The organism is Flavobacterium cryophilum (assembly GCF_048286555.1).
Taxonomy (GTDB): domain Bacteria; phylum Bacteroidota; class Bacteroidia; order Flavobacteriales; family Flavobacteriaceae; genus Flavobacterium.
On sequence record NZ_JBLVPZ010000001.1, the window covers coordinates 576,714 to 692,056 of the forward strand.

Genomic DNA, 115,343 nt, shown 5'->3' on the forward strand with positions numbered 1-115,343 from the left:
TGCAAATTCATTATGGCCATTGCCTTTTGCAACGTCTTGTTGTGGGATTGAATTTATGGCTACGATGGCTTCGCATTATGATTTGGCTCGATTTGGCTCGGAACGAGTGAGTTTTTCTCCTCGTCAAGCAGATATGCTAATGGTAATGGGAACAATATCTAAAAAAATGGCACCTATTTTACGACAGGTTTATGAGCAGATGTCAGAACCTCGTTGGGTAATCGCAGTGGGTGCTTGTGCTTGTTCTGGTGGAATTTTTGACACCTATTCTGTTTTGCAAGGAATTGATAAAGTCATTCCGGTTGATGTATATGTTCCTGGTTGTCCTCCAAGACCAGAACAAATTGTTGATGGTGTTATGAAATTGCAGGAATTAGTAAGAACTGAATCGGTGCGAAGAAGAAGTTCTCCGGAGTACCAAGAATTATTGGCTTCATATAATATCAAATAAATAATGGCGCTAGAAACAATACAAATTCAAGAAAAATTAGTCGAAACATTTGATTTGGCTGTTTTTGAATTCAAACAGGAAAAAGATATATTTTCATTTGAAGTCGCTGCTGACAAAATTACGGCGGTAATTCTTTTTTTGAAAAACGACCCAACATTGCGTTTTCATTTTTTAACTGATTTATGTGGGATTCACTATCCTGACAATGATGTTGATCATCAATTTGCTGTTGTGTATCATTTGCACAATTGGTACGAAAACAAAAGGATTAAAATCAAGGCATTTATCAACGGGGAAAACCCAGAAATAAAATCGATATCAAACATTTTCTTAAGTTCAAATTGGATGGAAAGAGAAACGTTTGATTTTTATGGAATAAATTTCATTGGTCATCCACAGTTGAAACGTATTTTGAATATGGATGAAATGATTTCTTTTCCAATGCGAAAAGAATTTCCAATGGAAGATAGCGGAAGAACGGATAAAGATGACCGTTTCTTTGGACGAACAACCGACAATTATTAAAAATACTCATTATTATAATTTTTCACATTAAATAAATGTCAGAACTATTATTACCACCAGAGCATCGCTATGCTAAAAGAATTGCAGCGCAATTAAATGAAGATGGGAGCGAACTTTCAATTCTAAATTTAGGACCTACTCACCCAGCAACACACGGTATTTTTCAAAATATATTGTTGATGGATGGAGAACGAATTCTTGAAGCGGAACCAACCATTGGTTATATTCACAGAGCGTTCGAAAAAATTGCGGAAAATCGCCCTTTTTACCAAATCACTCCTCTTACTGATAGAATGAACTATTGTTCGTCGCCTATAAACAATATGGGTTGGTGGATGACATTAGAAAAATTGCTGGATGTTGAAGTTCCTAAAAGAGCGCAATATCTGCGAGTTATTGTAATGGAATTAGCCAGAATTACGGATCATATTATCTGTAATTCAATTCTTGGTGTTGATACCGGAGCGTATACCGGATTTTTATATGTGTTCCAATTTAGAGAAAAAGTCTATGAAATCTATGAAGAAATTTGTGGAGCTCGTTTGACAACTAATATGGGAAGAATTGGTGGTTTCGAAAGAGATTGGTCACCAGAAGCTTTTAGAAAATTAGATGTGTTTTTAGAAGAATTTCCTGCAGCTTGGAAAGAATTTGAAAACTTATTCGAAAGAAATAGAATTTTTATTGACAGAACGGTAAATGTAGGAGCGATAACAGCCGAGCAAGCTATGGCTTACGGTTTTACCGGTCCAAATTTACGTGCTGCCGGAGTTGATTATGATGTGCGTGTGTCGCAACCGTATTCTTCGTACGAAGATTTTGACTTTATAATTCCTGTTGGAAAATCAGGCGATACTTACGATCGTTTTTGTGTTCGTAATGCCGAAGTTTGGGAGAGTTTGAGTATCATTCGTCAAGCATTGGCAAAAATGCCGGAAGGAAATGACTTCCATGCGGATGTTCCGGATTATTACCTTCCTCCAAAAGAAGATGTTTACACCAGTATGGAATCGTTGATATACCATTTTAAAATTGTAATGGGAGAAATTCCTGTTCCAGTTGCTGAAATATACCATCCTGTGGAAGGTGGAAACGGAGAGCTGGGTTTTTATTTGGTAACGGACGGAAGTCGTACACCTTATAGGTTGCATTTTCGCAGACCTTGTTTTATTTACTATCAAGCGTATCCGGAAATGATTAAAGGTTCATTGCTATCGGATGCAATTGTTATTTTGTCAAGTTTAAATGTTATTGCCGGAGAGTTAGATGCATAAAAGATATCAGATTGTTGATTAACGATTTTAGATTTCAGATTTAAAAAAAATGGAAAGAACTTATCACAAACAAGAAATAAAAATGACCGAAACATTGATGAATCGCATCAATGAATTGATTAGTCATTATCCTGAAGACAAAAGAAAATCGGCATTATTACCAGTTTTACATGAAGTTCAAGATGCTCACGACAATTGGTTGAGTATTGAATTAATGAATAAAGTAGCCGAAATCCTTTTGATTAAACCAATTGAAGTTTACGAAGTTGTGTCGTTTTACACGATGTACAACCAAAGACCAGTTGGAAAATACATGTTCGAATTTTGTCAAACTTCTTCGTGTTGTTTAAATGGAGTGGAAGATTTAATGGATTATACTTGTGAAAAATTAGGAGTCAAAGTAGGTGAACCTACTGCTGACGGATTATTTGAAGTAAGAGGTGTGGAGTGTTTAGGTGCTTGTGGATACGCACCAATGATGCAACTAGGAGATTTTTATAAAGAGCATTTGACGGAAGCAAAGATTGATCAATTAATTGCGGATTGCAAAAACGATATAATAATAGTACACGATAAATAATATGTCACAAAAAATATTATTAGATAAAATAAATGTTCCGGGAATTAGAACTTACGAAGTGTACCGCCAAAACGGGGGTTATGCTTCAGTAGAAAAAGCCATAAAGACATTAACGCCAGACGAGGTTGTCGAAGAAGTGAAAACTTCCGGATTGCGTGGCCGTGGTGGTGCTGGATTTCCTGCAGGAATGAAATGGAGTTTCATCGATAAAAAATCAGGAAAACCAAGACATTTAGTTTGTAATGCGGATGAATCTGAGCCAGGAACTTTCAAAGACCGTTATTTGATGGAATTTATTCCTCATTTATTGATTGAGGGAATGATAACTTCCAGTTATGCATTGGGTGCAAACCTTTCATACATCTACATTCGTGGGGAATATATGTGGGTTTATAAAATATTAGAAAGAGCCATTAATGAAGCAAAAGCTGCTGGATTTTTGGGTAAAAATATATTAGGTTCAGGCTACGATTTAGAACTTTATGTTCATTGTGGTGCTGGTGCTTATATTTGTGGTGAAGAAACTGCGTTGATTGAATCGTTGGAAGGAAAAAGAGGGAATCCTCGTATCAAGCCACCATTTCCTGCCATTTCAGGACTTTGGGCAAATCCAACGGTTGTAAATAATGTAGAAACAATAGCTGCTGTGCCATGGATTGTGAATAATTTAGGTGCAGAATATGCTAAAATTGGTATTGGACGTTCTACGGGAACTAAATTAATTTCAGCTTCTGGGCATGTCAAAAACCCGGGTGTTTACGAAATTGAATTGGGATTAAGTGTTTACGAATTCATGAATTCGGATGAATATTTAGGCGGAATGAGTTCTGACAGACCTTTAAAAGCATTTGTACCGGGAGGAAGTTCTGTTCCCGTTTTACCTGCCCATTTAATTTATAAAACTGCCGCTGGCGAAGATCGTTTGATGTCTTACGAATCATTGAGTGACGGTGGATTTGCAACTGGATCGATGTTAGGATCAGGTGGGTTTATCGTTTATAATGATACGTCGTGCATCGTTCGTAATACTTGGAATTTCTCCCGTTTTTACCATCATGAAAGTTGTGGCCAATGTTCCCCTTGTCGTGAAGGAACAGGCTGGATGGAAAAAGTATTGCACCGAATAGAAAATGGTCACGGTCGTGAAGAAGATATTGATTTGCTGTTGAGCATTCAAAGCAAAATTGAAGGAAACACTATTTGTCCTTTAGGTGATGCGGCAGCTTGGCCAGTGGCAGCAGCAATTCGTCACTTTAGAGATGAGTTTGAATACCATATTCGTTTCCCGGAAAAAATAAAAAATAGAGATCATTTTGTTGCTGAGCCTTTTAATAGTCTCAATGTCTTAAAGTCGAAAGTCATAATGTAAAGAAAGAATGGGGAAATTTAAATCGTTTGAAGAAATTAATTCTTGGCAAAAAGCTAGATTATTTAATAAAAGAATCTATGAAATAACAGAGAATATAATTTTTAAAAAAGATTTTGATTTAGTTAGACAAATAAGAAGAGCATCAATTTCAATTTCTTCAAATATTGCTGAAGGATTTGAAAGGAATACAGATAAGGAGTTTATTTATTTTTTATTTGTATCAAAAGCATCGGCAGCCGAAGTAAGGTCGCAATTATATTTAGCATTAGATTTAAACTATATTTCAAAGATAGAATTCGATGAATTATATTTAAATGTTTCGGATATATCAAAATTATTAAGTGGATTTATAAAATATTTAAATGATTGTCAAAAGAAGTAAGGTCGAAATGTATTCGGCTTTAAAACATTTGACTTTAAGACGTTAAGACTTTAAACATGAAAGTAACCATAGACGGTCAAAGCATAGAAGTAGAACCAGGAACAACAATCCTGCAGGCAGCACGTATGATAGGTGGAGAAGTAGTTCCGCCGGCAATGTGCTATTATTCTAAACTAAAAGGAAGTGGTGGAAAATGCCGCTGTTGTTTAGTGGAAGTTGCCAAAGGAAGTGAAGCTGATCCAAGACCAATGCCTAAATTAATGGCATCTTGTGTCACTGGTTGTATGGACGGAATGGAAGTGAATAGTAAATCTTCGCCAAGAGTAACCGAAGCCAGAAAATCTGTAACCGAGTTTTTATTGATCAATCACCCTTTAGATTGTCCGGTTTGTGACCAAGCAGGAGAGTGTGATCTGCAAAATTTAAGCTTTGAACACGGGAAATCAGAAACTCGTTTTGTCGAAGAAAAAAGAACTTTTGAACCTGAAAACATTGGTCCAAATATTCAATTGCACATGAACCGTTGTATTCTTTGTTACCGTTGCGTAATGGTAGCGGATCAATTGACTGACGATCGTGTACATGGAGTGATGGACAGAGGCGATCATTCTAATATATCGACTTGTATTTCAAAAGCTATCGACAATGAGTTCTCTGGAAATATGATTGACGTATGTCCTGTAGGAGCTTTAACAGACAAAACGTTTCGATTTAAATCTAGAGTTTGGTTCAATAAGCCTTATAACGCACACAGAGATTGCCCTACTTGTTCTGGAAAAACTACCGTTTGGATGTTTGGTGACGAAATTCAACGTGTTACCGGAAGAAAAGATGAGTACCATGAAGTAGACGAATTTATTTGTAATGGATGTCGTTTTGATAATAAAGAAATTACTGATTGGACTATTGAAGGACCGAGAGCGTTCGAAAAAGATTCGGTAATAAATCAAAATAAATACAACAGAAAATTGCAAAAAGTAGAAATCGCTACCGAAGATCATATCCTTTTAGGTAGAGAAGAAGACCGCAAGAAAATAAGCATGGCCGAAATTCCATTGACCGAAGAAGACATTATTAATCAAAAAAGCTTGGGTAATAATGGATAGTACTATTATCATAGAAAAAAGTGTCATTATTGTTGTAGTTTTTGCTTTGACAATGTTAATGGCAATGTATTCCACTTGGGCTGAACGAAAAGTGGCCGCTTGGCTTCAAGATCGTGTTGGACCGAATAGAGCGGGTCCTTTTGGATTGTTTCAACCACTTGCCGATGGTTTAAAATTATTTTCGAAAGAAGAATTTGAGCCAAACACGCCAAACCGATTTTTGTTTTTTGTAGGTCCGGCAATAGCTATGAGTACCGCTTTGATGACGAGTGCCGTAATTCCTTGGGGAGACCGGCTGCATTTGTTTGGAAGAGATATTTTACTGCAGGCCACTGATTTAAACATTGGATTATTATACTTTTTTGGTGTTGTTTCAGTGGGTGTTTATGGAATTATGATTGGTGGTTGGGCGTCGAACAATAAATTTTCATTGATTGGTGCCGTTCGAGCTGCTTCGCAAATGGTATCGTATGAAATTGCCATGGGATTGTCCATAATTGCATTATTGATGATGACTGGAACTCTAAGTTTAAGAGAGATCTCTGAACAACAAGCAGGAATGAATTGGAATGTATTTTACCAACCGTTATCTTTTATTATATTTTTAATTTGTGCTTTTGCAGAATCAAACAGAACACCTTTTGACTTAGCGGAATGCGAAACAGAACTTATTGGAGGATATCACACCGAATATTCATCGATGAAAATGGGATTCTATTTATTTGCTGAATATGCGAATATGTTTATTTCCTCTACGATTTTGGCGGTTTTATTCTTTGGAGGTTATAATTATCCTGGAATGAGTTGGGTTGTTGAAAATTGGGGGGTAAATATTGCCAATGTTTTAGGATTCGGTGCTTTGTTTATAAAATTATGTGGATTCATATTTTTCTATATGTGGGTTCGTTGGACTATTCCAAGATTCAGATACGATCAACTGATGCATTTGGGTTGGAGGATATTAATTCCATTGGCGATCATTAATATTATCATCACCGGAATTGTAATTTTGAGAGCAGAAATTGCTACTTATTTAGGATTTTAGGATTTAAGATTAGATGGGATAAGAAAAAACTTAAGGTTCCGCAATTTGCGACACCTTGATAAAATAAAAATACGGATGCAATTTGCGGCCAGTTAAAAAGGATATATAAAGGGTTGCATTTTGCAACCCGTTCAGAAATGGATTAAAAAATTAGTCGATTTTAAATAAGTGATCTTTTATGGATGAGATTATTATACCGAACGAGGTAATAACTAATAAGATTTATTTTATTAGAGGCGCAAAAGTGATGCTAGACAGAGATTTGGCAGAACTTTATAACGTTGAAACCAAAAGAATAAACGAACAAGTTAAAAGAAACGCATTGAGATTTCCTGAGCACTTTATGTTTCAATTAAGCGAAAATGAATTTGAAATCTTGAAGTCGCAAATTGCGACTTCAAATTGGGGAGGAGTTCGAAAATTGCCCCATGCCTTTACAGAACATGGAATATTGCAATTGTCTAATGTTGTAAAAAGTGTAAGAGCCACTCAGATGAGCATTAAAATAATAGAGATATTTGTAAGTTTGCGGGAGATTATAAACAACAATCTAAGTGTAAAATTAGAAATCGAAGAAATAAAAAAGAAGTTGACGAATCACGATAAAAATATTGAATTGGTTTTTACTTATTTGGATGAATTGATGGAAAAACAAGACAATAAAATAGAAAGGAATAAAATTGGATACAAAAATTAGAATTAAAAAATAAACATTAATAATACCGAAAAAGCCCTAGCCCTGATAGCAGTGGAAATCCTTTTATCCTGAACTTGTTTCAGGATCCTGAAACAAGTTCAGGATAAAAGATTGAAACGAATAGCAGGAGTAAGCTTCAAATAAAAATAAAAAATGTCAATAGAAAGTATATCCTTATCGGGAAGAAAAAAGCTGGTCTCTAATAAGGAGATGACTTTTTGGGAAAGAATGTATCTTATTGCGATTGTCAAAGGTTTGATAATTACGATTCAGCATTTGTTCACCAGAAAAGTAACGATTCAATATCCGGAGCAAGTACGTGAAATGAGTCCTGTGTATCGTGGTCAGCACATGTTGAAACGCGACGAGGAAGGTCGTGAGAATTGTACGGCTTGTGGTTTATGTGCGTTGTCTTGTCCTGCGGAGGCCATAACAATGAAGGCTGAAGAGCGTAGAGCAGACGAAAAACATTTGTATAGAGAAGAAAAATATGCGTCGATATATGAGATCAATATGTTGCGTTGTATTTTTTGTGGTTTGTGTGAAGAGGCTTGTCCGAAAGACGCAATTTACCTGACGACTTCTAAAGTATTGGTTCCTTCCAGTTATGAGAGAGAAGATTTTATCTTTGGAAAAGACAAATTGGTCATGCCTCTTGAAATGGCAATGAAAAACGCTCAACTTAAAAACGCTAATTAATGTCTACCATACTTATAATTTTTTGTGTTTTGTCTGCTATCACATTAGCAACTGCATTTTTGACAATTTTTAGCAAAAATCCGATTCATAGCGCTATTTATCTGGTGATTTGCTTCTTTTCGATTGCAGGTCATTATCTATTATTGAATTCTCAATTCTTGGCGATTGTCCACATTATTGTGTATTCTGGAGCGATTATGATTTTGTTTTTGTTTACTATTATGTTGATGAATTTAAATGAAGAAAGAGAAGTACACCGCCCTAGAATTACGCGATTAGGAGCGATTGTTTCTTTTTGCTTGATTTGTTTGGTATTGATTGCCATTTTCATCAACTCTAAACCTATTGTTGGAGAATATGTATCTACCGGCGAGGATTATCAATCGATAAAAGTATTGGGTAAAATACTGCTGAATGAATATATGGTTCCTTTTGAATTTGCTTCTATATTACTTTTGGTTGCTATGATTGGAACGGTGTTATTGTCTAAAAAAGAAAAATTGCAAAAATAAGATGAACAATATTTTAAACCACATCGGTATTGAAAATTATATATTCCTGAGCGTAATACTTTTTTGTATTGGCGTATTCGGAGTGCTCTATAGACGAAATGCTATTATCGTATTTATGTCGATTGAAATTATGCTGAACGCAGTAAATTTATTGTTTGTAGCATTTTCGACCTATCATCAAGATGCGCAAGGACAAGTTTTTGTGTTCTTCTCTATGGCTGTTGCTGCAGCAGAAGTTGCGGTAGGATTAGCAATTCTGGTTTCTATTTTTAGAAATTTAGGTTCAATTACTATCGATAATTTAAAAAACTTAAAAGGATAAATGGAAATGAATACCAATATAGCTTTAGTTTTAGTTCTTGCTCCTTTTTTAGGATTTTTAATCAATGTTTTCTTTGGCAGAAGCCTTGGAAAATCGCTATCAGGAATAATAGGAACCCTGTCAGTTGTGGTTTCTTTTATTGCGACTGCTTATTTCTTCGGCGGAATTGCCGCGCAACCAGAAGGAATTTATATTTCGCTTTTTGATTGGATTGAAATCAGTACTTTCAAAGTTGATTTCGGATTTCAATTGGACCAATTGTCAGTTTTATGGCTGCTTTTTGTAACCGGAATTGGATCTTTAATTCATTTGTACTCGATCAGTTACATGCACGATGATGAAAATATGCACAAGTTTTTTGCCTATTTGAACCTGTTTATATTCTTCATGATTACGTTAGTAATAGGAAGCAACTTATTAGTGATGTTCATTGGTTGGGAAGGCGTAGGTCTTTGTTCATATCTCTTAATTGGTTTTTGGCACAAAAACCAAGAATTTAATGACGCCGCCAAGAAAGCCTTTATTATGAACCGTATTGGTGATTTAGGGTTGTTAATTGGAATTTTCATTTTGGGAAATTTATTTTCGACTTTAGATTATGCTACTTTGGAAATGGCTATTGCCGGTGCAACTGATCTTGATCTGTATTGGCTTTCTGTCGCCGCTTTCGCGTTGTTTATTGGAGCTTGTGGTAAATCAGCACAAATTCCATTGTATACTTGGTTGCCGGATGCGATGGCAGGTCCAACACCAGTTTCAGCATTGATTCACGCGGCTACGATGGTAACTGCAGGGATTTTTATGATTACCAGATTAAATTTCGTGTTTGATTTGACTCCAGATGTTCAATCGATAATTGCTATAGTTGGAGCTATAACTGCTTTAGTTGCTGCAACTATTGGATTGGTTCAAAACGATATCAAGAAAGTCTTGGCGTATTCGACTGTTTCTCAACTAGGACTGATGTTCTTGGCTTTAGGATTAGGAGCATATGAAGTAGCTGTTTTCCATGTCATCACACACGCTTTCTTTAAAGCTTGTTTGTTCTTAGGTTCAGGTTCTGTAATTCATGCGTTGCACGGAGAACAAGACATGCGCAAGATGGGTGGTTTGAAAAAAGCAATGCCAATTACGTTTGCAACGATGTTGATTGCTTCTTTAGCAATTTCAGGAGTTCCATTGTTCTCCGGTTTTTTCTCGAAAGACGAAATCTTGTTAGTGGCTTTTCAAGCTAACATTTCGTTATGGGTTGTGGCTTCGGTTGCTTCTATAATGACTGCTTTTTATATGTTCCGTTTGATGTTTTTAACGTTCTTCCAAGAATTCAGAGGAACCGAAGAACAGAAACATCATTTGCACGAAAGTCCCTCTTTAATTACCATTCCTTTAATTGTTTTAGCGATTCTGGCTACTATAGGAGGTATGATTAGTTTGCCAGGAAACAGTTGGTTGAACGAGTATTTGACTCCTATTTTACCAAAATTAGCAAACGCTGAACACCATTTAGGAACTACAGAGTATATCTTGATGGCCGTTGCCGTTGCAGGCGGATTAGTAGGAATCGGTTTTGCTTACGCCAAATACATCAAACAAAATACAGTTCCGGAAGAAGATGCTGGTATTACTGGCTTTTCGAAAGTGCTGTACAATAAATATTATGTTGATGAATTTTATGACTCGATTTTTGTTAAACCGATTAATTTCTTGTCTCGTTTTTTCAGAGATACTTTAGAAACAGGTTTGTCGGCTTTAGTTTTTGGATTCGGAAAAGTAACCAATGAAATAAGTTTTCAAGGAAAGAAAATTCAAAACGGAAGTATCGGGCTTTACCTTCTGTTTTTCGTACTAGGGCTTTGTGCCATTGTTTCTTATTTATTTTTAGCTCAATAATTTTATACTATGAATGTATCTCTAATATTAATTATACTTTTAGTTGGTGCGTTTGCAACATTTCTTGCAAGCGATTCATTAGCTCCAAAAGTGGCACTGTTCTTTAGTTTAGCTGCTGCAGGCTGTACTATTGTATTATTAAATCACTATAATTTAGGTGAAAACATAAGTTATATCAGTCAGTGGATTACGAAACCTAATATTTCTTTTGCTTTGAAAGCGGATGGACTATCGTTATCGATGCTTTTGTTGACAACGGTACTGACTTCAATTATTATTTTCTCTTCTTTTGGAAATGATTATAAAAATTCAAAATCATTTTATGCACTAATCTTGTTTATGTCATTTGCTATGGCGGGAACATTTATTGCTTCTGACGGGCTTTTGTATTACATTTTTTGGGAATTATCATTAATACCTATTTATTTCATTGCCTTAATTTGGGGTAATGGCGATGTGGAAGAACGAAGAAAAGCAGTAGTTAAATTCTTTATTTACACATTGGCAGGTTCATTGTTCATGTTAGTTGCTTTTGTTTATTTGTATCAAAAAGCGGGTAGCTTCCTAATTGAAGATTTATATAAATTAAATTTATCAGCAACCGAGCAATTGTGGATATTCCTAGCGTTCTTTTTAGCGTATGCGATTAAGATTCCATTAATTCCTTTCCACACTTGGCAAGCAAATGTGTATCAAAAGGCACCAACTGTTGGTACCATGCTTTTATCGGGTATTATGCTAAAAATGGGATTGTATAGCGTTATTCGTTGGCAATTGCCATTGGCACCATTGGCTGCCAAAGAATATATGAATATCTTTATTGGAATTGGAATTGCAGGTGTCATTTACGGATCTATCGTGGCTTTGAAACAAAAGGATTTAAAGAAATTATTAGCGTATTCTTCTTTAGCTCACGTTGGTTTAATTGCGGCAGGAACCTACACATTGACATTAGACGGATTGCGTGGTGCGGTTTTACAAATGATTGCACACGGATTTGTAGTTGTCGGATTGTTTTATGTTGCCGAAATTATCTTCAGAAGATATGAAACCAGAACCATTGCCGAAATGGGCGGAATCCGTACCCAAACACCAAAATTCGCTTCGATGTTTTTGATTTTAGTTTTATCATCAGTCGCTTTGCCTAGTACTTTTAACTTTATTGGAGAATTTACCGTTTTATACAGTCTTTCCCAGATTAATATTTGGTTTGCTTTTGCAGGAGGAACAACTATAATTTTAGGGGCGTACTATATGTTGAAAATGTTTCAACATGCGATGTTGGGAGAAACCAATTCAAAAGTTTTTGCTGATGTAACTGTCAACGAAGGAATATCATTGCTGTTAATAATTGGTGTTTTATTCTTTTTTGGAATGTATCCAAAACCAATTACCAATTTGATTACGCCAAGTCTGGAAGAAATTTTAACTCAAATAAACCGAATTAACTAAGTCAAATAAAAAAATGAATACATTAATAGCTATAATAGGATTAGGTGTTTTATGCCTTTTATTTGAAATATTTAATTTAAGGAAAGCCATTGTTCCAATAACAATTTTAGGATTATTAGGGGTTCTTGGTTTAACCATAAGTGAATTCAATTCAACAGAAAGTTATTACAACAATATGATTGCGGTAAGTAAATTTTCAACAACATTCTCTTGTTTGTTTATTGTGCTGACTATTTTCTTAGTCGCTTTAGGACATAATTTTTACGAAAATCATCAGTCAAGAATATCAGATTTTATTGCCATAAAAATATTTTTATTGGCAGGAGCAGTGGCGATGGTTTCTTTTGGAAACTTAGCGATGTTCTTTTTAGGAATCGAAGTATTATCAATCGCACTTTATATCCTAGCGGCAAGTGATCGTATGAATTTAAAAAGTAACGAAGCGGGAATGAAATATTTCTTAATGGGATCTTTTGCTTCGGGAATTATTTTGTTTGGTATCTGTTTAATTTATGGAGCCATGGGAAGTTTTGATGTTACTGAAATTAGCGAATTATCACAATCGGCTGAGTTGCCAATTTGGTTCCCCATAGGAATTGTGTTGGTAACAATAGGGATGTTGTTTAAAGTGGCGGCAGTACCATTTCATTTCTGGGCGCCGGACGTTTACGAAGGTTCTCCCACGTTGACAACTGCATTGATGAGCACTTTAGTGAAAGTAGTTGCTATGGCGACTTTGTACAAATTGTTGTCAGTAATGAATGCTGATATTTCTGAATCGTTCAAAATTATGGTAGTCGTGATATCTATGGCTTCGATGACGGTTGGTAATATTATGGCTTTGAGACAAACAAATGTTAAACGTATGTTGGCTTTCTCAGGAGTTTCACATGCTGGTTTTATGTTGATGACTTTGTTGAGTTTGTCTACATCAGCAAGTAGTTTGTTGTATTATGCCTCAGCGTATTCTTTATCTGGAATCGCGGCTTTTAGTGTGATTTTATACGTTTGTAAAAATAGGGATAATGAAGATATTGTGAATTTCCACGGTTTAGGAAAAACCAACCCATTGTTAGCCGCCATTCTTACGGCCGCACTACTTTCTATGGGTGGAATACCAATTTTTGGCGGATTTTTTGCTAAGTTTGTTTTGTTTGATCAAACCATTCAAGCGGGTTATTTAGCTTTAGTAATTGTAGCAGTGGTGAATTCTGTTATAAGCATTGGGTATTACTTCAAATTAATTTTAGCGATGTATACCAAAGAACCAAACGAAGAACGGAAAGGAACTCCGGTTATTATTTATGCCGTAGCTGTTATATCGATTGTGTTGAATATCGCATTAGGGTTGTTCCCTTCTTTAGTGTTGGATTTATTAGCGTAAGCCAAAGCTTAAAAAATATAAGGAAAACCATCAAGAGCAATTTTGATGGTTTTTTTGGATTCAAGTGTTTTTATTCCGTTGATTTTAATAAATATTTACTATTCAGGTATCGATAATTTAATACTAAAACCCATAAATTTCAGAACTGAATTAAGTAAATTTGTATATACAAATATTTAATCATTTACTAAATAAAAGAAGATGGAAAATACACTAAAAATACAAATTTGGTCGGATGTTATGTGTCCGTATTGTTATATAGGAAAACGAAGAATAGAAGGTGCTTTAGCTCTTTTTGAACATAAAGATGCTGTCGAAATTGAATGGAAAAGTTTTCAGTTAGACGCTGGTTTTGTAGCTTCTCCGGAGGACAATATGGTCGAGCATTTGGCAGAGAAATACAGAAAAGATACCACATGGGCACAAGAGATGATGGATAGTATGACCGAAAATGCTAAAAATGCAGGACTGGATTTTCATTTTGAAAAATCGATTTTAGCCAATTCGTTTAATGCGCATCGATTATTACATTTGGCTAAAAAACACAAACGCGCGGATGTTTTGGAAGAGTTACTGTTTAAAGCATATTTAACCGATGGCAAGAACGTTAATGATTTGAATACGTTGAAACTGTTAGGACTGGAAGCAGGACTAGATGCTAAAGCTATTGATGAAGTACTCCATTCTGACGCTTACGGAAATGAAGTGCAACAGGATATTAATGAAGCGCAATCTGTAGGTGTTCAAGGAGTTCCCTTTTTTGTGTTCGATAACAAATATGCTGTTTCTGGAGCCCAACATGTGGAAACATTTGTAAAAACACTCGAAAAAGTATGGGAAGAAGGTAAATTTGATTCGAAAGTAACGCTGCTGAACGGTACTGATTCAGGCAGTTGTGGAATCGACGGATGTAATTAGAAATAACATTACAAACCATTAATAAATTAAGTGTCGTATAGATTTACGGCTTTGTGAAGCTTAATTTATTAGTGGTTTTATTATAATGCAAAACATTTACAATAGCGTTTAATCAGCGGAAGCAGTGAAAGATCAGTAATTATGAGTGAAAGTACTAAAGTAATCCGTTGGGGAATATTGGGATGTGGAGATGTTACTGAACTGAAAAGTGGCCCCGCGTATCAAAAAACGGAAGGTTTTAAAGTAGTGGCAGTAATGCGAAGAGATGCGGATAAAGCTGCTGATTATGCTAAAAGACACGGCATAAGCAAGTATTACAGCAATGCCGATGATCTGATCAATGATCCTGAGATTGATGCGATTTACATTGCCACACCTCCTGATGTCCATAAATTGTACGGACTTAAGGTGGCTGCAGCCGGTAAAATTTGTTGTATCGAAAAACCTTTGGCTCCAAATTACCAAGAAAGTCTCGCAATTTATAATGCTTTTGCAACCAAAAATATTCCTTTGTTTGTAGCGTATTACAGGCGTACGCTACCTCGTTTTGAGCAAATTAAAACGTGGCTGGATACAGATTGCATTGGTGAAATCAGGCACATAAGATGGCATTTGAGTAAACCTGCAAGTTCTATGGATTTATCAGGCGAATACAATTGGCGCACTGACGTCACTGTCGCTACAGGCGGTTATTTTGATGACTTAGCGAGTCATGGCCTGGATTTATTCACGCATCTTTTGGGAAATATAAAAGATGTTTCAGGGATCAGTCTCAATCAACAAGGATTATATTCGGCTAAAGATGCCGCTACTGCGTGCTGGGTTCATGACTCAGGCGTTACGGGCTCTGGAAGTTGGAATTTTGGTTGTTATGAACGTGAAGATAAAGTGGAGATTTATGGCAGCAAAGGAAAGATAACTTTTTCGGTATTTGAAAACGATCCCATAGTGCTTTCTAATCAACAAGGAGAAACTAGATTAGTGATTGAACATCCTGAAAACATTCAATTGCATCATGTAAAGCAAATGAGAGAAGAGCTTCTAGGGAACAGCAAGCATCCTTCCACAGGTTTGACGGGAGCTCATACAAGTTGGGTCATGGACAAAATTATTGGGAATCTTTAGGGTTTGAAAAAGTCATACGCCAAAAAATAACGCTATTCAAAAAAGAAAGTTTTTTGACGATTACAATTTTTTAAGTTCGACCTAAAAGTACTTATCTTGGTATTTGCTTTAGTGTTACACGCTATTTCAACCGTATCTGTATCATGTTAAAAAGTACTTTAATTAAATTTTATTCAAATATCACGGAAAGTGCGACAACAAATGTTGTGTAAAAGTTGGGCAAGATAATTTCAAAAAAAAATTCCCACTGATACAAATACCAGCAGGAATTTCAAACAAACTATTTACAACTAATTAATTAACTATCTTCTATTTAGTACAATTGTGGCGTTATCAACTATTTTAGCTTTTGCACCATTTGTTCTGTAATAGTAGTAACTCTCATCATTCGAGTTTTGGTTATCACCATAATCGGTATTCCAATTGTCGTTTTGGCTGTATTCATAACCTCTACCACCTTTTACCGCGCCAACAATATCAACAATTTGGCCACGACGGTTGTAAATGATTTCTAAACCACCCACACGTTCCAAAGCATAACGGTTGTAAGTCATGTAAACAGAACCTACACGTTTGATTCTATCATTTGCGTCATAGTTGATGAAAACATTTCCAATACGTCTAACTCTGCCCATATTATCATGTTCTACTTTTACGCCATAATTTTCGTTCCTACCATTTGTGGGCGCACCGTACGTTTTATTAAAACCATTTTTTTTGTGGGCTTTATAATACATGCCTCCAGTTGAACTCGTTGACGGACGTGTATTAAAATCAAATTGTCCGTCAGGGAATATGAAGAATTCAATTCCTCTTTCTGTGAACACAATTGGTTCAGTTTCTCTAAAATTCACAGGAGATCTTCTTTCTACAGAGACATCTGTTTTTTCGGCTGCATTCGCTACACTACCTCCAAATACGAAGATACTAGCTACTAAAAGGGTAATTTTTTTCATGATACTTCTATTTTGAATTTTGCCTACTCGTGAGCTTTTCGGCTTTCGCTTTTTTTTACTTATTTGATTAGGTATATTCAAGTAGTATGCCAAAGAGTAGAACGGTAGTTTGGTAATTTTAGGTTAAGAAGGGGTTGGAAATGCATAATTGACTTAAAATCAATTATTTGCTATTTAAAAAAAAATAAAAAATATTTTTATGTAAAAGCTTCTAATAGGAGCTTTTACAATAATTCCAGATTTGCTTGATAGTTTTTCTTGTGTTTTTAGCAATTTAATAATGCTAATAAAGGAGCCATCATTGATTTGAACAGAGAGCTTAATGGAAATTTGTTGGCTACTTTTTATATCAGAGTTAAAGTAAATTCGATGACTGATACGGGAACAATGAAAAAAACCTGTCCAAATTAAAGGACAGGTTCTATATTCTAAAATCTATTATGTTTTAAAGTGTATGTTTTGGATTAAAACCATCTTCACTTAGTTCGATGTGGTCATAATTAGCAACCATTTCAGCTTCATAATCAACTTTTTCTCCTTTAGAGAATTTCGTAATTAATTTTTCCATGATTTCATAAATTACAGGAACAATAATCAAGGTCAAAAATAGGGACGAAATCAATCCTCCGATAATAACCCACGCCAAACCGTTTTTCCATTCTGCTCCAGCTCCGCTAGCTAATGCGATGGGAAACATACCAAATACCATTGCGATAGTGGTCATCAAAATTGGACGAAGACGCGCATGATTCGCTTGGATTAATGCTGTTCTTATGGTTTCACCTGCTGCTCTTCGCTGATTGGTGTAATCCACAAGCATAATTGCATTTTTACATACCAAACCAATCAACATAATGATACCTAAAATGGTAAATATGTTCAAAGTGTTATTAGTTAAGGCCAGTGCTAACATTGCTCCGATAAACGAAAGCGGAATAGCAAACAATACCACAAACGGGTGAACAAAACTATCGTACAATCCAACCATTACAAGGTAAACTAAGATAATGGCGGCTAACAACGCAATTCCCAATGTTCCAAAACCCTCTGATTGGTTTTCCTGATCTCCACCCCAAATGTAGTTGACACCTGTTGGTTTTTTGATTTTGTCCAGTTTTTCTTGCCACTGAGTAACAATTGTTCCTGCTGGAACTCCTACGTTTTGTCCTTTTACAGTAACCGATGCCGTTTTGTCTCTACGTTCTAATTGGCTAGGACCAGAACCTTCTTTTATCGTGGCAAATTGTGATAATTTGATTTGTTCACCTCTGTCGTTAATAAAAATTAAGTTACTGACATCATTAATACTTTTTCGGTCAAAAGCATTGTATTTAATGTTGATGTCATATTCGTATTCACCAGCTCTAAATTTTCCATCCGTATTTCCGCTGTAAGCCGTTTGCATGGTCATTCCTACGGTTTGTAGGCTTAAGCCAAGTGATGCCATTTTATCTCTGTCAACTTGTACATTGATTTCTGGATTTCCATCTTCTACCGATAATCTGATCTCAGTAGCACCAGGAATTTTATATAATTCAGCTTCGGCCTGTTTGGCAAAAGCCATCGCGCTCTCCAGAGATGAGCCCGTTACGATTAGTCCTAAAGTTGCATCTTCGGCAGTTCCTAAAAGACCCACGGGTACGGTTTTTACTTTTGCACCAACCAATACTTTTTCCAGTTTACGTTTTATTTTCGCCGCATATACAGAGGCTTCATCAGAACGATCTTTTTGATCGATCATTTTTACGTCAATCTCTGATTTATAAGCGGTGGCTTGTGATGCTCCTAAACCTTCACTGGTTTGACCCACGGTGGTAATTTGACTTTTTACATATTCTTCTTTTTCTAAGAATGCTTCTGCTTTTTGGGTCATAAAGTTGGTTTGCTCTAAGGAAGCGTCTTTTGGTAGTTCTATTTGAACTAGAAACTCACCACTATCTGATGCTGCAAAAAATTCACCGCCAATGAATCCTCCACCCATTAATCCTATTGTTGAGCCAAAAAACAATACCAAGACAACTGCCAAGGTGGTTTTATAATGATCCAAACTCCAAGTCAACAAGCCGGATATCCAGTTGATGAATCGAGTTAGGTAACTTTCAAATCCAAGAATAACTCTTCCAAAAACATTTTTACCTTCAATATGCTCTAATTTTCCGTAACGAGAGGATAACCATGGAATTATAGTAAATGAAGCCAACAAAGAGAACAACGTTGATATAATTACGGTCACACAAAATTGTGTAATAATATTAGAAACCAATCCTGAACTCATTGCAATTGGTAAAAACACAACCACGATTACTAATGTGATGGAGGTTACTGTTCCACCAATTTCGGCAGTTCCATCATAGGAAGCTCGAATTCGGCTTTTACCCATTTCCATGTGTCGGTAAATATTTTCCAATACTACAATTGCATCATCCACAAGAATACCAACAACAAGCGATAATCCCAGCAAACTCATTAAATTCAGTGTGTAACCCAATAAGTAAATACCAATAAAAGTTGCAATTAATGAAGCGGGTATAGAAACCATTACAATCAACGAGTTTCTGATGCTGTGCAAGAAAAACAACATTACAAAAGCAACTAAAAATACTGCTATTAGCAAATCATGCACTACAGAATCCGCTGCTTCTAAAGTAAAAACGGTACTGTCTTTTGCAACTTCAAGTTTAAGTTCGGTAGTTTTGTAATCGCTTTCCAAAGTTGCGATTGCTTTCAATAATTCTTCACTTACAGCAACTGCATTCGCATCCGATTGTTTTACGATTTGTAAAATAATAGCGCTTTTTTGATCGACGCGCGCTATTTTTTCAGTGATTTTTTGGGTATCCTGAACATCAGCAATATCGCCTAAACGAATTTGAACTCCGTTTTTTGATGATACAACCAAGTTTTTTAATTCTTCAACATTTTTGTATTTTCCAGCCAAGCGAATTAAGATTTTTTGTTCCCTGGTTTGAATATTTCCGGTTGGAAAATCAAGATTGGAACTTAAAATGGTTTGTTGTACTTGCGGAACCGAAAGTCCGTACCCTTGCATTTTCACTGCATCAAGATTAACTTGAATTTCTCTTTCCTGTCCACCAATTATATTTACTTGCGCCACACCGGCTACACGAGAAAGTATTGGCGATATTTTTTTATCTACTAGGTCATAAAAAGCAGCCTCATCCATTTTTCCGTTGGCACCAATAGTCATAATTGGTAAATCGCTCAAGGAGAATTTAGTTAAAGATGGTGCTTCTGCATCGTCCGGCAAATCACTAATCACGGCATTTATTTTGCGTTGTGCATCATTCATCGAAATGTCAACATTGGCACCAGAATTCAAAGTGATAGAAACCGTAGACAAACTTTCGTATGATTTAGAGTCTAATTTTTTGATATTTTCTAATGAAGCTACGGCATCTTCAATTTTTTTTGTAACTGTGTTTTCTACTTCAGTTGGCGAAGCTCCGGGATAAATTGTAGCAACGGTAATTACATTGGTTTCGAATTTTGGAATTAATTCGTAGCCCAACTGGCTGTAACTGAACAGTCCTCCTAGCGTTAGAATCGTAAATAATACGATGACTAATGACGGACGTTTTATGGATATTTCTGCTAATTTCATTTTTTTTTCTTTGCTTTAGGCTTTAAGCTTTAGGCTTTAAGCGGTTTCTTTATGATGTTAAGACTTTCGACTGTAAGACTTATTTTATGACTTGCACTTTAGATCCATCTTGAAGGTTTATTTGACCTGTTACGATTACCGTTTCACCATCTGAAAGTCCATTTAAAATTTCTACTTTATCACCAAGAATCCGTCCTGCGGTAACTGTTTTTAGTTTTGCCGTCCCGTTTTCGATTACAAATATTTCGTTGCTGCTCACACTTCCGACAAAGGCATCTCTAGGAACAATCATCAACGATTGTTTTTGTTGGTTTGAAGCAAATTCAGCAGTTCCGTACATTCCAGCTTTCAAATCATTTGCAGCATTGTTAGCAATTTCTATTTCTACCGGGAAGTTTAAACTCGCGTCCGATTTTGGCGCTATAAAGGTGATTTTTCCAGAGAATGTAGCATCAGGATACACACTTGCTGTAACGCTAATCGTATTGCCTAATTTTAAAGCTGCAACTTGATTTTCGTTAACATTTACTTTCAGTTTTAATTTTGAGACATTTACAATGTCAAACATTTGTGTTGCAGCCCCAAGAACAGAACCTGGTTCAATGTATTTTTTATTTACAATTCCGTTAATTGTAGCTTTGATATTGGTGTCACCAATATTCACTTTTGCTTGTTGTAATCGTGATTTTGAAGTAACCAAATTTAATTTGGCCTGATCTACTTGCTGCTTAGTCACCCCTCCAGTTTTAAAAGCATTTTCAAAACGGCTGTAATCCGTCAATGCATTTTGATAAGAAGCTTGTGCAGTTTGTAAATCAGAAGTGATTTGCTCGCTTCTCACAATTGCCAAAGTTTGACCAATGCGTACGCGGTCACCTTCGTCAACTAAAACACGTACTACTCTTCCTGGCTTCTCTGCAGAAAAACTTAATTCTTGTAGTGGTGCAAAATTTCCATTGGCAGAAAAATCAAGAGAAACTTCTTCGATTTTAACGGTTGCAACTTTAACAGAGACACTGGCATTTTTATCCGCTACAATAGCGGTCTTTGCTTCGTTTTCTTTTTTATTATTACTTAAAGTATACGCGATAGCGCCTAAAGTTGCTACGATTGCCACTATTATTAGTATATTTTTTTTCATTTTCGTTAGTTATTTATAAGTGTTTTTAATTCGCCTTTTGATTTTATTAATTGTATTTCTGCTAATTTGTACTCTAATATTGCAGATGTATAGTTGTTTTGAGCTTCGGTCAATGAGTTTTCAGCATCTAATAAATCAGTTAAAAAAGCCAGTCCTTGAACATAATTGTTTCTGGTATTGTCTAATACTTCTTTGGCTAATTGTGCATTCACTTTTTGATTGTTGATCGTGATTAAACTGTTGTCAATTTGCGTTTTTGCATTGGCGAAAGCCAAATCAAGCGATAATTTTGTATCGTTTAGGTCTTCTTTTATGATCCTCAAATCAACATCGGCCTGTCTTACTTTGGCACGAGTACTAAATCCAGTAAAAATGGGCACTTTTAGATTCAAACCAATTGAAGAGAAATCCGACCAATACACACCATCAGCTGGCTTTGCTCCTATCGGCATTTTTGGACCCTGACCAATATAATTGTATCCTGCGTTCAATGATAGTGTGGGATAATAACCCGCTTCAACTGCCTTTTTTTGATAGCTTAATAGTTGTTCTTGTTTCTTCAAAAGCAAATATTCCGTTCTGTTTGCCGTATTTGGAACTTCTGACAGTAGTTGAGGACTCACTTCAAAGGCAGTTTGAGGAATCTCGATTTCAGTTTCAATGGGCATTCCCATGTAAAATTTAAGTGCGTTTTCTTGAATTTGCACTGCATTCAAAACTTGTTGACGTTGCGTATTGATATTTGACATCTTTACTACAATTCGATCCAAATCAATTTTTTTTGCTAAACCATTATCAAATTGGCCTTTGATAATATTTCTTACTTTAATTGTGTTGTTGTACGTACTGTCAATAACCGTTAGTCTTTGTCTTTGAACATAGACTTGATAATAATTATTCGCCACGCGCTCAATAACTTGTTCTTCGGTTAATTGTTCATTAATTTGGTAAAATTCTCGAGTGGATTTTGCCGCTTTCAAACCTATAAAAACGGTTTGATCGAATACAGCTTGTGTCAAAGATACACCGGCCGTTGAAATCCAGGGTTGACCAAAAGCAGCTTGAATCGTTGTTCCGGGAGCGCCAAATCCTGCTCCATCGATAACGGTGGTCTGGATTACGGGGTTGTAGGTTAAATTCCCATTTGCTGCTATTTGAGGTAACGCTTGTGAGCGCACTTCTTGAATTTGATATTCACTATTTTCTACCTGCAGTTTTGCTTTTTTGGCATCGGCTTTGTTCGCTAAAGCGTAGTTGATGGCCTCTTTTAAAGTCAGTGTTTTTATTGGTCTCGCGGCAGTACTGCTCAAGTTTTGTGCTTGTGCCGAAAGCGCAAAGCTCAAAATCGTTATTAAAATTATATTCTTCATTATATGGTATAGTTTAGTAATTGTTTTTCGAGTTCAATAATTCCTGCAGCTGTAGCCATAGCTCTGGTGTGGTATTCTAGAATTTCTAGTTCTATTTGTTGTGATTCTCTTTCAAAACTTGTGCTTTCATTTATGGTGAAAATAAGGATGTAGTAAAAACGCACATAACAGGCAATATTTAGGTCTGATCGATATAAGCCTTCTTGAATTCCTTTTCTTATGTTTCGTTCAAAAGTCACATTGCACTCATTGATTTCTCGGGACATTACCTTGTTGTATACTTCTGGATAATGTTTTTTTAATTGGTAAATAGGAGAGGTGACCGAAGCTTTAAACATTTCTTTGAACATCTTTCTGATTTCAAAATTCTCTTCAATGGCATTGTAATTTTTTACAACAATGTCGTTAATAATTTGATGAACTTCTTTGTGTATCGTAGCGGTGCTTTCTTCGATTAGTATTTCTTTATTACAAAAATATTTATAAATCGTTTTTTTTGAAATGCACATCTCCCCGGCGATATCATCCATTGTTATGCTCTTAAAACCTAATTTTAAAAACATGTGACTCGCTTTTGATATAATTTTCTCTTTCATTTTCTTTACTCTGAATCAGTTGTGAGGTATTAAAATTTTGAAATTTGGTGCAAATGTAATATGGAAACTATGAAAACCAAAATAGTTTCCTTAAATTTTATATTTATTTAACATTTGCTTTTCCTGTTAAATTGTTAATTCTAAATTTGCCATAAACTTGATGTCTTGCCCTAAAGCCAATCCGCCAGTTTGAATAAAGGAATTAAAATGCAGTCCAAAATCCTTGCGATTAATTTGACCAGTGATTTCAAAAGCAGCTTTTTGATCTCCATTACAAGAATGGATTCCTATAAATTCAGCATCAAGCTCTACCACTTTTGTAATATTTTTTATGGTTAGATTTCCTTTCAAAAAATTAATATTTTTGTTGATTTTTTCGAATGAAGTCGATTTAAAACTGATAATTGGATACTCCTTAATATCGAATAAGTCATTCAACCCCAAATGCGTATCTATTTTTTCTAGTTTTGCATCTTTAGTATTGACATTTAAAGTGAACTCTATTGAAGCGTCTTCTATTTCATTGTCTTGAAGATCAATATGTCCGTTAAATTTATTTATGGAACCTGCCAGATACGCAATTATTGAGTGTCTCATTTTTATCAGAACATCGGATTGATTCGAGTCAACCGTCCACTTTGTTTTCATAATTCGTTGCGTTGTATTTAGAATTTATTTCAAATCGAAATAAATTATCGTTGTTAAATTTTCGTTGGCAAATGTAATAAGGAAACTTTGAATACTAAAATAGTTTCCAATGTATTTGTATTTATTTAACATAGGATAACAAAAGGGAGTTTGTAATGCAAGTTGAATACTGTAAATTAGCCAAAAATTTATTTTATGCATTCTATTTACCAGTATCAAGAGTTTCTATCTGATTATTTGCAATCACAATATGAAACCAAAGAACCGAGAAATTTATACGAACCCATACATTATATATTAGATCTGGGAGGTAAAAGAATGCGTCCAGTACTCACCTTAATGAGTGCCGAGGTTTTTGACGCCGATTATAAAAAAGCACTACCGGCAGCTTTGGCTGTTGAAGTTTTTCATAATTTCTCGCTCGTTCATGATGATATTATGGATGATGCGCCATTGCGAAGAGGACAGGAAACGGTGCACGAGAAGTGGAATTTAAACACCGGAATTTTATCTGGCGATGCGATGCTGATTCTAGCATACCAATATTTCGAACAATATGAACCAATTATTTTTCGCGATTTAGCTAAGTTATTTAGTAAAACTGCGCTTGAAGTTTGTGAAGGGCAACAATGGGACGTCGATTTTGAAGAACGGGATGATGTTACCATTGCGGAATACCTAAAAATGATTCAATGTAAAACAGCCGTTTTGGTTGCGGCATCCATGAAAATGGGAGCGATTATTGCCGAGACTTCCGAAGAAAATGCTAATTTGATTTATGATTTCGGTTTAAATTTAGGGTTGGCTTTTCAGCTGCAGGATGATTTTCTGGACGCCTTTGGTGATCCTGAAACTTTTGGAAAACAAGTAGGTGGAGATATCATCGAAAACAAAAAAACGTATTTATATCTTAAAGCAGTCGCTTTTTCAAAAGAAGAGGAAGCAAAAGAATTGAGACGATTGTTTTCCATTCAACCAGAAGATAATTCGGATAAAATCAAAACGGTAAAAGCGCTTTTTAACAGCTCAGGCGCTTCAAAAGCAACTCAAGATGCAATTCAGGATTTTACTTTGAAGGCTTTTCAGACCTTGGATAAAATGAATATTAGCAAAGAAAAAAAGGAAATGCTGAAAGCTTTTGGTGAAAACTTAATGGGAAGGAAAGTTTAGATTTTTGACTGATGATTGACGATTTTTGATTGTAGAAGTTTCACTCTGGGGAATAATGTTTTATTTTAAAAATCTATGCTATCCAAAAATAAAAATCAATATTGTTGCCAAATCTTAAATCTGAATTCGTTAATCAAAAATCTTAAATCAAATGTTTATAGTTCCAAAAAATACCGATTTACTACTCACTGAAGCAGAAGGAGAAAACTTATATTTGAAATTAATCGAACAAATGAATAAGGATTTTAATCTCGCTAACGAAGCCATTGATTTTCCTTTGAGTATTTCTCCTAATGAATTGAAGTTGCAATTGCATGAAAAAATCTACCGACTCATTCAATATAAATTTGCCGAATACCTCAATTTGCTGTACATAATTGATGTTTCTGAAGAAGAAATAAAAAAGCTAGACGGTTCTGATTTGGTAATTCTGGCGGAACAAGTCGCTTTTCTAATTCTAAAAAGAGAGTGGCAAAAAGTTTGGTTCAGGAATAAATACCGTTAATCTTTTTTCTCCAGTTTAGTGTCCCCATCTTTCGGCCGGGGCGGGAGGAGGATTAAAAATAAACTCTAATAAATGGCATAAAGGCGCTGCCGTAAATGTTGTTTTTGTCGGTCAAAACGTTGTAACGGGCGCCAATTGTAGCGTTTCCGGACCTGTATCCTGCTCCCATAAATAATCCGGTATTCCAGTAATCTTGTGAATTTCCATTGGATCCATCTAAATTTACATTGACTCTTAATTGTTCCAGTTCAGCTGAAAGTTGGATTTGATGTATGGGGTTGAAAAGACCTATGACACTGCCACCATACAAATGTGAAGCGAAATAATCTCGTTGTTTTAAATATTTATATTGTAAGCCAACACCCAAAGCTACATATTGATTAAAATTATAAATAGCACTTGGCGCCAATGAAATGTCCGTGTAGCCAGAGCCAAAGCCTAAACCAATGCCGCCGCCAAACTGCACATTTCGCCAAAACTGATTTTCCGTTTCAGGAGGAGTTGTGTTTTGTTGTGCCAATAGGCAACTTGAAAAAAATAAAGCCAGGATCACCAGTAATGATTTGGAATCGTCTAAAAAGCTATTCTTTGTCATAAGTTTTCAGTTTTTTAACACTTTTCAATGTAAAAGTATCTTAAAATAAATTATAAATTTATTCAATTATTGTACTTTTGCAAAACTATTTTAACAATAAAGTATATTCACTAAACATTATGGATAGGTTTTCATTTTTAAACGCAGCACACACCGAATTTTTCGCACAATTATACGACCAATATTTAGAGAATCCAGATAGCGTTGAGCCAAGTTGGAGAAGTTTTTTTCAAGGTTTCGACTTTGGGATGACTACGTACGGTGAGGAGAACAAAATAGATCAAATCGCTAATTTTGCAGCTAATAACTCCGATATTAATTTGGTGTCTGATAAGCTTCAGAAGGAATTTAATGTATTGAAATTAATTGATGGATACCGTTCTCGAGGCCATTTGTTTACCAAAACAAATCCGGTTCGTGAGAGAAGAACGTCATCGCCTACGCTTGAAATTTCAAATTTTGGACTTTCAGCAGCAGATTTAAACACGGTTTTTGACGCGGCAAAGGTTATTAAAATACAGCCCTGTACACTGCAGGAAATTATATCTCATCTTGATACTATATATTGCCAACATATCGGGGTAGAGTATATGTATATTCGTAATCCGGAAGTGGTGGAGTGGATTCAGAAAAAATTGGGAGTTAATGACAATCAACCTAAATTTTCTTTGGACGAAAAGAAATCAATTCTTAATAAATTAAACCAAGCCGTATCTTTTGAAAACTTTTTGCACACTAAATATGTAGGTCAAAAACGTTTTTCTCTTGAAGGCGGAGAATCGATCATTCCGGCTTTGGATGCTTTAATTGAAAAAGCAGCTGAAAAAGGAGTAGAACAATTTGTAATGGGAATGGCACACCGTGGTCGTTTAAATGTTTTGGCCAATATTTTTGGCAAATCAACCCAAGACATTTTTGGTGAATTTGATGGTAAAGATTACGACCAGGAATATTTTGACGGAGATGTAAAGTACCATCTGGGACTTACGGCTGACAAAGTTACCAGCACTGGAAAAAATATAAATATCAATTTGGCTCCAAATCCTTCGCATCTTGAAACGGTAGGAGCGGTTATTGAAGGAATTACAAGAGCGAAGCAAGATAAATATTTTCCTAACGATTTTTCTAAAGTATTGCCAATCGCCGTTCATGGTGATGCTGCAATTGCAGGCCAGGGAATACTATATGAAATTGTACAAATGGCGCAGCTTGACGGTTATAAAACCGGAGGAACAATCCATATTGTAATCAATAATCAAGTAGGTTTTACGACTAATTATCTGGACGCGCGTTCATCAACTTATTGTACGGATGTTGCCAAAGTAACACTTTCGCCAGTGTTGCACGTAAATGCCGATGATGCGGAAGCCGTGGTTCATGCCATGTCATTTGCTTTGGATTTCAGAATGCAATTTGGTAAAGATGTATTTATCGATTTATTAGGTTACAGAAAATATGGTCACAATGAAGGTGATGAACCTCGTTTCACCCAGCCTGTATTATATAAAATTATTGCAAAGCACAAAAATCCAAGAGAAATCTACATGGAAAAATTGCTTGCTGAAGGCGTAATTGACAGCACTTTTGTTAAAGAATTAGAAAAAGAATACAAATCAAAATTAGAGGTAAACTTAGAAGAATCCCGTAAAAAGGATTTGACCATTATTACGCCATTTATGAAAAATGAATGGAAAGGTTTTGAGCAAGTTTCTGATGCTGAAATGCTTAAAAAAGTAGATACAACCTTCCCTGTAGCCGGACTTACTGAAGTTGCAAACGTAATTTGTAACTTGCCAACGGATAAAAAGTTTATCAGTAAAATACAAAAACTGATCAACGACAGAAAAACAATGTTTTTCGAAACGAATAAACTGGACTGGGCCATGGCTGAGCATTTAGCATACGGTTCGCTTCTAAAAGAAGGATACGATGTTCGTATTTCCGGACAAGATGTGGAGCGTGGAACGTTCTCTCACCGTCATGCCGTAGTAAAAGTAGAAGATTCGGAAGAAGAGGTAACTTTGCTGGGTACTTTAAAAGGAGCAACCGGGAAATTTAATATTTTTAATTCTCTTTTATCTGAATATGCTGTTTTAGGATTTGATTATGGATATGCTTTAACAAATCCAAATACATTAACGATTTGGGAAGCACAATTTGGAGATTTTAGTAATGGAGCCCAAATTGTAATTGACCAATACATCTCCTGCGGGGAAGATAAATGGAACAACCAAAACGGAATTGTTTTATTATTGCCCCACGGATATGAAGGACAAGGAGCTGAACATTCATCGGCAAGAATGGAGCGTTATTTACAACTTTGCGCCAGACACAATATGTATGTTGCTGATTGTACAACGCCTGCCAACTTCTTTCACTTGTTAAGAAGACAAATGAAAACGACTTTCCGTAAGCCGCTTATTGTATTTACACCAAAGAGTTTGTTGCGTGATCCAAGGGTAGTTTCTACCGTCGAAGAGTTTGCAACAGGTAGTTTCCAGGAAACATTTGATGATGAAACAGTGAGTAAAGCCGATGTGAAAACACTGGTTTTTTGCACCGGAAAATTCTATTATGATATTACTGCCGAAAGAGAAAACCTTGGCAGAAACGATGTAGCCGTAGTTAGAATCGAACAATTATTCCCATTACCAGTCGAACAATTAAAAGCCATTATAGCTAAATATCCAAACGCAGATGATTATGTTTGGGCACAAGAAGAGCCTAAAAACATGGGCGCTTACAGCTTTATGCTGATGAACTTCGATTTAGTAAAATGGAGATTGGCTTCGCTAAAAGCGTATGCAGCACCAGCAGCCGGAAGTCATACAAGAGCAAAACGTCGTCAGGCCGATGCATTAAAAATGATTTTTGATAAAAATTTATTTAGATCATAAGGAGCTATTTCCTGCTGTACGCTATATCTTTTCCTAGCTAAAGAAGCTAGAAAAAGGATGTCGCTACCATCAGGGCTAAAAAAAAGTACATAGAAAAAACAGTAGGTTGTTCCAGAACAATTTAAAAACTTAAAATTCATAATTTAAAATAATAGAACATGATTTTAGAAATGAAAGTCCCATCACCAGGGGAATCGATAAAGGAAGTTGAAATTGCAACTTGGTTGGTAAAAGACGGAGATTATGTAGAGAAAGACCAAGCAATCGCTGAGGTTGATTCTGATAAAGCAACATTAGAATTGCCAGCGGAAGCCAGCGGAATCATTACTTTAAAAGCAGAAGAAGGGGATGCAGTAGCAGTAGGAGCAGTAGTGTGTCATATTGATACGGACGGAGCAAAACCAGCTGGAGATGCACCAGTTGCTGAAGCTGCAAAAACAGTTGAAGCGCCAAAAGCTGAAGTAAAAGCCGAAACACCAAAAGCGGCTCCAGTAGCGGCAGCACCAGCAGCAACTTATGCTTCAGGAACTCCTTCGCCAGCAGCACGAAAAATATTAGACGAAAAAAATATAACACCAGCTGCAGTGACAGGAACTGGAAAAGACGGAAGAATCACAAAAGATGATGCCGTAAATGCAATGCCTTCAATGGGAACTCCTACCGGTGGTTCTCGGGGATCAGAGCGTACTAAATTATCTATGCTGCGCAGAAAAGTGGCTGAAAGATTAGTAGCCGCCAAAAATGAAACAGCAATGTTGACTACTTTCAACGAAGTAAACATGACGCCTATCAACTTGATCCGTAATGAATACAAAGATGCATTCAAAGCAAAACATGGTGGAATTGGTTTAGGTTACATGTCGTTTTTTACAAAAGCAGTAACCAGAGCATTAAAATTATTCCCGGATGTAAACTCAATGATGGATGGTGATCACAAGATTGCTTTCGATTTTTGCGATATCTCAATTGCGGTATCAGGACCAAAAGGACTAATGGTTCCTGTAGTTCGTAATGCTGAAAACTTGACTTTCCGAGGTGTAGAAGCAGATATTAAAAGATTGGCCCTTAAAGCACGTGACGGACAAATTACAGTGGATGATATGACTGGTGGAACCTTCACGATTACTAACGGTGGTGTTTTTGGAAGTATGTTGAGTACGCCAATTATCAATCCTCCACAATCTGGAATTCTTGGAATGCACAATATTATTGAGCGTCCAATTGCCGTAAACGGAAAAGTAGAAATTCACCCAATGATGTATGTGGCACTATCTTATGACCATAGAATTATCGATGGTCGTGAGTCTGTTGGTTTCTTGGTGGCTGTAAAAGAAGCGTTAGAAAATCCAATGGAATTATTGTTAGACAACAATCCTAAAAAAGCGTTTGAATTGTAATTCTAACGTTTAAAAATATAAAAAAATCCTGTTTAGTTTTTTCTAAACAGGATTTTTTATTTTAGCAAATACAAGTAATGATTGTAATAATCTACAATCGCTTTTCCTTTCATTAAAACATCAGCTCCTATAATTCCGTGTACGGGTTTTGATTTGTGTTGCAGCAAAGCTTCATTGACGTGGGACAAATCAAAAATAACAATATCAAATGCTAGGTCTATCCAAGAGCCTAATTGCAATTTGTTTTTTGTTGCAATTTGTGTAAACATTCCAGTCGCTCCCGCACCTGAAGCTTTTGTTTTGGATTTTTTTGCATCCAATAAAAATAAATCGACACTTTCAAATCCGATGCAACTATTAGAAGCGCCAGTATCGAGAATAAAACTTCCCATCACACCGTTTATTTTTGCCTTTATCAAAAGGTGCTGTGTTTTGGTAATCCTAAACTTTACTTTCTTGTAGTTTTCTTTTTTTAGAATATCGTGAAGGTTCTTCATTTATGCTAAATTTATTTCTGTACTTTATTTTTGTTACACAAAGATACATGGAGTTATTGAAGGAATGGAAGGAATCTGTTTTTCTAACCGAATCTTTTTAAAACCATTTTTTCAACAACTTTTATTCTTGTAATTTTGTATCCTTAAACTTTACACTTGGAAGCAACGATAACAATTACCGATACGCATACTCATTTATATTCAGAGGAATTTGATCACGACCGAAACGAAATGATACAACGCGCCATTGATGCCGGCGTTTCGCGTTTTTTTATACCTGCAATCGATTCGACCTGCACAGAATCCATGTATGAACTGGAGAAAAATCATCCAAACACTATTTTCTTGATGATGGGTTTGCACCCAACGTATGTAAAAGATAATTATCTCGACGAACTGCAACATGTGGAAAACGAATTGGCGCGAAGAAAATTCTATGCGGTCGGAGAAATTGGAATCGATTTATATTGGGACAAAACCCATTTGCTTGAGCAACAGGTCGCTTTCAAAAGGCAAATTCAATTGGCCAAGCAATATAAATTACCAATAGTGATTCATTGTCGTGAAGCTTTTGATGAAATCTTTAAAATTCTGGAAGAAGAAAAATCACCGGAATTATTTGGTATTTTTCATTGCTTTTCAGGAACTTATGAGCAAGCATTGCAGGCGATCTCGTATAATATGAAATTAGGAATTGGCGGAGTGGTAACTTTTAAAAACGGAAAAATCGATCAGTTTTTAAATCAAATAGATTTGAAACACATTGTGTTAGAAACAGATTCTCCCTATTTAGCACCTATTCCTTATCGAGGAAAAAGGAATGAAAGTAGCTACATTGTTGCTGTAGTAGATAAGTTAGCACAAATTTATGGTCTTTCGGCAAACGATATTGCGGTAATAACGACCGAGAATTCTAAAGCTATTTTTGGGATTTAAAGTAGAATTCACCTTATTTTGATATTTTTTTTGTTCATTTGCCCACACAAAAATTGAGAACCAAAATGCAGAACTTTGACGCTATTCGGCCTTTTTATAATTCCGAAATAAACGAGGCACTTCAAGATGTTATCCATCATCCAATGATGAAGGCATTAATGAATTTTACTTTTCCCGATGTTGCAGACGAAGTTTGGAAAGAACAACTTAAAAAAACGCACTCCATTCGCGACTTTCAATGTAATTTTATATATCAATCTGTTCAGAAAATATTAGAAAAAAGCTCGGAAGGCCTATCTACTTCTGGTTTTGAAAACTTAGAACCCAATACTTCGTATTTATTTGTTTCAAACCATCGAGATATACTTTTAGATACCACCTTATTAAATTCGGCCTTATTTGAACATGGTTTGGTGATGACTGCATCGGCTATTGGAGATAATTTAGTAAAAAAATCTTTTCTGAAAACATTAGCAAAACTGAATCGTAATTTTTTAGTGCAACGAGGCTTAACGCCAAGAGAAATGCTACAAAGTTCGAAGCTATTGTCCGAATATATTGGAAATTTATTGCTTCATGAAAATCGTTCGGTTTGGATTGCGCAACGCGAAGGAAGAACAAAAGACGGTAATGATGCCACAAATCCAGGTGTTTTGAAAATGCTGGGAATGGCTTCTGATGAAAAAAACTTGATGGATTATTTCAAGAAAATAAAAATTGTACCGGTTTCCATTTCTTATGAATACGATCCAACGGATGCTTTGAAAATGCCTCAGTTGATGGCTGAAGCCAATAATGAAATCTATGTGAAAGAAAAAAATGAAGATTTTATGACCATTCTTAGTGGAGCTTTGGGCCAGAAAAAAAGAATTCATATCCATGTTGGGAAGGTTTTAGACACTGAAATTGATTCAATAAGCGCAGAAAATTGTAATTCCAACAAGCAAATATTAGCACTGGCACAGGTTATTGATGACTCGATACTAAGCAACTATAAATTATGGCCAACCAATTATATTGCCTATGATATTGCAAATAGAATTACTACACATTCCCATCTGTATACCGAGAATGAAAAATCACTTTTCGAACGTAGATTAGAAATGCGTATCGATGAGGAAAATCCCATTGCAATGCAAGGGTTTTTAGCGATGTATGCTAATCCGGTAATGAATAAATCAAATTATCACGATGTTATCTAAAGCTAAAATACTTTTAATTTATACCGGAGGAACCATTGGTATGAGAAAAGATTTTGAAACGGGAGCACTCAAGGCATTCAATTTCAGTAAACTATTGCAGAGGATTCCCGAGTTAAAACAATTAGATTGCGAAATAGAAACTATTTCTTTTGAAAATCCAATTGACTCTTCGAATATGAATCCTGAAAAATGGGCTCAAATTGCAACGATTATTGCGGATAACTACGCTTTGTATGATGGATTTGTAGTGCTTCATGGATCAGATACCATGTCATATTCAGCATCGGCATTGAGTTTTATGCTCGAAAATTTATCTAAACCAGTTATTTTTACGGGTTCACAATTGCCGATAGGAGATTTACGTACAGATGCCAAGGAGAATCTGATTACCGCCATTCAACTTGCGTCTTTAAGAAACAATGACAAGCCCGTGATCAGCGAAGTGTGTCTTTATTTTGAATATAAATTATATCGTGGGAACAGAACCACAAAGATTAATGCGGAACATTTCAAAGCATTCACGTCACCAAATTACCCGGAATTAGCCGAATCCGGCGTTCATTTAAAATTGAATCCGGATTTATTTTTAGCTAAAAGCCAGAATAAAGAATTGCAGGTTCACAAAAACTTAGATAACAACGTAGCGATTTTAAAAATGTTTCCCGGGATCAGCGCAGCAGTTTTGACAGCAATTTTAGATATCCCAAAACTTAAAGGCATTGTTTTAGAAACCTATGGAGCGGGAAATGCACCCACTGAAGATTGGTTTTTGAACGTACTAAAAAAAGCGATCAGTAGCGGTTTACACGTTATTAATGTAACACAATGTTCTGGTGGAAGTGTGAATATGGGGCAATACGAAACCAGTACAGGTATGAAAGAAATAGGGGTTATTTCTGGAAAAGACATCACAACAGAAGCTGCAATCACAAAATTAATGTATTTGTTGGGTCAAAAGGTAGCGCCAAAAGACTTTAAAACTATTTTTGAAACCGCTTTGCGAGGAGAAATAGCATAATAGTTCGATTTTACTTTTCTAACTCATTTTTTTTATGGTTATTTGTAGCCTCAAATTAAATAGAGAGGTGGCCGAGTGGCTGAAGGCGCACGCTTGGAAAGCGTGTATATGGCAACATATCGAGGGTTCGAATCCCTTCCTCTCTGCAAAGAAATTAATGCTTCCCGAAAGGGAAGCATTTTTTGTTTTATAGCGTGACAAACTTTTTAGTTTGACTAAGTAAACAAAACAAAAAAGGATCAGGCATGAAATGCCGAGCATTAAATCCTTTGTGAGACGCCCCTTATGGGATCAACGGATTTAATTCCGTATATCTTTATCTGGAAGTAGCTTATTATATCATTAATTGAAACGAACATCAAAGGAAGAAGAGTTTTAAAGATTTTTTAACAAGGAATAAATCTTTTTAAATTTTTCAAAGCTTTGTTCGTAGATTTCTTTATGATTTTTGTTTGGTAAAAAGATTTTACCAACTTTTTCGTCGGTTGGACCAGCAACATCAGTAGCTTTAAACCCAATCAAAACTGCCCCCCAAGCAGAGGCTTCAATTGTTTCGGCTACGATTACTTTCATTTGAAAAATATCAGCGACCATTTGCAACCAAAGTTCACTTTTTCCAAAACCGCCGCTCGCCATTATGGTGATTTTATGGCGCTCTTCTGGATTTGGGAGTAAGATTTTAGTAATGCTCAGTAATCCAAATAAGATGCCTTCCAGTGTTGCTCGAATTAAGTGTGCTTTGGTGTGGATGATACGAATTCCTAAAAGTGTTCCCTGAGCAGAAGCATCCCAAATAGGAGATCTTTCGCCTAATAAATAAGGAACAAAAAGCAAGCCTTCGGCTCCTGCTGGAATTGTTTCAGCCTGCAGGAATAATTCTTCGAAAGATTCATCTGTTTTTAGGATGGATTCTTTGAGCCATTGCAAAACAATTGCGCCATTATTAACTGCTCCCAGCTTTAAATATTGCTGCTCCAATAAATGATAACATTGTGTTCGCATTTCAGGATCAATAAAAGGGTTTTCCGATGGTAAACGCACTGCGCCACTAGTTCCGATGGACAATGCCATACGACCTGTTTCCATTGCTCCAGTTCCTAAATTTGCCAATACTCCGTCCCCGCCACCCAAAATATAATGAAAGTCATCGAATTGTCCTTTGTTTTGGTGGGTTGCACTAACAATTCTAGAAAGTTGGGATGCTGTTATTTTTAAATAATCCAAAATATCCGAATCCCATTGAAGTGTGTGAATGTTCATTATGCCAGTTCCGGATGCCATCGCGGAATCAATTACATATTCGCCGGTAAGATGATGCCAAATGTATTCTTTGATGCTTATAAATTTATACGTTTTAAAAAAATTGATCGCATCGTGTTCCTTCAACCAAGCAATCTTGGTCATGGGTGAAAAAGTATGAATGGGAATTCCTGTTTTTTGATAGAAATTTTTTCCCTGTTCCGATTTTTTTAATGCTTCGGCTAATGAATGCGCTCTATTATCGGCCCAAATAATAACATCGGTTAGCGGTTTTCCGTTACTGTCGATAGCTATTACACTTTGCATTGCGGAACTAAAACTAATAAACTGTGGATCAATTCCTTTTGTTATTTCTTGGATGCATCCTAAGACGGCCGACACAATTTCATCTGGTTTTTGAATGCTCCAATCTGCTCTCGGATGATACATGGGGTAGGATTGACTACATTGTTGAATCACTTTTCCGGTTATATCAAAACACACGGCTTTTGTTGCTGTGGTACCAATGTCTATTCCGATGTAAAATAACTTCATTTTTTTTTAGTTTAATTTGGGTTATCCTAGTAGTAAATTAAGTAGTAATACACCAATTAATCCCATTACTCCAATAATAGTTTCCATAACAGTCCAGGTTTTAAACGTATCCGAAATACTGATTCCAAAATACTCTTTGAACATCCAGAATCCGGTGTCGTTTACATGAGAGCACATTAAACTTCCGGCACCAATTGACAATACCATCAATTCTGGACTAATGCCTGAACTTACCACTAAAGGCTGCACAATCCCTGCCGCAGTTAAGCCTGCTACCGTCGCTGAACCCAATGCTATCCGAATAATCGTAGCCACAAGCCAGCCCAATACTAAAGGGGAAAGTGTTGATGTTTCGAAAAAAACAGCTAAATCACTACCTATACCACTGTCAGTCAGTATTTGTTTGAAAGCACCACCAGCTGCGATAATCATAATAATCATCGTTGCTGAACTTAATGCCGAACTGGATTTATCCATAATATCCTTCATTTTTCGACCCCTATTAATGCCTAAAAATACAATTGCAAACAATACCGCAATCAGCATTGAAGTGGTTGGATTTCCAATAAATCCGAGAATATGACGTACCGAAGATGCTGCGGGCAAACTTAATTCGCTAATTGTTGCCATCGCCATTAAGATAACAGGTATCAGCGCCGTCAGGAAACTAATTTTAAATGATGGCATTTCGCCTTCAGTGAAGGTCTTACTTTCGTATAATCCTTTGGGCGGATTAGCGACAATCTTCTTAATAAATTCTGGAAAAATAATCCCCGCAATTAATAAGGTAGGAATCGCAATTAGTACTCCATACAATAAGGTTTTGCCAATGTCAGCTTTGAAAATTACCGCTATGGCTGTAGGTCCCGGATGCGGTGGCAAAAAACCATGTGTAACCGAAAGTGCAGCTGCCATGGCAATTCCAAGATAAATTACAGGCTGCTTCGTGCTTTTTGCGACAGCGAAAACCATTGGAATCAAAATCACAAAACCGGCATTGTAAAACATCGAAATTCCTACTGCAAAACCGGTAAGTAACATTGCCCATTTGATGTGCTTGACGCCAAAAGACTGGATCATTACCGAACTTATTCGTTGAGCCGCGCCACTATCCGACAGTATGTTTCCTAATATAACTCCAAGGGCAATAATCAAAATCAAAGAACCTAGTGTGCTGCCAATTCCTTGTTGGAGGGAATTTATGATGTCAGGAAACAGCATGCCTTTGGCAATCCCCACAAAGAAAGAAGCGATAATTAGCGAAATGAACGCATTTAGTTTTACTGCGGATATCAAGACAAGTAATAAAATAATACTTGCAAGTAAGATCAATATTGACATGTCCTTAAATTTGAAAATTAAAAATTATATTTGAATTGGTATGTGAGATTTGAGTAAGCAGATTTAAGTTCCGCAATCTAAAAAGTCAATACCAAGCTCATGGAGTTGTGAATAACGCCGTTTGGAATCTGTATAGTTAGAATTTCCTCCATTAATAATAATGTCGTTTTTTCTAAAAAAGGAAGCAATGATGTGATAACTCCGACTACAATTTCTCCTGCTGGAACCATTTCGCTGTAAATTAACGGCAAGCTTGAAGCCCATTTTTCCTAATCCTATAATTCCAATTTGCATTGATTGTATTGTTTAAGTCTGATTTGAAGACATTTTGAGTAATCGTTACAATTTTATTAAAGTAAAAATATTGGTTTTAATTTTTTAACAAGCTATTTATTCGAAAAATATTAAACTTGTTGGAGTCAATCTGTTAATTATTTTTTTTAAATTTTTAACAATTGCATTTTTCAGAGGTATTGAGGTTTTACATCTATTCATTTTCCTAAAAGTTTATTTGTCGAGATATCCTTTAAGAAAACCAGCAAAAGGGTATATTTGTAACGAAATAATGAGAATTTAAACCTGAAAGATGTTTTGAACAGTCATTGAGCAATATTAAACCTAAAACAATATGCGAATTTTACTTAGTTGTTTTCTTTTTTTATCGGTTTTGGATGTTTTTTCTCAAGAAAATGCACCAACTGAAAATGCTCCGGAAATAAAGGTGGATTCCTTGTACAGAGAAGATCAGTTTTATTTTGCAATAACATATAATACATTGGTTGATAAGCCGTCTGGTTTGTCACAAAGGAAATTTTCTTCTGGACTCTCGGCAGGTTTTTTGCGAGATATGCCCATTAATAAAAAAAGAACAGTTGCCATCGCTTCCGGCATAGGTTTTACATATAATAATTACAATCAAAATCTAGCTATTTCGGCGCCCTCAGGAACACCGGTATATACTATTATCGATTCGGACAATCTATATGATAAAAATAAGTTCTCGTTGCTTTCAGTAGATGTGCCTCTGGAGTTCAGATGGCGAACTTCTACTTATGAAAGCCATAAATTTTGGAGAATTTACGGAGGTTTTAAGTTCAGTTATTTGCTGTACGACAGATCTATTTTTAATAGTGCTGATGGAAAAGTAGTAGTGACGGGCAATAAAGATTTTAACAAATTTCAGTATGGCGCTTATATTTCATCGGGTTACAATACGATTAATTTATATGCGTATTACGGTTTGAACTCGCTTTTTAAATCGGCAAAAGTCAATGAGGAGCCAGTTACTATGAGAGCACTGAATCTCGGAATTATATTCTACATTTTATAGCCACACCACTAACAAAAGCAATTGAGAAACTGCACCCAGCATAAAACCAATAATCAATTCTTTATTCGTGTGTGCTTTCATTTCTAATCGTGAAGAAGCCACAAAGCCATTGAGCAGAATCAGAACTGCAATTATAAATGTGTTTTGCATTTGAAGGCGTAGACTCAATCCAATAATAAATACCGTTAAGGAACTGATTGCGATCATGTGAAGGCTTGCTTTTATATTGGCAAACAAAAGAATAAGCGCCATAATTGTACTTAAAAGCGCAGCCAGCAGAAAAAAATGCAACTCGGGATATCGGTCTATTGTAATGCTTTTTTTTACCAATAGAATCAGCAAAAAGCAGTGAATTATTAATGGGATTTTACGTTGGGATACTTCGGCAAGCATTATGGAATCTATACTTCCTGCCGTTCGCAACAATAAAAACACCAAGGATGGTAAAATTACCGTGACCACCAGAACTTGAAAAAAAATAAATAATTTCTCTTGATTACCAAACTCAGCTTGGTTACAGTAAAGATAAAACAATGTGGCCATTGCCGGTATGAATATCGGGTGGAAAACATACGAAAACAATGGGAGGATTTTTTTCAAAACTGCTAATTTTTATCTAAAAACAAATATAAGTAATCTGCCAAAATTAGTACAGCTATTGATATTGTTTCTTTTCTTAAATAATCGGAAATGCTGATAATTATAGTGTATCTAAGTCTTCGTTTTGAAAAGAAGTCTTATTTTTGAGGAAGTGTTATAAACAGACGAACTATTAAAAAAGTAATTTCTATAAAAATTTACTTCAATCTCTTTCTAATTCCATGAGCCAGAAAATCCTAAAAAGCATTCAAAATATCCCTGCTACATTCATTGGTCACAATACTAATTTGGCGCTAGATGCGATTGCTATAGACAGCCGTTCGCTGCAAAACGGACCTCAAACTTTATTTTTTGCATTAATTGGCGCTCATACTGATGCACATCATTACATCAAAGATTTAATAGAAAATGGTGTTCAAAATTTTGTAGTGACCCATATTCCTGAAGATTGTCAGGGGAAAGGCAATTTTTATATCGTATCGGATACCTTGATGGCCTTGCAACAGTTTGCAGCGAACTACCGTAGTCTTTTTGATTTTCCCGTTATCGGACTGACTGGAAGCAATGGTAAAACGATAGTAAAAGAATGGCTCAACTTTTTATTAAGTCCTGATTTTAATGTCATCCGAAGTCCAAAGAGTTACAACTCCCAAATTGGTGTTCCGCTGTCCGTGATTGCGATTAATGAAAAACACAATTTAGGGATTTTTGAAGCCGGTATTTCTACTCGTTTAGAAATGGAAAAATTAGAAGCGATTATCAAACCAACTATTGGAATTCTTACAAATATTGGAACGGCACACGATGAAGGATTTAAAAATGTAGCAGATAAAATAGTTGAAAAATTAAAGCTTTTTGAGTGTGCTCAAGTTTTAATTTACAATAAAAATGAAATCATCGATACTTATATTAATCCCGGAATGAAAGTGTTTTCTTGGAGTTGGAATGATAAAAGTGCTTCTGTTTTTGTTTCCAAAAAAAGTGTTTTAGACAAGACTATCTTGAATATTCAATTTGGGCAGGAGCATTTTGAGATAAAAATTCCGTTTCAGGACATGGCATCTGTTGAAAATGCAATTTCATGTTTGATGGTTTTATTGTATTTTAAATACGATGAAAAAACCATTCAAAACCGAATGGAATTGTTGTATCCGGTAGAAATGCGATTAAAAGTCAAAAACGGAATCAACAATTGCAGTATTATTGACGATAGTTATAGCTCCGATTTTCAGTCCTTGAAAATTGCATTGGATTTTCTCGAAAGCCAAAAACAATACGAGAAGAAAACGGTAATTCTTTCTGATATTTTTCAGAGCGGTTTATCTAATGAAGAGCTGTATGACAAAGTTTCCCAGTTGATTGTTTCCAATAGAATTGACAGGGTAATTGGTATTGGTGAAACCATTTCGGCATTCAAAAATAAATTTTCTCATTGTGTCACTTTTAAAAACACAGCTGCATTTGTCGCTGATTTTGAAAACTTGGACTTTGGTAACGAAACCATTTTGATAAAAGGGGCGAGGTCGTTCCAGTTTGAAGAAATCGTGTATTTGTTAGAAGAGAAAACTCACGAAACGGTTTTGGAAATCAACTTGAATGCGATTAGTTATAACTTAAATTTTTTTAAATCAAAGCTGACGCCAAAGGTGAAAATTATGGTTATGGTAAAAGCCTTTGGGTATGGTAACGGCGGACTCGAAATTGCCAAATTATTAGAACATCATAAAGTAGATTATTTAGGTGTGGCTTTTGCCGATGAAGGAATTTCTTTGAAAAACGGGGGTATAAATGTGCCTATTATGGTTCTCAATCCGGAGAATACGAGTTTTTCGGCCATTATTCAACATCAGTTAGAACCGGAGATTTACTGCCTGAAAGGATTGTATGCGTTCTTGAAAATCGCAAAACAAAAAAAATTAAAACATTTCCCTATTCATATTAAATTTGATACGGGAATGCATCGATTGGGTTTTGAGGAAAACACCATCGATGAAATGATAGCAGCACTTAAAGGGAATACTACAGTTCAAATAAAAAGTATTTTGTCACATTTGGCCACGAGTGATGATCTCGAGCACATGGATTTTGCCCATTCCCAAATTGCTTTATTCGAAAAGTTATCGTCTAAATTGATGTTTGAATTACAAATAAAACCCTTGCGACACATCTTGAATACCTCGGGAATCAGTAATTTTTCGGATTCGCAGTACGATATGGTGCGTTTGGGAATTGGACTTTACGGTGTTTCAAATGACGCAGAAGAACAAAAACAACTTGAAAACGTGGGTACGCTGAAATCCGTGATTTCGCAAATAAAAACCATTGCTGCTGGTGAAAGCGTAGGATATGGTCGCCGATTTATAGCCGAAAAACCAACGAAAATCGCGACTATTCCCATTGGATATGCTGATGGAATTTCCAGAGGCTGGGGCAACGGTTTAGGATTTGTCATGATAAAAAATACCAAGGCGTACATTGTTGGTAGCGTATGTATGGATATGTTGATGGTTGATGTCACTGGAATCGATTGTAAAGAGGGGGATGCAATAATTATTTTTGGTGAAAACCCAACAGTATCTTTCATAGCCCAGAAATTAAATACCATTCCGTATGAAATTCTTACCAGTATTTCGCAACGTGTAAAACGAGTGTTTTACAGATGACAAATAAATTTGAGGAAATGACGGCTAATTAAATTAAAATTTTTATTAAATTCGTTTTTCAAAAAATAGATTTTAATCAAAAAAAATGAAGTATGGGTTTTTTCGGTGATTTTAAAGCTTCTTTAATGAAAGGAGATGTTTTAACTCTGGCAACTGCGGTAGTAATTGCAGGTGCATTTGGTAAAATAGTGGGCAGCGCGGTAGATGATATTATTATGCCAATAGTAGGTTTGATAACCGGTGGTATCGATTTTACCCAGAAATTCATCACTTTGGATGGCAATCGTTATCCTGATTTGGCTACAGCAAAAAAGGCTGGGGCCGCTGTGATTACGTACGGAAATTTACTCCAAGCTATTATTAACTTTATTATTATTGCATTTTTTGTTTTTGTGATTTTAAGAGCCGCTGAAAAAGCTAGAAAAAAAGAAGAAGTTATTGTTGTAGCTGTTCCAGCCGGACCAACTCAAGAGGACTTATTGATTCAGATTAGAGATTTATTAAAAAAATAATTTCTGCTACATTATATATTTTAACTAAACCGCTTCGTAATCGAGCGGTTTTTCTTTAAAAGTTTGTCTAAAACTGTAGCGGCTTTTTTACCATTAAGAAATTAAGATACATTAAAAAGCATTTTGAAACTTAATTCTCTTAATTGCTTAATGGTTCAAAAATTATATAGAATGTTATTTCACAAGCTTTGCCATTCAAAAAGAAACAAGTACTTGAAACAATTTTACTTTTTATTCTTTGTGTATTTAGTCAAATGTTATAAATGTAACATTTTGTTATTTTTTGTGAAGCCACTTGTTTTGATTTCAATATTAGTTACTTTTGTACTTCAAATTTAATATTCAGTAATAAAATATAAGATGAGAATAGCAGTTGTAGGCGCTACCGGAATGGTTGGCGAAGTAATGTTGAAAGTTTTGGCAGAAAGAAATTTCCCGGTATCAGAATTAATTCTGGTTGCTTCTGAGCGATCAGTAGGTAAAGAAATTGAATACAAGGGTACAAAATATAAAGTGGTAGGCATGCAAACTGCAGTAGACATGAAAGCAGATATTGCTTTGTTTTCTGCGGGAGGAGATACATCTTTAGAATGGGCTCCAAAATTTGCAGCAGCAGGAACAACTGTTATTGATAATTCCTCGGCTTGGAGAATGGACCCAACCAAGAAATTAATTGTGCCGGAAATCAATGCAGCTGAATTGACTACAGCGGATAAAATCATTGCAAATCCAAACTGCTCTACCATTCAAATGGTATTGGTTTTGGCTCCTTTGCATAAAAAATACAACATCAAACGTGTAATTGTTTCTACCTACCAATCTATCACTGGAACTGGAGTAAAAGCAGTGCAACAATTGGAAAATGAATATGCAGGTGTTTCAGGTGAGATGGCGTATAAATATCCAATTCACAGAAATGCGATTCCACAATGTGATTCATTTGAAGAAAATGGATATACTAAAGAGGAGATGAAACTGGTTCGTGAAACCAAGAAAATATTAGGCGATAATACAATTGCTGTTACCGCTACTGCAGTGCGTGTGCCAATTGTAGGCGGACACAGTGAAGCAGTAAACGTAGAATTCTTGAATAATTTTGAGGTAAACGAAGTGAGAAATATTTTGCACCATACCGATGGTGTAGTGGTTCAGGATAATAATGACACCTATACCTACCCAATGCCAATGTATGCACAAGGAAAAGATGACGTTTTTGTTGGTAGAATTCGTCGTGATGAAAGCCAGGAGAACACCTTGAATATGTGGATTGTTGCGGACAACTTGAGAAAAGGAGCAGCGACAAACACAATACAAATTGCAGAATATTTGATTGCAGCCAAATTGGTTTAAATCGATTTTTATGTTAAAAGGAAACCATTTGCTTCTCAAAATTATATTTTGTGAGACAAATGGTTTTCTTTTTTCTTGTTTTTGTTACCTTTGGCTCAAATGAAAAAGAATAAATTCATAGTAAGTCTTTCTCTGGTTGTTACAGTAATGTTCTCAATGCTGTTTCAGTCATTTCATACCTATGAGCATTTGGAAAAACAGCTTTCCCAAAAGCAGTGCCACCATAAATACAAGGTTTCCGGTACGGAGATAACACATCAACACCACAAATTAGACCATTGTTATGTTTGTGAATTTGCCTTTGGAAGCTACATTACTCCAAAAGATTTCTCGTATCAATTGTACTCTAAAATTGAAGAAATCCCTTATTTCTTTATTGCTGAGAGAACCATTATTTCCTTTTCCGGCAGTTTGTATTCTCTTCGAGGTCCTCCTGTAAATAGTTAAATTCAATTTATTTTCCATGCAACTTCATTAATTTGATTTTGTTGGAGACATTTTTATTAACTAAATAATTCCATTCTAAGCAACTACTCCTTTGGAGAAAGTCGACAGCAGGAATATTACAATCATTTCCAATGAAAAAATTTATTATTACCCTGTTCTTGGGGTTTTCAGCGATGCTTCAAGCACAAAATACGCTATCGGGAACCGTGACTGATTTGAAAAACCAACCCATAAAAGGGGTTTCGGTATATGCATCCGAATTGCACAAAGGAACCACCACCGATGAAAACGGAAAATATGCATTTTCCAATCTGCCAAGTAGAAACATAAAAATCAGCTTTAGTTTCTTAGGATTTGCGACCCAAAATAAAACCATAAACAGTCTTCAAAACGAAAACACGCTAGATATCATCCTTGAGGCAACAATCTTCGAAATGGACGAAGTTATTGTTTCAACCGCTTTCAATAAGATACAATCGCAAAACGTGATGAAAGTGGAGCACGAAAGCATCAAAAATATGCAACGAAAAGGAACGTCCACTTTAATCGAAGGGTTGGCCACTATCCCGGGAGTTTCGCAGGTTTCTACCGGAACCTCTATTGGGAAACCGGTGATTCGCGGTTTGAGCGGCAATCGTGTTTTGGTGTATTCACAAGGCGTTCGAATAGAAAATCAACAGTTTGGTGATGAACACGGTTTGGGATTGAACGATTCCGGAATAGAAAGTGTTGAGGTGATTAAAGGACCGGCTTCTTTGTTGTACGGTTCCGATGCTTTGGGTGGCGTTTTGTATTTTAACCCCGAAAAATTTGCTGATGCGAATACTTTTAAAGCAAACTTCAGTCAAAAATATTTCTCGAATACCGCGGGAAGCAATTCCTCTTTGGGTTTGAAAACCTCCACAGACAACTGGAAATTTATGGCTCGGGGAAGTTACAATACCCATTCTGATTATCAAACTGCTGATGGCGACCGAGTGACAAATACCCGTTACAATGAAACCGATTTTAAAACAGGAATTGGGTATAGTAATGCCAAGTTTTCAAGCGTACTGCGTTACAATTATAATGAATTAGATTTAGGAATTCCGGAAGATGGTATTGCGGACCAAACGACGAGCAAGAAAACTGGATTTCCAAAACAAGGAATTTTTAATCATTTGTTGAGTTTGAACAATGTTTTCTTTTTCGAAAAATCAAAGTTGGATGTCGACTTAGGGTATATTGCCAATGATCGAAGTGAGTTTGAAGACAGCAATGTGGCCATTTTGCACATGAAATTGAAGACATTCAATTACAATGCAAAATACCATCTACCGAAAATGGGAAAAATAGAAACCATTGTTGGGGTACAGGGAATGCACCAAACCAATAGAAATTCAGGGGAAGAATATTTAATTCCGGATGCGGTTACCATTGATTTTGGCGTTTTTGGGACAGCTAATTATGAGTGGAATACGAATGTGCTACAAGCCGGATTGCGTTTCGATAATAGAAATATTATTACGGATGCACAAGGAACTGCAGGTGAAGAAGGTTCCTTTAAAGCTATCGATAAATCATACGACAGTTTTAATGCATCGTTGGGTTACAAAACTAATCTGGCCGATGATTTGACGTTGCGGTTGAATGTAGCTTCAGGATTTAGAGCGCCAAACCTTGCCGAATTAACTTCTAATGGAGTTCATGAAGGAACGAATCGCTATGAAGTAGGAAACAGCGATTTAGAAACCGAGCAAAACGTGCAAACGGATTTAAATTTAGAATACAAAACGGATCATTTTGAGTTTTTTGTAAACGGATTTTACAATCACATCAACAATTATATTTACACCTCGCCAACTGGAGAAATCGTTGCAGAGAACGATGTTTTTGATTATATTCAGAATAACGCTAAATTGTATGGAGGCGAAATCGGACTGCATTTTCATCCGCATCCATTGGATTGGTTGCATTTTGAAACGAGTTATGAAACTGTAACCGGTGAGAAGCAAAACGGAGATTACTTACCGTTAATCCCGGCAAACAATTGGAACAACACCATTAGAACCGAATTCAAAATCAAAAACTGGTTAGAAGATGGTTTTGCAACCCTAAATGTTTCCAGCACGTTCAATCAAAAAAATGTAAGTGGATTTGAAACAGAATCGAATGGGTACAACTTAGTGAATTTAGGTTTTGGCGGAATTGTAAAGTTGGGTAAAACTGCTTTTGATGTCAATATAAACGGGAATAATTTATTTGATAAAAGATATATTGCACATCTTTCTCGTCTAAAAACCGATGGTATTCCAAACATTGGAAGAAACATCATTTTGGGTGTGAATTTTAATTTGTGATTTATTTGCAGGAGTAAAAAACAAAAACGCTATTCGAAAGAGTAGCGTTTTTTTGGTTTAAGCACAAAAAGCATTTATTACTGTTTCAGTGCTTTTTTCGTATTATTGTGTACAGAATCGAATGAATTTTATAAACCAAAATAATGATGCTACAAAACCAATCTGTAATTCCTGATATTAAAGCCATTATAGCAGCTTCGAAAGACAAAGCGATTAAAGCTGTGGACAATGAAAGAACCTTGATGTATTGGTATATTGGGCAACGTATTTTTGAGGAAGAACAAGACGGGAAAGAACGTGCAGATTATGGAACATACTTAATTAAATTCCTCGCTGAACAATTACAACCAGAATATGGAAGTGGCTTTTCTTATCGACAATTAAATTGGTATCGCCAATTTTATCGCACTTTCCCAATTGTGTCCGCACTGCGGACACAATTGAGTTGGACACAATATAAATTCCTTTTAGCAATTGACAATCAATATAAAAGAGAGTTTTATGTTGCGGAAAGTGTTCAGCAATGATAAAGAAAGCGTACTCGCTGTTGCCAAAAACGAAAAACTGCCTTCGGATGCTAAAGAGATTATAAAAGACCCGATGTATTTAGAATTTTTGGGACTAAAACGGGAAGCGGCTTATTACGAAAGAGATTTAGAAAGCGCTATAATTACCCATTTGCAAGATTTTTTATTGGAACTGGGAAATGGTTTTTCATTTGTCGCGAGACAAAAAAGAATACACATTGATGGCGATGAATTTTTTACAGACTTAGTTTTTTATAATCGAATATTACAATGCTTCGTCATTATCGAAATCAAAACAGATAAACTTACGCATCAGGATATCGGTCAACTACAGATGTATGTCAATTATTACGACCGAATAGAGAAACTGCCCCGTGAAAATCCAACTATTGGTATTTTGCTTTGTGCCAATAAAAATGACGGTGTCGTAAAATTTACGCTGCCGGAAAACGAAAAAAATATTGTAGCCAGTCAATATAAATTATACCTGCCAACGGAACAGCAGTTGTTGGAAGCAGTGAATATTGAATTACAGAATTTTGAGCAAGGAAAAGAAAGTGAATAACGCACCGTCAGGATACAGATATTGAATAGAATACTTAGTCATTTAATATTTTGTCTTTAGTAATGATATTAGATTTAAAGTTTTTACAAACCCTTATTTAAGAAAACAAGCAAAAAACTTAAATAACTTTTCCTTTAATTAAGAAAACTGATAGAAAACTTAAATAAGGAATGAATAATTTAAGTAAATGAAGAAGTATCTTAATTACTATATTTGAACTTAATAGAAATATTTTATAAAATCCCTTTCTCCAAACACCATTTTTTAGTTTTATTTAGGACTTTCTCACCGTTACAAGACTAACTATTTTCCCTATTTTTGTAATAACCTAAAACAGAATCTAATGAAATGAGCATTAAGGTAATTGGGTCGCAAGCACCAATGATAATATGCGACTCGAGCATAGCGAACAGGTGAAACAATTACAAATGACCAATGAAAAACAATAAATATCAACATATGAAAAAAACTTTTTTAATAATGGCTGTATCTTCTGCAATGGCAACTTTTGGCCAAAATCAAAAACCAAAAATGGTAATTTATCCCACAACAAGTAAAGGGGAAACCGTGGATGTGTATTTCGATACTAAACTTCCGGATCCGTATCGCTGGCTCGAAGACGACAAATCAGTAGAAACCGGTGCTTGGGTAAAAGCCCAAAACGAAGTGACCTATGGTTATTTAGCTCAAATTCCGTTTCGTGATGTGCTGAAAGCAAGAATGGAAAAACTGTGGAATTATGAGAAAATAGGAGCGCCTTTCAATGAAGGAAATTTCACGTATTACTATAAAAATAACGGTTTGCAAAACCAATCGGTGTTGTACAGAAAAGACGCCAAAGGAACCGAAACCGTGTTCTTAGATCCCAATACGTTTTCTAAAGACGGAACCACATCGCTTGGCGGACTGGATTTCTCCAAAGACGGTTCTAAAGTAGCCTACGCTATTTCAGAGGGGGGAAGCGATTGGAGAAAAGTCATTATCATGGATGCCATTACCCAAAAAATAATCGAAGACACTATAGTCGACGTGAAATTTAGCGGTGTGTCTTGGAAAGCAAACGAAGGATTTTACTATTCCAGTTATGACAAACCAAAAGGAAGCGAATTATCGGCTAAAACCGACCAACATAAATTGTATTTCCATAAATTGGGAACTGCACAAAAAGACGATAAAGTAATTTTTGGTACCAACCAAAAGCGCCGTTATGTAGGTGGTGGAGTTACCGAAGACGACCGTTATTTAGTAATTACGGCGTCAAATTCTACCTACGGAAACGAATTGTACATCAAAGACTTGACAAAACCAAACAGTCCTATTGGGACTATTGTGGATAATTTCAAGAGCGACAACAATATCATTGAGAACGAAGGCGGAAAATTATTCATAGAAACCGACTTGAATGCGCCCAACAAACGCATCGTTACCGTGGATGTCAACAACCCAAAACCGGAGAACTGGAAAGATTTTATTGCAGAGACTGAGAATGTGTTGTCTCCATCAACAGGTGGCGGTTATTTCTTTGCTAATTATATGAAAGACGCCGTTTCGGTGGTAAAACAATATGATTATTCGGGGAAACTGGTTCGTGAAATTAAGTTGCCAGGCGTAGGAACGACCGGTGGTTTTGGCGGAAAGAAAAAAGAGAAAACATTATATTATTCCTTCACAAATTACATTACGCCGGGTTCTACTTTTTCATTCGAACCACAAACCGGAACTTCTACGGTGTATCAAAAACCAAAAGTAGATTTCAACAGCGAGCAATACGAGTCCAAACAAGTGTTCTATACCTCCAAGGACGGAACCAAAATCCCGATGATTATCACCCATAAAAAAGGATTGAAACTCGACGGAACAAATCCAACGATGCTGTACGGTTACGGAGGGTTTAACGTGAGTTTGACACCAAGTTTCAGTATTGCCAATGCCGTTTGGATGGAAAACGGAGGCGTTTATGCCGTACCAAATTTACGTGGCGGTGGCGAATACGGGAAAAAATGGCACGATGCCGGAACCAAAATGCAAAAACAAAATGTATTTGATGATTTCATAGCAGCCGCAGAATATCTGATTGCAGAGAAATATACATCCTCACAATACCTAGCCATTCGTGGTGGGTCAAACGGAGGATTGCTAGTGGGCGCTACCATGACGCAACGTCCAGAGTTGATGAAAGTCGCTTTGCCGGCAGTGGGCGTGATGGACATGTTGCGCTACCACACCTTTACCGCAGGAGCAGGCTGGGCGTATGATTACGGAACGGCGCAGGACAGCAAGGAAATGTTCAGCTACATCAAAGGCTATTCTCCCGTACACAACATAAAAAAAGGGATTCAATATCCGGCAACGATGGTCACTACTGGCGATCACGATGATAGAGTAGTGCCGGCGCACAGTTTTAAATTTGCTGCCGAATTACAGGAAAAACAAACCGGAACAAACCCAACCCTAATTCGTATTGACATCAATGCAGGACATGGCGCCGGAAAATCCGTGGCAGCAACCATTCAGGAAAACGTCGATATTCAGGCCTTTACCTTATTCAACATGGGAGTCGTTTTATTGCCATAGTTGGAATAACAGGATTTATTCTGTCCCGACGCTTCGGGATATTTCAGGATTTATTCTGAATTTATTTCAGGAGCTTTTTCCTGCTGTACACTGTATCTTTTCCTCCGCCGAAAGAGGCGGAAGGAAAAGGGTGCCATTGCCATCAGGGCTCATATCTTTGCTAAGGTTAGAGATTTATGAAATACTTATCTTTGAAATAGTAACAATTGATAAGCAAAATGAAGTTGCAAAATTCTATCAGAGCCAGATACGTCAAAGATGATATTGTAAGCTAGGTTAATCAACTTCATTTTAATTACATTTCAAGTCACAATAGTGCTTAAGCACTAGGTTTTGAATTTAGATGCAGTATAACTTATGAGCCAAGATCCGTGTACTTTTTTGTTTATCGTAAATTTAAAAGTTATGGATTTAAAGTATTCAGTAGGTTCAGATGTTTCAAGCAAAAAGATTGATGGCTGTATTAGTGTTATAAACGAAAACAACAAGTAACTTTTAAATCAAAAATTGTTTTCAGCAACAATTTAGAGGGATATAAAAAACTAGAGCATTGGATTGAAAAGGGGCACAAAGTGCACCAAGTTCCTTTGGTTATTTGTATGGAAGCTACGGGTATTTATCACGTGCTTTGTATTTATTTGAAAAGGATTATAAAACCTCAATAATTTTGACAAACAATGCGAAAAAATATTTAGAATGTTTGGGTTTGAAATCAAAGAATGATTCGATAGATGAGAGAGGACTATCACAAACGGGAGCAGAACAATGTCTGGAATTATGGCAGCCATTGGGTCGTTTTTATTATGAATTGCGTCGTTACACCAGGCAACATCAAAATATTCAGGAATTGAAATCTGTAATTAATAATCAATTACACGCACTGGAGTTTGGGATGTATCGAACAGAATCAATAATCAATCAGCTAAAAAGCACCTTAGAATTATTTGATTTGCAACTAAAAGAATTAGATTATAGCATGAAGTTGCATATCAAGTCGAATGAGAATATAGAAAGAAAAGTCAAAAATATTTTGGCGATGAAAGGTCTTGGAACACTTACAATAGCTACAATATTAGCCGAAACAAATGGATTTGAGTTGTTTAGGAATTACAAGCAATTGGTGTCCTATACAGGGTACGATGTGGTAGAATCACAATCAGGGACACGTGTTGGTAAAACTAAAATATGCAAAAAAGGGAATTCTAGAATACGAAAAAATTACATATGCCTTTACTGGTAGTGATTCAATGTAAAGAAAAGCCATTTTTAGATTTATATAACCGAACCTTTGAAAAACACGGGATAAAAATGAAAAGTTATGTAGCAGTACAGAAAAAATATTAGTAATGGTCTATCATTTATGGAAAAAGAATGAAATATATGATTCCACTTACAAAGAAAATATCCAAGAAAAAGAGCAGGAGCTTTCTTCTCTGCTCGTCTATGAAAAAGGCGCATGCCTAGAAATAGAAGTAAAAATTAGCCCCAAACAAGTTGAGGCTAAACAAGGTAAACGTCCGGTGAAAAATCACAGTACGCTTCCTCTCTGCTAATTCAAAGATATTAAAATATTAATCAATATAAATTAGGTATTCAAGATAGTACCTAGATTTCTTTGGAATCCAAATACCAAGAATTACATCTCATTTCTCATATCAATTTGCTAAATTTGCACCAAAATTAAACTCCGATGAGCAATATCAGAATTACAAAACAATTTAGTTTCGAAACCGGACATGCCTTATACGGCTATGACGGGAAATGTAAAAATGTCCACGGACATAGTTATAAATTGTCAGTAACGGTAATTGGAACTCCAATAATAGATCGTTCCAATGTGAAATTTGGAATGGTGATTGACTTCACAGATTTAAAAAAAATTGTAAAAGAAGAAATTGTAGATCAATTTGACCATGCAACTGTTTTCAACGGAACAACGCCGCATATCGAATTGGCAAACGAATTAGTGAGCCGCGGACACCACGTTATTTTGGTAGAGTACCAACCAACGAGCGAAAACATGGTAGTTGATTTTTCTCAAAGAATCATCAGCCGATTACCGGAGGGAATCTCTCTTTTTTCCTTAAAATTACAAGAAACTGATTCTTCTTTCGCTGAATGGTTTGCCAGCGATAATGTGAAATCCATAATGTAACTCCATGCAATTACCCAATAACAAAAAAATATATTTCGCCTCCGATCAGCACTTTGGAGCGCCAACACCCGCATTGAGTTTTCCGAGAGAACAAAAATTTGTGGCTTGGCTCGACGAAGTAAAAGGCGATGCTGAAGCTATTTTTCTATTGGGCGATTTATTTGATTTTTGGTTCGAATATAAAACCGTAGTCCCAAAAGGCTTTATTCGTATTTTAGGCAAACTCGCCGAAATCCGAGACAGCGGAATTCCAATTTATTTCTTCGTAGGAAATCACGATTTATGGATGTCCGATTATTTCCAGAAAGAACTCAATATTCCCGTATTTCATGGCAATCAAGAATACACTTTTGGGAATAAAACATTCCTAATTGGCCACGGAGACGGAAAAGGCCCTGGCGATTTAGGATACAAACGCATGAAAAAAATATTTACAAATCCGTTTTTCAAATGGCTTTTCAGATGGCTTCATCCTGATATTGGCGTGAGACTGGCGCAATACCTTTCGGTAAAAAATAAACTGATTTCTGGCGATGAAGATGTGACTTTTCTTGGCGAAGACAACGAATGGCTCATTCTTTATTCTAAAAGAAAATTAGAAATCAAACACTACAATTACCTTATTTTTGGCCACCGTCACTTGCCTATGAAAGTAACAGTAGGAGAAAATTCCGAATACGTCAATCTTGGTGACTGGATTACTTATTTTACCTATGGTATTTTTAATGGCGAGAATTTCGAAATCAAAAAGTATCAATAAATTTTAAGATTTTCTTCTTTACTTTTGTTTTTTTTGATTGTCTAAAAAGCTTAAAAATTAGCATGTGGTTTAATATTAGCGTCTTCTTTTTGTATATATTTGATTGAGGTAATATTTGATGATTATAAGATCAATCTCTATAAATTTGGCAGGATTTTGATGCTTTTGTCAGACCTATATAAACTTTACCCGCGATTTTAAAAAGACGAAGAATATTAAATAGATTTAATGGAAAATAAAGTAATAATTTTAGTTTTCTTATTTGTAAGTTTTATTGGGAATTCTCAAAATATTTCAAATGACAATCTTGACAAATTAGTATCAAACTTTATCAAAAAACTTGTTGAAAAGAAAATTGACACTGTTTGTATTTATGAAAGTTATTGTGTTGGTTGTGATATTACATTTGACTTTTCAAATTTAAATGATAAAGAAAAACAAGAATTGTGCAGAGACGAACTTATCAATCAACCTGTTTTTGTGTTTTGGAAAGAAAAAGGTAAAACATTTATAACCAAAATAAATAATTGCTATGAATATTCAGAGATTGAAGGTTTCGAAGATGATTTTTGGGTCATATATTTTGAAAATATTAATATTATAGAAAAAGAAAAAATAAAGAATTTCCAATATAAATTTTATAGGAACGGCAAAAAAACATATAGTTCAATTTTTAGAGATCATTCAGACTACCAGAGCTTTAAATTCATACTAAATAACAAAATAGTTGCTAAGTATTTTGACAATTTTAAATTGGAAAATGCAACGGATAATTTTGATAAAAAAAGATATAATATGAACTACACCCATAATAACTCTTTAATAAGTAAAAAAATCATTGACATCCTTGAAAAAAACATTCGTAGCATAAAAGAAAGTCAATATTTAATAATTAGGAAGCGATAATGAAAACAGGAGTAAACAAACTCTGGTTGGTGCCAGCGTCTCGTTCGTGTCTGCAAAAAAAGTTTAAATGATATTTAGCAAATCTCTAATTCATTCCCACGCCATACAAATAATCATCTAAATTTATTTTAAATAAAGTCCCTTCCACTAAGTCTTTTACGGCATCTAATTCTTCCATGGAAACGGCCAAATCAATTTGGGAACAAGGCGTTTTGAGTAAAAATTTGTGGCATTTGTTTTTCAGTTCACAATTGTCGCAGCATTTATTTTGGATGTAACTGTCCTCAATACAGCGCTTAAATAGTTGCAGTTCCTGCTGGGTAAAATAAAAGCCCGTTTCTCTAAAAACTAGTTGAACTTTGTCTAGTACAACATCATTATCCTTTCTCCAGTAAAAAGCCGTGCCTAAATGGTTATGATATATTTGTTTTATTTCTTGCATGTGTCATCAGTTTGAAACAAAAATACGCATTATTTATATTTGTTCTAAATAATAAAACATAAAAAAGGCATAAAAAAGTCGGTAAGTAATCCTGCGGTCTGGATACATCTTAAAATAGAACACAGATAACACGGATCGAACAAATTAACACAGATTTAAATTTGTCCTTTTCTATTCTAATTGAAAAAGGAATGTACCGAAGTATCATAATCATGTTGGTTTTTCATGTTATAATCACAAAAATCTGTGACGACCGGTCTAATCTGTCAAATCTGTGTTCTATTCTAATGTATAAATATATTTGTGTTCAGACAGTAGTAATTACTCGCTCTTTTCGTGTTCTTCAATATCTTTTTGCAAGTCCAGTTTTCTAAAAGTAGGCGATACGGCTCCGGTAAGAAATACGGTAATCAATGTCATGCTTCCGCCAAAAACTACAGCGCTAACGGTTCCCATCAGCTTTGCGGTTAATCCGCTTTCAAAAGCGCCCAATTCGTTAGACGAACCCACAAAAATAGAATTCACGGCTGCAACTCGGCCTCGCATGTGATCAGGAGTCTTCAATTGCAAAATAGTTTGGCGTATCACTACTGAAATCCCATCGAAAACACCGCTTAAAAATAAAGCCGCAACGGACAACCAAAATATAGACGAAAGTCCAAAAATGATAATACATATTCCAAATGCAAAAATTGCCGACAATAATTTCATACCCGCATTTTTAGTAAAAGGAATATAAGCGGATATTATTAGCATTAAAAATGCGCCAACTGCCGGAGCGGCTCTCAAAACACCAAATCCCTGCGGGCCTACTTTTAAAATATCCTGCGCAAAAATGGGCAACAAAGCTACAGCTCCTCCAAAAAGAACGGCAATCATATCGAGTGTTAAAGCACCCAAAATTGTTTTATTGTTGAAGACAAATTTCACGCCTTCCTTCAAACTTTCCATAATGGGTTCGCCAATTTTTGGATTCAAAATAGGTTTTGTTGCGATTTGGGTTAAAGCCATTAACGCAAGTAGTGAGCATCCCAAAACAATCGACATGGACCAATGAACACCAATCCAATTGATCGAAAAGCCGGCTACTGCAGGTCCTAAAACGGAACTTATTTGCCAAACAGAACTGCTCCATGTAGCAGCATTTGGGTATATTTTTTTAGGAACAATCAATGCCAAAAGAGAAAATATCGTCGGGCCAAGAAAAGCACGAACCAATCCGCCTAAAAACACGAAAAAGTAAATGGAGTATAAAATAGTTTGAGCAGAAAAATCTTTTATAAAGGGTGGCCACGTAAATAAAAACAGACCCAAACTAATGATTGAAAACCCTAAAATACATTTGAAAAGTAATCCTTTTTTCTCCTTTTGATCGACAATGTGTCCGGCAAATAAAGCCATTGAAATGGCTGGGATGACTTCCATTAATCCAATGATTCCTAACGACAACGGATTTTTGGTCAAACTGTAAACTTCCCATTCAATGACGATAAACTGCATCGACCAGCCAAAAACCATGGCAAAACGCAATAACAAAAAAATGTTGAATTCTTTATAACGCAACGCCGAGTAAGGGTCTTTTTTTTTCATAACAAAAGAATCATTCTTTAATATCTCGCAATCGCAATTGCAAACTTAATTTTCCTTTCCATTCATTTTCATCGATGCAATACACGGCTTTAAAAGTTTTTTGATGAGTAGTCAATTCGATTTTGTTTCCCAAATTAAAACCAATTGCTGCAAGACCTTCGGAGTTGTTTTGTTTTACAAAAAGTTTTAAATGTTCGTCTTCTTGACCTAGCGGTTTTCCGTAGCCGGTGTCTTTGATGTTTTTGGTTAGGAAAATTGGCGTCATATTTTGCGGTCCGTACGGTTCAAATTGTTTCAGGATTCGAATTAATTTTGGAGTAATATCGGCAAAATCAATTTCGGCATCAACTGCAATTTCGGGTGTCAACATATCCGGATGGATGGTCCTTTCGACTTCTTTTTCGAAAGCATCTTTGAAGATTTGATACTTTTCTGCCGCCAAAGTCATTCCTGCAGCATACATGTGACCACCAAATTGCTCTAAATGCTCGGTACAGGCTTCGAGTGCATTATATACATCAAATCCTTTTACAGAACGTGCAGAAGCCGCATATTTATCCCCACTTTTGGTAAAAACAAGTGTTGGTCGATAATACGTTTCTATCAATCGGGAAGCGACAATTCCAATCACACCTTTGTGCCAATCTTCTTGAAAAACGACGGAGGTAAAACGCTCTTTTTCATTGTTTTCCTCAATTTGCTGTAACGCTTCTTTGGTGATTAATTTGTCTAAGTCTTTTCGCTCCGAATTATACGCTTCAATTTCAGAAGCAAATTGTTGGGCTTGCTCAAAATCAAATTCAGTTAATAATTCTACCGCATGATTCCCGTGTTTGATGCGACCTGCAGCGTTTATTCGGGGCGCAATGATAAAAACAACATCGGTAATATCTAAAGTTTGTTTTTTTATTTGGTGAATGATGGCTTTAATTCCTGGTCTTGGGTCAGTGTTAATGACTTGTAATCCAAAATAAGCCAGCACCCGATTTTCGCCGGTCATTGGGACAATATCAGCGGCAATGGCAGCCGAAACTAAATCCAGATACGGAATCAAATCATCAATTGTCTGGTTTCGGTTTTGGCCCAAAGCCTGAATCAATTTAAAACCGATTCCGCAACCACACAATTCATCATAAGGATAGTTGCAATCGTCACGTTTCGGGTCGAGAACGGCAACGGCTTGGGGTAAAAAATCTCCCGGTCTGTGGTGGTCGCAAATGATAAAATCGATATGTCTCTCTTTGGCGTAAGCCACATGATCGATGGATTTTATGCCACAATCCAAAGCAATAATGAGTGAAAATCCGTTGTCATCAGCAAAGTCAATTCCTTTAAATGAAATTCCGTAGCCTTCATCATAACGATCCGGAATGTAGGTTGCCACGTTTGGATAATAGGTTTTTAAATAGGAAGAAACGAGAGAAACTGCGGTGGTTCCATCGACATCATAATCGCCAAAAACGAGAATATTTTCGTCATTTTCAATTGCTTTTTCAATTCGAGCGACTGCTTTTTCCATATCTTTCATCAAATATGGATCATGCAAATCATCTAAACTCGGACGAAAAAATCGTTTGGCATCTTCAAATGTTTCAATACCGCGTTGTACTAGTAAAGTGGCCACAAAATCTTCTACATTCAAAGCTTTCGCCAAATGTTGTACAGTTTCTTCGGAAGGTTTTGGTTTTAAAGTCCAACGCATATTGATTTGGGATTATAAAATTTTGTTAGGAATTTTGTCAGGTCGAGCGCAGTCGAGACCAACTGATGTGTCTCGACTGCGCTCGACCTGACATCGGATTGTAATTTTATTTCAATACTAAAGCACTTCCGTAAAATGCAATTCCATCCCAACCAGTTTTCATGAAATTACGAATATTTTGATGATCAGTTCCGTTTGGATTTTTTAAAACATCTTCGTAATAATAAGCTCCAAAACAGGACAACGTTTCCGCTTCAGATAGGTTTTGAATTTCGGCGAAAGAAAATAACTTGCAAGATCCTGAATTTTCTCCAGCAGCATTGTGTTGCAAACCGTTCTCAAATGCCGTTGGAGTAAAGTCGTAGTTTTCTTCAATTATTGCAATAGTTTCTGCAAAAGCGATGGATTGGGGTGTTTGCTTTAATTTTTCTAAAAAGGATTCTAAATTCATGTTGTTTTTATAGTTTATTCTTCTTCCGAAAATTTACTTTTTTTAGGTTCTTTAATGATTGTTTTTCCACTGACTACGACGACAATTTCTCCTCTTGGCGCTATTTTATCAAAATGAGCGATCACTTCTTTCACCGTTCCGCGAACATTTTCTTCGTGTAATTTGGATAATTCTCTAGAAACCGAGATTTGACGGTCTTCGCCAAAATAAGGGATGAATTCTGCTAAAGTTTTCACTAATTTATGGGGAGAAACATATAAAATCATCGTTCTAGTTTCTTCTGCCAACGCTAAATATCGGGTTTGTCGCCCTTTTTTGTCAGGCAAAAATCCTTCGAAAACAAATTTATCATTGGGTAAACCGCTGTTGACTAATGCCGGAACAAAAGCCGTCGCGCCAGGCAAGCATTCCACGTCAATTCCGTTTTCAACACAAGCGCGGGTCAATAAGAAACCAGGATCCGAAATAGCAGGCGTTCCGGCATCGGATATCAAGGCAATATTTTCTCCTGCTTTCAACCTCGAAATTAAATTCTCGATGGTTTTGTGCTCGTTGTGCATGTGATGGCTGTACATGTGCGTGCCAATTTCGAAATGTTTTAACAATTTTCCGCTCGTACGCGTGTCCTCGGCGAGAATCAAATCGACTTCCTTAAGAATCCGAATCGCTCGAAAAGTCATGTCTTCGAGATTGCCAATAGGCGTAGGAACGATGTATAATTTTGACATAGATAAAATAATTAAATACAGATTTTAGATTAAATCTGTATTTGTTCAAATGTATATTCAGAAAAAGTAAAGGTAATTTACAAGAATTTTTTCTCTATAATATCCATAAAACGTTCCTCATACTCTTGTTTTCCTTCCCAATTGTTGTAATCCGGCTTTACCATTTCTTGGATAAAATCTCTGGTTTCGTAAAACGTATTAAACGTGATTAATTGATTCAAAACGCGGTTATAATCCTCACCGCTGTTTCCAAAAAGGTGTTTAATAAAAGCAATGCGGTCATTCAAATCGATGTTGATTCCTTTGGCTAATTTTTCGTTCAACGAAACTGTTTTTGGTTCCGCAATTTCTTCTTTTGCGGGAATCACTTTTTCGTCTTCTGCAACGCTTTCTTTTGGAGTTTCGATTACCACTGCAGTAGGTATATTTTCAATTTGTTGCACTTTTACAAACTGAGTGTCATGGTAATTTCCGCCCAATAAATCTTCGAAAGAAATTTGTATCGGTTCCAATTTCTTTGGTATTTCCAGTTCCGTTTGTACTTCCTCCTCTTGAGATAGTTCAAAAGCCGGAGTGAATGGAGCATTTTCAGGTTCTGAAGCTTCTTTTTCCTCCGCAACTATTTCTTCCTCAAGAATGGGGTCTTCTTTTTCTTCTGCGGTTATTTTTTCATTGGAATTTGTTTCTTCCAAAGGCAATTCTTCAATTTCTTTTTCTACTATTTTTTTTTCAGATTCATCAGCGGTGACTGTTGTTTCTTCCAAAGGAGCCTCAACAGTTTCTTCGACCTCGATACTTGTTTTAGATTCACCGGCAGTTACTGTTGGCTTTTCCAAAGTTACTTCAGCAACGCTTTCTTCTGGAACAATCGTTTCAGATTCAGATGCATCAGCAGTTGATTTTGATTGTTCTAATGGTGTTTCAGGAATTTGTTCGGCACCAGTTTCTTCGACTGCAGCTTTGATTTCCGGTTGAACCGATTCCTTTTTATCAAAAATAGATTCAATTTTTTGCTCTACTTCAGCAGCGCCAATAGTTGGTTTTGCCTCACTAAAGTGTTCGTCTACAAATCGTAAGACAGAAAGTTTTTCATATAGTTTCTGCGTTTCCAGATATAATTGATTGATATCAGATTTATTTTTTAGTTGTAATACTCTGTGTGCAATGCTGATTAAATCGGCTTCCAATTTTTTTTTCATAACTTTGAAATTATAGTGTGTTAGGCGGGTCTTTATTGTTGCGTTTTGTCTTCCGTTTTATATCTTCCCGGGAAAATGAAATCTTTGTGTAGGAGATTTTTATTTTTTTAAATAAGTGCTCGCTAATCTCCGATTTGAGATAAATTTTATACTTTTGAAACGACGTAAAAGTATAAAATTTTTAAGTCGGTTTATCCTTTACAAAGTAATAAAAACTATTCATTTTTTAAGCCAGAAAAATACAAAATGTTTCTCGAAAATACAGTAAATCATAAAGAGCAATTTGGTTGGATTGAAGTCATATGTGGCTCCATGTTTTCGGGTAAAACCGAAGAATTAATCCGTCGTTTGAAAAGAGCCCAGTTTGCCAAGCAAAAGGTTGAAATTTTCAAACCTGAAATTGACAAAAGATATCATGATGATATGGTCGTTTCGCATGACGCCAATGAAATCCGTTCCACACCTGTCCCTGCTGCTGCAAATATTGCTATTTTGGCGCAAGGTTGTGATGTGGTGGGCATTGACGAAGCACAGTTTTTCGATGACGAAATTGTCAAAATTTGTAACGATTTGGCTAATCAGGGAATCCGGGTAATTGTTGCCGGATTGGATATGGATTTTAAGGGAAATCCTTTTGGTCCAATGCCCGCATTAATGGCGACAGCCGAATATGTTACTAAAGTGCACGCCGTATGTACCCGCACGGGAAATCTTGCGAATTATAGTTTCCGTAAAACAGACAATGATAAGCTCGTTATGCTGGGTGAAACCGAAGAATACGAACCGTTGAGTCGTGCCGCGTATTACCACGCGATGCGGAAAGATCAGGAGAAGTAAAATAGAAATCCTCTCCCAAACCCTCTCCGAAGGAGAGGGAGCCGAAAACTGGATTGAAATACAAAAGTATTAAAAATTTAAAGCCCTTTCAGAATTCAAAATTCTGAAAGGGTTTTAAATTTAAAAAAATATTATTTTTTGTGCCAGATTTAAAAAAAATAAAGAATGAGAACCTATAATTCTGGATTGTAATGCGCAATTACAAAATCGTAATTAGTTACATCTTCTTCCTCATTCTCGCTACCGGAATATCGAGTTGTTCTCGGTATTTTGCAATCGTTCTTCTGGCGATTGGATAGCCTTTTTCTTTTAGGATTTCGGCCAGTTGATCGTCTGGAAGTGGTTTTTTCTTGTCTTCTTCCTCAATTGTATTTTGAAGAATTTTCTTTATTTCCAGTGTTGAAACATCTTCCCCTTGGTCGTTTTTCATCGATTCCGAGAAGAATTCCTTAATCAGTTTCGTACCATAAGGCGTTTCCACATATTTGCTGTTGGCCACACGTGAAATGGTCGAAATATCTAGACCCACCATGTCCGCAATGTCTTTTAAAATCATCGGTTTCAACTTGGTTTCATCACCCTCCAGAAAATATTCCTGCTGATAATGCATAATCGCGTTCATGGTTACAAAAAGCGTCTCTTGGCGTTGACGGATCGCGTCGATAAACCATTTAGCCGAATCCAGCTTTTGTTTGATAAACTGCACCGCATCTTTTTGCTGTGCTGATTTATCTCTGGAATCCTTATAGGTTTGCATCATTTCCTGATAATCTTTGGAAACATGCAGGGAAGGAGCATTTCGTCCGTTTAAGGTCAGTTCCAGTTCGCCGTCGACAATTCGGATAGCAAAATCAGGCACTACGTTTTCCGTTACCTTATTATTTCCAGTAAAGGATCCACCAGGTTTTGGATTTAGTTTTTCTATTTCGTGAATGGCTTTTTTCAGTTGCTCATTTGAAACATTATATTTTTGTAATAGCTTATCATAATGTTTTTTGGTAAACGCATCAAACTGATTTTCGATAATATCAGTTGCTAATTCTACGGATTCCGTTGGTGTTTTGTGTTTTAATTGCAACAACAAACATTCTTGTAGATCACGTGCGCCAACGCCGGAAGGTTCTAGTTCATGTATGACCAGCAACATTTTATCCACCATTTTATCATCGGTGTAAATGCCTTGGGTAAACGCCATATCGTCCACCATGTCAGGAACGCTGCGACGGATATAGCCCATGTCATCAATACTTCCTACTAAAAATTCAGCAATTTCGCGTTCTTCATCATTCAATATAAACGTATTCAACTGATTAATTAAATCCTGGTGAAAACTTACCGGTGCGGCAAAAGGCGTTTCGCGATCTTCATCGTCGTCACTGTAATTGTTGGCCTGTGTTTTATAATCCGGAGTTTCGTCGTTGCTTAAATATTCGTCAATGTTGATGTCTTCGGCGTCAATTCGATCTGATTCCGAATCATCATAATCGTCATAATCTTCGTTTTCGAATTCGTCTTTTTCATACTCATCTTCTTCTTTTCCAGCTTCTAAAGCAGGATTTTCGTTCATTTCTTCTAATAAACGTTGTTCAAAAGCTTGCGTAGGCAATTGAATTAACTTCATCAACTGAATTTGTTGAGGAGATAATTTCTGTGATAATTTTAAATTTAAGAATTGCTTTAGCATATTTAAGGCATTAATTTATTTGCTTTTTTGCCACTAAGACGCAAAGGCACAAAGTTTTTTTATTTAATTTTTACTGCCACAAAGGAGTTAAGTTTATTAATAATTCTTTTTTGTGTAAATAAATCTTCTAATGCCACTTTTTATTAATGGAACATTGAAATTGATTAAAAATCCTAAATCTTTGTTTAGCAATTTCAAATGGCTTATGATTTGAGCTTCCCAAACCGGATTTACTTTTTCTACCGGATTTACTTCTATAATAATTGAATCTTCAACTAATAAATCGAGTCGTAAACCTTCACTAAATTCGATGCCATCGTAAACAATGGGAATGTCTATTTGTCTTTTTACAGCAAGACCCGCTTTACTGATTTCGTGAGCCAAACAAACTTCATAAACTCCTTCCAATAAACCAGGTCCAAGTTCTTTATGAACTTTAAAAGCCGAATTAACAACTATTTTAGCAATGGCTTCAGTTCTTTCTGTAATCATTTTTTATTTTTTTTACTACTAACTTTTTTTTCTTGCCAAGAAGGCACCACGTCGCAAAGCCCTTTATCTAAAATAGTTTATCACAAAAACACAGATAAAACAATAGTTTTTTTTACAATTTCTTTAAGTCTTAATGTATTCACGTAAAACTTCTTTTCAGTTTTACAAAAGTTTTTAATTTTCATTCTTCACATTAAAAAACTTAGTGTCTTAGTGCCTTTGCGGCAAAACCTTTTTTTTTAGTTTTATGTTTTTTTAATTTTCATTCACCACATTAAAAAACTTAGTGTCTTAGCGTCTTTGCGGCAAAACCTCCTTCCAACTTTACAAAAAAAAACTTAGTGTCTTAGTGCCTTTTCGGCAAAAAAACTTCGTACTAAAATCTAAAATTCCGCATTCATCGGCGTTCTTGGAAAAGGAATTACGTCACGAATGTTTGTCATTCCTGTTACAAATAATACCAATCTTTCAAATCCGAGTCCAAAACCAGAGTGAACTGCTGAACCGAATCTTCGGGTATCAAGGTACCACCACAATTCCTCTTCGTCAATTCCTAAGGCTTTCATTTTTTCAACCAAAACATCAAAACGCTCTTCTCTTTGAGAACCTCCCACGATTTCTCCAATCCCTGGGAAAAGGATATCCATGGCGCGAACCGTTTTTCCGTCTTCGTTCAAACGCATGTAAAATGCTTTGATATTTGCCGGATAATCAAACAAGATTACCGGACATTTAAAATGTTTTTCCACCAAATAACGTTCATGCTCTGATTGTAAATCAGCTCCCCATTCGTTAATGATATAGTTGAATTTTTTCTTTTTATTTGGCGTACAGTCTCTTAAAATATCAATGGCTTCGGTGTATGAAACACGTTTGAAATTATTTTCCAAAACAAAGTTTAGTTTGTCGAGTAATGCCATTTCGCTTCTCTCCGCAACTGGTTTCGATTTCTCTTCATCCAATAATCTTCCTTCGAGGAATTTCAAATCTTCCGGACATTTTTCCAAAGTATATTTGATTACATGCTGAATAAAGTCTTCGGCAAGATCCATGTTGTCATTCAAATCATTGAATGCCACTTCTGGCTCAATCATCCAAAATTCTGCAAGGTGACGCGAAGTATTCGAGTTTTCGGCTCTAAAGGTGGGTCCAAAAGTATAAATTTGACCCAAAGCCATGGCGAAAGTTTCTCCTTCCAATTGTCCCGACACCGTAAGGTTCGTCTCTTTCCCGAAGAAATCTTCCTTATAATTCACTTTTCCATCTTCGGTTCTTGGGGTCCCGTCAAAAGGCAAAGCGGTAACTTTGAACATTTCGCCAGCACCTTCGGCATCCGATCCCGTGATGATTGGTGTATTCACGTACACAAAACCTTTCTCTTGAAAATAACTGTGAACTGCATACGACAACACCGAACGTACACGCATTATAGCTCCAAACATATTAGTACGAACTCTCAAATGCGCATTCTCGCGCAAGAAATCCAAGCTCGGTTTATTTTTAGGTTGTATTGGGAATTTCTCCGCATCGGAATCCCCAAGGATTTCCAGCGTAACGACCTGAATTTCAAATTTTTGTCCAGCACCTTTACTTTCCACCAACGTTCCCGTTACTGATATGGCTGCCCCAGTTGTTATTCTTTTTAAGGTCTCGTCTGGTGTGTTCTCAAAGTCGACAACACATTGTATATTATCAATGGTCGAGCCATCGTTTAAGGCAATAAATTGATTGTTTCTAAAAGTTCTCACCCATCCTTTTGCATTCACTTCATGAAGCGTTGTTGTGCTGTTTAATAAGTCTTTAACTTTTGTATGTCTCATTTTGGGTATATAATTGATATTAAATAGTGTCTTGTGACTGAACTGCAAATATAAATGATTTGTTTTAAAAGTCATTGAGAGAAATAGGGTAATCAGGAGCTATTTCCCGCTATTCGCTATATCTTTTACTTTTTAAAGGAAAAAGTAAAAGGATGCCGCTGCTATCGGGGCTAAGCGAAGGGAGTTATTTAGGATTACTTTAAAACTATTCTTAGCGATTTCCTGCATGGTTTTTTTCAACCTTAAGGGTGTTTAAATATACCGGTAGGGTTAAAAGAAACGGTGCAGGATAAAACAAGATGAATTAAATCATTTTCTAGTGCCCACAATTCCTTAGCCGCGATAGCAGTGAAAATCCTTCCTGTTTTTTTCTTTAAAAACCAGGAAGATTGTAACGAATAGCGGGAAGTAGCTCCAAATACTGCTACTTATTCTTTTCTAAATCGTCAATTTCGGCATCACTTGGTTCAATGATGTCTATTTTGGGTTCGATAAAATCCTGTTCATTGGCAAGCGTTTTATTCAAGGTCAGAACCAAAGCCGGCAGCAACATCAAATTAGACAGCATCCCGAACAATAATGTCAGTGAAATCAATCCACCAAGCGCTATTGTTCCGCCAAAACTGGACAACATAAACACTGAAAATCCAAAGAACAACACGATAGAGGTGTAGAACATGCTCAAGCCGGCATCTGTAAATGTGGCGTAAACGGATTTTCGGATTTTCCAGTTGTTTTTCTTTAATTCCTCACGGTATTGCGACAGGAATCTCACTGTGTCATCCACCGAAAGACCAAATGCAATTCCGAAAACCAATATCGTCGAAGGTTTCAGCGGAATGTCCAGAAAGCCCATAATTCCTGCGGTTAGCATTAACGGCAATAAATTTGGGATGATAGAAACCAATACCATTTTGAATGAACGAAACATAAAACCAATCAAAAGCGCTGTCAGGAAAAAGGCGAAAGCCAGCGATGAAAGTAAATTGTCCAACAGGTAGCTAGTTCCTTTTTGGAAAACTAATGCTTTTCCAGTGATGGTCACTTTGTATTGATCGGGCGGGAAAATTTTATCGGCTTTTTTTCTAATTTCAGCTTCAATTTTGGCAATGTTATCGCCGTTTTCGTCGCGCATAAAAGTCGTGATTCGAGCAAATTGTCCTGTCGAATCCACATAGCTTTTCATCAGATTGTCTTTGGAGTTTTTTGTGGCATTTTTAGCATACGATAAAATAAAAGACTGTTCCTGCGAGGTTGGCAATTCATAATAGTCTGGATTTCCATTGTAATATGCTTGTTTGGAATATTTAACCAGATTGACAATAGAAATGGGTTTTGACAATTCCGGGATGTCGTCAATAGTTTCCTGCAGTTCTTCCATTCGCCGCAACGTAGGCAATCGCATGACTCCTTTTTTACGTTTAGTGTCAATCATTATTTCCAGTGGCATCACCCCGTCAAATTCGTTTTCGAAGAAAACAATGTCTTCAAAAAAGGCCTCTTTTTTCGGCATGTCTTCAATCAAACTGCCGGAAATACGCATTTCATAGATGCCAACAATGCTAATGACAAGCAAAACAATCGAAACGACATAAATTGAAAACCGATTGTGTTTTACGTTTCTCAGAATCCAATCCATAAATACCTTCACATAATTACGGTCCAGGTGCTCGATGTGGCGCTCTTTTGGAGCCGGAATATAACTGTGAAAAATAGGAATGACAATGATACACAAAAAGAAAAGTGCCATGATGTTGATGGAAGTCACAACCCCAAATTCCAGTAGCAATTGATTATTAGAAGCAACAAACGTAGCAAAGCCTATGGCCGTGGTCAGGTTTGTCATCAAGGTTGCCATTCCCACTTTGGTCGTAACGCGCTGTAATGCTTTGGCTTTATTGTGGTGAATTTTGTACTCCTGATGGTATTTATTGGTTAGAAAAATACAATTCGGAATTCCGATAACGATGATTAAAGAAGGAACTAAAGCCGTTAAAACCGTAATTTCGTAATTCAGTAATCCTAAAAATCCAAAGGACCACATTACCCCAATAATTACAATAATCATTGATATTAACGTGGCTCTAAAACTTCTAAAAAAGAAAAAGAAAAGTAGTGAAGTGACTAATAATGAAGCTCCGATGAAGATGCTGATTTCATCTGTAATGGTTTTTGCATTTAGCGTTCGGATGTAAGGCATTCCTGAAACACGCAGGTCGATTCCGGTTTCTTTTTCGAATGTTTCTACTGCGGGAACTAACTTTTCTAAGATAAAATCTTTTCGTGCCGCCGTGTTTACAATTTTCTTATCCATGTAAACGGCCGAGCGAATGCTTCCTGATCTTTTGTTGAAAAGCAATCCTTCGTAAAAAGGTAAATCATTAAACAGTTGTTTTTTAATTTTTTGAAGATACGCTTGGTCAACGGTTTTGCTCTGGTCAACAAAAGGCACCAGTTCGAAGGTTTTTAGCGAATCATTTTTTTGTAATTTTTTTAAGTCATTTAATGAAATTACTAAATCTACCGCTTTGTCTTCTTTCAGCGTATTCATCAGTTTACTCCAAGCGGCATATGCTTTTGGGGTAAATATGGTATTATCTTTTACGCCTAAGATGACCAAATTTCCCTCTTCACCAAATTTATTCAAAAAGGCATTGTACTGAATATTTACAATATTGTCATCCGGTAATAAATTAGCTTCGGTAAATGTAAAATGGATATTTTTCCATTGTAGTGCTAAAAGTGCTGTTATCACAACAATAATGGATAACATTAAAACTCTATTTCTGAGGACAATTCGGGCTATTAATTCCCAAAATCCTAAACTAAACCACTTAATCATAATTAATATTTAACGGCGGTAAAGGTAGTTAAAACCACAATAAATCATTTGTTTTGACTGAAACTTTTTGTTGTTTTATGGGGCTAATTATATCGATTTTTTATTTTACAATTAAATAATTTTGTGAGATATAAATTATACATTTGAATTTCTCATCTTTGTTTTTTAGAGCTGAGCGCGAATGAATAAAAATGGATATGAAGAATTATAAAAATACAATATTTTACTTGAGTGTTACTGGTGGTTTTATTGCATTAATGTATTGGATTATAAGCAAAGGAAAGAAATTAGAAGCAAATGAAGTTATTGTAACCCCTGAAAGCGGCAATGGTTCTTGGAATGATTTTTTGGTGTCCATTCAACATAACTTTCAAGATCCGCTGGCTATTCTCTTGGCACAAATTATTACCATAATCCTTGTCGCCCGTATTTTTGGTTGGGTGTTCAAAAAAATTGGACAGCCATCAGTTATAGGGGAGATTATTGCAGGTATTGTTCTTGGTCCTTCCTTATTGGGGTTATATTTCCCGGAGTTTTCAAGCGCTTTGTTTCCTGTTGAATCTCTAGGTAATTTAAAGTTTTTAAGCCAAATAGGATTGATCCTTTTTATGTTCGTTATTGGAATGGAACTCGATTTGAAAGTGCTGAAGAACAAAGCTAATGAAGCGGTAGTGATCAGTCACGCCAGTATCGTAATCCCTTTTGCACTTGGGATTGGTCTGGCTTATTTTGTTTACAATCAGTTTGCTCCTGAGGGAGTTACGTTTTTAGCTTTTAGTTTGTTTATGGGAATTGCATTAAGTATTACTGCTTTTCCTGTATTAGCCAGAATTGTTCAGGAAAGAGGTATTCATAAAACTAAATTAGGTTCTATAGTCATTACGTGTGCCGCCGCCGATGATATTACCGCGTGGTGTATTCTGGCTGTGGTAATCGCAATTGTAAAAGCGGGTACGTTCGTCAGTTCATTATACATTATAATGTTGGCAATAATTTATGTTGTTGCCATGATATTTATTGTAAGACCATTTTTGAAAAGAATTGGAGATTTATATGGTTCAAAAGACACCATAATCAAACCGGTTGTGGCAATCTTTTTTCTGGTGCTTATTCTTTCGTCATATGCTACCGAAGTAATTGGGATTCATGCGCTGTTTGGCGCGTTTATGGCAGGAGCTATTATGCCGGATGTTCCAAAATTAAGAACGGTATTTATAGAAAAAGTAGAGGATGTTGCATTGATACTCTTACTACCATTGTTTTTTGTTTTCACAGGTTTAAAAACTGAAATTGGTCTTATTAATGACCCTTATTTATGGAAGGTAACCGGTTTTATCATTTTAGTAGCCGTAGTGGGAAAATTTCTGGGAAGTGCTTTGGCAGCCAAATTTGTAGGTCAGAGTTGGAGAGACAGTTTGACTATAGGCGCCTTGATGAATACGCGAGGACTGATGGAATTGATCGTTTTAAACATAGGATTAGAGCTTAAGGTTTTGACTCCCGAAGTGTTTACAATGATGGTAATCATGGCTTTGGTTACTACTTTTATGACTGGACCGGCTTTGGATTTAATCAATTATATCTTCAAAACTAAAGATGGTGTTGAGATTGTTGAACAAACAAGTCTTAATAAATACCGAATCTTAATTTCATTTGGAAACAACGAAAAAGGAAAATCCTTGTTGCGATTGGCGAATAGCTTGATAAAAAAACAAAAAAAATCGGCCAGTATTACGGTCATGCATTTGTCATTAAGTGATGAGATGCATACTTTTAACATGGAAGATAAAGAAAAAAATAGTTTTTATCCAATTGTTGAAGAATCCCAACGGTTAAATCAAGACATTACCACTATTTTTAAAGCAACCTTAGATATTGAAACCGAAATTGCCGATGTTGCCAATCAAGGAGATTACGATTTATTGTTGGTCGGTTTGGGAAAATCAATATTTGAAGGGACAATTCTTGGAAAAGTAATTGGTTTTACAACCAGGATCATTAATCCGGATCGCTTGATAGATAAGTTTACCGGTAAAGAAGGACTCTTTGAAAACTCCCCTTTTGATGAAAGAACCCGACAGATTATTTCTAAAACCAAGATGCCGATAGGGATTTTGATTGATAAAGATTTGCATCAGGTGAACCATGTTTTTATTCCAATTTTTAGCCCCGAAGATTCATTTGTGATCGATTATATTCAGAAATTAATTTACAACAACGACTCTAAAATTGTTATTTTGGATGTCAATGGGCATATCAATACTAATTTTGTAATCAAGAGTGCCATTGATTCTTTGGAACAAAAATACCCTAACAATATAGGTTTAATTACCGATGTGACGATTGAAAAAGAGTTTCTGGACCAACAGGATTTAATGTTAATTAGTCTTGAAAGTTGGAAAGTATTAGTCGACTCCCGCAGTATTTGGTTGAGTGGAGTTCCTTCGGTATTAATTTTAAAGCATTAACATGAACTGGATTTTATTAATTATAGGTGGACTTTTTGAAGTGGGTTTTGCAACTTGTCTGGGCAAAGCCAAAGAAAGTTCCGGAATGACAGCAACATTTTGGCTGGGCGGATTTTTAATTTGCTTGACCATAAGTATGGTATTGCTTTACAAAGCTACACAAACTTTGCCTATTGGAACGGCATACGCGGTTTGGACAGGAATTGGAGCAGTGGGAACCGTTCTTGTTGGGATTTTTGTGTTTAAAGAACCTGCTGATTTCTGGCGAATATTTTTCATCACCACTTTAATAAGTTCAATTATTGGTTTGAAATTCGTTTCTAGTCACTAAACTGCTATTTCCAATCTATTTAAAATAAAAAAAACCGTCTCGTTATTTTAACGAGACGGTTTCTAATAGTATTTGAAAGTAATTACACTTTCATGATTTCAGCTTCTTTCACCACTAAAAGTTCATCAATTTTTCGGATAAACGTATTAGTTAAGTTTTGAACTTCTTCTTCGGCACTTTTACAAATGTCCCCAAGCTGGCGCGAGCGTCCCACTCGTCAACACAATTTATACCGAAACATACTTCAAAAGAAAGCTAAATACTAGCACAAACCTCAATACTATTATTCATTAAGAATTATCACGAGCGGGACGCTCGCGCCAGCAGGGGGACGCTAGCGCTAGCGGGGGTAAATGTTTAATAGCTTATTCCATTACATAAACTAAAGAATTAACCTCGGTTAATTTAATCTTATTTTTTCTGAAATCAGCCATGTCAATGATGTAGTAAATTTGGGGTTTGTAAGACTCCCCGAATTCCTCCATATTTTTTTCTAATTTCTTGAAAAAATTAATATCAATAATTTCTTTTTTATGCTTTTTTAAAAAAGACTTTTTTTCATATCTGTCATTAGCAGGTCTATATATTCTGTTACTATCTTTATCGTATGTAAAAATCCCTAAAGTATCTTTTTGTAGAAAAAATCCCTCCAAAAAATAATATCCTTGACAAGTGATACATTCATTTTCAAAATATTTTGTTTGATTTTTGTCTGCTTTAAACAGGATATATACCGTATCTAGTTTTCGGATTTCCTCAATCTCTTGTCCGTGTAATAAATTTACAAATAAGAAAAAGAATAATAATGTGACTTTCATAATTAATTTTTAAGGTGTTTGTGGCCAAAAGCGGTATACTCAAGAAGTAATTCAAATTGATCTGTATTAGCAGGAAAGCTTATTTTAAAAGCTTCGGTATCTTGTAGACCGATTAAACTTAGATAATAGAAATAGTCATTCCAGTTCCAAAGTGTTGTGTTTTTTGGGTTAGTATAAAAATTAGGTTGTAGCCTTATAGACTCAACAGTTGCTCTGGTAGTGCTAGATGTAACTGAATCTTTAATTTCAGCAAGAATTTTTTGCATAGTTGGCACCATGTTTTTGAACATAAAATCGTGTTGAGCGCCAGTGCTAGGCCTTGTGGCTTTCAATACCTCCGCAAATGTCATGTTTTCTATACCTGGTATAGTGCTGCCGCCAGCATCAGGATATTTGCCTTTGATTGCTAAGTAAGCATGTATACACTCGTGTAATATGGTTTTAGCAATTTCAATATTTGTCTTAGGTCTTAATCCCGTAGAGGTCAATATTTGTTTGTTAATTTGAATGAGAGTTGGTCCGCCTTTAAGGTCTGGCGGTATTGTAAATCCATCTATTTTCCTTGTGTTGTTATCTAGATTTTCAATGATTTCAAATTTCACATTGAATCGCTTGTTGTTATTATCAAATAAATCTAAAAATAAGTTTTTAAATGCGGGGGAATCAGTTAAAGATTTATATACTGAATTAAACTTTTTATCCTCTTCGGTAACATCTTTTATTGATGATTTATCAATATTAAATGGTGACTTAAAAGATGATTCTACATCAAGCTTTAATGATGGATCATCAATCATTTGTAATAGCATCTCTCTAGCAAATTCTATTTCATCAGGATATGCAATTAAAAAATTACTTATTTCAGCTTTTTTATCAGAATTTCGACTGCTATTCCACCAGTTTTGTTGATCTAAGTCTAGGTATTGCTCAAACTCAAGTAGTGCAATATCTGCATTATCACCTCCGCCTCCAGTTCCATTTGAAAAATTCATTAATTCATTTGGTACTGGTGCGCTGTTGTCGTATCCGCTGGAGGTACAAACTTCGCCTATTGAGGTGTATTCATTGTATGCGTCGTTAATTAAATCCCCGCCACATGATTCCCCGAGACTGTGATTGTCTCCGTTAGTACAATAATGCTCTATGTACATTACTGTTAGAGTACAATTTTCAGTGGTTTTTCCTGTTGCAGCATTAGCTTGTTTTTGAGGTTGACCGTTTAATAATATGCTTTCTGTTCTAATCTTTTTTTTGAGGTCCAGTATCTGGATTTTTCCTGAAAAATTTTTAATGTCAAGGAAAGGTATGGCAGTATCAGGAATGTATTTTAAGTATCCTACTTTTTCACTAGTTGCGTCTTGTGTTATCACATAATACATGAAATAAGGATTTTTAGTAGAGTAACTGTTTAGTAACAAGAGATAAGTGGTATATGCATTACGTTTTACTATTTTAGTGAAATATATATTTGGTTTTTCACCGCTTTTCTGGGTGATGCCTCCTGGAGTGCTGGTTATGAAAGTTTCCGTTCGGCTAAGTATTACAGGGTTCTTAAGTACCGAAAGTACATTTTCTATACTCACTTTCTCAGAAGTAACATAGTTTTTTTTATTTGCTTCACGTTCAAGTACTACCTCTTCCGTAGTGCAGGATTGCAAAAAGCATAGGACTAACCCAATAAAAAGGACATGGACTTTCCGCTTTAATTCAAACGTTTGTTTGTTTGTTTGTTTGTTTGTTTGTTTGTTTGTTTGTTTGTTTGTTTGTTTGTTTGTTTTCATAAAATATTTGGTTCGTTTATATTTCATAAAAATAGGAAATATTTCACAAGCTACAATACCCACTTTTAGTGATATTTAAGCATAAAAAAACCGTCTCGTAAATTAGACAAGACGGTTTTTAATAGTATTCGAAAGTAATTATACTTTCATAAGTTTTTTTATATCCGAGCGATTGGAGTTTCTTGCTTAGGCTTGCCTTGACTTGTTAAATGTAACTTCTATTCAATTTGTAAAAAATAAAGAATCAAAATGATTTACCAAGTAGAATTAGGGTCATAATAATATGAATCTATTTCCCATTTTCCTTCTTTATTTTTTTTCAGTAAAGCGGTAAATCTGTCCATTGTTTTCCACCCAAGATTAGCATTAAAAGTTATAAATGCATTTTTATCATTAATTATTAATGGCGTTGACAAATTAAGAATTAAGGTTTCTGAAAACTTGGTATAATTGTTTTCTTTAATGCTTTTTCTTAATTCACTCGATTCTATAATTGAAACATTAATCGAAGTAAAATCCGAAACCTTCCAATTATGTGCCATAGTGTTAGCTAAAGTATCCTTTATGTTTTTTATTTGTACTTCGTTAAGAATCCAATCTTTATTTGTAGAATTTTTTATGGGTAAATTTCTATCTGTATAACAATATTCATAGATAATTAATGAAGACAATCTCCTAATTCCTTCTTTGATAATACAAATTGGATGATTTTTGTATGGTTTGTAACGATCTTTTTTGAGTTCTATCTCTAAAAAATCATTAATAATATCACCTTCTATTTTTGTAATATCACTTTCCTTTACAACCGGAGTTATTGTTTCATAGAAATTTTTGTTGCTTTTTTTAACTGAGCAAGATAAAGCTAAAAAAACTATACAAATAAATAATACTTTTTTCATAGGTTTATTAATTACAAGGTTGACCCATTGGGTTTTGTTGGTTCGTACTACCCTGATCTGTTCCAGTTCCTTCGGAATCATACCTGTTTATTATTCTTTGTCGATTTGGATTACCCACTGGAAATAATGTGTCAAAAATAGGAGTTCCTTTTAATCCACCCCAAGCTAAATCATCATAAACTTGTTGAGTTAGTCCTGGTTGGAATTCTTGCAAAGCAGAAGCTATTGCATTTACATAACTATTGGCTATTTCTTCATGATGTAAAGTAGACCCTATTGGAAATTTATTCACTACAGCTGCGTTAAATAAAATAGGAAGCTCATTAAATGAATTAGTCGCTTCCATGTTGTAATCATCAACCAAGCTAAAAAAGTAGGCATGTGCCATTTCGTGTAATAACACAGCGGCAATAAATAATTTCGTTTTACCTGGATATTCAGGATTTACATAAACCGTATAATTATATTTGGTTCCAGGTGTTGTTCTAATGGTGTTAGCAGGGTCGCCAACTTCTTGTAGTTGCCCATTAACCATAACACTATTATGTTCTGTCTTCATAGTCGTATTGTAAATAGAATCATCAGCACCAAGCTTGGCAAATATATATGCAAAATCACATATAGTTGTATTTTTAATTTGTTGAAATACACCTTCACTACAAGCGTCGAGATTTGTATCATCAATATTTTTTTCAATTAAAAAAGGTTTAATAGAACGAAATAGGTCTGGATTCGCTCTCATTTGATCAATCATTTCTAACGAAAATAGTATTCCTTCATTAGTAGGATTTTGGCCTAAATAAGTAATAATTTCTTGTTTTAAAGGGTCATTACTATAATTATCCCACCATATTTTTTGCCTTAAACTTAAAATCCCTTCAAATGAAATAATAAAATCCTCAACATTAGCTCCGCCCCCACCGCCAGTTGAGTTATTTATGAATTCATTAGGTACTGGTGCGCTGTTGTCGTATGGGCTTACGTATGGGCAAGTAGTAACTATTAGGACTTCATAGTAAGCTTTTGTTGGATCAGTGCATTTTTGACCAGGAGAGTGAGCCTCATCAGAGCCGCAATAATGTGTTATTATTGATGATGATGAGGTACAATCGTCAGTAGTTCTTGCTGTGGCAGAAGTAGTATGTTTTTTAGGTTGGCCATTTAGAAAACTACTTTCTGTTCTAATCTTTTTTTTAAGGTCCAGCATCTGTATCTTTCCTGAAAAGGTGCTAATGTCAAGTAAAGATGTGGGTGTGTCAGGAATATATTTTAAGTAACCTACTTTTTCTGTGGTTGCGTTTTGAGTAATCGAATAATACATAAAATAAGGATTTTTAGTAGAATAGCTGTTGAGCAGCAGCAGGTAAGTAGTGTATTCATTACCCTTGACTATTTTAGTAAAATATACATTGGGTTTTTTACCACCTTTCTGGGTAATGCTTTCTGGAGTGTTGGTCTTGAAAGTTTCCGTTTGGTTAAGTATTACAGGGTTCTTAAGTACTGAAAGTACATTTTCTATACTCACTTTCTCAGAAGTAACATAGTTTTTTTTATTTGCTTCACGTTCAAGTACTACCTCTTCCGTAGTGCAGGATTGCAAAAAGCATAGGACTAACCCAATAAAAAGGACATGGACTTTCCGCTTTAATTCAAACGTTTGTTTGTTTGTTTGTTTTCATAAAATATTTAGTTCGTTTATATTTCATAAAAATAGGAAATATTTCACAAGCTACAATACCCACTTTTAGTGATATTTAAGCATAAAAAAACAGTCTCGTAAATCAACAAGACGGTTTTGATATAAGTAGAGATGGTTTTACACCTTCATAATTTCAGCTTCTTTCACCACTAAAAGTTCATCAATTTTACGGATAAACGTATTGGTTAAGTTTTGAACTTCTTCTTCAGCACTTTTACAAATGTCCTCGGAAGTTCCTTCTTTTTCTAATTTTTTAATTTCAGTGTTCGCGTCTTTTCTGGCATTTCGGATACCCACTTTAGCATCTTCGGCTTCTACTTTGGCTTGTTTGGCGAGATCGCGTCTTCTTTCCTCGGTTAGTGCAGGAACGCTTATGATAATTACATCCCCGTTATTCATGGGGTTAAAACCAATGTTGGCAACCATAATTGCTTTTTCAATTACGTGTAGCATATTTTTTTCAAAAGGTTGCAACGTAATTGTTCTGGCATCAGGAACACTTATTTTTGACACTTGTGAAAGTGGTGTGGCCGATCCATAATAATCAACAAATACACTTCCAAGCATTGCTGGCGATGCTTTTCCAGCACGGATATTTAAAAATTCTTTTTCTAAATGTGCAACAGAACCGGTCATAGATTCTTTAGTACTATCTAATATAAATTCAATTTCTTCAGTCATTTTTTTAAGTTTTGGGTTTTAGATATTTGGAGAAATCCAACAGCTAAAACCATGAATCATTAACTATATATTTACTACAGTTCCTATGTTTTCTCCAAGGCAGATTTTCAATAAATTTCCTGCTTTGTTCATGTCGAAAACTACGATTGGTAATTTGTTTTCTTGGCTTAATGTAAATGCAGTTGTGTCCATTACATTCAATCCTTTTTTTAGAACATCTTCAAAAGTGATATGATCAAATTTCACAGCCAAAGTATTTTTCTCCGGATCACAATCGTATATGCCATCAACACGAGTTCCTTTTAAAATCACATTGGCATTGATTTCTATTCCACGTAAAACCGCTGCGGTATCGGTTGTAAAATAAGGATTCCCGGTTCCGGCGCCAAAAATTACGATTCTTCCTTTTTCAAGATGACGATCCGCTCTTCTTTTGATGTACGGTTCTGCTATCGATTCCATTTTTAAGGCAGTTTGTAAACGGGTTTTCATTCCTTTTTCTTCCAGCGCGCCTTGTAATGCCATTCCGTTAATCACAGTAGCCAGCATTCCCATGTAATCTCCTTGCACTCTGTCCATTCCTGCACTCGCTCCGGCAACTCCTCTAAAAATATTTCCACCACCTATTACAATGGCTATTTCTACACCTTTGTCATGAATTAATTTTATTTCGTCAGCGTATTCAGCGAGTCTTTTTGGATCAATTCCGTATTGCAAGTCGCCCATTAAAGCTTCTCCACTTAGTTTTAGAAGAATTCTTTTGTATTTCATGTGTGTGTTGAGTTGATTGGTGCAAATATAGAATATTCTTTTTTTTTAAAATAATGTTGCTGAAATTTTATAAATTAAGTTTTTCGTACGATTTTTTTGCGGCTTCATAGCCAATGTTGAAAACGGCATTCATCTTTACCTTGTTCGTTTCAAAGGTGCTGTACAGACACAAGTCTTTTGGTTCAATAACCCAATCGCAAATATTGAATTTATGCATGTTTGAATTTGCCGAAAGAATATCAAAGGCTCGCGTGGTCACTGCTTTTATAGAACTTAAATCTTTAGCCTCAATTTTTTGAATTGGACTCACATAAACACCGATTAACGTGTCGCATTGTCCTTGTAGAATATCAGTAGGGAAATGATTCAAGATCCCGCCGTCACTGTATATTTTTCCTTTAATTTCATATGGAGATAAAATCCCGGGAAATGCGGAGGAAGCTAAAATTGCATCGGTGATTTTTGTTTCCGGGCTAAATATTTTTAATTTTCCTCGAATCATATCAGTTGCCGTAATTTGAATCGGGATTTTTAAATCACCTAATGTAGCATCTTTAAAAATAGTGTGAAAATATGTTTTGAAGGATTCTGAATCAATTATTCCTGCTTTTTTGAACGTTAAATGCTTCCAATGAAAAAAATATATCGATTTGAAAAATTCCAGAATTTCTTCGGGAGTTTTCCCCCAAGCGTACATGGTGCCAACAATTGAACCTGCACTTGTTCCTGCTATTTGGGACGGACGGATGTTTTGTTCTTCTAAAAATTTAATCACACCAGCATGGGCTATACCTTTAGAACCTCCGCCGGAAAGTACTAATCCTACCGATTTTGTTTTTAAATCCATCTTTTTTATTTGTGCTAAAATTACTCTTTTTGTAGAGTTGAAAGTGACCAATATCACATTTATACTCCAATTTTATGGTAACTTTGTGAAAATAAATAATTCATTATGAAAATTCCAGTTGCTAAAGCGTTGTTTAATAGTCATTCCTATTCAGAGTACAGAAAGCTAGTTTCAGATTTATTGGTTCAAGGCAAATCAAGCGGAAATGAACAATCTGAAGATTTAACCCACTACAGTGAGTTGAATGAAACCCGAATGAACCGTTTGGATAAAACGATGAAAATTACCGATGAGAATATTCGGCAATTAAAGAATTTAAAAAAAGAATACATTTGGTTAGTTATTTCCGAAGGTTGGTGTGGTGATGCAGCCCAACTCTTACCCATTATAAATGCAATGGCGATTGATTCCGATAAAATTGAATTAAGAATTGTGCTGCGTGATGAAAATGACGAATTGATGAAGTTGTTTTTGACCAATAAAAAGAAATCAATTCCAGTACTTATTGTAGTAGATAAAGAAACAGGAAGTGTTCTAGGTAAATGGGGAGCAAGACCCGAAGGTGCCAGCGATTTAATTGCGGAGTATAAAAAAGAATTTGGGGTTATTGACGATACCATAAAAACCAACTTGCAATTGTGGTATTTGCATGACAAAGGAATAAGCACCCAAAACGAATTGATTAATTTGATGCTTGATTTGGAACAATAGAATTTAACTAGCGATACTATTCAAAACTATTTTGCTTCAAGTTTGTCCAGAGTGCGGAAGCTACTTGCAAGATTTTGTTGACTTTGCGTAAAATTAGAAACGTAGAAAACACTTAAAGTTCTATTTCTATTGGGAGCAAGTATGTAAATTTATATTTTGTTAATTTTTTTCTTTATCGAAAAATAAATCGTAAATTAGTGTATGCGTACCAAATCTATTGTTGCTTTTCTTATTGATGTTTAAATAGTGTTTCACAACTAAAAAAACAGCATCATGAAAAAGCGATTTGAAAGGTTTTATGATTATTTGTCGAATTTACTGTTTGGAGGTAAAAAAGCAACTAATTATTAACTTTGGCGAAAGCCTAACTAGACAAATAGAGTATGGATTAAAACTACTTTAATTTTAGAAAAAACACATCGCAAATTTAATTTTGATTTGTCATGTGTTTTTGCTTTTTGATAACTACTATTTGGAGGTAAGACTTTGTTCAAATACAGTAACGTCCATTGCATCGATCACATCATAATTACCAATTTTTGTTCTGCGCAAAGCAGTCAAATGGGAACCTGAATTTATTGCCTTTCCAAAATCAAAAGCCAGGGAACGAATGTAAGTTCCTTTACTGCAAACGACCCTAAAATCTATTTCCGGAAGCGCAATTCGAGTTATTTCAAATTCGTGAATCGTTGTTTTTCTGCTTGCAATTTCGATTATTTCTCCAGCACGGGCATGTTCGTATAAGCGAACGCCGTCTTTTTTTATGGCCGAGAAAATGGGGGGTTTTTGATCGATCTCTCCTAAAAACTGCTTTACGGTTTCATGAATTAAGGCCTCGTGAATATGTTCCGTTGGGAAAGTCTGGTCTATTTCAGTCTCTAAATCGTAAGAAGGGGTTGTGGCCCCAATAAAAAACGTTCCGGTATATTCTTTTGCCTGACCTTGAAGTTCTGTAATTCTTTTGGTAAATTTCCCAGTACAAACTAAGAGTAATCCAGTTGCCAAAGGATCTAAAGTTCCGGCGTGACCAATCTTAAATTTTTTTGGAAGATTAATTTTGCTGATTAAAGCCCACTTCATTTTATTTACTGCCTGAAAAGACGTCCAATTTAAGGGTTTGTCAATAAGTAAAATTTGTCCGTTTTGGAAATCTTCGGCTGTTTTCAATGGGAATTATTTTAAGTATGAGAAGTAAATCAATAAAAACACACCTACTATTATGCGGTACCATCCCCAAGGTTTAAAACCGTATTTTTTGATGATTTCAATGAAGAATTTAATCGCTAAAATAGCAACGATAAAAGCAACCACGTTCCCTATCAAGAACAATTGTATGTTTTCGTTTGATTTTAAAATCAATTCGTAGCCTTTCATTTGTGAGGTTTCGTAGGTTTTCAAGAATACAGAATAACATGTTACTGCCATCATTGTTGGAACCGCTAAAAAGAAAGAGAATTCCGCAGCTGCATGTCGTGTTAATCTTTGCTGCATTCCTCCAATTATGGATGCGGCAGAACGACTTGTTCCGGGCATCATCGCTAAACATTGCCAGAAACCGATGGTCACTGCTTTTTTAATGGTGATATCTTCTTCTTTTAAGACTGTTGGACTTTGAAAGCGACTATCAATAAATAATAAAATGATTCCGCCTAAAATTAAGACAATTGCAATAGGTATTGGATCTCCTAAAACAGCTTCAATTTTATCATCGAATAATTTTCCTAAAACCAAAGCAGGAATTACGGCGCATATAAGTTTTATGTAAAAGTTGATAGCAACACTTTTTGAAGAGAAATCAAAAAATTTCTTCCAGTACAGAACAACAACAGCTAGAATGGCTCCAAATTGAATAGAAACCTGAAATAGTTTAACAAAATCATCCTGTTGAATTCCAAAATAAGAACTAAGAAAAACCATGTGAGCTGTTGACGAAACCGGAAGATATTCTGTTAATCCTTCGATAACAGCAATTAAAAATGCTTGTAATGTATTCATTATATGGTGATCAGTGATCAATTTCTAGTGTTCAGTTGATATAGTCTGCTTTACACGGCAACTTATTACGCTTCACTGTTACCTATTTTTTTTGGATTTTTCAGAATGGCATAAACGGTAATTCCAAACCCGATTAAAACGGTTGTTGGGGCTAATCGAATTCTTCTAAAATTAAAAATATCCTCATTGAAAACATTTGGGTCGTCACTTCCGCCGCCAGCCATTAGTATAAATCCTAGGGCAATTACTCCAATCCCAACTAATAGAATTTTATAATTTATTTTATCAAAAAGAAATTCTTGTTTTTGGTCGTTATCTTTCATGCTGTTTTTTTAAATTCTGAAATTAAAAATCGGTATTCTGCAATTAAAAATTAATAAAGGTCGTCTGTTCTTAAGTTTAAGAAACGTTGTGTTGCAAAATAGGTGCTTAACCAAGTAATCAATATTCCAACTCCTAAAACAGCTAACAATACCAACGCTACTGAAGCTTTGTCGTCTAGTATGCCAAAATTCGGGAAATGAGTTTGGACGTAAATCAGCACGCCAATTAATGCAATGATAGCAAGCCCTGCTCCAATCATCCCCAATTTTATACTTCTTACCACAAATGGTTTTCTGATAAAAGCTTTTGTTGCGCCTACCATTTGCATAGTTTTAATGATGAATCTATTGGAATGGATTGATAATCGTAATGAACTGTTAATTAACAATACGGCAATCACAGCAAGGAATCCACTGATTATCAGGATCCACATACTCACTCTTTTGATATTGTCATTCACTAGATTTACTAATTGCTTGTCATATACAATATCCGAAATCATAGCGTTTTTGCGTAAGCGGGTTTCAATTTTTGCAATACTGTCCTTGATTACATAATTGGCCTTTAGGTGAATATCGTAAGAGTTTTGTAATGGATTTTCGCCTAGAAATTCCATAAAATCTTCTCCGATGATATCCGTATGTTGTTTTGCAGCAGCTTCCTTAGTTACAAAATCATATGATTTAGTAAAACGGCTCGATTTTAATTCAGTTCCAAAAGCCTTCAAAATACTGTCATTTGCTTCGTTCTTAAAAAAAACGGTCATAGCAATATTTTCTTTGAAATCGTCCGCTAATTTTTTAGAATTTATAATAAAAAGACCCAATACACCCAGTAGAAATAAAACTAAGAAAACACTTAGCACTACTGAAAAATAAGAGGAAATTAACCGGCGTTTTTGAAATTTATCAAAGGAAGAACTCATAGTTTACTGAAATTATTGGGTAAAAATAATAAAGAATTTCTTTATTTGAAGTTAATAACGCTCAAAGTTTCAACTTTCGTACAATAAACGTAAATTTGGCACCTAAAAATAGTCTTCGTGAGAAAGCCTTGGAGGCTTTGTCTCTTTGCTACTTTGCACCATTTATAAAAATGACTTGAGTGCGCGACAGCATGACTCCATTAAAAAACAATAAAAAAGAGGAATGACTTGAGTGCGCGACAGCATGACTCCATTAAAAAACAATAAAAAAGAGGAATGAAATACAATCCGAATGAAATAGAGGCCAAATGGCAAAAATATTGGTTGGAAAACGAAACGTTCAAAGCCGAAAATAACGCAACAAAACCTAAATTTTACATACTTGATATGTTTCCTTATCCATCTGGAGCGGGATTGCACGTAGGACATCCGCTGGGATATATCGCTTCTGACGTGTATTCAAGATATAAAAGACACCAAGGTTTTAACGTATTGCACCCTATGGGCTACGATAGTTTTGGTTTGCCTGCAGAACAATATGCCATTCAAACAGGGCAACGACCTGAAGATACCACTTCGGTAAATATTGACGGAGGAACAGATAAAGAAGGGAATAAAATTGCAGGTTACCGAAAACAATTGGACAAAATTGGATTTTCTTTCGATTGGAGCCGAGAAGTCCGCACCTCAAATCCTGATTATTACAAGCATACGCAATGGATTTTCATCCAATTATTCAATTCTTGGTACAATAAAAACAGCGATAAAGCCGAAGATATTTCGACTTTGGTTTCTATTTTTTCAACAGAAGGAAATACAAATGTAAATGCCGTTTGCGATGAAAACATTGAAGCTTTTTCAGCCAATGAATGGAACGCTTTCGCAAAAGAACAACAGGAGAGAATTTTGCTGCAATACCGATTGACGTATTTGGCCGAGACCGAAGTCAACTGGTGTCCGGGATTAGGAACTGTTTTAGCAAATGACGAAATTGTAAATGGTGTTTCAGAACGTGGCGGTTTTACGGTAGTTCGAAAAAAAATGACACAATGGAGCATGCGAATTTCGGCTTATGCAGAACGTTTGTTGCAAGGATTAAATGATATTGACTGGAGTGAAAGCATCAAAGAAAGCCAGAGAAACTGGATTGGGAAATCCGTTGGGGCGACAGTAATATTCCCCCTCCTAACCTCCCCCGAAGGGGGAGAAACCAGAGTAGACAGCTTTGGTAATATTAAAGAAGATAATAATGAGAATCTATTAAATGAAGTTCTTACAGACGCAGTAAATATCCCGTCTCCCTCCCCTTCGGGGAGGGTTGGGGTGGGGATTTTTACAACGCGTCCTGATACCATTTTTGGAGTAACGTTTATGACCTTGGCGCCAGAACATGAATTGGTAGCTCAAATCACAACGGCAGAACAAAAAGCAGCAGTCGATGCTTATATAGAAAAAACGTCAAAACGTTCCGAAAGAGAACGTATGGCCGATGTAAAAACCATTTCGGGAGTATTTACGGGTGCGTATGCGGAACATCCGTTTACCAAAGAATCCATTCCGGTTTGGATTGGGGATTATGTTTTGGCAGGATATGGAACAGGCGCGGTTATGGCCGTTCCTTGTGGCGATGAAAGAGATTATGCGTTTGCGAATTTCTTCAACGGTCAAAATGGTATGACGGAAATCAAAAATATTTTTGCCAATGTAGATATTTCTGAAGTTGCCTATGGCTCTAAAGACAATGTGATTATCGCTAATTCTGATTTCCTAAACGGACTGACCTATAAAGAAGCGACTAAAAAAGCCATAGAAGAATTAGAAAAACTAAACCAAGGAAAAGGAAAAATCAATTACCGTTTGCGTGATGCTGTTTTCTCTCGCCAGCGGTATTGGGGCGAACCGTTTCCGGTATATTATGTGAATGGAATGCCACAAATGATTGAGGCGCAACATTTACCAATCATCTTGCCGGAAGTAGAGAAATATTTACCAACTGAAGACGGACAACCACCTTTAGGAAACGCTTTGGTTTGGGCTTGGGACAGTGTGAACAACAAAGTAGTTGAAACTAATTTGGTTGACAACAAAACCATATTTCCTTTAGAATTGAACACGATGCCAGGTTGGGCTGGAAGTTCCTGGTATTGGATGCGATATATGGATGCGCAAAATGAAAAGGAGTTTGCCAGCAAAGACGCATTGGCGTATTGGGAAAACGTAGATTTATACATTGGCGGAAGCGAACATGCCACCGGACATTTATTGTATTCTCGTTTTTGGAACAAATTCCTAAAAGACAAAGGTTTTGCACCAACCGAAGAACCATTCAAAAAACTGATTAATCAGGGAATGATTTTGGGGATGAGTGCTTTTGTTTATCGATATTCTTATGGTATTGGAACTGGTCATAGTGGTTTGGATAAAATGGGTGATTTAGATAATGTTTATATTTCACATTTTTATATAAAAGAATTAAATAAGTTTTTCGGAAATATTGATGATAGAGATCAAGTATTTGTGGATGTTAAACCAGATGGATTTTACTATAATCATTATAAAATTGACAACGATATTCTTAACGATTTAGGTAGAAAAATATTTAAAAATATAAAATCGAATGTAGATTCTATAAGACTTTATGAGAATTCTTTCGATAAATTGCACACAGATGTTTCTTTCGTGAATTCTTCAGATGAATTAGATATTGAAAGATTTAAAAAATCAAGAGAAGAATATACTAATGCAATTTTCATCACTGAAGAAAACGGAAAATACATCGTTGGTCGTGAAATCGAAAAAATGTCCAAATCCAAATACAATGTAGTTACGCCAGATGATATTTGCAACGAATACGGAGCCGATACGTTGCGTTTGTATGAAATGTTCTTAGGGCCATTGGAACAAGCAAAACCATGGAACACGTCAGGGATTTCAGGAGTTTTTGGTTTTTTGAAAAAACTATGTCGTTTGTATTTTGATGAAAACGGTTTGATTGTTACTAATGACGAACCAACCAGAGACAACTTAAAATCATTGCACAAAACCATAAAGAAAGTAGCGGAAGATATTGAAGGGTTCTCTTTTAATACATCGGTTTCTCAATTTATGATTTGTGTGAACGAATTATCCACTCAAAATTGTCATTCGCGTGCTATTCTGGAACCATTGGCGATTGTGATTTCGCCGTATGCGCCGCACATCGCCGAAGAATTATGGTCGTTGTTAGGAAATACAGGATCTATCGCAACTGTTACTTTTCCAATATTCGAGCCTGCACATTTGGTCGAAAGCAGCAAGGAATATCCAGTTTCTTTCAACGGGAAAATGCGTTTTACTATGGTCTTGCCTTTGGATTTAACCAAAGAACAAATCGAGGAAATCGTAATGAAAGACGAAAGAACCATCAAACAATTAGAAGGAAGATTGCCAAATAAGGTGATTATCGTTCCGGGGAAAATCATCAATTTGGTGGGGTAGATTTTGTAGTGATTCAGCAGCGCACTGCAGTGCATCTCTAAAGCAACAGATATATCAATCCAAATTCTATTTTTAGAATTTGGATTTTTTCATTCAATAAAAAGCTGCGCAAATCCGTTTCATGGGTGTAATCCGCTTTCCTTTTTAGGAATGCCAAATTGACATTGTAAAAAATTGGTTCAGATTTTGATAATTCTTTTACAACTTTATAACAATAAAATTAAAAAAACAAAAATATGGGAATGGGTTATTTGATTCTAGCCGGAGCAATTATGCTTTTCAGCTGGTTAGTTAGTTCAAGACTAAAAAGCAAATTTGAACATTATTCTAAATTACAATTGCAAAACGGAATGACCGGTGCTGAAATCGCCGAAAAAATGCTTGCTGATAACGGAATTCGCGATGTAAGAGTGATCTCTACACCGGGTCGTTTGACGGATCATTACAATCCGGCAGACAAAACAGTGAATTTAAGTGAGGCGGTTTACAATCAAAGAAATGCGGCTGCGGCGGCTGTGGCGGCGCACGAATGTGGACATGCAGTACAACACGCGGTGGGGTATCAGTGGCTCACGATGCGTTCTAAATTAGTGCCGGTGGTGAATGTGGCTTCCACTTATATGCAATGGATTTTGCTTGGAGGGATCTTGATGATGAAAACTTTTCCACAGTTATTATTGGTAGGAATTATCATTTTTGCAGCGACAACATTGTTTTCTATAGTTACTTTACCGGTCGAATATGACGCGAGCAATCGAGCATTGGCTTGGTTAGAAAACAAAAGAATGTTGACGCCACAAGAACACGCTGGAGCCAAAGACTCATTGAAATGGGCTGCCAGAACATATGTTGTAGCGGCTTTAGGATCTATTGCAACCTTGTTGTATTATGTTTCGATTTATATGGGCGGAAGAAGAAATTAGAGTTTTCGTTTAAAAATAAAAAACGTCTTGTTTTCGAACAAGACGTTTTTTATGGTCTAATAAGCAACGCAACAGGTGTTCGATTTAACACAACTATAATTGAATCTGCCTATCGATTTGTTGGTTTAGGGAAATAAAGGTTTCTGTTCTGGAAACGCCTTCTATGGCTTGGATTTTGGTGTTAAGTAAATGCATTAAATGTTCGTTGTCCCGACAAATAATTTTGATCAGAATCGACCAGTTTCCCGTGGTGTAATGACATTCTAATACTTCAGGAATTTTCTTTAAATCACGCACAGCTTCAGGATTTCTGGCTGCTTTGTCCAAATAAATTCCAACAAAAGCCATAGTATTATAACCCAGAATTTTATTGTTTACCGTAAATTTTGATCCCGATATAACGCCGGATTGTTCCAGTTTTCTCAGGCGTTGATGAATTGCCGCGCCTGAAATTCCTATTTTATTGGCGATTTGAAGAATTGGCTTTCGGGCATCTTCCATCAGGTCGCGTAAAATTTCTTTGTCGATACCGTCAATTTCCACTATTAAAGAATTAATTTTCATGAATTGTTGTTGTTTTAAACTTAAATATCAATTTTAGTTTAGATTGGAAATCAAATTTAAATAAAAAGTGATTAAATAAAAAGCACAAGGAGTATTTTTTTAAATTGACGTTAAAAAAAAAGCCATTCGGATTGCGAATGGCTTTTGTGTTATATTTGAAAAGTAATTTTTTATTTTCCTTTATTGACTTCAATAATGTATTTTTCTAAAGCCATTGTCATGGAGGGCGCTGCTGGTGTTGGCGCAAGAATGTCCACTCTTAAACCGTGATCCAACGCTTCTTTTTGTGTAGTGCTTCCAAAAACGGCAATTCGAGTGTTGTTTTGTTCAAAGTCCGGGAAATTCATAAACAATGATTTTATTCCGGTTGGGCTAAAGAAAGCCAAAACATCATAATATACATCGGCTAAATCGGATAAATCGCTCATTACGGTTCTGTAAAAAACAGCTGGCGTCCAGTCTACTTTTAATGCGTTTAACGTTATCGGCGCATCGGCATTCAATTGATCTGAAGCAGGCAATAAGAATTTTTCGTCTTTATATTTTTTTATCAACGGAGATAAATCAGCAAAATCTTTAGGTCCAACGTAGATTTTACGTTTTCTATACACTACGTATTTTTGCAGATAAAAAGCAATAGCCTCTGATTGGCAGAAATATTTTAATCCTTCGGGAACCTTATAACGCATTTCATCAGCCACTCTAAAAAAATGATCTACAGCGTTCTTACTTGTTAAAATAATCGCGGTATACTGATTAAGATCAATTTTTTGAAGTCGGATCTCTTTCGCATTAACTCCTTCAACATGAATAAAAGGTCTGAAATCAATTTTTACTTTATGCTTTTGTTGAAGTTCAAAGTAAGGGGAATTCTCCACTTTAGGCTCAGGCTGTGACACCAAAATTGTTTTCACTTTCATATTTAACGGTTTCTAAGCACTCCCTTTTGTAAACCAGTAATACATAAAATAATAGGGTGCTATTTCAAGAGCGCAAAGATATAAAATAAAATAAAACAACTTACCGATTATTAAATTTTGATAGTTTTTTATTGAAATAAAATAGGTTAAAATATTTATCACCAGTATTATAGCGATAATTAACAGTGGAATATTTCTTGAAAATGAGTCGTAATAAAACAAAATAATATTCAATGGTAGTATGAATAGTCCAATATAGGTTCTGTAAGTAACCTTTTGAAGGTTAAACTGCTCCATAAATTCTTCGATATTAAATGAAGTAGCAATTATTTTTTCAATCAAATATTTAGATAAAATAAAGAAAGATAGGAAAGTAAATATTTGAATATACAGTATCCAGTCCGTTTTTGAGGCGTGACCAAAATAGCTTAGCGAAATTTGTATGAAGAACGTAATAGAAATAACTTGGACAAAAAACAAAGATATGGTGAAGCCGCTTTTCAAGTGGCTGCTGTCTCTGTACACTTTGTTGTATTTATTGGAAAATATTAAATTCGCAAAATCACCAAATCTATTTTCGAAAATGGATTTGGTTAAAGCAATAATAGCAAATGACAGAACAAAAAGCACGGTTGCCCAGTCTTTGCTCTCCGTTATTCTTGGATGAAGTATATTTTCGATCATGACGCTACAAAATTACTAATTTTTATATCAATCTTTTTATTATAATTTTATTAAGGATGAAATGGCATAAAAAGTTTACTTTTGCGTTGAAATTAGTCCAAAATATGAATGATTGTATTGTTATAATTCCCACCTATAACGAAATTGAAAATATAGAAAGCATTATCCGATCGGTGTTTTCGCAGCATAAATCTTTTCATGTTCTTATTATTGATGATAATTCACCGGATCATACTGCTGATAAGGTCGTTTTGCTTCAATCTGAATTTGGGGGGAGATTATTTTTGGAAAAAAGAGAAAAAAAATCAGGTTTGGGAACGGCTTATGTTCACGGATTTAGATGGGCATTAGCGCATAAATATGATTTTATTTTTGAAATGGATGCTGATTTCTCCCACAATCCAAATGATTTAGAGAAATTATACAACGCCTGTCATTTTGGCGATGCTGATCTCGCGATTGGTTCGCGTTATGTTACCGGAGTGAATGTAGTAAACTGGCCATTGAGTCGCGTACTAATGTCCTATTTTGCATCAGTGTATGTACGAATGATTACCGGAATGAAAATTCATGATGCCACAGCAGGTTTCGTTTGTTACAATAAAAGCGTACTCGAAGAAATCAATTTAGATAAAATAAAATTTGTTGGATATGCTTTTCAAATTGAAATGAAATACAGAACGTACTGTAAAAAATTTCAAATTGTGGAGGTTCCCATCATTTTTACCGATAGAACAAAAGGGCAATCCAAAATGAGTAACTCAATAATCATTGAAGCCGTTTTTGGAGTTATTGCACTTAGATTGAAAAGATTAGTCAACACATTATAAGAAAAAGACAGGATGAACAGGGTTTTAATTAAGAATGCCAAAATAGTAAATGAAGGAGTAATTTTTGAGGGCGATGTATTAATTGAAAATGACTTAATTGTTGAGATTTCAGAAAGTATAAGTGCTAAATCCTCTCAATGCCAAATTATTGATGCCGAAGGAAATTATCTGATTCCAGGTGCAATTGATGATCAAGTGCATTTTAGAGAACCAGGACTCACCCACAAAGGCGATATAGAATCAGAATCCAAAGCGGCGGTTGCAGGTGGTATTACTTCTTATATTGAACAACCTAACACGGTTCCCAATGCGGTTACCCAAGAATTATTAGAACAAAAATACGAATTGGCTGCCCAAAAATCGTATGCTAATTATTCGTTTATGATGGGCGCAACCAACGACAATTTGGAGGAAGTTTTAAAAACAAATCCAAAGAATGTTGCCGGAATAAAAATATTTTTAGGTTCCTCAACAGGAAATATGTTGGTGGATAATGAAGCGACTTTAGAGAAAATTTTTTCGAGTACATCCTTATTAATTGCAGTGCATTGTGAAGATGAAACAACCATCAAAAACAATTTAGAGAAATACAAAGCAGAGTTTGGAGAAGATGTTCCCGTTACGGCTCATCACCTGATCCGAAGTGTGGAAGCTTGTTATATTTCCTCTTCAAAAGCCGTTGCGCTAGCTAAGAAAACTGGCGCTCGCTTGCATATTTTTCACCTTTCGACTGCCAAAGAAATGGATTTGTTTACAAACAAAATTCCTTTGGAAGACAAGAAAATCACAGCCGAAGTTTGTGTGCATCACTTGTGGTTTACCAATGATGATTATGCTACCAAAGGCAATCTAATCAAGTGGAACCCAGCGGTAAAAACAGCTAATGATCGAAAAGTGCTTTGGGAAGCGTTACTTGATGACAGAATTGATGTAGTTGCAACGGATCACGCACCACATACTTTAGAAGAGAAAAAACAATCTTATCTCAATGCGCCTTCTGGCGGACCATTAGTACAACACGCTGTTGTAGCTATGTTTGAAGCGTACCATCAAGGAAAAATAAGCATTGAAAAAATTGTGGAGAAGATGTGCCACAATCCAGCCAAAATTTTCAAAATAGAAAAACGTGGTTTTATTAAAGAAGGCTATTATGCTGATTTGGTTATCGTAAATTCAGGATTACCGTGGAGCGTAAAAAAAGAAAATATTTTAGCTAAATGTGGTTGGTCTCCTTTTGAGGGTTTTACGTTTAAATCTAGAATTACCCATACTTTTGTAAACGGGCGATTAGTTTATACGGCTTTTAAAGTAAAAGATATTCGAGCAGGAAAACGGTTATTATTTGAAAGATAAAATTTCATAAATGAGAAAAATCATAGCACTTTTAACAATTGTAACACTTTTTGTAAGCTGTAAAGAAGAAGTGGTGAATAAGCCGCAACGACTTATAGATAAAGACGTTATGGTCGATATTATGTATGATTTATCTATTTTAGAAGCCATAAAGAATCAAAATCCAGCTTCCTTGGACACCTTTAAAATAAATTCGAGAGACTATATTTTTAAAAAATATAAAATTGACAGTGTTCAATATGCCACAAGCAATATCTATTATGCCTCAGATTACAATGAATATAAGAGCATGTTTGAGCAAATTAGCAAACGATTAGAATCAAATAATAAAAGTGTAGATTCTTTGGTCAAATTGCAAAAAAAGAAAAAGAAAATTAAAAAAGTTGAAAAACAACCGGTAGTTAGCCGAGATACCACAAAATTAAAGTAAGAAAAGAATTTATAGATTTGAAATTTCTTTAATATATTGGCTGATATTCATAAAATCAGTTTTCAACACGTCTTTAATTTTCAGATTCGAATATTTGGGTGTCGCATACGAAGCTTTTGCCGTTACTCTAGTTAATTTCCTGGGCTGTTGCAAAACCTTCGAGACAAACCAATCCCATCTCCAAAGCACCTTCATAAAGAAAGGTTTTGCATGAATGTGAGGTCGTTGCACGACTAATGAATCGGCCATAGAATTCAGAATGTCACGAAAAACACTATTTTCTGCAATCAAGGTAAAGCGTTCATTTTTAATTTCACTTTGTGTTAATTGGTGTGCGATTCTAACAACATCAGTAACGGCGACAAATCCTGTAGAGCCTAGCGTGTAAAATTTCGATCCGTTTTTTACTTTTGTAAAAAGTAATCCACTTCCTTGCTCTCTAAAACCGGGACCTAGAATAACGCCTGGATTTATAATTATGACATCTAAACCTTCTTGTTGTCCGCGCCAGATTTCCATTTCGGCGCCATATTTAGAAATGGCATAATCACTATGCGGCTTTTCTGGATTCCATTCGGTTTCTTCGGTGATGAATTTTTCATGAGGCAGCAAATCGCCCAAAGTGGCAATGGAACTTATAAAACACAGTTTCTTTATTTGATAAGCGATACAAAAATTCACAATATTTGCGGTGCCTTCAATGTTTGTTTTTCGCAATACATCTTCATCTTTTGGATCAAAAGAAATCAAAGCGGCACAGTGGTAGACGGTATCTATATTTTGAAAGGCGATTTCTAAAGAAGGAACTTCGGTAATATCTGCGGGAATCCATTCGATTTGTTCGAACAGGGATTCCTTTTTATAGATGGAGAATAGGGATTTGGTCTTTTCAATCGAAGCGATACTTCGATAGATTGCGCGTATTTTTTCGTCCCCTACACTTTGGGATTCAATTAAATGAAGCAATAAATGTGCGCCTACTAAACCAGTTCCGCCTGTGACTAAAATCATGCTACGAAAATACGAATTATTTTTTTCGAATAACCTATTAAACAAATAACCGAATCCACAATAAATTTTATCTTTGTGCAAATTGATTAAAACGATGAAGAATTTTATTGAAGAAGTGACTTGGAGAGGAATGCTCCACGATGTTATGCCCGGCACAGAAGAACATTTGATGGAACAAATGCGTGTGGCGTATGTGGGAATTGATCCAACTGCCGATTCATTGCATATCGGACATTTAGTTGGTGTGATGTTGTTGAAGCATTTTCAAATATCTGGACACAAGCCATTAGCGTTAGTGGGTGGTGCAACAGGAATGATTGGTGATCCATCAGGAAAATCGAATGAAAGAAATTTATTGGACGAAGCTACTTTGCGTCACAATCAGGAAGCTATAAAAGGACAATTGTCTCGTTTTCTGGATTTTACTTCTAATGCGGGTAATGCGGCAGAACTAGTGAATAATTACGACTGGATGAAGAACTTTTCTTTTCTGGACTTCATTCGGGATATTGGAAAACACATCACAGTAAATTATATGATGTCCAAGGATTCAGTAAAGAAACGTTTGTCTTCTGAAGCTGCCGAAGGAATGTCATTTACAGAGTTCACATACCAATTGGTTCAAGGTTATGACTTTTTGCATTTGTACAAAAATAAAAATTGTACGCTGCAAATGGGCGGAAGCGACCAGTGGGGAAATATCACCACAGGAACCGAATTAGTGCGCAGGATAGCCAGCGGAAAAGCCTATGCATTGACTTGTCCATTGATTACAAAAGCGGATGGAACCAAATTTGGAAAATCCGAAGGTGGGAATATTTGGTTGGATTCTGCCAGAACTTCTCCGTATAAATTTTACCAATATTGGTTGAATACATCTGATCTTGATGCGGAAAAATACATCAAGATTTTTACTTTTTTATCGAAAGAAGAAATCGAAGTTTTAACGGAAAAACATAGAGAAGCACCCCATTTGCGTTTGTTACAAAAACGTTTAGCCGAAGAAATTACGGTGATGGTGCATTCAACAGAAGATTTAGAAAATGCAATAAAAGCATCGAATATTTTGTTCGGGAATTCTACTTCAGATGATTTGAAACAATTGGACGAAGCCACTTTCTTAGATGTTTTTGATGGTGTTCCTCAAGTGGAAATTAGCAGAAATGAAATAGAAGCGGGAATAAATATTGTTGACGTTCTAAACGAAAAAACAGGATTTTTAAAATCGAATGGTGAAGCAAGGCGCGCTTTGACAGCCAATTCTATTTCAGTAAATAAAGAAAAGGTGACCGAAGATTTTGTGCTTTCGACCAAAGATTTAATAAATAATCAGTTTGTATTGTTGCAAAGTGGAAAGAAAAATTATTTTGTGATTCGGGTTAAATAATTTCATAACTTTACTCTAAATAACAGATTAATTATGGAAACTCAATTTTTAACTGACAAAAAAGGAAAGAAAACCGCCGTCTTGATTTCTATAAAAGAATATGAAAAATTGATGGAGTGTCTTGATGAATTGGAAGATATTCGGCTTTATGACGAGGCGAAGATAGACGATGATGGTGTGAGGATTCCTATCGATGAAGCTTTTAAAATTATTGAAGCGAATCGAGAAAGGTCGATTTAATGTCTTACACTATTACTTTTAAGGATAAGGTTATAAAATCTTTAATTAAGATAAATGAACCATTTTATTCTGCAATCAAAAAACAGATTTATGATTTAGCAGAAAATCCAAGACCTCATGGATATAGAAAACTAAAAGGCAGAAAAGGGTATAGAATCCGAGTTGGAGATTATAGGGTTATCTACGAAATTTTTGACCATATACTTTTAATCGATGTTATTAATTTAGGCCATCGGAAGGATATTTATGATTGAAAATTAAATTACCATCAAATTACACCCGCGAATATCAGAATTATCAAAACGTCCCAATACCTCGAAAGAGTTGTTGGGATTTTTTTTACCCAAATCTTGCGTGGCAATAAACGAACAGGAATTGATGTTAGCCAGATCGATTACGTTGATTCCGCCAGTCTTTCCGTCTGGAATATAGGTCAAAGCATCTTCGGTGTCACGTACTAGAATTTGCATCCAAGAAGGGCACTCAAACACACCGTTTCCTAAAGAATACGCTTGCGAAAGCAATTCGGTCATTCCATATTCAGAATGTATGGCCGAAACGCCAAATCCTTTGCACAATTGTTCGTGTAATTCTTCCCGAATCATTTCTTTGCGTTTGCCTTTCATGCCGCCCGTTTCCATAATAATGGTATGCTGCAGTTGAAACTGGTGTCTTTCAATTAAATCTAATAAAGCAAAAGTAACACCAATCAGAATTACATTTTGACCAGCTTGGTCTAAAGCTATAAGTTTAGTAATTAATTCGTCAAGATTATTCAGGTAAAAACCACTTTCGGGATGATTTGATAATACAATTAAATCTTTGACCATGTATATTAAAGAAGAGCCTGCTCTTTCCAGATAGGATGGAAGCAATGCCAAGACAACATAATCGTTAATATTGCCGTAAAATTCCGAAAATCCGTTGCGGTAACTTTCTTCGTACAGAGTAACATCGGTTACTAAATGTTTGCTGGTAATCAATCCGGTGGTTCCGCTGCTGGTAAAAATTTCCTGAATAGCATTGCTATTGGAAACCACTTTATGGCTCTTAAAAAACTGAATCGGTAAAAACGGGATCTGTTGTAGTGATTTTACTTTATGTGGATCTGTTTTTAAAAAATCGCAAAACTCTTTATAGACCAAGTTGTTTTCGTATTGAAAACGAAACACTTTCAATGCAATTTTATCAAACTGTTTTTGACTGGAAATGGCAAATATGTCGGAGGTTGCAATCAAGATTTTTTTTTTGCAAAAGTAGTCAAAATTTTCAAGGGAAGTTTATTAACAGTATTGCAATGGTTTTTTTTGAATCCGCTTCCATTACTATTGTGCATAAAAAAAGCTCCAATCTCTATTGAAGCTTTTATGATAAAATGTTGAAGTATTATCTTATAATTAATTTTCTCGTTGCAGAGGCCTCTTTTTCATTGATCTTTATAATATAGACGCCTGATGTGAGATTAGAGACATTAAGCTCTCTAGAACTAAGCATTGTTTGAAGCACTTTTTTGCCTAAGACATCAAAGATAATGATTTCTTTATCGAAGTCATTTTTTGAAGTAATGTAGACTTTACCATTACTCACAGGGTTCGGATACAAGCTTAAACCTTCAATTACGACGGTTTCTTGTGTTTTTGGTTGTTGCTTAGTTTCCTGAGCATTCATGCTCATAGAGAATAAAAAAACCAATAAAGTGATACTATAAAAGTAGTTTTTTGCCATTGGATTAGTTTGAATAGTAAATATACAAAAAATAATTCAAAAAGCATACCAAAAAAAAACATCCTGATTTTCAGTAGACTACCCCAAAAAGGTAGATACTATTCGGGGGAAACCAGAAAGCGCAAACCAAAATGGAATTAAGGCATAAATTTGATTTGAATTTACTTTTAAGTCAAACCAATATGGCACGAAGTACATTTTATTATTACCAAAAGTAAATCCACTAATAATATCAAGTGATCAAAGAATTGATAAGATCCATTTATCACAAACATAAAGGTCGCTGCGGGTACAGGAGGATAACAGATGAATTAAACAATAAAGGAATCAACCATAAAAACGTTTTTAGATTAATGAAATTATTAAGATTATAGAGTTTAATTAGAGTTAAAAAATACAAATTATATTAAGGGGAACAAGGTAAAATAGCTCCAAATCTTTTAAAGAGGAATTTTACAACGGCAGCTCCAAATCAAAAATGGGCAACCGATATAACCGAATTTAATATCTCTGGAAAGAAATTGTATTTATCTCCTATTATTGACTTATTCAATCAAGAAATAATTAGTTATGAATTGACGGAAAGACCTGTATTTAATCAAGTAGTTATGATGCTTAAAAAAGCATTTAAAAAAATACCAATAACAGTAATCTGACCTTACACTCAGATCAAGGCTGGCAATATCAAATGAAACAAGATCAATACTTGTTAAAAGAAAAAGGAATTAAACAAAGTATGTCCAGAAAGGGCAATAGTTTAGATAATGCTATGATAGAAAATTTCTTTGGAATATTAAAATCAGAACTTTTTTACATACAAAAATTTGCAAGTTTAGAAGAACTAAAACGGGAAATTAAGCAATATATAAACTATTACAATAGCGTAAGAATTAAATCAAATTTAAATAAAATGAGCCCGATACAATATCGAGCTCATTATTATCAAAATTAATTATGAATTTGTCTATACTGGGTAATGGAATTCTATTTTTTTAATAATTCCAATCCGTCAATAATTGACCATAGTCCAGAAGTAAGTACAGCACCAGTTGTCGTTGTGCTTACAGTGTAATTTCCAACTGGAAATGCAACGGCGAAAGCAGTTCCTACTCCGGCAGACTGAGAAGTACCATCATTAATTTTTACATTTAATAATTTTATCTTTCCACCTGTGACCTGATTGGTATTTGTAGTTGCATCTTGAATTCTAACAGCAGTTGAACCTACAGTTGTATATCCAGAAATTAAAACATTAGAGTATTCACCATTACCTTCTTTTTTGAATTGAATAGCATCATATTCAGCAGCTGAAGATCCTCCTTCTGTAACAGTTCCAGCAGCTCTTGTTAAAGTAATATTGGTAATCTTTGGTCCAAAGGCATTATTGACTGATTTAGCTTCAATCTCCATACCATAATTCCCTGTTGCAACTTGGTAAGCATACCAATTTGTGTTTTCTTGACCTCTCCAGCCATCTTGCCAGTCAAAAGAGTCATCAAAATTACCATAAGAGATAAGATTTTTAGCACTTACTGTACCTCCGTAAAATTCAAATCCATCGTCAGCACCTTTGTAAGCAACTAAGTTTTCTAAAACAGTTCCAGATCCTACTGAGTAAAATGAAAATCCATTTAACTCACTAGTGTTATCAGTAAGCTTTTTTCCAGCATATTCTACTCGTACGTATTTTAAAGAACCTCCGTTGTGTGTAGCGTTTACTCCACCGTATGGTAAGTTGTTTCCATCTTCAGATGTGGCAGTACTAACACCATTAGCACCTACAATGGGAGCATCCCCAAACATAATAATGCCACCCCATGAACCTGCAGTTTTAGAAGCTTCTGTAAATACAATTGGTAACGCAGCAGTACCATTTAAGAAAAGTTTCCCTCCGTTTTCCACTAGTAAAGCATCAGCTGTTCCGTCAGCTATAGTTGCTGTAATCGTCGAACCTGCATCTATAGTTAAAGACCCACCACTTTTAATTTTCACTGTTCCTTGTATAGTGTAATTTCCTGATGGATAAGTTTTTGCGGTTGTTATATCACCTGAAATAGTTCCTGTAGCTATTGGTTGCGTAGTGATTTCCTCGTTATCGGAAGAACAACTTCCTAAAAATAAAGCTACTACTGATAAGCTTAATACTAATTTTTTCATTTTGTTACTTTTTGTTTGTTGTGAGTATTTTTTACAAATTTACTTGCATAAAGTGTAATAGAGGTTAAGTTAATATTATACTACCATTGCTAAAATTTGAACTTAAAGTAAATTTTATGTAAAGACTGTTGGGCTATTGTAATTAAAAAAAGCAAGGCTGTCATAATTGACAGCCTTGCTTTTTTTAAAAAGTATATGATAAGTTAAGCGAGAATCCCCGTCCTCTTTTAAAACTTTCCAATAATAGGGAACTTTCATTTATGATAAATTTATTGTCCTTGCCCAATTCCATTTTATATAGTGGATTTAAAAGATTATCAACGGCAAATTTAAGATCAATATTTTTGCTAATTTTACTAGACCATACAAAGTCTAACTTATGGAACGGTTTTTCATAGATATTGTCCATACCTGCTGATCCTACAGCAAAAATTCTTGGACCATATACACCGTACACTAATGAAATGGAGTTTTTCATGGTTTCATTAAATTCAAAATCATATTTCAAATCTGAATTGATGATCCACTCTGAAGCTCCCTGTAGCTTTCTATTTGAGTTGTTCTCTAATGAACTGCCTCCAAAATTTACTTTTACATCAGTTTTCATTAATGAAGTGTTCATTCCAAAAGATAAATCTGATAATAATGGTGATAAACGTTCTAATTGCAATAGCAATTCAATTTCTGCGCCATATAAAAAAGCTTCTTTAGAGTTTTGATACGTCATCAATTGTCCACTACCTCCTGCTCCAGCAATAAAAACTCTTTCAATAGGATTTTGGAGTTGTTTTGCAAATAATCCTGCCGCAATGATTTCGTTATTTTTTGGAAACAATTCATACTTCATATCGAAGTTGAAATTATCACTATTTTTTAAGTTTGGATTACCCAATATTGATTTTCCATCTGGACTTACATATTGAATAGGTAATAATTCCATTGTTACAGGTCTGGTTATTGTTTTAGAACCATTAAAACGCAAATTGCTACTTTCTGTTAAAGCATATTTTGCATTAATCGAGGGTAGTACATCTAATTTTTGGTCTTTAATCTTTTGATATGGTCCATTGATAATTTGACCAATATTTCTGTAACTAATTAACCGGTCTGAATTTTCGACTCTAATTCCTCCATTGATTTCAAATTTGTCACCAATATTGTAAAGTAAGTTAACATAGCTTGCATTAACTAATTGATTTAGTTTTACTTTATAATCAGCATTTGATTCTTCACGAACAGCTATGATTCCATTATTGACGTCATCACCAATAAATTGATCAATAATATTCAAAGGTGCTGTATAATTTTTGTTGACAGAACGTAATCCTGAGAAAATACGGTAAGTAGATCTTAAGTCATTTTCGAAAACATTATATCCTACAGTTATGCGATTGGATTTTCCGTTTTCTTTCTCATTAAACTTAAAATTATACTCTAATAAGCCGGAGAAGTAGTAATTCCCTTTGATGTCTAAATACTGCCTGTTTAAATGATTTCCACCATAAGAAGTATTAATTTCAGTTTCAGAAATTTTTTCGCCAATAATAAATTTACGATCCGGTTGCTCATAAGCAGTTTTTACAAAAGACCCACCTACTTTAAGTGAATGTTTTTCATCCGAAGTTAGTTTTACATTTCCTAAAAGTTGGGTATTCAAATAATCAGATTGATCAAATTGGTTTGTTCTGATTAAAATGTTAGGATTAGTTGATTGATTGTTTGTATACCCTAATTGATCCTGGATCTTGCTATCAGTGGAACGTAGGTAAAACGAGGTTAATCCGATGTCAAAACGTTTAGCTTTATAATTTATTCCAATTAAAGCTGAAGCTGCTGTTTGGTAGCTGTAGCTTTCTTTGTTCAAATTGTTATCGTAATCTCCAGCTCCTAAAATAAAAGTACGGTCTACTCCCTTGCGGATTATGTATTTATTCTCCGCATTCAACGAAAGTGTATAGTTTAATTTTGCATCATTGTTTAAAGTGAATTTTTCGGCATGTATAAAACCAATACTTGTATTTAATGGGCTTGATGTTTTATCTACATTCCAAGTATTGTTTTTGTAAGCATCATTATATCCAGTAGGAGTTAATTTTTTACCTGTTGGAACATTTCCAAATTCATTACTTAATTGACGGTCTTGACCATTCAGTCCGAAAAAGCCTTTACTATTGTTTGCATCACTATGAATTAAAAAATCAGAACCGTTATTTGCAGTAGTAAAACCAGTACCAATGTTAATTTTAGTAATGCTTTTTGATTGTACAGTTTCAATGTTTACAGTAGCTCCGGCAAAATCTCCAGAAATATTAGGATTAAAAGTTTTATAAACATTTAAAACTCCTACGATATCCGTCGGGAAAAGATCTAATGGAATTATTTTGGTAAACGGACTATTTGAAGGTGCTTGCAGGTCATTTATTAAAAGATTATTATATCTGTCCTCAAGTCCCCTTACAAACAAACCTCTAGATTCCACTTTAGAGATTCCCGTAATTTTTGTTAAACCTTCCTCAACATCACTAACTCCTTTACGAGCCATTTCCTGTGCTCCAATACTTTGCTTGAAGACAACTGCGTTTTTTTGGTCTAATAAAAGAGCTGTTTCCTTTTCTCTGCTTGCTGTATTTTTTATGATAACATCTTCTAGTTTGTAGCTTCCGGAACCTAACGCCTTGTTTACGGTTACGGTTTCATTAGCAGTAACTGTTACTGGAATCTCTTCTGATTCATAACCCACAAAACTAAGTTGTAAAGTATAGCTTCCAGGCAATATTGTTATGGTATATTTACCATCAATATCAGTATTAGTTCCTATGTTTGTTCCTTTAATAAGAACGTTAGCAAAAGGTAATGACTGATTATTATCATCTTTGTCTGTTAACATTCCAGTAATCGTTCCTTTGCTCTGTGAAAAAGAAATAGCTGTTATTAATAACGTGAAAAATAGTAACTTGAATTTCATTTGGTTTTAATTTTTTGCAAAGTAACGTCTGAAATGTAAAATGTAAGTTACTGGCTTGTTATGGTTATGTTTTGTTTTAGGTCTTAAAACCACTCCAATATTAAATTACGGTTAACACCATTTGAAAACCCCATTTATCATTACATTTACATTTCAAAAACAATTCTTGCCGCTTTATGAAGAAAAAAAACACAAAGATTCTATTAGTAGATGATGAACCGGATATTTTGGAAATTGTAGGGTACAACCTTTCTCAAGAGGGGTATCAAATCGTTACAGCTGCAAATGGGAAAGAGGCAATAGCGAAAGCTAAAAAAGAACTGCCAGACCTTATTATAATGGATGTAATGATGCCGGAAATGGATGGAATGGAAGCTTGCGAAAACATTAGAAAGATTCCTGAACTCAGTAATGTAATCATCGCTTTTTTGACAGCCAGAAGTGAAGATTATTCTCAAGTTGCAGGCTTTGACGCTGGTGCCGATGATTACATCACAAAACCAATTAAACCTAAGTTATTAGTCAGTAAAGTAAAAGCACTATTACGCCGAGTAAAAGAAAAAGAACAAAACAGCGAAACACTCAACGTAGGCGGCATCGAAATAAATCGTGAAGAATATAAAATCGTAAAAGATAATATTGAAATTGCATTGCCAAGAAAAGAGTTTGAATTATTCTATTTGTTGGCTTCAAAGCCTGGAAAAGTATTCAAACGAGATGAAATTCTGGACAAAGTCTGGGGAAATGAAGTAGTTGTCGGTGGAAGAACGATTGATGTTCACATTAGAAAGCTGAGAGAAAAAATTGGAGAGGAATTGTTTAAAACAATAAAAGGAGTGGGCTATAAGTTTGAAGTATAAATGACAATAAATTTTAAAAAAACATATCGTTTTGCCGTAAAGTCAGCGCTTTATATTACCCTATTTTCTACCGGATTAGTTGGTTTTCTCACGTATTCATTTTTTACTTTCTCTTATCGATTTTGTTTAATTTTCGCGATTTCGATTGCTGCGTTTTCATTTATTGTCATACAATATCGAGTGGAGCGCTTTATCTATAAAAAAGTAAAAAAAATATACGATGACGTTTCTTTGCTAGAGTCAAGCTCTTTTAGAAACCAACCCATTACAACAGATATGGCAACGCTCACACGCGAAGTGAAAAAGTTTGCCACCGATAAAAAGTTAGAAATCGAAACTTTAAAAGTTCGGGAAGAATACAGGAGAGAGTTTCTTGGGAATGTCTCTCATGAACTCAAAACCCCATTATTTATGGTTCAAGGGTTTTTGTCAACCCTGCTCGACGGAGCCATGAGTGATAAAACAATCCGAAAAAAATATTTAGAGCGTGCCGAAAAAGGAGTAGAACGATTGATTTATATCGTTCAAGATTTAGACATGATTTCTAAACTAGAAATTGGAGATCTGAACTTGGAAATTACCGAATTCGATATTGTCAAATTAGTTCAAAATGTCTTTGATTTGCTCGAAATGAAAGCTTCCAAAAAAGATATCTTGCTGATGTTTGATATGAAATACAATAAGCCCATTATAGTGGTTGGGGATCAGGAAAAAATCCAACAAGTAGTAATGAATCTTGTCGTAAATTCAATCAAATACGGAAAAGTAAAAGGATCTACAGAAGTAAGTATCGAAGATTTGACAGCCGAAAAAGTCCTTGTTCGCATCACGGATAATGGAGAAGGAATAGAGAAAAAAAATATCTCAAGACTTTTTGAGCGTTTTTACCGAGTTGATAAAAGCGGGGCAAGAACCGAAGGTGGTTCAGGTTTGGGTCTATCTATAGTAAAACATATTATTGAAGCGCATGATGAAAAAATTTATGTAGACAGTACGTTTGGCGTGGGTTCTGAATTCTCTTTCACACTTGAAAAAATAAAAACAATTAAGAAGACAACATAAAACCAACGTTTAATAATGCGCTAAAAACTGATTCAAACGAATCAGTTTTTTTATTTCGCTAAAACAAAGTTTGGTTATTTGTCAAAAACCTGGAACAAATTGGCCCATTCAATTCTAGAATCTAATCTCGGCAATCCTTTGTATTCCTCAATCTCTAAGATGTTTTCCATTTTAAAAGCATCTTGTGTTGCGTAAGGAACCAGACCTTCTTTTTTCATTTTTTTGGCTAAATATTCTTGTTCATATTGTCCAGGTGTTGGAATAAAAAAAGCTTTCTTTCGCAGTTGCGCCAGATCCATGATGGTAGTGTAACCCGAACGGCAGAGGACCATTTCACTTTTGTTAAAAGCCTCTTCCAGTTCTATTGAATTCATGTAGTTGTAATAGGTAACATTTCCAATTGTTGTGATTTTTTGTTTCTCTTCAATAATTCCTTCAATGAAAATTACAGTACCGCTGTATTTAACAATTTCAAGTTTTAAATGTTTTTCTAACATACCGCGTTGAGGTTCAGGACCAGAAAGAATTACCAGTAAATCATATTTTTTTGGCAACAATTTCTTCTGCAGTCTGCTCAAAGGACCAATATATTGTGCCTTGAGATTTGGATTGTCAACATGGCCTAGTTTGCCTGTTAAATTTGGAGTTCCAGCTAGATCAGGAACCCAACATGCGGTGTATTTTTTTATGATAGACTGATGTACTTTACTCGTAAACCAAGTGGTATTTCCTGTCATCACATTTAATTGATGGGTAATAAACACCGATGGGATTTTCTTGCTGAACACGCCCAGTCTGTTATCAGAAATAACACCATCTATCGCATAATTTTCAATCCAATTTTGAATTATTTTTTTTTCTTCCAGAATGGCTCTAATCATTTTTGGACCATTCTTAATTAATTTCCATTTAAAATTGGCTCCATTTGTAGCATATTCAATCTGGTAGGAGGGCAGTTCTAAGGTTTGGAGATCGGGAAACTCTTTTCGGAGTAATTCAAGAGCAACACCATCGGAAGCAATTATTGGGATGTAGTTGTTCTCTTTTAAAGCCCTAATTATTGGTATGCAACGTGTGGCATGACCTAAGCCCCAATTTAATGGTGCTATTAATATAGTCTTTTGTTTCGATTTCAGTTCCATGTGCGATAAATAGGTTCGTTGTTTTTAAGTTGAAAGTTAGGCAATGAACCCGTTTCGCATATTTCTAAGGCATTACCAAACCATTAAATTATTCCGTTAAAAATAAGCCCTCAGTTGAACATTTCCAGTATGAATTGCTTGATTATTTTCACTTTTTCGTCCTTGATAATTGAAATTAATGTCTAAAAATTGTGTAATGTTTTTTTGCAAAAGCAATCTCCAAGTCAAGTTTTGACCCGTTTGTAAGCCTTCGAGCATTTGAAACCCAACCGAAGAAAATTCATTTCCTTCAAATTTGTTTTGGTAAAAAGAAACCTCTCCATTCAGCGTTATTTTTTTATCACTGGCATAGGAAAAGGCGGTTCCAAAACGGTTTTGCAGTAATGTTTCGAAAATTCCAGTTTGGTTCTCTTTGCTTTGTAATTCATAAAAGAGATCCCAACTGGTGTTTTTAGAGAATAAATAACTGATTTTTGGGGCTAATTGATATCCATTAATAGCGTAATTTTTCTCCGGGAAGTTCTCCGATTGAATAGTGGTTTGGATTGTTTTGGCAAAAAAACCGAACAACCAGCTTGTTTGGTATAAATGACCATATTGCAATTGATGCGAACTGTTTGTCGCTTCTTGTGAACCTATCGACAATAAGTTTTTTGTTTTATTCTGTAGATACGAATAGGTAACCGAATTGTTTTGTTTCCCTCGATTGTAAAATAAACTATTTCTTAAGCTTGAGTTAAGTCCCAGCACATTTTCATTGGAACCGCTAAACGGATTGAATTCAAAATTATCTCCGTCACTTCTCGTTTTTCGGTCGATTATAAAGGCAGTTTGATTGTAGAAATAGGAAAGTAATTTTTTTATTCCTTTCTCATTTTGCCATTGATTTGGGTTTAAGGTCAGGGATTGGGAGAACTTATTCTGATGTGTTTTTATATAAATCCGATTGGGTAAAAAGACACGGATGAATTTTGCCTGATCGATAAATGGAGCGACTTCAAACTCCTGTAATTCTTGGATTTCATTGCCGTTGTAATCATTCCAAGTGTAGACTCCCTGGCCTGCGGAAACTTCCAAATATGTAAATTCCTGCTGCGGAATGGTTCCGGAATTTGTTTCGTAAACCGTGGTGCTTTGAATTAACTGATTGAAAAAACGATCCATGTACACTATTCTGGAATTTAATGTAGATTCCCTTCTTCTTGCTGCATCCACAAAGTCCAAGATTCTATAATTGGCATAAATTGACAAATCACTTTTATTGGTTTGTATCAATTTAGACTTCAGCATCAATGTTTGGGAAGAATTCACCCGCTGAATCAAACCATTTTGTAAGCTGTCATTGGTTCTTCTTAGATATCCTAATTCTACAAAAACTTTAGTGCTGTCACCTCTTCCGGTGAAAATACCATACTCTGTAAATTTTTGGCTTAACGCCGAAAACAGATTGGTCGTTTTGTCTTTTTCCTGATTATCTTCTAATCGTAAGCTTGAACCAACCCAATTTTTATCAAAATGAAAACGAATTTGAGAGTGGTTTCTTAAAAATTGAGAGGATGAAACACTGCCGTCGCTTTTTAGGAAGCTGCCTTGGTTTTGAAAGGTCCATTTCATTGTTTGAAATAAACCATTTAAAATATGTCTGCTTCCTGAAAAATTTTCGGAGAAATCTAGTTTCTCAAACTGATACAACAACAGTCCTTTTGCAGTAGATTTTGGTTCTGGATTTAAATTCAATTGCAAGCCGGAAACTAATAAACTTTGATTTCCTACAGCAGCGGTTCCTAAATTCCAGTCTCTGTCAAATTCTATAGTATACAGCCGTTCCACAGATCTGAAATCTTTTTGTATAAATTGATAATTTGCAAAAGCATCAACGTTCCATTTTCTTGAAAAGAGACGTTGCCTCGCATTGATTTTTCCCGCCAAGCCCTGATTATTGGCATCATCAAGAGATGAAAATAAATTTTGATCATTGTTGCTTAGGCCAATTTCAAAATTGACAGCCGTTTTTTCGGTGGGTTTATACATTCCCAAAAAGGTGGCAACTTGAATTTTTGTTGGTGCAATGAGCTGAATTATGGGTTCGTAATTTCCTTGAGGAATATTGTTTATGGGTGCTATATATTCATAAACCCGGGTAATGGTTGCGGAATTTGTCACGATATAATTTCCATTATTGGTGCCTACCAAAGTGAATCGGACATTGAATAATTCCTGTTGAGCGTCATTTGAGTATTCGAATATTTCTACGGCGTTAAACACCGTTTTTCGATACAGCACTTTGTTACCGGAATACGAATCAACAGACGCAGAAGGCGCGGTCATTAAATCCGGATTGTCTCCTGAACTTATTAATATCTGGGCTTGTTCCTGTGATAAATTTTGTTGCAGCGGCTGGTTTTTTAAGTCGTTTTCCGAATATAAATACCCTCCAAAACTCCATTTTTCATTTTCATGTGTTGCACCGGCATAAGTTACAAAGCGGGTATAATTTCGATCGGAGTATTGATATTCAATGGCAATCCGCATTTCGGAAGTAATTGTAAAAAGCGGCGTAAATATAATTTCACCGGCGTTGTAATCTATCGTATAGTCATTGTTTTCGCCACGTTTTAATAAAATACCATTTACATACACCCGTTCTGAACCGGAAACGACGAGCACATATAGTTCTCCATTTTGTCCTTTTAATTTGTATGGACCTTGATTGCCTTCTTGTCCCACAAAATTACTTTTGGCATATTGCCCTCTAACTAATGCCGCTGATGCAAAGACATTTGTTTTGTTTTCTTCGGTTCCAAAGTTAAAATTTGTTGCCAGTCCCTGTACTTTTTTATTGAAATTTAGGAATTGTGTCTTTCTGTTTTCCAGAAAAATATCTCCTGCTCGAATGTTCCATTGGTCACTGAATAACTCTATAAAAACATTGTCAAACTGATCCAGTTTTTGAGAATAGCCCCCGTCCTGCAATGGAATATTGCTGTCCTGGATGGAGGCTCTTAAGCTTACTTTTTCAGAAATTTTTCCTGTGATTTGTAAATCTAAATTAGAATTCAAAACCGCATTTTGATTGTTTCCTATAGTAATGCCGCGGGTAATGCTTCCCGAAGTATTTAAACCGTCAAACGGCACATTTTTCACTAGGTTTTTCTCTTCAATTTTATATAAATTCCCATTTGCGGCTTCATTACTGACGACTTTGCTAGAGTCATAAATGCGGTATTCCTTAGTCAGTATTTCAGGAAATTTAAGATAGTGTATCGTAAGTGAATCGGAGTTGAATGAGCTGCTTTCTTTTATAAGTAAGGTCCCTTTTTTGAAATCTATCTTAAATAAAGTGGTGTCAATGGATTTGCCTTTGGCGTCAAGCAATTTGATAAAACTGGAATTAAGACTTTCTTTTTCGATGTAAATGGTGTCGCGAGAAAAAAGAATTTTTTTGGTTTTGTACAGCGAATTAATTTCCTGAGCGTGGAGCCCAGAAAAACAGCATAATACAATCCAAAAAAGTAATTTTTTTAACATAAATACTATAACTCGAAAGCACCAAAAGTAGTATTTATAATTCGATAATGTGTCCATCCAAAAAGTCTCGGAATAGTTTGATCGAAATGTCGTGATTTTTGGCTTGATTGTATGTTTTAGAAAAGTAAAAAAAAAGGAGAATCAACTGTATTGACTCTCCTTTATAGACTGTTGAATTATTTTTAAACTTCTTTAGTGATTACTTGCATGGTTTCGCGGCTGACTTGTTTTAATAAAACAATTTTGTTTTCTTCGACCGTTTGCGTAGCGGTGTCGTTGAAATGTCGGATTGTATATAAGGTTACATTTTCGTTAAATTCAACTTTGAATTTTTTCGATAAAAGGGCATTCAATGCTTTAAAAGTATCAAATTTATCTTCTACACATACGGAGAAACTAATTGCAGAATTCTGAATTAAGTTTACTTTTATTTTAAATTGGTGAAACAATGCAAAAATCTCACTGATATTTTCTTCCATAATGAAAGAGAAATCTATTGAGGAAAGCGAAATTAAAAGTTGGTTTCTTTTAACAATAAAACAAGGCAGATACGGTTCTAAATCGACACCTTTAGAAACACTTGTTCCTTTCAATAATGGGTTTATAAATGATTTCACATACAAAGGAATTTCTTTTTTCTGTAAAGGCTGCAGCGTTTTTGGGTGAATAACGGTTGCACCGTAAAAAGCTAATTCAATAGCTTCGCGATACGAAATTTGATTTAATAAACTGGCATTTTCAAAATATCTTGGGTCGGCATTCATTACCCCGGGAACATCTTTCCAGATGGTCACGCTTTCGGCATTCAAGCAATACGCAAAAATTGCAGCGGTATAATCAGAACCTTCACGACCTAAAGTAGTGGTAAAATTATTCTCATCAGAGCCCAGGAAACCTTGCGTGATGTTTAGTATTTTGCGTTTTACGTTTTTGGCAATATTTTTCTGTGTCAATTCCCAATCTACTTCCGCATCTCTATAATTGGCGTCTGTTTTTATGAAATTACGCACATCCAGCCATTGCGTTTTTATGCCCATGAAATTCATGAAATGACTCAAAATAGTTGTCGAAATTAATTCACCATAACTTACAATTTGGTCGTAAACAAAATTATAATTAGGAGATTTATTGTGTGTCAAAAAATATTCTAAATCAGAAAATTGATTATTTACAGCAGCGAAAACTTCATTTTTTTCATCCTCAAATAAATCCATCAAAATTTGATTGTGGTATTTTTTTACTTCTTGAACTGATGAATTTAATTCGGCTGATTTGTCGAAATAATTTTTTATCACGATCTCTAATGCATTTGTCGTTTTTCCCATTGCAGAAACGACCAACAATACATCCTCGTAACCCACTTTTTGTAAAACGTCATATACGTTTTTAATTCCTGCGGCATCTTTTACAGAAGCTCCTCCAAATTTGAATATTCTCATAGTTTTAAACAAAAATTGTTCTTTATTTTAATTTTTCTTCCACGAAATGGTTGATTCCTATTTCGTCCATTTGTACCACATACCAATCTCGAAGCACTTTTGCACCTGATTTTTCGTAGAATTCGATTGCTGGTGTATTCCAGTCCAATACATTCCACTCCACTCTTCGAACCTGATCTTTTTTCGCTTGTTTTAAAACTTCAGAATACAACGCATATCCAAGTCCGGTTCCACGCATTTTGTCTTTTACTACTAAATCCTCTAAATGAATTGTTTTTCCTTTCCAAGTTGAAAAGCGGTAATACCATAATGCGATACCTACTATTTGCTTCGCCTGTTCGGTATCGCTCGTGTCATCATCCACTTCGGCCACAAAAACATGAAATAAAGGAACAGGACCAAAACCATCCCGAATTAAATCGTCAACAGTTACAAGAACAGCATTTGGCTCTTTTTCAAATTCAGCTAATTCTTGAATAAGGCCTAAAACGGCTTGCATGTCTTGCGGATTTCCTCTTCTAATATTCATAAATTTTTATTTTAATGGTTCAAAAATGCAATAAAATTGCATTTTTACGTATTAATTTTGTGGTTTATTCAGCAAATATACAATACTGGTAAACTAAGTAAATTTTATTCAAATCATTTTCACAAAAAAAACGATATTTGTGACTTCAAATTAACTACATCGATTTCGTAATGGAAGAACGCAACAAAACACTAGGAGAATTTATCATTGAAAATCAAAACGCTTTTCAATATTCGTCAGGCGAATTATCCCGAATCATTAACTCAATCCGATTGGCGGCCAAAGTAGTCAATTATAAAGTAAACAAAGCAGGATTAGTTGACATAGTTGGGGCAGCCGGAGAGCAGAACATACAAGGTGAAGATCAGCAAAAACTGGATGTTTATGCCAATGAAGTTTTCATTCAAACTTTAATCAATCGTGAAATTGTTTGTGGTATTGCCTCTGAAGAGAATGATGATTTCATCACCGTAGAAGGTAGTGATAACAGCCATAATAATAAGTACGTAGTGCTAATGGATCCGCTTGACGGTTCATCAAATATTGATGTAAATGTTTCAGTTGGAACTATATTTTCGGTTTACAGAAGAATTACTCCAATAGGAACTCCAGTTACCCTGGAAGATTTTTTACAGCCAGGAATTAACCAGGTTGCAGCGGGATATGTTATTTACGGAACCTCGACGATGTTAGTCTACACTACGGGACATGGAGTAAACGGTTTTACGTTAAATCCAGCCATTGGAACCTTTTATTTATCGCATCCAAAAATGAAATTCCCTTCTGACGGTCATATTTATAGTATTAACGAGGGAAATTATGTTCATTTTCCACAAGGAGTGAAAAATTATATAAAATATTGTCAGTTAGAAGAAGGAGACAGACCTTATACTTCAAGATATATAGGAAGTCTCGTTTCAGATATACATAGAAATATGATTAAAGGAGGGATTTATTTATATCCTACGAGTTCCAAAGCGCCAAAAGGAAAATTACGTTTGTTATATGAATGCAATCCGTTAGCTTTTATTGCGGAACAGGCGGGAGGAAAAGCTTCGAATGGATTTAACAGAATCATGGAAATTGAACCGACAGAATTACATGAAAGGGTGCCGTTCTTTTGCGGAAGCTACAACATGGTAGAAAAAGCGGAAGAATTTATGCATAATGCGGAATTAAGTAAATATTAGTTTTCAAGTGTACAAAAAAAGCTCCCAGATTTTCTGGGAGCTTTTTGTGTGTTTTAGAATTACTTATTCATGTTTTGCATTTCAAAAAGGAAAGTATCTAAATCTACTTTTCTATCTACTAATTTAAGTGCTTTATGTATAATGTAATCTACATTTTCAGCATTAAAGCCTAGTGCTACTCCAATTTTTCTTAATAATAATTCTTGTTTGTCTCCTAAATGATGATCAACATGAACCATTCTCGCTAAATCAAACAGACGCTCTAATCTTTGCTCATGTAAATAAGGAGGGTTTATGGGATATTTTAATGGGTTTTCCAGAATTTCTTCATATTCTGCAGTAGAAATTTCTAACCTGACAGCCAGTTTGTCTAAAAACAGTTTCTCTTCAGGAGCAAACTTATCATCTGCAAGTGCTACACGAACAATAGCTGAAAAATGACCTTTATTTCTTTGTTTGAATTCGCTATCAAATAAATCTGAAAATGACATAAATATTATTTTTTTTATCTTACAAAGATAAATCTATTTTTAAATTAATAATTTTTATTTTTTTATATTTTTTCTTTGAATTTAATCGCTATTGAAGGGCATTTATTTAAATATCAAATCAATCATTTTCAAAATTAATCGTAAGTTTACAACCCCTTTATCAACCTAAAAAATTGCCCATGTCAGAATTTTGGATTTACTTTCAAATAGGATTAAAACACGTTTTAGATATTCATGCTTATGACCATGTTTTATTTTTAATAGCATTAGCGATTCCTTTTTCGTTTAAGGATTGGAAGCGAATTGTGCTTTTGGTAACGCTTTTTACTATTGGACATACGATGGCATTATTGCTTTCTATTTTTGATATTATTGCGACTAAAGTGAATGTTGTCGAATTATTAATTCCAATAACGATATTAATAACAGCATTGTTTAATCTTTTTACGGCGGGAAAATCAAGCAAGAAAGAAAGTATAAATTTGGTGTTTTTCATTACGCTTTTTTTTGGGATAATTCATGGACTGGGTTTTTCAAATTATTTTAAATCGATACTTGGAGGCGATGCTGCCTCTAAGATAGTGCCGTTGTCAGAGTTTGCATTGGGAATAGAAGCGGCGCAAATTGTAGTGGTTTTTGTGGTGTTGATTTTGTCGTATATCGTTCAAACCATTTTTAGATTCTCTAAACGTGATTGGACCTTAGTAATGTCGGCATTTATAATAGGAGTGGTGATACCATTGATTGTTGAAAGTGAAATCTGGATTAGATAAAAATGAACGAAAAAAAATTAAATAAATACGATAAAGCATATCTTAGAATTGCCAAAGAATGGAGTTTACTTTCTTATTGTAAACGCAAACAAGTTGGTGCGATTATTGTGCGGGATAGAATGATAATCTCTGACGGATACAACGGAACGCCATCTGGTTTTGAAAACTGTTGTGAAGACGATGAAGGTTTAACACGTTGGGATGTTTTACATGCGGAAGCAAATGCGATTCTAAAAGTAGCACGATCCACACAATCTTGTGAAGGAGCCACTTTATATATTACGCTTTCGCCCTGTAAAGAGTGTAGCAAATTGATTCATCAATCCGGAATAACAAGAGTAGTGTATCAAAATGGATACCGTGATGATTCAGGAATTCAGTTCCTTATAAAAGCAGGAGTCGCGGTTGAGCATATTGCAGTATTAGAAGAATAAATGTTGTTTTCCTATGAATTATAACGCAAAATATTTGCCCATTATTGTTTTCGCGACACTCGCGCTAGGTGTTGTGCTGGGTGGAATGTTGAATTTCCCTAACGCAGTTGATTTTTCAGACCGCAATAATTCTAGAAGCAAACTCAATAAACTAATCGATTTTATTGACAATGAATACGTCGATGATATTAATACAGATTCTATCGTAAATATTACCGTAGATAATATTCTGGCGCAACTCGATCCGCATTCCGTATATATTCCGGCGAGCGATCAACAAGCAGTGGTAGAAAGCATGAAAGGTAATTTTGTGGGGATCGGCGTTAACTTTTATATGTACAATGATTCTGTTGCGGTCATAAAACCAGTAGAGAATGGCCCTTCGGCAAAAGCTGGAATAAAAGCAGGAGATCGAATTTTATATGCCGATCAAACGAAATTATTTGGACGCAAATTACCAAGTGACAGTTTGTATTCTAAATTAAAAGGAACGGTGGGTTCTGATATTGTGCTTACTATTTACAGAAAATCAGAAGGAAAAAAGCTCAAAGTAAAAATAAAACGGGATGTTATTCCGCTAAAAAGCGTTGATGCAGCGTTGCTTTTAAGTAATAAAACGGGCTATATAAAAATAAACAGATTTGCCGAAACTACCTACAAGGAGTTTATGGCCGGATTAGCCAAGCTCAAACAACAAGGTGCAAAAGCACTCATCATTGATGTTCGCGATAACGGTGGCGGGTATATGGAAGAAGCAATTGCTATTGCCGATGAATTATTGACAGACAAGCAGCTAATTGTTTTTACTAAAAGTAAAAATGGAACTATAGACAAGACTTTTGCGACCAAGAAAGGCAGTTTTGAAAACGGAAAAGTATTTGTTTTAATCAATGAAAACAGTGCTTCGGCGAGTGAAATTCTAGCGGGTGCCATTCAAGATAATGATCGGGGAACCATTGTGGGGCGTCGTTCTTTTGGAAAGGGATTGGTACAAAGAGAAATGGGTTTTGCCGATGGATCAGCCGTTCGATTGACTATTGCCCGATATTACACGCCAACGGGTCGTTCCATTCAAAAGCCTTATTCGAAAGGGAATGAGGCGTATTTTGACGAATCAGAAGCTCGTTTTGGGAATGGAGAATTATATGAAAGAGACAGTATAAAAATTACAGATACTTTACAATTCAAAACTAAAAAAGGTAGAATTGTTTACGGCGGCGGCGGAATCGTTCCTGATGTTTTTGTTCCGCTAGAAGTGGAACATGGAAATGAAAGTACGGCTTATTTGTTGCAATCCGGAATCGTGGGCAATTTTGTTTTCGAACAGTTAGATAAAAACCGAAGCGCTTTTAAAGGACTTACTTTTGAACAATTTAAAATTAAAATGAATCAAACAGATTTGTATTTTAATTTGTTTCAAAAATTTATTTTTGGAAACGGATTGGATTTAGATTTCGGAAAAAGCAAGTTGTTGGTAAAAAGATATTTGGCTGCTGAATTTGCCCGACAATTATATGGGGAAAGCTATTATTATGAAATTATATTGAAAGAAGATGCGATGGTTAAAAAGGTTCTGAATCAGAAATAATTACTAGTTTAGAGTTGGTGGATAATTACAGTTTAATTAACTTTTTCTACCGAATACTATCGTGTGCATGTGTCTGCAAGCCGTTATTCCATTTAGTAAGAAAATCTGTTGCAACTGAGGCGCCGCTTCCGGCAGCAATGGCTAGCTGGCTTCTCCAGCCGGCTAAAGTTCCTATAACATAAATTCCTTCAGCAACGTTATGATCACTGTTCTTAAGTTGAATTCGTTGTTTTTCAGGAAGGGATTTTTGATGTGGTTCTACATATTGCATCAATCCATCAATTGCAAAAGTATTCGCATATCCTATGCCTACGATTATTGTTTTAGTATAGTAGGAATTCTTGTTTGTAATAACTGTAAATTCCGGGAATTGTCCCTCGATTTTTAATACTTTTTCCTTTGGAATTTGAGTAATATGAGGATAAGCGTTCGAGAGATGTTCAATACTTTCGTTCAATAATTCGGAGCCTAATTTCCCCGGAGGAATTCCATAAACATTGTTAAACAGCGCTTCTTGAAGAGATGATGTTTTTTGATGGGTGAAAATGCCGACTCTTTTGTCAGCAGCAAAGAATTTGTTTTTTGCCGAACCCAAAACAAGCGCGCATGACATTCCTGAAACGCCACCGCCAACTATGAGAACATCAAACATTATTACAATTGATCATTCGATTTCTCTTCAACCTTTTTTGCCATTTTAAAAATCAGAAGAATCAAAACTGCACAAAAAGAGGCAGCTATTCCAATAAAAGCAACTACGCTATCTCCTTGAAATGGATTTCTAAAATCCAACAAAGTAACATTAAATATGATTAGCGCTATTGCTAAAAACACCAAGATGTTAGTGAAAATTTTCATAATACGTTTTTGTTTTTGATTTAAAAGAAACAGATTTTTTATTCTACAAACAGATGTCTGTTCAAAAATCAGATTGTCTTTTAAAATTATCTTGTGGGTAAATTTAGGTAAATTTATTTTAGACGAACAAACCTTTAACATTCGCAGCGAATAATTTAACAGCAATCGCTAGAAGTACAACGCCAAAAGTCTTTCGGATTACGCCAAGTCCATTTTCTCCTAGTAGTTTCTCAATTTTAGACGATGATTTCAAGACGATATATACCAAAATAATATTCAAAATTATTGCAATAATAATATTTATGGTAAAAAACTGGGAACGTAAAGAAAGTAAAGTGGTCATTGTTCCAGCTCCTGCAATCAAAGGAAATGCCAAAGGAACAATAGATGCGGAACTTGCTTCTTCATCGCGATAAAGTCGAATGCCTAAGATCATTTCTAATGCCAGAAAGAATAATACGAACGAACCCGCAACGGCAAATGAGTTTACATCAATGCCTATTAAATTCAGTAATTCCTCTCCCACAAAAAGGAAAACAATCATGATTGTACATGCAACTATTGAAGCTTTTTCAGATTCAATGATTCCATGTTTTGCTTTT

At 35.3% G+C, this 115,343-nt stretch carries 108 protein-coding genes, 1 tRNA gene and 1 pseudogene (2 of these 110 cut by a window edge); 60 read left to right on the forward strand and 50 right to left on the reverse strand.

Annotation, left to right across the window (positions count from 1 at the left end):
- The 17 genes from ACNQGJ_RS02585 to ACNQGJ_RS02665 all read left to right on the forward strand — a co-directional run.
- On the forward strand, positions 1-451 hold the 3' portion of the coding sequence (locus ACNQGJ_RS02585; RefSeq protein ID WP_417970363.1) for an NADH-quinone oxidoreductase subunit B. 98 nt of this gene lie to the left of the window's left edge; 451 of the gene's 549 nt are visible here — the last part of the coding sequence; its start codon lies off the left edge, out of view; its stop codon occupies positions 449-451.
- A 3-nt stretch (positions 452-454) separates the two neighbouring features.
- Complete coding sequence (locus ACNQGJ_RS02590; RefSeq protein WP_417970361.1) at positions 455-976, forward strand: NADH-quinone oxidoreductase subunit C; 522 nt, start codon at positions 455-457, stop codon at positions 974-976.
- Positions 977-1,011: 35 nt separating this feature from the next.
- Positions 1,012-2,250 carry an NADH-quinone oxidoreductase subunit D gene (locus ACNQGJ_RS02595; protein ID WP_417970359.1) on the forward strand — a complete coding sequence of 413 codons (1,239 nt, stop codon included), beginning with the start codon at positions 1,012-1,014 and terminating at the stop codon, positions 2,248-2,250.
- Positions 2,251-2,299: 49 nt separating this feature from the next.
- The gene (locus tag ACNQGJ_RS02600) at positions 2,300-2,830 is read left to right on the forward strand and encodes an NADH-quinone oxidoreductase subunit NuoE family protein (RefSeq protein ID WP_417970357.1); all 531 of its coding nucleotides are present in this window, start codon (positions 2,300-2,302) and stop codon (positions 2,828-2,830) included.
- Position 2,831: 1 nt separating this feature from the next.
- On the forward strand, positions 2,832-4,199 hold the full coding sequence (gene nuoF / locus ACNQGJ_RS02605; RefSeq protein ID WP_417970355.1) for an NADH-quinone oxidoreductase subunit NuoF: 1,368 nt from the start codon (positions 2,832-2,834) through the stop codon (positions 4,197-4,199).
- A gap of 7 nt (positions 4,200-4,206) precedes the next feature.
- Positions 4,207-4,581 carry a four helix bundle protein gene (locus tag ACNQGJ_RS02610; protein ID WP_417970353.1) on the forward strand — a complete coding sequence of 125 codons (375 nt, stop codon included), beginning with the start codon at positions 4,207-4,209 and terminating at the stop codon, positions 4,579-4,581.
- A 56-nt stretch (positions 4,582-4,637) separates the two neighbouring features.
- Positions 4,638-5,687 carry an NADH-quinone oxidoreductase subunit G gene (locus tag ACNQGJ_RS02615; protein WP_417970351.1) on the forward strand — a complete coding sequence of 350 codons (1,050 nt, stop codon included), beginning with the start codon at positions 4,638-4,640 and terminating at the stop codon, positions 5,685-5,687.
- Complete coding sequence (nuoH, locus tag ACNQGJ_RS02620; RefSeq protein ID WP_417970349.1) at positions 5,680-6,732, forward strand: NADH-quinone oxidoreductase subunit NuoH; 1,053 nt, start codon at positions 5,680-5,682, stop codon at positions 6,730-6,732. The genes ACNQGJ_RS02615 and nuoH overlap by 8 nt, the downstream gene beginning before the upstream one ends.
- A 178-nt stretch (positions 6,733-6,910) precedes the next feature.
- The gene (locus tag ACNQGJ_RS02625; protein ID WP_417970347.1) at positions 6,911-7,429 is read left to right on the forward strand and encodes an ORF6N domain-containing protein; all 519 of its coding nucleotides are present in this window, start codon (positions 6,911-6,913) and stop codon (positions 7,427-7,429) included.
- 153 nt (positions 7,430-7,582) lie between these two features.
- The gene (locus ACNQGJ_RS02630) at positions 7,583-8,128 is read left to right on the forward strand and encodes a NuoI/complex I 23 kDa subunit family protein (protein WP_417958864.1); all 546 of its coding nucleotides are present in this window, start codon (positions 7,583-7,585) and stop codon (positions 8,126-8,128) included.
- On the forward strand, positions 8,128-8,640 hold the full coding sequence (locus ACNQGJ_RS02635; RefSeq protein WP_417970344.1) for an NADH-quinone oxidoreductase subunit J family protein: 513 nt from the start codon (positions 8,128-8,130) through the stop codon (positions 8,638-8,640). The genes ACNQGJ_RS02630 and ACNQGJ_RS02635 overlap by 1 nt, the downstream gene beginning before the upstream one ends.
- A 1-nt stretch (position 8,641) precedes the next feature.
- Positions 8,642-8,962, forward strand: coding sequence for an NADH-quinone oxidoreductase subunit NuoK (nuoK, locus tag ACNQGJ_RS02640; protein WP_066079401.1), 321 nt, complete (start codon positions 8,642-8,644; stop codon positions 8,960-8,962).
- A 6-nt stretch (positions 8,963-8,968) separates the two neighbouring features.
- Positions 8,969-10,852, forward strand: a complete 1,884-nt coding sequence (gene nuoL / locus ACNQGJ_RS02645) for an NADH-quinone oxidoreductase subunit L (protein ID WP_417970342.1) — start codon at positions 8,969-8,971, stop codon at positions 10,850-10,852.
- A 9-nt stretch (positions 10,853-10,861) separates the two neighbouring features.
- Entirely contained in the window at positions 10,862-12,304 is a 1,443-nt protein-coding gene (locus tag ACNQGJ_RS02650) for a complex I subunit 4 family protein (protein WP_417970340.1), read from the forward strand.
- 13 nt (positions 12,305-12,317) lie between these two features.
- Complete coding sequence (locus ACNQGJ_RS02655; RefSeq protein ID WP_417970338.1) at positions 12,318-13,688, forward strand: NADH-quinone oxidoreductase subunit N; 1,371 nt, start codon at positions 12,318-12,320, stop codon at positions 13,686-13,688.
- A 201-nt stretch (positions 13,689-13,889) separates the two neighbouring features.
- Positions 13,890-14,606: a DsbA family oxidoreductase gene (locus ACNQGJ_RS02660; protein ID WP_417970336.1), complete on the forward strand. Its 717-nt coding sequence runs from the start codon at positions 13,890-13,892 to the stop codon at positions 14,604-14,606.
- 141 nt (positions 14,607-14,747) lie between these two features.
- A complete protein-coding gene (locus tag ACNQGJ_RS02665; RefSeq protein ID WP_417970334.1) occupies positions 14,748-15,731 on the forward strand; it encodes a Gfo/Idh/MocA family protein in 984 nt (327 codons plus the stop codon).
- Positions 15,732-16,033: 302 nt separating this feature from the next.
- Here the strand turns inward: ACNQGJ_RS02665 and ACNQGJ_RS02670 are convergent, their stop codons facing one another.
- The 6 genes from ACNQGJ_RS02670 to ACNQGJ_RS02695 all read right to left on the reverse strand — a co-directional run bounded on the left by ACNQGJ_RS02670 (position 16,034) and on the right by ACNQGJ_RS02695 (position 24,064).
- Complete coding sequence (locus ACNQGJ_RS02670; RefSeq protein WP_417970332.1) at positions 16,034-16,687, reverse strand: hypothetical protein; 654 nt, start codon at positions 16,685-16,687, stop codon at positions 16,034-16,036.
- A gap of 445 nt (positions 16,688-17,132) precedes the next feature.
- The gene (locus ACNQGJ_RS02675; RefSeq protein ID WP_417970330.1) at positions 17,133-20,309 is read right to left on the reverse strand and encodes an efflux RND transporter permease subunit; all 3,177 of its coding nucleotides are present in this window, start codon (positions 20,307-20,309) and stop codon (positions 17,133-17,135) included.
- A gap of 79 nt (positions 20,310-20,388) precedes the next feature.
- Positions 20,389-21,450, reverse strand: coding sequence for an efflux RND transporter periplasmic adaptor subunit (locus ACNQGJ_RS02680; RefSeq protein WP_417970328.1), 1,062 nt, complete (start codon positions 21,448-21,450; stop codon positions 20,389-20,391).
- Positions 21,451-21,455: 5 nt separating this feature from the next.
- Positions 21,456-22,820 carry a TolC family protein gene (locus ACNQGJ_RS02685; RefSeq protein ID WP_417970326.1) on the reverse strand — a complete coding sequence of 455 codons (1,365 nt, stop codon included), beginning with the start codon at positions 22,818-22,820 and terminating at the stop codon, positions 21,456-21,458.
- On the reverse strand, positions 22,820-23,416 hold the full coding sequence (locus tag ACNQGJ_RS02690; protein ID WP_417970324.1) for a TetR/AcrR family transcriptional regulator: 597 nt from the start codon (positions 23,414-23,416) through the stop codon (positions 22,820-22,822). The genes ACNQGJ_RS02685 and ACNQGJ_RS02690 overlap by 1 nt, the downstream gene beginning before the upstream one ends.
- A 126-nt stretch (positions 23,417-23,542) precedes the next feature.
- Positions 23,543-24,064, reverse strand: a complete 522-nt coding sequence (locus tag ACNQGJ_RS02695) for a YceI family protein (protein WP_417970322.1) — start codon at positions 24,062-24,064, stop codon at positions 23,543-23,545.
- Positions 24,065-24,259: 195 nt separating this feature from the next.
- Here ACNQGJ_RS02695 and ACNQGJ_RS02700 point away from each other — a divergent pair, with 195 nt between their 5' ends.
- The gene (locus ACNQGJ_RS02700; RefSeq protein ID WP_417970320.1) at positions 24,260-25,234 is read left to right on the forward strand and encodes a polyprenyl synthetase family protein; all 975 of its coding nucleotides are present in this window, start codon (positions 24,260-24,262) and stop codon (positions 25,232-25,234) included.
- A gap of 151 nt (positions 25,235-25,385) precedes the next feature.
- Positions 25,386-25,739 carry a hypothetical protein gene (locus ACNQGJ_RS02705; RefSeq protein WP_282727872.1) on the forward strand — a complete coding sequence of 118 codons (354 nt, stop codon included), beginning with the start codon at positions 25,386-25,388 and terminating at the stop codon, positions 25,737-25,739.
- A 52-nt stretch (positions 25,740-25,791) separates the two neighbouring features.
- Here the strand turns inward: ACNQGJ_RS02705 and ACNQGJ_RS02710 are convergent, their stop codons facing one another.
- Positions 25,792-26,334 (reverse strand): hypothetical protein, encoded by a 543-nt coding sequence (locus ACNQGJ_RS02710; protein ID WP_417970318.1) that lies wholly within the window; start codon positions 26,332-26,334, stop codon positions 25,792-25,794.
- A 119-nt stretch (positions 26,335-26,453) separates the two neighbouring features.
- On the opposite strand from ACNQGJ_RS02710, the gene ACNQGJ_RS02715 reads away from it, so the two are divergent.
- Both ACNQGJ_RS02715 and odhB read left to right on the forward strand, forming a co-directional pair.
- Entirely contained in the window at positions 26,454-29,231 is a 2,778-nt protein-coding gene (locus ACNQGJ_RS02715; RefSeq protein WP_417970316.1) for a 2-oxoglutarate dehydrogenase E1 component, read from the forward strand.
- A 158-nt stretch (positions 29,232-29,389) separates the two neighbouring features.
- Positions 29,390-30,628, forward strand: a complete 1,239-nt coding sequence (gene odhB, locus ACNQGJ_RS02720) for a 2-oxoglutarate dehydrogenase complex dihydrolipoyllysine-residue succinyltransferase (RefSeq protein ID WP_417970314.1) — start codon at positions 29,390-29,392, stop codon at positions 30,626-30,628.
- Between the two features lie 56 nt (positions 30,629-30,684).
- Here the strand turns inward: odhB and ACNQGJ_RS02725 are convergent, their stop codons facing one another.
- Positions 30,685-31,125 (reverse strand): retropepsin-like aspartic protease, encoded by a 441-nt coding sequence (locus ACNQGJ_RS02725; RefSeq protein WP_417970312.1) that lies wholly within the window; start codon positions 31,123-31,125, stop codon positions 30,685-30,687.
- A 168-nt stretch (positions 31,126-31,293) separates the two neighbouring features.
- On the opposite strand from ACNQGJ_RS02725, the gene ACNQGJ_RS02730 reads away from it, so the two are divergent.
- From ACNQGJ_RS02730 to ACNQGJ_RS02745, 4 genes are all read left to right on the forward strand, one after another.
- Positions 31,294-32,061: a TatD family hydrolase gene (locus ACNQGJ_RS02730; protein ID WP_417971361.1), complete on the forward strand. Its 768-nt coding sequence runs from the start codon at positions 31,294-31,296 to the stop codon at positions 32,059-32,061.
- A gap of 65 nt (positions 32,062-32,126) precedes the next feature.
- Positions 32,127-33,263, forward strand: a complete 1,137-nt coding sequence (locus tag ACNQGJ_RS02735) for a 1-acyl-sn-glycerol-3-phosphate acyltransferase (RefSeq protein ID WP_417970310.1) — start codon at positions 32,127-32,129, stop codon at positions 33,261-33,263.
- On the forward strand, positions 33,253-34,281 hold the full coding sequence (locus ACNQGJ_RS02740; protein ID WP_417970308.1) for an asparaginase: 1,029 nt from the start codon (positions 33,253-33,255) through the stop codon (positions 34,279-34,281). The genes ACNQGJ_RS02735 and ACNQGJ_RS02740 overlap by 11 nt, the downstream gene beginning before the upstream one ends.
- Positions 34,282-34,342: 61 nt before the next feature.
- Positions 34,343-34,427: transfer RNA gene (locus tag ACNQGJ_RS02745), tRNA-Ser, on the forward strand.
- A 229-nt stretch (positions 34,428-34,656) separates the two neighbouring features.
- On the opposite strand, the gene ACNQGJ_RS02750 is transcribed toward ACNQGJ_RS02745, so the two are convergent.
- From ACNQGJ_RS02750 to ACNQGJ_RS02760, 3 genes are all read right to left on the reverse strand, one after another.
- A complete protein-coding gene (locus ACNQGJ_RS02750) occupies positions 34,657-36,075 on the reverse strand; it encodes a gluconokinase (protein ID WP_417970306.1) in 1,419 nt (472 codons plus the stop codon).
- Between the two features lie 21 nt (positions 36,076-36,096).
- Complete coding sequence (locus ACNQGJ_RS02755) at positions 36,097-37,416, reverse strand: gluconate:H+ symporter (RefSeq protein ID WP_417970304.1); 1,320 nt, start codon at positions 37,414-37,416, stop codon at positions 36,097-36,099.
- 63 nt (positions 37,417-37,479) lie between these two features.
- Positions 37,480-37,710, reverse strand: a complete 231-nt coding sequence (locus tag ACNQGJ_RS02760) for an NAD(P)-binding domain-containing protein (RefSeq protein WP_417980306.1) — start codon at positions 37,708-37,710, stop codon at positions 37,480-37,482.
- A 334-nt stretch (positions 37,711-38,044) separates the two neighbouring features.
- On the opposite strand from ACNQGJ_RS02760, the gene ACNQGJ_RS02765 reads away from it, so the two are divergent.
- Positions 38,045-38,746, forward strand: coding sequence for a porin family protein (locus ACNQGJ_RS02765; protein WP_417970302.1), 702 nt, complete (start codon positions 38,045-38,047; stop codon positions 38,744-38,746).
- Here ACNQGJ_RS02765 and ACNQGJ_RS02770 read toward each other — a convergent pair.
- Positions 38,741-39,346: a hypothetical protein gene (locus ACNQGJ_RS02770; protein ID WP_417970300.1), complete on the reverse strand. Its 606-nt coding sequence runs from the start codon at positions 39,344-39,346 to the stop codon at positions 38,741-38,743. The two genes, ACNQGJ_RS02765 and ACNQGJ_RS02770, sit on opposite strands and share 6 nt — an antisense overlap.
- A gap of 221 nt (positions 39,347-39,567) precedes the next feature.
- On the opposite strand from ACNQGJ_RS02770, the gene ACNQGJ_RS02775 reads away from it, so the two are divergent.
- The 13 genes from ACNQGJ_RS02775 (at position 39,568) to ACNQGJ_RS02835 (ending at position 54,144) form a co-directional block, all read left to right on the forward strand.
- Positions 39,568-42,009, forward strand: coding sequence for a bifunctional UDP-N-acetylmuramoyl-tripeptide:D-alanyl-D-alanine ligase/alanine racemase (locus ACNQGJ_RS02775; protein ID WP_417970298.1), 2,442 nt, complete (start codon positions 39,568-39,570; stop codon positions 42,007-42,009).
- A gap of 92 nt (positions 42,010-42,101) precedes the next feature.
- Entirely contained in the window at positions 42,102-42,521 is a 420-nt protein-coding gene (gene mscL / locus ACNQGJ_RS02780; protein WP_417970296.1) for a large conductance mechanosensitive channel protein MscL, read from the forward strand.
- 360 nt (positions 42,522-42,881) lie between these two features.
- The gene (locus tag ACNQGJ_RS02785) at positions 42,882-43,871 is read left to right on the forward strand and encodes an aspartate-semialdehyde dehydrogenase (RefSeq protein WP_417970294.1); all 990 of its coding nucleotides are present in this window, start codon (positions 42,882-42,884) and stop codon (positions 43,869-43,871) included.
- Positions 43,872-43,970: 99 nt separating this feature from the next.
- Entirely contained in the window at positions 43,971-44,318 is a 348-nt protein-coding gene (locus ACNQGJ_RS02790) for a hypothetical protein (protein ID WP_417970292.1), read from the forward strand.
- Positions 44,319-44,449: 131 nt separating this feature from the next.
- Entirely contained in the window at positions 44,450-46,657 is a 2,208-nt protein-coding gene (locus ACNQGJ_RS02795) for a TonB-dependent receptor (RefSeq protein ID WP_417970290.1), read from the forward strand.
- 143 nt (positions 46,658-46,800) lie between these two features.
- Positions 46,801-47,184, forward strand: coding sequence for a DUF1016 N-terminal domain-containing protein (locus ACNQGJ_RS02800; protein ID WP_417970288.1), 384 nt, complete (start codon positions 46,801-46,803; stop codon positions 47,182-47,184).
- Entirely contained in the window at positions 47,159-47,749 is a 591-nt protein-coding gene (locus ACNQGJ_RS02805) for a PDDEXK nuclease domain-containing protein (protein ID WP_417970286.1), read from the forward strand. The genes ACNQGJ_RS02800 and ACNQGJ_RS02805 overlap by 26 nt, the downstream gene beginning before the upstream one ends.
- 480 nt (positions 47,750-48,229) lie before the next feature.
- On the forward strand, positions 48,230-50,323 hold the full coding sequence (locus tag ACNQGJ_RS02810) for a prolyl oligopeptidase family serine peptidase (RefSeq protein WP_417971357.1): 2,094 nt from the start codon (positions 48,230-48,232) through the stop codon (positions 50,321-50,323).
- A gap of 667 nt (positions 50,324-50,990) precedes the next feature.
- Positions 50,991-51,563: a transposase gene (locus tag ACNQGJ_RS02815; RefSeq protein ID WP_417980308.1), complete on the forward strand. Its 573-nt coding sequence runs from the start codon at positions 50,991-50,993 to the stop codon at positions 51,561-51,563.
- A 106-nt stretch (positions 51,564-51,669) separates the two neighbouring features.
- A complete protein-coding gene (locus ACNQGJ_RS02820) occupies positions 51,670-51,876 on the forward strand; it encodes a hypothetical protein (protein ID WP_417970282.1) in 207 nt (68 codons plus the stop codon).
- A gap of 137 nt (positions 51,877-52,013) precedes the next feature.
- Positions 52,014-52,478, forward strand: coding sequence for a 6-pyruvoyl trahydropterin synthase family protein (locus ACNQGJ_RS02825; RefSeq protein WP_417970280.1), 465 nt, complete (start codon positions 52,014-52,016; stop codon positions 52,476-52,478).
- Between the two features lie 4 nt (positions 52,479-52,482).
- On the forward strand, positions 52,483-53,238 hold the full coding sequence (locus ACNQGJ_RS02830; RefSeq protein WP_417970278.1) for a UDP-2,3-diacylglucosamine diphosphatase: 756 nt from the start codon (positions 52,483-52,485) through the stop codon (positions 53,236-53,238).
- Positions 53,239-53,466: 228 nt separating this feature from the next.
- Positions 53,467-54,144 carry a hypothetical protein gene (locus ACNQGJ_RS02835; protein WP_417970276.1) on the forward strand — a complete coding sequence of 226 codons (678 nt, stop codon included), beginning with the start codon at positions 53,467-53,469 and terminating at the stop codon, positions 54,142-54,144.
- 85 nt (positions 54,145-54,229) lie between these two features.
- On the opposite strand, the gene ACNQGJ_RS02840 is transcribed toward ACNQGJ_RS02835, so the two are convergent.
- The 6 genes from ACNQGJ_RS02840 to ACNQGJ_RS02865 form a co-directional block, all read right to left on the reverse strand.
- Positions 54,230-54,586, reverse strand: a complete 357-nt coding sequence (locus ACNQGJ_RS02840) for a hypothetical protein (RefSeq protein ID WP_417970274.1) — start codon at positions 54,584-54,586, stop codon at positions 54,230-54,232.
- Positions 54,587-54,907: 321 nt separating this feature from the next.
- Positions 54,908-56,176, reverse strand: coding sequence for an MFS transporter (locus ACNQGJ_RS02845; RefSeq protein WP_417970272.1), 1,269 nt, complete (start codon positions 56,174-56,176; stop codon positions 54,908-54,910).
- A 10-nt stretch (positions 56,177-56,186) separates the two neighbouring features.
- The gene (gene recJ / locus ACNQGJ_RS02850) at positions 56,187-57,878 is read right to left on the reverse strand and encodes a single-stranded-DNA-specific exonuclease RecJ (protein WP_417970270.1); all 1,692 of its coding nucleotides are present in this window, start codon (positions 57,876-57,878) and stop codon (positions 56,187-56,189) included.
- Between the two features lie 106 nt (positions 57,879-57,984).
- Positions 57,985-58,329, reverse strand: coding sequence for a HopJ type III effector protein (locus tag ACNQGJ_RS02855; RefSeq protein ID WP_417970268.1), 345 nt, complete (start codon positions 58,327-58,329; stop codon positions 57,985-57,987).
- Positions 58,330-58,343: 14 nt separating this feature from the next.
- Positions 58,344-59,057, reverse strand: a complete 714-nt coding sequence (gene rsmI, locus ACNQGJ_RS02860) for a 16S rRNA (cytidine(1402)-2'-O)-methyltransferase (RefSeq protein ID WP_417970266.1) — start codon at positions 59,055-59,057, stop codon at positions 58,344-58,346.
- Positions 59,058-59,134: 77 nt separating this feature from the next.
- Positions 59,135-60,256, reverse strand: a complete 1,122-nt coding sequence (locus ACNQGJ_RS02865; RefSeq protein WP_417970264.1) for a prolipoprotein diacylglyceryl transferase — start codon at positions 60,254-60,256, stop codon at positions 59,135-59,137.
- A gap of 246 nt (positions 60,257-60,502) precedes the next feature.
- Here ACNQGJ_RS02865 and ACNQGJ_RS02870 point away from each other — a divergent pair, with 246 nt between their 5' ends.
- Positions 60,503-61,093, forward strand: a complete 591-nt coding sequence (locus ACNQGJ_RS02870; RefSeq protein ID WP_417970262.1) for a thymidine kinase — start codon at positions 60,503-60,505, stop codon at positions 61,091-61,093.
- A 217-nt stretch (positions 61,094-61,310) separates the two neighbouring features.
- Here ACNQGJ_RS02870 and rpoN read toward each other — a convergent pair whose 3' ends face one another.
- From rpoN to ACNQGJ_RS02890, 4 genes are all read right to left on the reverse strand, one after another.
- Complete coding sequence (gene rpoN, locus ACNQGJ_RS02875; protein WP_417970260.1) at positions 61,311-62,777, reverse strand: RNA polymerase factor sigma-54; 1,467 nt, start codon at positions 62,775-62,777, stop codon at positions 61,311-61,313.
- Positions 62,778-62,873: 96 nt separating this feature from the next.
- Positions 62,874-63,269, reverse strand: coding sequence for a GxxExxY protein (locus tag ACNQGJ_RS02880; RefSeq protein WP_417970258.1), 396 nt, complete (start codon positions 63,267-63,269; stop codon positions 62,874-62,876).
- Positions 63,270-63,652: 383 nt separating this feature from the next.
- On the reverse strand, positions 63,653-65,089 hold the full coding sequence (asnS, locus tag ACNQGJ_RS02885; protein ID WP_417970256.1) for an asparagine--tRNA ligase: 1,437 nt from the start codon (positions 65,087-65,089) through the stop codon (positions 63,653-63,655).
- 424 nt (positions 65,090-65,513) lie between these two features.
- Positions 65,514-67,931, reverse strand: coding sequence for an efflux RND transporter permease subunit (locus ACNQGJ_RS02890; protein ID WP_417970254.1), 2,418 nt, complete (start codon positions 67,929-67,931; stop codon positions 65,514-65,516).
- Positions 67,932-68,128: 197 nt separating this feature from the next.
- Here ACNQGJ_RS02890 and ACNQGJ_RS02895 point away from each other — a divergent pair, with 197 nt between their 5' ends.
- A complete protein-coding gene (locus ACNQGJ_RS02895) occupies positions 68,129-70,399 on the forward strand; it encodes a cation:proton antiporter domain-containing protein (protein ID WP_417970252.1) in 2,271 nt (756 codons plus the stop codon).
- A 1-nt stretch (position 70,400) separates the two neighbouring features.
- Positions 70,401-70,730, forward strand: coding sequence for a DMT family transporter (locus ACNQGJ_RS02900; protein WP_417970250.1), 330 nt, complete (start codon positions 70,401-70,403; stop codon positions 70,728-70,730).
- An 82-nt stretch (positions 70,731-70,812) separates the two neighbouring features.
- On the opposite strand, the pseudogene ACNQGJ_RS02905 reads toward ACNQGJ_RS02900, so the two are convergent.
- The 8 genes and pseudogenes from ACNQGJ_RS02905 to ACNQGJ_RS02940 all read right to left on the reverse strand — a co-directional run.
- Positions 70,813-70,920, reverse strand: a pseudogene (locus ACNQGJ_RS02905) (ribosome recycling factor); the annotation flags it as partial.
- A 175-nt stretch (positions 70,921-71,095) separates the two neighbouring features.
- Positions 71,096-71,548 carry a hypothetical protein gene (locus tag ACNQGJ_RS02910; protein WP_417970248.1) on the reverse strand — a complete coding sequence of 151 codons (453 nt, stop codon included), beginning with the start codon at positions 71,546-71,548 and terminating at the stop codon, positions 71,096-71,098.
- A gap of 2 nt (positions 71,549-71,550) precedes the next feature.
- Positions 71,551-73,329, reverse strand: coding sequence for a hypothetical protein (locus ACNQGJ_RS02915; RefSeq protein ID WP_417970247.1), 1,779 nt, complete (start codon positions 73,327-73,329; stop codon positions 71,551-71,553).
- Positions 73,330-73,583: 254 nt separating this feature from the next.
- Positions 73,584-74,228 carry a hypothetical protein gene (locus tag ACNQGJ_RS02920; RefSeq protein ID WP_417970245.1) on the reverse strand — a complete coding sequence of 215 codons (645 nt, stop codon included), beginning with the start codon at positions 74,226-74,228 and terminating at the stop codon, positions 73,584-73,586.
- 7 nt (positions 74,229-74,235) lie between these two features.
- Entirely contained in the window at positions 74,236-75,828 is a 1,593-nt protein-coding gene (locus ACNQGJ_RS02925; protein WP_417970243.1) for a hypothetical protein, read from the reverse strand.
- 216 nt (positions 75,829-76,044) lie between these two features.
- Positions 76,045-76,608, reverse strand: coding sequence for a ribosome recycling factor (gene frr, locus ACNQGJ_RS02930; protein WP_417970241.1), 564 nt, complete (start codon positions 76,606-76,608; stop codon positions 76,045-76,047).
- Positions 76,609-76,671: 63 nt separating this feature from the next.
- Complete coding sequence (pyrH, locus tag ACNQGJ_RS02935; RefSeq protein ID WP_417970239.1) at positions 76,672-77,379, reverse strand: UMP kinase; 708 nt, start codon at positions 77,377-77,379, stop codon at positions 76,672-76,674.
- 67 nt (positions 77,380-77,446) lie between these two features.
- Positions 77,447-78,226, reverse strand: a complete 780-nt coding sequence (locus tag ACNQGJ_RS02940) for a patatin-like phospholipase family protein (RefSeq protein ID WP_417970237.1) — start codon at positions 78,224-78,226, stop codon at positions 77,447-77,449.
- A gap of 105 nt (positions 78,227-78,331) precedes the next feature.
- Between ACNQGJ_RS02940 and ACNQGJ_RS02945 the strand changes: the two genes are divergently transcribed.
- On the forward strand, positions 78,332-78,937 hold the full coding sequence (locus ACNQGJ_RS02945; protein ID WP_417970235.1) for a thioredoxin family protein: 606 nt from the start codon (positions 78,332-78,334) through the stop codon (positions 78,935-78,937).
- A gap of 468 nt (positions 78,938-79,405) precedes the next feature.
- Here ACNQGJ_RS02945 and truB read toward each other — a convergent pair whose 3' ends face one another.
- The 4 genes from truB to ACNQGJ_RS02965 form a co-directional block, all read right to left on the reverse strand.
- The gene (truB, locus tag ACNQGJ_RS02950; protein ID WP_417970233.1) at positions 79,406-80,104 is read right to left on the reverse strand and encodes a tRNA pseudouridine(55) synthase TruB; all 699 of its coding nucleotides are present in this window, start codon (positions 80,102-80,104) and stop codon (positions 79,406-79,408) included.
- A gap of 6 nt (positions 80,105-80,110) precedes the next feature.
- A complete protein-coding gene (locus ACNQGJ_RS02955; protein ID WP_417970231.1) occupies positions 80,111-80,932 on the reverse strand; it encodes an undecaprenyl-diphosphate phosphatase in 822 nt (273 codons plus the stop codon).
- 65 nt (positions 80,933-80,997) lie between these two features.
- Entirely contained in the window at positions 80,998-81,255 is a 258-nt protein-coding gene (locus ACNQGJ_RS02960; RefSeq protein ID WP_417970229.1) for a DUF3098 domain-containing protein, read from the reverse strand.
- 50 nt (positions 81,256-81,305) lie between these two features.
- On the reverse strand, positions 81,306-82,181 hold the full coding sequence (locus ACNQGJ_RS02965; RefSeq protein ID WP_417970227.1) for a cell division protein FtsX: 876 nt from the start codon (positions 82,179-82,181) through the stop codon (positions 81,306-81,308).
- A gap of 276 nt (positions 82,182-82,457) precedes the next feature.
- On the opposite strand from ACNQGJ_RS02965, the gene ACNQGJ_RS02970 reads away from it, so the two are divergent.
- Positions 82,458-85,658, forward strand: coding sequence for a leucine--tRNA ligase (locus ACNQGJ_RS02970; protein ID WP_417970225.1), 3,201 nt, complete (start codon positions 82,458-82,460; stop codon positions 85,656-85,658).
- 236 nt (positions 85,659-85,894) lie between these two features.
- Complete coding sequence (locus ACNQGJ_RS02975) at positions 85,895-86,581, forward strand: zinc metallopeptidase (RefSeq protein WP_417970223.1); 687 nt, start codon at positions 85,895-85,897, stop codon at positions 86,579-86,581.
- 93 nt (positions 86,582-86,674) lie between these two features.
- On the opposite strand, the gene ACNQGJ_RS02980 is transcribed toward ACNQGJ_RS02975, so the two are convergent.
- From ACNQGJ_RS02980 to ACNQGJ_RS02990, 3 genes are all read right to left on the reverse strand, one after another.
- Positions 86,675-87,145, reverse strand: a complete 471-nt coding sequence (locus tag ACNQGJ_RS02980; RefSeq protein ID WP_417970221.1) for an Lrp/AsnC ligand binding domain-containing protein — start codon at positions 87,143-87,145, stop codon at positions 86,675-86,677.
- A gap of 170 nt (positions 87,146-87,315) precedes the next feature.
- Positions 87,316-88,065, reverse strand: coding sequence for a uroporphyrinogen-III synthase (locus ACNQGJ_RS02985; protein ID WP_417970219.1), 750 nt, complete (start codon positions 88,063-88,065; stop codon positions 87,316-87,318).
- 12 nt (positions 88,066-88,077) lie between these two features.
- On the reverse strand, positions 88,078-88,749 hold the full coding sequence (locus ACNQGJ_RS02990; protein WP_417970217.1) for a DUF4271 domain-containing protein: 672 nt from the start codon (positions 88,747-88,749) through the stop codon (positions 88,078-88,080).
- A gap of 104 nt (positions 88,750-88,853) precedes the next feature.
- Between ACNQGJ_RS02990 and ACNQGJ_RS02995 the strand changes: the two genes are divergently transcribed.
- The 3 genes from ACNQGJ_RS02995 to ACNQGJ_RS03005 are packed head-to-tail and all read left to right on the forward strand — an operon-like array spanning position 88,854 to position 91,362.
- On the forward strand, positions 88,854-89,579 hold the full coding sequence (locus ACNQGJ_RS02995; protein WP_417971355.1) for a polyprenol monophosphomannose synthase: 726 nt from the start codon (positions 88,854-88,856) through the stop codon (positions 89,577-89,579).
- Positions 89,580-89,591: 12 nt separating this feature from the next.
- On the forward strand, positions 89,592-90,932 hold the full coding sequence (locus ACNQGJ_RS03000) for a dihydroorotase (RefSeq protein ID WP_417970215.1): 1,341 nt from the start codon (positions 89,592-89,594) through the stop codon (positions 90,930-90,932).
- A 10-nt stretch (positions 90,933-90,942) separates the two neighbouring features.
- Positions 90,943-91,362 (forward strand): DUF4296 domain-containing protein, encoded by a 420-nt coding sequence (locus tag ACNQGJ_RS03005; protein WP_417970213.1) that lies wholly within the window; start codon positions 90,943-90,945, stop codon positions 91,360-91,362.
- A 9-nt stretch (positions 91,363-91,371) separates the two neighbouring features.
- Here ACNQGJ_RS03005 and ACNQGJ_RS03010 read toward each other — a convergent pair whose 3' ends face one another.
- On the reverse strand, positions 91,372-92,373 hold the full coding sequence (locus ACNQGJ_RS03010) for an NAD-dependent epimerase/dehydratase family protein (RefSeq protein ID WP_417970211.1): 1,002 nt from the start codon (positions 92,371-92,373) through the stop codon (positions 91,372-91,374).
- Positions 92,374-92,467: 94 nt separating this feature from the next.
- Here ACNQGJ_RS03010 and tyrS point away from each other — a divergent pair, with 94 nt between their 5' ends.
- Genes tyrS through ACNQGJ_RS03025 form a run of 3 tightly spaced genes read left to right on the forward strand, consistent with a single transcriptional unit; the run spans position 92,468 to position 94,254 of the window.
- A complete protein-coding gene (gene tyrS, locus ACNQGJ_RS03015; protein WP_417970209.1) occupies positions 92,468-93,760 on the forward strand; it encodes a tyrosine--tRNA ligase in 1,293 nt (430 codons plus the stop codon).
- A gap of 33 nt (positions 93,761-93,793) precedes the next feature.
- Positions 93,794-94,000: a hypothetical protein gene (locus ACNQGJ_RS03020; protein ID WP_417970207.1), complete on the forward strand. Its 207-nt coding sequence runs from the start codon at positions 93,794-93,796 to the stop codon at positions 93,998-94,000.
- Positions 94,000-94,254, forward strand: a complete 255-nt coding sequence (locus ACNQGJ_RS03025; protein ID WP_417970205.1) for a type II toxin-antitoxin system RelE family toxin — start codon at positions 94,000-94,002, stop codon at positions 94,252-94,254. The genes ACNQGJ_RS03020 and ACNQGJ_RS03025 overlap by 1 nt, the downstream gene beginning before the upstream one ends.
- Before the next feature lie 3 nt (positions 94,255-94,257).
- Here ACNQGJ_RS03025 and ACNQGJ_RS03030 read toward each other — a convergent pair whose 3' ends face one another.
- A complete protein-coding gene (locus ACNQGJ_RS03030) occupies positions 94,258-95,238 on the reverse strand; it encodes a LuxE/PaaK family acyltransferase (protein ID WP_417970203.1) in 981 nt (326 codons plus the stop codon).
- Positions 95,239-95,386: 148 nt separating this feature from the next.
- On the reverse strand, positions 95,387-95,725 hold the full coding sequence (locus ACNQGJ_RS03035) for a T9SS type A sorting domain-containing protein (RefSeq protein WP_417970201.1): 339 nt from the start codon (positions 95,723-95,725) through the stop codon (positions 95,387-95,389).
- Positions 95,726-95,961: 236 nt separating this feature from the next.
- Here ACNQGJ_RS03035 and ACNQGJ_RS03040 point away from each other — a divergent pair, with 236 nt between their 5' ends.
- From ACNQGJ_RS03040 to ACNQGJ_RS03050, 3 genes are read left to right on the forward strand one after another with little or no spacing between them, the layout of a single operon-like run.
- On the forward strand, positions 95,962-96,099 hold the full coding sequence (locus tag ACNQGJ_RS03040) for an IS3 family transposase (protein WP_417970199.1): 138 nt from the start codon (positions 95,962-95,964) through the stop codon (positions 96,097-96,099).
- A 51-nt stretch (positions 96,100-96,150) separates the two neighbouring features.
- A complete protein-coding gene (locus ACNQGJ_RS03045) occupies positions 96,151-96,381 on the forward strand; it encodes a DDE-type integrase/transposase/recombinase (protein ID WP_417971353.1) in 231 nt (76 codons plus the stop codon).
- Positions 96,382-96,413: 32 nt separating this feature from the next.
- Positions 96,414-96,677 (forward strand): transposase, encoded by a 264-nt coding sequence (locus tag ACNQGJ_RS03050; RefSeq protein WP_417970197.1) that lies wholly within the window; start codon positions 96,414-96,416, stop codon positions 96,675-96,677.
- A 32-nt stretch (positions 96,678-96,709) separates the two neighbouring features.
- Here ACNQGJ_RS03050 and ACNQGJ_RS03055 read toward each other — a convergent pair whose 3' ends face one another.
- Together ACNQGJ_RS03055 and ACNQGJ_RS03060 are read right to left on the reverse strand one after the other, a co-directional pair.
- Positions 96,710-97,882 carry a hypothetical protein gene (locus ACNQGJ_RS03055; protein WP_417970195.1) on the reverse strand — a complete coding sequence of 391 codons (1,173 nt, stop codon included), beginning with the start codon at positions 97,880-97,882 and terminating at the stop codon, positions 96,710-96,712.
- A 184-nt stretch (positions 97,883-98,066) separates the two neighbouring features.
- Positions 98,067-100,847, reverse strand: coding sequence for a TonB-dependent receptor (locus ACNQGJ_RS03060; RefSeq protein ID WP_417970193.1), 2,781 nt, complete (start codon positions 100,845-100,847; stop codon positions 98,067-98,069).
- 176 nt (positions 100,848-101,023) lie between these two features.
- Here ACNQGJ_RS03060 and ACNQGJ_RS03065 point away from each other — a divergent pair, with 176 nt between their 5' ends.
- On the forward strand, positions 101,024-101,707 hold the full coding sequence (locus tag ACNQGJ_RS03065) for a response regulator transcription factor (RefSeq protein ID WP_417970191.1): 684 nt from the start codon (positions 101,024-101,026) through the stop codon (positions 101,705-101,707).
- Complete coding sequence (locus ACNQGJ_RS03070; protein ID WP_417970189.1) at positions 101,708-102,769, forward strand: sensor histidine kinase; 1,062 nt, start codon at positions 101,708-101,710, stop codon at positions 102,767-102,769.
- Positions 102,770-102,843: 74 nt separating this feature from the next.
- On the opposite strand, the gene ACNQGJ_RS03075 is transcribed toward ACNQGJ_RS03070, so the two are convergent.
- The 4 genes from ACNQGJ_RS03075 to ACNQGJ_RS03090 all read right to left on the reverse strand — a co-directional run bounded on the left by ACNQGJ_RS03075 (position 102,844) and on the right by ACNQGJ_RS03090 (position 109,407).
- Positions 102,844-103,911, reverse strand: coding sequence for a glycosyltransferase (locus tag ACNQGJ_RS03075; RefSeq protein WP_417970187.1), 1,068 nt, complete (start codon positions 103,909-103,911; stop codon positions 102,844-102,846).
- Between the two features lie 96 nt (positions 103,912-104,007).
- Complete coding sequence (locus ACNQGJ_RS03080; protein WP_417970185.1) at positions 104,008-107,439, reverse strand: hypothetical protein; 3,432 nt, start codon at positions 107,437-107,439, stop codon at positions 104,008-104,010.
- Between the two features lie 182 nt (positions 107,440-107,621).
- Positions 107,622-108,878, reverse strand: coding sequence for an aspartate kinase (locus ACNQGJ_RS03085; RefSeq protein ID WP_417970183.1), 1,257 nt, complete (start codon positions 108,876-108,878; stop codon positions 107,622-107,624).
- Between the two features lie 22 nt (positions 108,879-108,900).
- A complete protein-coding gene (locus ACNQGJ_RS03090; RefSeq protein WP_417970181.1) occupies positions 108,901-109,407 on the reverse strand; it encodes a GNAT family N-acetyltransferase in 507 nt (168 codons plus the stop codon).
- A gap of 170 nt (positions 109,408-109,577) precedes the next feature.
- Here ACNQGJ_RS03090 and fbp point away from each other — a divergent pair, with 170 nt between their 5' ends.
- On the forward strand, positions 109,578-110,597 hold the full coding sequence (fbp, locus tag ACNQGJ_RS03095; protein ID WP_417970179.1) for a class 1 fructose-bisphosphatase: 1,020 nt from the start codon (positions 109,578-109,580) through the stop codon (positions 110,595-110,597).
- Positions 110,598-110,656: 59 nt separating this feature from the next.
- On the opposite strand, the gene ACNQGJ_RS03100 is transcribed toward fbp, so the two are convergent.
- Positions 110,657-111,088 (reverse strand): tellurite resistance TerB family protein, encoded by a 432-nt coding sequence (locus ACNQGJ_RS03100; protein WP_417970177.1) that lies wholly within the window; start codon positions 111,086-111,088, stop codon positions 110,657-110,659.
- A gap of 179 nt (positions 111,089-111,267) precedes the next feature.
- Between ACNQGJ_RS03100 and ACNQGJ_RS03105 the strand changes: the two genes are divergently transcribed.
- Genes ACNQGJ_RS03105 through ACNQGJ_RS03115 form a run of 3 tightly spaced genes read left to right on the forward strand, consistent with a single transcriptional unit; the run spans position 111,268 to position 113,883 of the window.
- The gene (locus ACNQGJ_RS03105; RefSeq protein ID WP_417970175.1) at positions 111,268-111,861 is read left to right on the forward strand and encodes a HupE/UreJ family protein; all 594 of its coding nucleotides are present in this window, start codon (positions 111,268-111,270) and stop codon (positions 111,859-111,861) included.
- 2 nt (positions 111,862-111,863) lie between these two features.
- Complete coding sequence (locus ACNQGJ_RS03110; protein WP_417970173.1) at positions 111,864-112,295, forward strand: deoxycytidylate deaminase; 432 nt, start codon at positions 111,864-111,866, stop codon at positions 112,293-112,295.
- Positions 112,296-112,308: 13 nt separating this feature from the next.
- The gene (locus ACNQGJ_RS03115) at positions 112,309-113,883 is read left to right on the forward strand and encodes a S41 family peptidase (RefSeq protein WP_417970171.1); all 1,575 of its coding nucleotides are present in this window, start codon (positions 112,309-112,311) and stop codon (positions 113,881-113,883) included.
- 46 nt (positions 113,884-113,929) lie between these two features.
- On the opposite strand, the gene ACNQGJ_RS03120 is transcribed toward ACNQGJ_RS03115, so the two are convergent.
- The 3 genes from ACNQGJ_RS03120 to ACNQGJ_RS03130 form a co-directional block, all read right to left on the reverse strand.
- Positions 113,930-114,535, reverse strand: coding sequence for an FAD-dependent oxidoreductase (locus tag ACNQGJ_RS03120; protein WP_417970169.1), 606 nt, complete (start codon positions 114,533-114,535; stop codon positions 113,930-113,932).
- Between the two features lie 2 nt (positions 114,536-114,537).
- Positions 114,538-114,741: a hypothetical protein gene (locus tag ACNQGJ_RS03125; RefSeq protein ID WP_417970167.1), complete on the reverse strand. Its 204-nt coding sequence runs from the start codon at positions 114,739-114,741 to the stop codon at positions 114,538-114,540.
- Positions 114,742-114,859: 118 nt separating this feature from the next.
- Positions 114,860-115,343: the 3' portion of a MarC family protein gene (locus ACNQGJ_RS03130; RefSeq protein ID WP_417970165.1), read on the reverse strand. It continues 95 nt past the right edge of the window; 484 of the gene's 579 nt are visible here — the last part of the coding sequence; the start codon falls outside the window, past its right edge; the stop codon is at positions 114,860-114,862.

What these genes read in the sequence shown, in the direction of transcription:
- ACNQGJ_RS02590 (WP_417970361.1), top strand. Translation starts at nt 455, where the DNA reads ATGGCGCTAGAAACAATACAAATTCAAGAAAAATTAGTCGAAACATTT.
- ACNQGJ_RS02595 (WP_417970359.1), top strand. Translation starts at nt 1,012, where the DNA reads ATGTCAGAACTATTATTACCACCAGAGCATCGCTATGCTAAAAGAATT.
- ACNQGJ_RS02600 (WP_417970357.1), top strand. Translation starts at nt 2,300, where the DNA reads ATGGAAAGAACTTATCACAAACAAGAAATAAAAATGACCGAAACATTG.
- nuoF (WP_417970355.1), top strand. Translation starts at nt 2,832, where the DNA reads ATGTCACAAAAAATATTATTAGATAAAATAAATGTTCCGGGAATTAGA.
- ACNQGJ_RS02610 (WP_417970353.1), top strand. Translation starts at nt 4,207, where the DNA reads ATGGGGAAATTTAAATCGTTTGAAGAAATTAATTCTTGGCAAAAAGCT.
- ACNQGJ_RS02615 (WP_417970351.1), top strand. Translation starts at nt 4,638, where the DNA reads ATGAAAGTAACCATAGACGGTCAAAGCATAGAAGTAGAACCAGGAACA.
- nuoH (WP_417970349.1), top strand. Translation starts at nt 5,680, where the DNA reads ATGGATAGTACTATTATCATAGAAAAAAGTGTCATTATTGTTGTAGTT.
- ACNQGJ_RS02625 (WP_417970347.1), top strand. Translation starts at nt 6,911, where the DNA reads ATGGATGAGATTATTATACCGAACGAGGTAATAACTAATAAGATTTAT.
- ACNQGJ_RS02630 (WP_417958864.1), top strand. Translation starts at nt 7,583, where the DNA reads ATGTCAATAGAAAGTATATCCTTATCGGGAAGAAAAAAGCTGGTCTCT.
- ACNQGJ_RS02635 (WP_417970344.1), top strand. Translation starts at nt 8,128, where the DNA reads ATGTCTACCATACTTATAATTTTTTGTGTTTTGTCTGCTATCACATTA.
- nuoK (WP_066079401.1), top strand. Translation starts at nt 8,642, where the DNA reads ATGAACAATATTTTAAACCACATCGGTATTGAAAATTATATATTCCTG.
- nuoL (WP_417970342.1), top strand. Translation starts at nt 8,969, where the DNA reads ATGAATACCAATATAGCTTTAGTTTTAGTTCTTGCTCCTTTTTTAGGA.
- ACNQGJ_RS02650 (WP_417970340.1), top strand. Translation starts at nt 10,862, where the DNA reads ATGAATGTATCTCTAATATTAATTATACTTTTAGTTGGTGCGTTTGCA.
- ACNQGJ_RS02655 (WP_417970338.1), top strand. Translation starts at nt 12,318, where the DNA reads ATGAATACATTAATAGCTATAATAGGATTAGGTGTTTTATGCCTTTTA.
- ACNQGJ_RS02660 (WP_417970336.1), top strand. Translation starts at nt 13,890, where the DNA reads ATGGAAAATACACTAAAAATACAAATTTGGTCGGATGTTATGTGTCCG.
- ACNQGJ_RS02665 (WP_417970334.1), top strand. Translation starts at nt 14,748, where the DNA reads ATGAGTGAAAGTACTAAAGTAATCCGTTGGGGAATATTGGGATGTGGA.
- ACNQGJ_RS02670 (WP_417970332.1), bottom strand. Translation starts at nt 16,687, where the DNA reads ATGAAAAAAATTACCCTTTTAGTAGCTAGTATCTTCGTATTTGGAGGT.
- ACNQGJ_RS02675 (WP_417970330.1), bottom strand. Translation starts at nt 20,309, where the DNA reads ATGAAATTAGCAGAAATATCCATAAAACGTCCGTCATTAGTCATCGTA.
- ACNQGJ_RS02680 (WP_417970328.1), bottom strand. Translation starts at nt 21,450, where the DNA reads ATGAAAAAAAATATACTAATAATAGTGGCAATCGTAGCAACTTTAGGC.
- ACNQGJ_RS02685 (WP_417970326.1), bottom strand. Translation starts at nt 22,820, where the DNA reads ATGAAGAATATAATTTTAATAACGATTTTGAGCTTTGCGCTTTCGGCA.
- ACNQGJ_RS02690 (WP_417970324.1), bottom strand. Translation starts at nt 23,416, where the DNA reads ATGAAAGAGAAAATTATATCAAAAGCGAGTCACATGTTTTTAAAATTA.
- ACNQGJ_RS02695 (WP_417970322.1), bottom strand. Translation starts at nt 24,064, where the DNA reads ATGAAAACAAAGTGGACGGTTGACTCGAATCAATCCGATGTTCTGATA.
- ACNQGJ_RS02700 (WP_417970320.1), top strand. Translation starts at nt 24,260, where the DNA reads ATGCATTCTATTTACCAGTATCAAGAGTTTCTATCTGATTATTTGCAA.
- ACNQGJ_RS02705 (WP_282727872.1), top strand. Translation starts at nt 25,386, where the DNA reads ATGTTTATAGTTCCAAAAAATACCGATTTACTACTCACTGAAGCAGAA.
- ACNQGJ_RS02710 (WP_417970318.1), bottom strand. Translation starts at nt 26,334, where the DNA reads ATGACAAAGAATAGCTTTTTAGACGATTCCAAATCATTACTGGTGATC.
- ACNQGJ_RS02715 (WP_417970316.1), top strand. Translation starts at nt 26,454, where the DNA reads ATGGATAGGTTTTCATTTTTAAACGCAGCACACACCGAATTTTTCGCA.
- odhB (WP_417970314.1), top strand. Translation starts at nt 29,390, where the DNA reads ATGATTTTAGAAATGAAAGTCCCATCACCAGGGGAATCGATAAAGGAA.
- ACNQGJ_RS02725 (WP_417970312.1), bottom strand. Translation starts at nt 31,125, where the DNA reads ATGAAGAACCTTCACGATATTCTAAAAAAAGAAAACTACAAGAAAGTA.
- ACNQGJ_RS02735 (WP_417970310.1), top strand. Translation starts at nt 32,127, where the DNA reads ATGCAGAACTTTGACGCTATTCGGCCTTTTTATAATTCCGAAATAAAC.
- ACNQGJ_RS02740 (WP_417970308.1), top strand. Translation starts at nt 33,253, where the DNA reads ATGTTATCTAAAGCTAAAATACTTTTAATTTATACCGGAGGAACCATT.
- ACNQGJ_RS02750 (WP_417970306.1), bottom strand. Translation starts at nt 36,075, where the DNA reads ATGAAGTTATTTTACATCGGAATAGACATTGGTACCACAGCAACAAAA.
- ACNQGJ_RS02755 (WP_417970304.1), bottom strand. Translation starts at nt 37,416, where the DNA reads ATGTCAATATTGATCTTACTTGCAAGTATTATTTTATTACTTGTCTTG.
- ACNQGJ_RS02760 (WP_417980306.1), bottom strand. Translation starts at nt 37,710, where the DNA reads ATGCAAATTGGAATTATAGGATTAGGAAAAATGGGCTTCAAGCTTGCC.
- ACNQGJ_RS02765 (WP_417970302.1), top strand. Translation starts at nt 38,045, where the DNA reads ATGCGAATTTTACTTAGTTGTTTTCTTTTTTTATCGGTTTTGGATGTT.
- ACNQGJ_RS02775 (WP_417970298.1), top strand. Translation starts at nt 39,568, where the DNA reads ATGAGCCAGAAAATCCTAAAAAGCATTCAAAATATCCCTGCTACATTC.
- mscL (WP_417970296.1), top strand. Translation starts at nt 42,102, where the DNA reads ATGGGTTTTTTCGGTGATTTTAAAGCTTCTTTAATGAAAGGAGATGTT.
- ACNQGJ_RS02785 (WP_417970294.1), top strand. Translation starts at nt 42,882, where the DNA reads ATGAGAATAGCAGTTGTAGGCGCTACCGGAATGGTTGGCGAAGTAATG.
- ACNQGJ_RS02790 (WP_417970292.1), top strand. Translation starts at nt 43,971, where the DNA reads ATGAAAAAGAATAAATTCATAGTAAGTCTTTCTCTGGTTGTTACAGTA.
- ACNQGJ_RS02795 (WP_417970290.1), top strand. Translation starts at nt 44,450, where the DNA reads ATGAAAAAATTTATTATTACCCTGTTCTTGGGGTTTTCAGCGATGCTT.
- ACNQGJ_RS02800 (WP_417970288.1), top strand. Translation starts at nt 46,801, where the DNA reads ATGATGCTACAAAACCAATCTGTAATTCCTGATATTAAAGCCATTATA.
- ACNQGJ_RS02805 (WP_417970286.1), top strand. Translation starts at nt 47,159, where the DNA reads ATGTTGCGGAAAGTGTTCAGCAATGATAAAGAAAGCGTACTCGCTGTT.
- ACNQGJ_RS02810 (WP_417971357.1), top strand. Translation starts at nt 48,230, where the DNA reads ATGGCTGTATCTTCTGCAATGGCAACTTTTGGCCAAAATCAAAAACCA.
- ACNQGJ_RS02820 (WP_417970282.1), top strand. Translation starts at nt 51,670, where the DNA reads ATGGTCTATCATTTATGGAAAAAGAATGAAATATATGATTCCACTTAC.
- ACNQGJ_RS02825 (WP_417970280.1), top strand. Translation starts at nt 52,014, where the DNA reads ATGAGCAATATCAGAATTACAAAACAATTTAGTTTCGAAACCGGACAT.
- ACNQGJ_RS02830 (WP_417970278.1), top strand. Translation starts at nt 52,483, where the DNA reads ATGCAATTACCCAATAACAAAAAAATATATTTCGCCTCCGATCAGCAC.
- ACNQGJ_RS02835 (WP_417970276.1), top strand. Translation starts at nt 53,467, where the DNA reads ATGGAAAATAAAGTAATAATTTTAGTTTTCTTATTTGTAAGTTTTATT.
- ACNQGJ_RS02840 (WP_417970274.1), bottom strand. Translation starts at nt 54,586, where the DNA reads ATGCAAGAAATAAAACAAATATATCATAACCATTTAGGCACGGCTTTT.
- ACNQGJ_RS02845 (WP_417970272.1), bottom strand. Translation starts at nt 56,176, where the DNA reads ATGAAAAAAAAAGACCCTTACTCGGCGTTGCGTTATAAAGAATTCAAC.
- recJ (WP_417970270.1), bottom strand. Translation starts at nt 57,878, where the DNA reads ATGCGTTGGACTTTAAAACCAAAACCTTCCGAAGAAACTGTACAACAT.
- ACNQGJ_RS02855 (WP_417970268.1), bottom strand. Translation starts at nt 58,329, where the DNA reads ATGAATTTAGAATCCTTTTTAGAAAAATTAAAGCAAACACCCCAATCC.
- rsmI (WP_417970266.1), bottom strand. Translation starts at nt 59,057, where the DNA reads ATGTCAAAATTATACATCGTTCCTACGCCTATTGGCAATCTCGAAGAC.
- ACNQGJ_RS02865 (WP_417970264.1), bottom strand. Translation starts at nt 60,256, where the DNA reads ATGAAAAAAAAATTGGAAGCCGATTTAATCAGCATTGCACACAGAGTA.
- ACNQGJ_RS02870 (WP_417970262.1), top strand. Translation starts at nt 60,503, where the DNA reads ATGTTTCTCGAAAATACAGTAAATCATAAAGAGCAATTTGGTTGGATT.
- rpoN (WP_417970260.1), bottom strand. Translation starts at nt 62,777, where the DNA reads ATGCTAAAGCAATTCTTAAATTTAAAATTATCACAGAAATTATCTCCT.
- ACNQGJ_RS02880 (WP_417970258.1), bottom strand. Translation starts at nt 63,269, where the DNA reads ATGATTACAGAAAGAACTGAAGCCATTGCTAAAATAGTTGTTAATTCG.
- asnS (WP_417970256.1), bottom strand. Translation starts at nt 65,089, where the DNA reads ATGAGACATACAAAAGTTAAAGACTTATTAAACAGCACAACAACGCTT.
- ACNQGJ_RS02890 (WP_417970254.1), bottom strand. Translation starts at nt 67,931, where the DNA reads ATGATTAAGTGGTTTAGTTTAGGATTTTGGGAATTAATAGCCCGAATT.
- ACNQGJ_RS02895 (WP_417970252.1), top strand. Translation starts at nt 68,129, where the DNA reads ATGAAGAATTATAAAAATACAATATTTTACTTGAGTGTTACTGGTGGT.
- ACNQGJ_RS02900 (WP_417970250.1), top strand. Translation starts at nt 70,401, where the DNA reads ATGAACTGGATTTTATTAATTATAGGTGGACTTTTTGAAGTGGGTTTT.
- ACNQGJ_RS02910 (WP_417970248.1), bottom strand. Translation starts at nt 71,548, where the DNA reads ATGAAAGTCACATTATTATTCTTTTTCTTATTTGTAAATTTATTACAC.
- ACNQGJ_RS02915 (WP_417970247.1), bottom strand. Translation starts at nt 73,329, where the DNA reads ATGAAAACAAACAAACAAACAAACAAACAAACAAACAAACAAACAAAC.
- ACNQGJ_RS02920 (WP_417970245.1), bottom strand. Translation starts at nt 74,228, where the DNA reads ATGAAAAAAGTATTATTTATTTGTATAGTTTTTTTAGCTTTATCTTGC.
- frr (WP_417970241.1), bottom strand. Translation starts at nt 76,608, where the DNA reads ATGACTGAAGAAATTGAATTTATATTAGATAGTACTAAAGAATCTATG.
- pyrH (WP_417970239.1), bottom strand. Translation starts at nt 77,379, where the DNA reads ATGAAATACAAAAGAATTCTTCTAAAACTAAGTGGAGAAGCTTTAATG.
- ACNQGJ_RS02940 (WP_417970237.1), bottom strand. Translation starts at nt 78,226, where the DNA reads ATGGATTTAAAAACAAAATCGGTAGGATTAGTACTTTCCGGCGGAGGT.
- ACNQGJ_RS02945 (WP_417970235.1), top strand. Translation starts at nt 78,332, where the DNA reads ATGAAAATTCCAGTTGCTAAAGCGTTGTTTAATAGTCATTCCTATTCA.
- ACNQGJ_RS02955 (WP_417970231.1), bottom strand. Translation starts at nt 80,932, where the DNA reads ATGAATACATTACAAGCATTTTTAATTGCTGTTATCGAAGGATTAACA.
- ACNQGJ_RS02960 (WP_417970229.1), bottom strand. Translation starts at nt 81,255, where the DNA reads ATGAAAGATAACGACCAAAAACAAGAATTTCTTTTTGATAAAATAAAT.
- ACNQGJ_RS02965 (WP_417970227.1), bottom strand. Translation starts at nt 82,181, where the DNA reads ATGAGTTCTTCCTTTGATAAATTTCAAAAACGCCGGTTAATTTCCTCT.
- ACNQGJ_RS02970 (WP_417970225.1), top strand. Translation starts at nt 82,458, where the DNA reads ATGAAATACAATCCGAATGAAATAGAGGCCAAATGGCAAAAATATTGG.
- ACNQGJ_RS02975 (WP_417970223.1), top strand. Translation starts at nt 85,895, where the DNA reads ATGGGAATGGGTTATTTGATTCTAGCCGGAGCAATTATGCTTTTCAGC.
- ACNQGJ_RS02980 (WP_417970221.1), bottom strand. Translation starts at nt 87,145, where the DNA reads ATGAAAATTAATTCTTTAATAGTGGAAATTGACGGTATCGACAAAGAA.
- ACNQGJ_RS02985 (WP_417970219.1), bottom strand. Translation starts at nt 88,065, where the DNA reads ATGAAAGTGAAAACAATTTTGGTGTCACAGCCTGAGCCTAAAGTGGAG.
- ACNQGJ_RS02990 (WP_417970217.1), bottom strand. Translation starts at nt 88,749, where the DNA reads ATGATCGAAAATATACTTCATCCAAGAATAACGGAGAGCAAAGACTGG.
- ACNQGJ_RS02995 (WP_417971355.1), top strand. Translation starts at nt 88,854, where the DNA reads ATGAATGATTGTATTGTTATAATTCCCACCTATAACGAAATTGAAAAT.
- ACNQGJ_RS03000 (WP_417970215.1), top strand. Translation starts at nt 89,592, where the DNA reads ATGAACAGGGTTTTAATTAAGAATGCCAAAATAGTAAATGAAGGAGTA.
- ACNQGJ_RS03005 (WP_417970213.1), top strand. Translation starts at nt 90,943, where the DNA reads ATGAGAAAAATCATAGCACTTTTAACAATTGTAACACTTTTTGTAAGC.
- ACNQGJ_RS03010 (WP_417970211.1), bottom strand. Translation starts at nt 92,373, where the DNA reads ATGATTTTAGTCACAGGCGGAACTGGTTTAGTAGGCGCACATTTATTG.
- tyrS (WP_417970209.1), top strand. Translation starts at nt 92,468, where the DNA reads ATGAAGAATTTTATTGAAGAAGTGACTTGGAGAGGAATGCTCCACGAT.
- ACNQGJ_RS03020 (WP_417970207.1), top strand. Translation starts at nt 93,794, where the DNA reads ATGGAAACTCAATTTTTAACTGACAAAAAAGGAAAGAAAACCGCCGTC.
- ACNQGJ_RS03025 (WP_417970205.1), top strand. Translation starts at nt 94,000, where the DNA reads ATGTCTTACACTATTACTTTTAAGGATAAGGTTATAAAATCTTTAATT.
- ACNQGJ_RS03035 (WP_417970201.1), bottom strand. Translation starts at nt 95,725, where the DNA reads ATGGCAAAAAACTACTTTTATAGTATCACTTTATTGGTTTTTTTATTC.
- ACNQGJ_RS03050 (WP_417970197.1), top strand. Translation starts at nt 96,414, where the DNA reads ATGAAACAAGATCAATACTTGTTAAAAGAAAAAGGAATTAAACAAAGT.
- ACNQGJ_RS03055 (WP_417970195.1), bottom strand. Translation starts at nt 97,882, where the DNA reads ATGAAAAAATTAGTATTAAGCTTATCAGTAGTAGCTTTATTTTTAGGA.
- ACNQGJ_RS03060 (WP_417970193.1), bottom strand. Translation starts at nt 100,847, where the DNA reads ATGAAATTCAAGTTACTATTTTTCACGTTATTAATAACAGCTATTTCT.
- ACNQGJ_RS03065 (WP_417970191.1), top strand. Translation starts at nt 101,024, where the DNA reads ATGAAGAAAAAAAACACAAAGATTCTATTAGTAGATGATGAACCGGAT.
- ACNQGJ_RS03070 (WP_417970189.1), top strand. Translation starts at nt 101,708, where the DNA reads ATGACAATAAATTTTAAAAAAACATATCGTTTTGCCGTAAAGTCAGCG.
- ACNQGJ_RS03075 (WP_417970187.1), bottom strand. Translation starts at nt 103,911, where the DNA reads ATGGAACTGAAATCGAAACAAAAGACTATATTAATAGCACCATTAAAT.
- ACNQGJ_RS03080 (WP_417970185.1), bottom strand. Translation starts at nt 107,439, where the DNA reads ATGTTAAAAAAATTACTTTTTTGGATTGTATTATGCTGTTTTTCTGGG.
- ACNQGJ_RS03085 (WP_417970183.1), bottom strand. Translation starts at nt 108,878, where the DNA reads ATGAGAATATTCAAATTTGGAGGAGCTTCTGTAAAAGATGCCGCAGGA.
- ACNQGJ_RS03090 (WP_417970181.1), bottom strand. Translation starts at nt 109,407, where the DNA reads ATGAATATTAGAAGAGGAAATCCGCAAGACATGCAAGCCGTTTTAGGC.
- fbp (WP_417970179.1), top strand. Translation starts at nt 109,578, where the DNA reads ATGGAAGAACGCAACAAAACACTAGGAGAATTTATCATTGAAAATCAA.
- ACNQGJ_RS03100 (WP_417970177.1), bottom strand. Translation starts at nt 111,088, where the DNA reads ATGTCATTTTCAGATTTATTTGATAGCGAATTCAAACAAAGAAATAAA.
- ACNQGJ_RS03105 (WP_417970175.1), top strand. Translation starts at nt 111,268, where the DNA reads ATGTCAGAATTTTGGATTTACTTTCAAATAGGATTAAAACACGTTTTA.
- ACNQGJ_RS03110 (WP_417970173.1), top strand. Translation starts at nt 111,864, where the DNA reads ATGAACGAAAAAAAATTAAATAAATACGATAAAGCATATCTTAGAATT.
- ACNQGJ_RS03115 (WP_417970171.1), top strand. Translation starts at nt 112,309, where the DNA reads ATGAATTATAACGCAAAATATTTGCCCATTATTGTTTTCGCGACACTC.
- ACNQGJ_RS03120 (WP_417970169.1), bottom strand. Translation starts at nt 114,535, where the DNA reads ATGTTTGATGTTCTCATAGTTGGCGGTGGCGTTTCAGGAATGTCATGC.
- ACNQGJ_RS03125 (WP_417970167.1), bottom strand. Translation starts at nt 114,741, where the DNA reads ATGAAAATTTTCACTAACATCTTGGTGTTTTTAGCAATAGCGCTAATC.